Source organism: Cellulomonas sp. KU4C (assembly GCF_056868065.1).
In genome coordinates, this window is record NZ_CP200322.1 from 573,723 (window position 1) to 686,844 (window position 113,122).

At 76.2% G+C, this 113,122-nt stretch carries 107 protein-coding genes, 1 tRNA gene and 3 pseudogenes (2 of these 111 only partly in view); 41 read left to right on the forward strand and 70 right to left on the reverse strand.

Annotated elements, in window-relative coordinates:
* A protein-coding gene (locus tag AC1VL8_RS02665; protein WP_483074029.1) for a M60 family metallopeptidase crosses the window boundary here: on the forward strand, positions 1–1,326 show its 3' end. Its footprint begins 1,401 nt before the window's first position; 1,326 of the gene's 2,727 nt are visible here — the last part of the coding sequence; its start codon lies beyond the left edge, outside the window; the stop codon is at positions 1,324–1,326.
* Here AC1VL8_RS02665 and AC1VL8_RS02670 read toward each other — a convergent pair.
* Positions 1,313–1,942, reverse strand: coding sequence for a Type 1 glutamine amidotransferase-like domain-containing protein (locus AC1VL8_RS02670; protein ID WP_483074030.1), 630 nt, complete (start codon positions 1,940–1,942; stop codon positions 1,313–1,315). The two genes, AC1VL8_RS02665 and AC1VL8_RS02670, sit on opposite strands and share 14 nt — an antisense overlap.
* Before the next feature lie 161 nt (positions 1,943–2,103).
* Here AC1VL8_RS02670 and AC1VL8_RS02675 point away from each other — a divergent pair, with 161 nt between their 5' ends.
* Positions 2,104–3,348: a saccharopine dehydrogenase family protein gene (locus tag AC1VL8_RS02675; protein ID WP_483074031.1), complete on the forward strand. Its 1,245-nt coding sequence runs from the start codon at positions 2,104–2,106 to the stop codon at positions 3,346–3,348.
* A 59-nt stretch (positions 3,349–3,407) separates the two neighbouring features.
* The gene (locus tag AC1VL8_RS02680) at positions 3,408–4,151 is read left to right on the forward strand and encodes an NYN domain-containing protein (protein ID WP_483074032.1); all 744 of its coding nucleotides are present in this window, start codon (positions 3,408–3,410) and stop codon (positions 4,149–4,151) included.
* A gap of 119 nt (positions 4,152–4,270) precedes the next feature.
* On the opposite strand, the gene AC1VL8_RS02685 is transcribed toward AC1VL8_RS02680, so the two are convergent.
* Genes AC1VL8_RS02685 through AC1VL8_RS02705 form a run of 5 tightly spaced genes read right to left on the reverse strand, consistent with a single transcriptional unit; the run spans position 4,271 to position 9,564 of the window.
* Positions 4,271–4,960: a GNAT family N-acetyltransferase gene (locus tag AC1VL8_RS02685; RefSeq protein WP_483074033.1), complete on the reverse strand. Its 690-nt coding sequence runs from the start codon at positions 4,958–4,960 to the stop codon at positions 4,271–4,273.
* A 40-nt stretch (positions 4,961–5,000) separates the two neighbouring features.
* Entirely contained in the window at positions 5,001–5,624 is a 624-nt protein-coding gene (gene kdpC / locus AC1VL8_RS02690; protein WP_483076176.1) for a potassium-transporting ATPase subunit KdpC, read from the reverse strand.
* Between the two features lie 15 nt (positions 5,625–5,639).
* The gene (kdpB, locus tag AC1VL8_RS02695) at positions 5,640–7,799 is read right to left on the reverse strand and encodes a potassium-transporting ATPase subunit KdpB (RefSeq protein ID WP_483074034.1); all 2,160 of its coding nucleotides are present in this window, start codon (positions 7,797–7,799) and stop codon (positions 5,640–5,642) included.
* 5 nt (positions 7,800–7,804) lie between these two features.
* The gene (kdpA, locus tag AC1VL8_RS02700) at positions 7,805–9,475 is read right to left on the reverse strand and encodes a potassium-transporting ATPase subunit KdpA (protein ID WP_389232042.1); all 1,671 of its coding nucleotides are present in this window, start codon (positions 9,473–9,475) and stop codon (positions 7,805–7,807) included.
* Positions 9,475–9,564 carry a potassium-transporting ATPase subunit F gene (locus AC1VL8_RS02705; protein WP_389232045.1) on the reverse strand — a complete coding sequence of 30 codons (90 nt, stop codon included), beginning with the start codon at positions 9,562–9,564 and terminating at the stop codon, positions 9,475–9,477. The genes kdpA and AC1VL8_RS02705 overlap by 1 nt, the downstream gene beginning before the upstream one ends.
* Before the next feature lie 290 nt (positions 9,565–9,854).
* On the opposite strand from AC1VL8_RS02705, the gene AC1VL8_RS02710 reads away from it, so the two are divergent.
* From AC1VL8_RS02710 to AC1VL8_RS02730, 5 genes are all read left to right on the forward strand, one after another.
* A complete protein-coding gene (locus tag AC1VL8_RS02710; RefSeq protein ID WP_483074035.1) occupies positions 9,855–10,808 on the forward strand; it encodes an alpha/beta hydrolase in 954 nt (317 codons plus the stop codon).
* Between the two features lie 75 nt (positions 10,809–10,883).
* The gene (locus AC1VL8_RS02715) at positions 10,884–11,093 is read left to right on the forward strand and encodes a hypothetical protein (protein ID WP_389232051.1); all 210 of its coding nucleotides are present in this window, start codon (positions 10,884–10,886) and stop codon (positions 11,091–11,093) included.
* Positions 11,094–11,364: 271 nt separating this feature from the next.
* Positions 11,365–13,578, forward strand: a complete 2,214-nt coding sequence (gene nrdD / locus AC1VL8_RS02720) for an anaerobic ribonucleoside-triphosphate reductase (protein WP_483076177.1) — start codon at positions 11,365–11,367, stop codon at positions 13,576–13,578.
* A 1-nt stretch (position 13,579) separates the two neighbouring features.
* Positions 13,580–14,194, forward strand: a complete 615-nt coding sequence (gene nrdG / locus AC1VL8_RS02725) for an anaerobic ribonucleoside-triphosphate reductase activating protein (protein WP_483074036.1) — start codon at positions 13,580–13,582, stop codon at positions 14,192–14,194.
* 213 nt (positions 14,195–14,407) lie between these two features.
* The gene (locus AC1VL8_RS02730; RefSeq protein WP_483074037.1) at positions 14,408–15,895 is read left to right on the forward strand and encodes a hypothetical protein; all 1,488 of its coding nucleotides are present in this window, start codon (positions 14,408–14,410) and stop codon (positions 15,893–15,895) included.
* 25 nt (positions 15,896–15,920) lie between these two features.
* Here AC1VL8_RS02730 and AC1VL8_RS02735 read toward each other — a convergent pair whose 3' ends face one another.
* Genes AC1VL8_RS02735 through AC1VL8_RS02750 form a run of 4 tightly spaced genes read right to left on the reverse strand, consistent with a single transcriptional unit; the run spans position 15,921 to position 19,310 of the window.
* Complete coding sequence (locus tag AC1VL8_RS02735; RefSeq protein WP_483074038.1) at positions 15,921–17,078, reverse strand: GDSL-type esterase/lipase family protein; 1,158 nt, start codon at positions 17,076–17,078, stop codon at positions 15,921–15,923.
* On the reverse strand, positions 17,075–17,665 hold the full coding sequence (locus tag AC1VL8_RS02740) for a TetR/AcrR family transcriptional regulator (RefSeq protein WP_389232062.1): 591 nt from the start codon (positions 17,663–17,665) through the stop codon (positions 17,075–17,077). Before AC1VL8_RS02740 ends, AC1VL8_RS02735 begins: the two co-directional genes overlap by 4 nt.
* Positions 17,666–17,710: 45 nt before the next feature.
* On the reverse strand, positions 17,711–18,271 hold the full coding sequence (locus tag AC1VL8_RS02745) for a cysteine hydrolase family protein (protein ID WP_389232065.1): 561 nt from the start codon (positions 18,269–18,271) through the stop codon (positions 17,711–17,713).
* A gap of 16 nt (positions 18,272–18,287) precedes the next feature.
* Positions 18,288–19,310, reverse strand: coding sequence for a zinc-dependent alcohol dehydrogenase (locus AC1VL8_RS02750; RefSeq protein WP_483074039.1), 1,023 nt, complete (start codon positions 19,308–19,310; stop codon positions 18,288–18,290).
* Between the two features lie 86 nt (positions 19,311–19,396).
* Between AC1VL8_RS02750 and AC1VL8_RS02755 the strand changes: the two genes are divergently transcribed.
* Positions 19,397–19,909 (forward strand): MarR family winged helix-turn-helix transcriptional regulator, encoded by a 513-nt coding sequence (locus tag AC1VL8_RS02755; RefSeq protein WP_389232071.1) that lies wholly within the window; start codon positions 19,397–19,399, stop codon positions 19,907–19,909.
* Here the strand turns inward: AC1VL8_RS02755 and AC1VL8_RS02760 are convergent.
* Positions 19,854–20,156, reverse strand: a complete 303-nt coding sequence (locus AC1VL8_RS02760; RefSeq protein WP_389232074.1) for a hypothetical protein — start codon at positions 20,154–20,156, stop codon at positions 19,854–19,856. The genes AC1VL8_RS02755 and AC1VL8_RS02760 overlap by 56 nt on opposite strands.
* Positions 20,157–20,302: 146 nt before the next feature.
* Between AC1VL8_RS02760 and AC1VL8_RS02765 the strand changes: the two genes are divergently transcribed.
* A complete protein-coding gene (locus tag AC1VL8_RS02765) occupies positions 20,303–21,556 on the forward strand; it encodes a glycosyltransferase family 4 protein (protein WP_483074040.1) in 1,254 nt (417 codons plus the stop codon).
* Here the strand turns inward: AC1VL8_RS02765 and AC1VL8_RS02770 are convergent.
* From AC1VL8_RS02770 to AC1VL8_RS02785, 4 genes are all read right to left on the reverse strand, one after another.
* Positions 21,547–22,383 (reverse strand): glycosyltransferase family 2 protein, encoded by an 837-nt coding sequence (locus AC1VL8_RS02770; protein WP_483074041.1) that lies wholly within the window; start codon positions 22,381–22,383, stop codon positions 21,547–21,549. The two genes, AC1VL8_RS02765 and AC1VL8_RS02770, sit on opposite strands and share 10 nt — an antisense overlap.
* On the reverse strand, positions 22,380–23,432 hold the full coding sequence (locus AC1VL8_RS02775) for a glycosyltransferase (RefSeq protein WP_483074042.1): 1,053 nt from the start codon (positions 23,430–23,432) through the stop codon (positions 22,380–22,382). The genes AC1VL8_RS02770 and AC1VL8_RS02775 overlap by 4 nt, the downstream gene beginning before the upstream one ends.
* Positions 23,429–24,199 (reverse strand): glycosyltransferase, encoded by a 771-nt coding sequence (locus AC1VL8_RS02780; protein ID WP_483074043.1) that lies wholly within the window; start codon positions 24,197–24,199, stop codon positions 23,429–23,431. Before AC1VL8_RS02780 ends, AC1VL8_RS02775 begins: the two co-directional genes overlap by 4 nt.
* A 382-nt stretch (positions 24,200–24,581) precedes the next feature.
* On the reverse strand, positions 24,582–25,808 hold the full coding sequence (locus AC1VL8_RS02785; protein WP_483074044.1) for a hypothetical protein: 1,227 nt from the start codon (positions 25,806–25,808) through the stop codon (positions 24,582–24,584).
* 32 nt (positions 25,809–25,840) lie between these two features.
* Between AC1VL8_RS02785 and AC1VL8_RS02790 the strand changes: the two genes are divergently transcribed.
* The 3 genes from AC1VL8_RS02790 to AC1VL8_RS02800 all read left to right on the forward strand — a co-directional run bounded on the left by AC1VL8_RS02790 (position 25,841) and on the right by AC1VL8_RS02800 (position 29,353).
* On the forward strand, positions 25,841–26,938 hold the full coding sequence (locus AC1VL8_RS02790; RefSeq protein WP_483074045.1) for a hypothetical protein: 1,098 nt from the start codon (positions 25,841–25,843) through the stop codon (positions 26,936–26,938).
* Complete coding sequence (locus tag AC1VL8_RS02795; RefSeq protein ID WP_483074046.1) at positions 26,935–28,218, forward strand: glycosyltransferase family 2 protein; 1,284 nt, start codon at positions 26,935–26,937, stop codon at positions 28,216–28,218. Before AC1VL8_RS02790 ends, AC1VL8_RS02795 begins: the two co-directional genes overlap by 4 nt.
* Before the next feature lie 91 nt (positions 28,219–28,309).
* Positions 28,310–29,353: an NAD(P)-dependent alcohol dehydrogenase gene (locus AC1VL8_RS02800; protein ID WP_483074047.1), complete on the forward strand. Its 1,044-nt coding sequence runs from the start codon at positions 28,310–28,312 to the stop codon at positions 29,351–29,353.
* Between the two features lie 42 nt (positions 29,354–29,395).
* Here AC1VL8_RS02800 and AC1VL8_RS02805 read toward each other — a convergent pair whose 3' ends face one another.
* Genes AC1VL8_RS02805 through AC1VL8_RS02815 form a run of 3 tightly spaced genes read right to left on the reverse strand, consistent with a single transcriptional unit; the run spans position 29,396 to position 32,240 of the window.
* The gene (locus AC1VL8_RS02805) at positions 29,396–30,331 is read right to left on the reverse strand and encodes a hypothetical protein (protein WP_483074048.1); all 936 of its coding nucleotides are present in this window, start codon (positions 30,329–30,331) and stop codon (positions 29,396–29,398) included.
* Entirely contained in the window at positions 30,328–31,698 is a 1,371-nt protein-coding gene (locus AC1VL8_RS02810; protein ID WP_483074049.1) for a copper resistance CopC/CopD family protein, read from the reverse strand. Before AC1VL8_RS02810 ends, AC1VL8_RS02805 begins: the two co-directional genes overlap by 4 nt.
* Positions 31,695–32,240: a hypothetical protein gene (locus tag AC1VL8_RS02815; protein WP_483074050.1), complete on the reverse strand. Its 546-nt coding sequence runs from the start codon at positions 32,238–32,240 to the stop codon at positions 31,695–31,697. The genes AC1VL8_RS02810 and AC1VL8_RS02815 overlap by 4 nt, the downstream gene beginning before the upstream one ends.
* A gap of 139 nt (positions 32,241–32,379) precedes the next feature.
* Here AC1VL8_RS02815 and AC1VL8_RS02820 point away from each other — a divergent pair, with 139 nt between their 5' ends.
* From AC1VL8_RS02820 to AC1VL8_RS02835, 4 genes are all read left to right on the forward strand, one after another.
* Entirely contained in the window at positions 32,380–32,652 is a 273-nt protein-coding gene (locus AC1VL8_RS02820) for a DUF1905 domain-containing protein (protein WP_483074051.1), read from the forward strand.
* Positions 32,653–32,811: 159 nt separating this feature from the next.
* A complete protein-coding gene (locus tag AC1VL8_RS02825; RefSeq protein ID WP_483074052.1) occupies positions 32,812–33,423 on the forward strand; it encodes a 4'-phosphopantetheinyl transferase family protein in 612 nt (203 codons plus the stop codon).
* A gap of 95 nt (positions 33,424–33,518) precedes the next feature.
* Positions 33,519–34,325 carry a maleylpyruvate isomerase family mycothiol-dependent enzyme gene (locus AC1VL8_RS02830; RefSeq protein WP_483074053.1) on the forward strand — a complete coding sequence of 269 codons (807 nt, stop codon included), beginning with the start codon at positions 33,519–33,521 and terminating at the stop codon, positions 34,323–34,325.
* Positions 34,326–34,338: 13 nt separating this feature from the next.
* The gene (locus tag AC1VL8_RS02835) at positions 34,339–34,665 is read left to right on the forward strand and encodes a hypothetical protein (RefSeq protein ID WP_483074054.1); all 327 of its coding nucleotides are present in this window, start codon (positions 34,339–34,341) and stop codon (positions 34,663–34,665) included.
* Between the two features lie 92 nt (positions 34,666–34,757).
* On the opposite strand, the gene AC1VL8_RS02840 is transcribed toward AC1VL8_RS02835, so the two are convergent.
* Genes AC1VL8_RS02840 through AC1VL8_RS02850 form a run of 3 tightly spaced genes read right to left on the reverse strand, consistent with a single transcriptional unit; the run spans position 34,758 to position 41,516 of the window.
* Positions 34,758–35,258 carry a flavin reductase family protein gene (locus AC1VL8_RS02840; RefSeq protein ID WP_389232121.1) on the reverse strand — a complete coding sequence of 167 codons (501 nt, stop codon included), beginning with the start codon at positions 35,256–35,258 and terminating at the stop codon, positions 34,758–34,760.
* Position 35,259: 1 nt separating this feature from the next.
* Entirely contained in the window at positions 35,260–35,709 is a 450-nt protein-coding gene (locus tag AC1VL8_RS02845; RefSeq protein WP_389232124.1) for an acyl-CoA thioesterase, read from the reverse strand.
* Positions 35,709–41,516, reverse strand: a complete 5,808-nt coding sequence (locus AC1VL8_RS02850) for an SDR family NAD(P)-dependent oxidoreductase (protein ID WP_483074055.1) — start codon at positions 41,514–41,516, stop codon at positions 35,709–35,711. The genes AC1VL8_RS02845 and AC1VL8_RS02850 overlap by 1 nt, the downstream gene beginning before the upstream one ends.
* A 212-nt stretch (positions 41,517–41,728) precedes the next feature.
* On the opposite strand from AC1VL8_RS02850, the gene AC1VL8_RS02855 reads away from it, so the two are divergent.
* Positions 41,729–42,706, forward strand: a complete 978-nt coding sequence (locus tag AC1VL8_RS02855) for a DUF1702 family protein (RefSeq protein ID WP_483074056.1) — start codon at positions 41,729–41,731, stop codon at positions 42,704–42,706.
* Here the strand turns inward: AC1VL8_RS02855 and AC1VL8_RS02860 are convergent, their stop codons facing one another.
* The 6 genes and pseudogenes from AC1VL8_RS02860 to AC1VL8_RS02885 form a co-directional block, all read right to left on the reverse strand.
* Positions 42,707–43,222, reverse strand: a complete 516-nt coding sequence (locus AC1VL8_RS02860) for a DUF2505 domain-containing protein (RefSeq protein ID WP_483074057.1) — start codon at positions 43,220–43,222, stop codon at positions 42,707–42,709.
* A gap of 9 nt (positions 43,223–43,231) precedes the next feature.
* A complete protein-coding gene (locus AC1VL8_RS02865; RefSeq protein ID WP_483074058.1) occupies positions 43,232–44,653 on the reverse strand; it encodes a GMC oxidoreductase in 1,422 nt (473 codons plus the stop codon).
* A gap of 85 nt (positions 44,654–44,738) precedes the next feature.
* Positions 44,739–44,936 (reverse strand): annotated as a pseudogene (locus tag AC1VL8_RS02870) (NAD(P)-binding protein); the annotation flags it as partial.
* The gene (locus AC1VL8_RS02875; protein WP_483074059.1) at positions 44,852–45,451 is read right to left on the reverse strand and encodes a DUF5987 family protein; all 600 of its coding nucleotides are present in this window, start codon (positions 45,449–45,451) and stop codon (positions 44,852–44,854) included. The gene AC1VL8_RS02875 and the pseudogene AC1VL8_RS02870, both read right to left, overlap by 85 nt.
* Positions 45,448–46,728, reverse strand: coding sequence for a cytochrome P450 (locus AC1VL8_RS02880; protein ID WP_483074060.1), 1,281 nt, complete (start codon positions 46,726–46,728; stop codon positions 45,448–45,450). Before AC1VL8_RS02880 ends, AC1VL8_RS02875 begins: the two co-directional genes overlap by 4 nt.
* Entirely contained in the window at positions 46,721–47,737 is a 1,017-nt protein-coding gene (locus AC1VL8_RS02885) for a DUF1702 family protein (RefSeq protein WP_483074061.1), read from the reverse strand. Before AC1VL8_RS02885 ends, AC1VL8_RS02880 begins: the two co-directional genes overlap by 8 nt.
* A gap of 132 nt (positions 47,738–47,869) precedes the next feature.
* Here AC1VL8_RS02885 and AC1VL8_RS02890 point away from each other — a divergent pair, with 132 nt between their 5' ends.
* Together AC1VL8_RS02890 and AC1VL8_RS02895 are read left to right on the forward strand one after the other, a co-directional pair.
* On the forward strand, positions 47,870–48,007 hold the full coding sequence (locus AC1VL8_RS02890; RefSeq protein WP_483074062.1) for a hypothetical protein: 138 nt from the start codon (positions 47,870–47,872) through the stop codon (positions 48,005–48,007).
* A 135-nt stretch (positions 48,008–48,142) separates the two neighbouring features.
* Complete coding sequence (locus AC1VL8_RS02895; protein WP_483074063.1) at positions 48,143–48,307, forward strand: hypothetical protein; 165 nt, start codon at positions 48,143–48,145, stop codon at positions 48,305–48,307.
* A gap of 460 nt (positions 48,308–48,767) precedes the next feature.
* On the opposite strand, the gene AC1VL8_RS02900 is transcribed toward AC1VL8_RS02895, so the two are convergent.
* Complete coding sequence (locus AC1VL8_RS02900) at positions 48,768–49,796, reverse strand: ASPIC/UnbV domain-containing protein (RefSeq protein WP_483074064.1); 1,029 nt, start codon at positions 49,794–49,796, stop codon at positions 48,768–48,770.
* Positions 49,797–50,073: 277 nt separating this feature from the next.
* Positions 50,074–50,247, reverse strand: a pseudogene (locus tag AC1VL8_RS02905) (hypothetical protein); the annotation flags it as partial.
* Between the two features lie 259 nt (positions 50,248–50,506).
* Between AC1VL8_RS02905 and AC1VL8_RS02910 the strand changes: the two are divergent.
* Complete coding sequence (locus AC1VL8_RS02910) at positions 50,507–50,638, forward strand: hypothetical protein (protein WP_483074065.1); 132 nt, start codon at positions 50,507–50,509, stop codon at positions 50,636–50,638.
* A 39-nt stretch (positions 50,639–50,677) separates the two neighbouring features.
* Here the strand turns inward: AC1VL8_RS02910 and AC1VL8_RS02915 are convergent, their stop codons facing one another.
* Both AC1VL8_RS02915 and AC1VL8_RS02920 read right to left on the reverse strand, forming a co-directional pair.
* The gene (locus AC1VL8_RS02915) at positions 50,678–51,529 is read right to left on the reverse strand and encodes a helix-turn-helix domain-containing protein (RefSeq protein ID WP_483074066.1); all 852 of its coding nucleotides are present in this window, start codon (positions 51,527–51,529) and stop codon (positions 50,678–50,680) included.
* Between the two features lie 215 nt (positions 51,530–51,744).
* On the reverse strand, positions 51,745–53,034 hold the full coding sequence (locus AC1VL8_RS02920) for an FAD-dependent oxidoreductase (protein ID WP_483074067.1): 1,290 nt from the start codon (positions 53,032–53,034) through the stop codon (positions 51,745–51,747).
* Positions 53,035–53,229: 195 nt separating this feature from the next.
* Here AC1VL8_RS02920 and AC1VL8_RS02925 point away from each other — a divergent pair, with 195 nt between their 5' ends.
* Positions 53,230–54,384: an epoxide hydrolase family protein gene (locus AC1VL8_RS02925; RefSeq protein WP_483074068.1), complete on the forward strand. Its 1,155-nt coding sequence runs from the start codon at positions 53,230–53,232 to the stop codon at positions 54,382–54,384.
* Between the two features lie 62 nt (positions 54,385–54,446).
* Here AC1VL8_RS02925 and AC1VL8_RS02930 read toward each other — a convergent pair whose 3' ends face one another.
* From AC1VL8_RS02930 to AC1VL8_RS02950, 5 genes are read right to left on the reverse strand one after another with little or no spacing between them, the layout of a single operon-like run.
* Positions 54,447–56,138 (reverse strand): ATP-binding response regulator, encoded by a 1,692-nt coding sequence (locus AC1VL8_RS02930; RefSeq protein ID WP_483074069.1) that lies wholly within the window; start codon positions 56,136–56,138, stop codon positions 54,447–54,449.
* Positions 56,139–56,157: 19 nt separating this feature from the next.
* Positions 56,158–57,066: a UbiA family prenyltransferase gene (locus AC1VL8_RS02935; RefSeq protein ID WP_483074070.1), complete on the reverse strand. Its 909-nt coding sequence runs from the start codon at positions 57,064–57,066 to the stop codon at positions 56,158–56,160.
* A gap of 34 nt (positions 57,067–57,100) precedes the next feature.
* Positions 57,101–58,402: an FAD-binding oxidoreductase gene (locus AC1VL8_RS02940; protein ID WP_483074071.1), complete on the reverse strand. Its 1,302-nt coding sequence runs from the start codon at positions 58,400–58,402 to the stop codon at positions 57,101–57,103.
* Complete coding sequence (locus AC1VL8_RS02945) at positions 58,399–58,821, reverse strand: SgcJ/EcaC family oxidoreductase (protein ID WP_483074072.1); 423 nt, start codon at positions 58,819–58,821, stop codon at positions 58,399–58,401. The genes AC1VL8_RS02940 and AC1VL8_RS02945 overlap by 4 nt, the downstream gene beginning before the upstream one ends.
* A gap of 46 nt (positions 58,822–58,867) precedes the next feature.
* The gene (locus AC1VL8_RS02950; protein ID WP_483074073.1) at positions 58,868–64,114 is read right to left on the reverse strand and encodes a type I polyketide synthase; all 5,247 of its coding nucleotides are present in this window, start codon (positions 64,112–64,114) and stop codon (positions 58,868–58,870) included.
* Between the two features lie 181 nt (positions 64,115–64,295).
* Here AC1VL8_RS02950 and AC1VL8_RS02955 point away from each other — a divergent pair, with 181 nt between their 5' ends.
* From AC1VL8_RS02955 to AC1VL8_RS02970, 4 genes are all read left to right on the forward strand, one after another.
* Positions 64,296–66,047: a (2,3-dihydroxybenzoyl)adenylate synthase gene (locus AC1VL8_RS02955; RefSeq protein ID WP_483074074.1), complete on the forward strand. Its 1,752-nt coding sequence runs from the start codon at positions 64,296–64,298 to the stop codon at positions 66,045–66,047.
* A gap of 119 nt (positions 66,048–66,166) precedes the next feature.
* Positions 66,167–67,168 (forward strand): methyltransferase, encoded by a 1,002-nt coding sequence (locus AC1VL8_RS02960; RefSeq protein ID WP_483074075.1) that lies wholly within the window; start codon positions 66,167–66,169, stop codon positions 67,166–67,168.
* On the forward strand, positions 67,165–68,583 hold the full coding sequence (locus AC1VL8_RS02965) for an NAD(P)-dependent oxidoreductase (RefSeq protein ID WP_483074076.1): 1,419 nt from the start codon (positions 67,165–67,167) through the stop codon (positions 68,581–68,583). The genes AC1VL8_RS02960 and AC1VL8_RS02965 overlap by 4 nt, the downstream gene beginning before the upstream one ends.
* 21 nt (positions 68,584–68,604) lie before the next feature.
* Positions 68,605–69,324, forward strand: a complete 720-nt coding sequence (locus AC1VL8_RS02970) for a thioesterase II family protein (RefSeq protein ID WP_483074077.1) — start codon at positions 68,605–68,607, stop codon at positions 69,322–69,324.
* A gap of 349 nt (positions 69,325–69,673) precedes the next feature.
* Here AC1VL8_RS02970 and AC1VL8_RS02975 read toward each other — a convergent pair whose 3' ends face one another.
* Genes AC1VL8_RS02975 through AC1VL8_RS02995 form a run of 5 tightly spaced genes read right to left on the reverse strand, consistent with a single transcriptional unit; the run spans position 69,674 to position 73,486 of the window.
* Complete coding sequence (locus AC1VL8_RS02975; protein WP_483074078.1) at positions 69,674–70,933, reverse strand: cytochrome P450 family protein; 1,260 nt, start codon at positions 70,931–70,933, stop codon at positions 69,674–69,676.
* A gap of 25 nt (positions 70,934–70,958) precedes the next feature.
* Complete coding sequence (locus tag AC1VL8_RS02980) at positions 70,959–71,333, reverse strand: VOC family protein (protein WP_483074079.1); 375 nt, start codon at positions 71,331–71,333, stop codon at positions 70,959–70,961.
* Positions 71,334–71,383: 50 nt separating this feature from the next.
* Positions 71,384–72,205 (reverse strand): carbohydrate deacetylase, encoded by an 822-nt coding sequence (locus AC1VL8_RS02985; protein WP_483074080.1) that lies wholly within the window; start codon positions 72,203–72,205, stop codon positions 71,384–71,386.
* Complete coding sequence (locus AC1VL8_RS02990; protein ID WP_389232202.1) at positions 72,193–72,660, reverse strand: GtrA family protein; 468 nt, start codon at positions 72,658–72,660, stop codon at positions 72,193–72,195. Before AC1VL8_RS02990 ends, AC1VL8_RS02985 begins: the two co-directional genes overlap by 13 nt.
* A 49-nt stretch (positions 72,661–72,709) precedes the next feature.
* On the reverse strand, positions 72,710–73,486 hold the full coding sequence (locus tag AC1VL8_RS02995; RefSeq protein WP_483074081.1) for a glycosyltransferase: 777 nt from the start codon (positions 73,484–73,486) through the stop codon (positions 72,710–72,712).
* 131 nt (positions 73,487–73,617) lie between these two features.
* On the opposite strand from AC1VL8_RS02995, the gene AC1VL8_RS03000 reads away from it, so the two are divergent.
* Positions 73,618–74,322: a methyltransferase domain-containing protein gene (locus AC1VL8_RS03000; protein ID WP_483074082.1), complete on the forward strand. Its 705-nt coding sequence runs from the start codon at positions 73,618–73,620 to the stop codon at positions 74,320–74,322.
* Positions 74,323–74,509: 187 nt separating this feature from the next.
* Positions 74,510–75,211, forward strand: a complete 702-nt coding sequence (locus AC1VL8_RS03005; protein WP_483074083.1) for an Abi family protein — start codon at positions 74,510–74,512, stop codon at positions 75,209–75,211.
* On the opposite strand, the gene AC1VL8_RS03010 is transcribed toward AC1VL8_RS03005, so the two are convergent.
* The 4 genes from AC1VL8_RS03010 to AC1VL8_RS03025 are packed head-to-tail and all read right to left on the reverse strand — an operon-like array spanning position 75,198 to position 79,402.
* Positions 75,198–76,127, reverse strand: coding sequence for an NAD-dependent epimerase/dehydratase family protein (locus AC1VL8_RS03010; RefSeq protein WP_483074084.1), 930 nt, complete (start codon positions 76,125–76,127; stop codon positions 75,198–75,200). The two genes, AC1VL8_RS03005 and AC1VL8_RS03010, sit on opposite strands and share 14 nt — an antisense overlap.
* A 30-nt stretch (positions 76,128–76,157) precedes the next feature.
* On the reverse strand, positions 76,158–76,871 hold the full coding sequence (locus AC1VL8_RS03015) for a sugar phosphate nucleotidyltransferase (RefSeq protein WP_389232213.1): 714 nt from the start codon (positions 76,869–76,871) through the stop codon (positions 76,158–76,160).
* Positions 76,872–76,907: 36 nt separating this feature from the next.
* Positions 76,908–77,894 carry a GDP-mannose 4,6-dehydratase gene (locus tag AC1VL8_RS03020; protein ID WP_483074085.1) on the reverse strand — a complete coding sequence of 329 codons (987 nt, stop codon included), beginning with the start codon at positions 77,892–77,894 and terminating at the stop codon, positions 76,908–76,910.
* Entirely contained in the window at positions 77,891–79,402 is a 1,512-nt protein-coding gene (locus tag AC1VL8_RS03025) for an MFS transporter (protein ID WP_483074086.1), read from the reverse strand. The genes AC1VL8_RS03020 and AC1VL8_RS03025 overlap by 4 nt, the downstream gene beginning before the upstream one ends.
* Before the next feature lie 179 nt (positions 79,403–79,581).
* Here AC1VL8_RS03025 and AC1VL8_RS03030 point away from each other — a divergent pair, with 179 nt between their 5' ends.
* Together AC1VL8_RS03030 and AC1VL8_RS03035 are read left to right on the forward strand one after the other, a co-directional pair.
* The gene (locus AC1VL8_RS03030; protein ID WP_483074087.1) at positions 79,582–80,520 is read left to right on the forward strand and encodes a PDR/VanB family oxidoreductase; all 939 of its coding nucleotides are present in this window, start codon (positions 79,582–79,584) and stop codon (positions 80,518–80,520) included.
* A gap of 11 nt (positions 80,521–80,531) precedes the next feature.
* Positions 80,532–81,746, forward strand: a complete 1,215-nt coding sequence (locus tag AC1VL8_RS03035; protein ID WP_483074088.1) for a cytochrome P450 — start codon at positions 80,532–80,534, stop codon at positions 81,744–81,746.
* A 60-nt stretch (positions 81,747–81,806) separates the two neighbouring features.
* Here AC1VL8_RS03035 and AC1VL8_RS03040 read toward each other — a convergent pair whose 3' ends face one another.
* Entirely contained in the window at positions 81,807–82,667 is an 861-nt protein-coding gene (locus tag AC1VL8_RS03040) for an alpha/beta fold hydrolase (protein WP_389232228.1), read from the reverse strand.
* A gap of 209 nt (positions 82,668–82,876) precedes the next feature.
* On the opposite strand from AC1VL8_RS03040, the gene AC1VL8_RS03045 reads away from it, so the two are divergent.
* A complete protein-coding gene (locus AC1VL8_RS03045; protein WP_483074089.1) occupies positions 82,877–84,985 on the forward strand; it encodes an ArnT family glycosyltransferase in 2,109 nt (702 codons plus the stop codon).
* Between the two features lie 48 nt (positions 84,986–85,033).
* The gene (locus tag AC1VL8_RS03050) at positions 85,034–85,960 is read left to right on the forward strand and encodes a cation efflux transmembrane domain-containing protein (protein ID WP_483074090.1); all 927 of its coding nucleotides are present in this window, start codon (positions 85,034–85,036) and stop codon (positions 85,958–85,960) included.
* 36 nt (positions 85,961–85,996) lie between these two features.
* On the opposite strand, the gene AC1VL8_RS03055 is transcribed toward AC1VL8_RS03050, so the two are convergent.
* The 10 genes from AC1VL8_RS03055 to AC1VL8_RS03100 all read right to left on the reverse strand — a co-directional run bounded on the left by AC1VL8_RS03055 (position 85,997) and on the right by AC1VL8_RS03100 (position 94,797).
* On the reverse strand, positions 85,997–86,287 hold the full coding sequence (locus tag AC1VL8_RS03055; RefSeq protein ID WP_483074091.1) for a hypothetical protein: 291 nt from the start codon (positions 86,285–86,287) through the stop codon (positions 85,997–85,999).
* 12 nt (positions 86,288–86,299) lie between these two features.
* Positions 86,300–86,599 carry a hypothetical protein gene (locus AC1VL8_RS03060; protein WP_483074092.1) on the reverse strand — a complete coding sequence of 100 codons (300 nt, stop codon included), beginning with the start codon at positions 86,597–86,599 and terminating at the stop codon, positions 86,300–86,302.
* Positions 86,596–87,054, reverse strand: coding sequence for a hypothetical protein (locus tag AC1VL8_RS03065; protein WP_483074093.1), 459 nt, complete (start codon positions 87,052–87,054; stop codon positions 86,596–86,598). Before AC1VL8_RS03065 ends, AC1VL8_RS03060 begins: the two co-directional genes overlap by 4 nt.
* A gap of 1 nt (position 87,055) precedes the next feature.
* The gene (locus AC1VL8_RS03070; protein ID WP_483074094.1) at positions 87,056–87,958 is read right to left on the reverse strand and encodes a M15 family metallopeptidase; all 903 of its coding nucleotides are present in this window, start codon (positions 87,956–87,958) and stop codon (positions 87,056–87,058) included.
* Between the two features lie 97 nt (positions 87,959–88,055).
* Positions 88,056–89,948: a hypothetical protein gene (locus AC1VL8_RS03075; RefSeq protein ID WP_483074095.1), complete on the reverse strand. Its 1,893-nt coding sequence runs from the start codon at positions 89,946–89,948 to the stop codon at positions 88,056–88,058.
* Positions 89,945–91,774: a hypothetical protein gene (locus tag AC1VL8_RS03080; RefSeq protein WP_483074096.1), complete on the reverse strand. Its 1,830-nt coding sequence runs from the start codon at positions 91,772–91,774 to the stop codon at positions 89,945–89,947. The genes AC1VL8_RS03075 and AC1VL8_RS03080 overlap by 4 nt, the downstream gene beginning before the upstream one ends.
* Positions 91,771–91,947, reverse strand: coding sequence for a hypothetical protein (locus AC1VL8_RS03085; RefSeq protein ID WP_483074097.1), 177 nt, complete (start codon positions 91,945–91,947; stop codon positions 91,771–91,773). The genes AC1VL8_RS03080 and AC1VL8_RS03085 overlap by 4 nt, the downstream gene beginning before the upstream one ends.
* Before the next feature lie 7 nt (positions 91,948–91,954).
* Positions 91,955–92,500, reverse strand: a complete 546-nt coding sequence (locus AC1VL8_RS03090) for a signal peptidase I (protein ID WP_483074098.1) — start codon at positions 92,498–92,500, stop codon at positions 91,955–91,957.
* A 108-nt stretch (positions 92,501–92,608) separates the two neighbouring features.
* The gene (locus AC1VL8_RS03095; RefSeq protein ID WP_483074099.1) at positions 92,609–93,175 is read right to left on the reverse strand and encodes a hypothetical protein; all 567 of its coding nucleotides are present in this window, start codon (positions 93,173–93,175) and stop codon (positions 92,609–92,611) included.
* Positions 93,176–93,339: 164 nt separating this feature from the next.
* Positions 93,340–94,797: a lytic polysaccharide monooxygenase gene (locus tag AC1VL8_RS03100; RefSeq protein WP_483074100.1), complete on the reverse strand. Its 1,458-nt coding sequence runs from the start codon at positions 94,795–94,797 to the stop codon at positions 93,340–93,342.
* 226 nt (positions 94,798–95,023) lie between these two features.
* Between AC1VL8_RS03100 and AC1VL8_RS03105 the strand changes: the two genes are divergently transcribed.
* The 6 genes from AC1VL8_RS03105 to AC1VL8_RS03130 all read left to right on the forward strand — a co-directional run bounded on the left by AC1VL8_RS03105 (position 95,024) and on the right by AC1VL8_RS03130 (position 99,539).
* Positions 95,024–95,926: a sensor histidine kinase gene (locus AC1VL8_RS03105; protein ID WP_483074101.1), complete on the forward strand. Its 903-nt coding sequence runs from the start codon at positions 95,024–95,026 to the stop codon at positions 95,924–95,926.
* A gap of 32 nt (positions 95,927–95,958) precedes the next feature.
* Positions 95,959–96,282: a hypothetical protein gene (locus AC1VL8_RS03110; protein WP_483074102.1), complete on the forward strand. Its 324-nt coding sequence runs from the start codon at positions 95,959–95,961 to the stop codon at positions 96,280–96,282.
* A complete protein-coding gene (locus tag AC1VL8_RS03115) occupies positions 96,279–96,977 on the forward strand; it encodes a LuxR C-terminal-related transcriptional regulator (protein ID WP_483074103.1) in 699 nt (232 codons plus the stop codon). Before AC1VL8_RS03110 ends, AC1VL8_RS03115 begins: the two co-directional genes overlap by 4 nt.
* A 106-nt stretch (positions 96,978–97,083) precedes the next feature.
* Complete coding sequence (locus tag AC1VL8_RS03120) at positions 97,084–97,677, forward strand: SipW-dependent-type signal peptide-containing protein (protein WP_483074104.1); 594 nt, start codon at positions 97,084–97,086, stop codon at positions 97,675–97,677.
* Positions 97,678–97,905: 228 nt separating this feature from the next.
* Positions 97,906–98,319: a hypothetical protein gene (locus AC1VL8_RS03125; RefSeq protein WP_483074105.1), complete on the forward strand. Its 414-nt coding sequence runs from the start codon at positions 97,906–97,908 to the stop codon at positions 98,317–98,319.
* The gene (locus AC1VL8_RS03130) at positions 98,316–99,539 is read left to right on the forward strand and encodes a S24/S26 family peptidase (RefSeq protein ID WP_483074106.1); all 1,224 of its coding nucleotides are present in this window, start codon (positions 98,316–98,318) and stop codon (positions 99,537–99,539) included. The genes AC1VL8_RS03125 and AC1VL8_RS03130 overlap by 4 nt, the downstream gene beginning before the upstream one ends.
* Positions 99,540–99,564: 25 nt before the next feature.
* Here AC1VL8_RS03130 and AC1VL8_RS03135 read toward each other — a convergent pair whose 3' ends face one another.
* Positions 99,565–100,173, reverse strand: coding sequence for a M15 family metallopeptidase (locus AC1VL8_RS03135; protein ID WP_483074107.1), 609 nt, complete (start codon positions 100,171–100,173; stop codon positions 99,565–99,567).
* A 114-nt stretch (positions 100,174–100,287) separates the two neighbouring features.
* On the opposite strand from AC1VL8_RS03135, the gene AC1VL8_RS03140 reads away from it, so the two are divergent.
* Together AC1VL8_RS03140 and AC1VL8_RS03145 are read left to right on the forward strand one after the other, a co-directional pair.
* The gene (locus AC1VL8_RS03140; protein ID WP_483074108.1) at positions 100,288–100,956 is read left to right on the forward strand and encodes a response regulator transcription factor; all 669 of its coding nucleotides are present in this window, start codon (positions 100,288–100,290) and stop codon (positions 100,954–100,956) included.
* Positions 100,953–102,068, forward strand: coding sequence for a sensor histidine kinase (locus AC1VL8_RS03145; protein ID WP_483074109.1), 1,116 nt, complete (start codon positions 100,953–100,955; stop codon positions 102,066–102,068). Before AC1VL8_RS03140 ends, AC1VL8_RS03145 begins: the two co-directional genes overlap by 4 nt.
* Before the next feature lie 11 nt (positions 102,069–102,079).
* Here AC1VL8_RS03145 and AC1VL8_RS03150 read toward each other — a convergent pair whose 3' ends face one another.
* The 3 genes and pseudogenes from AC1VL8_RS03150 to AC1VL8_RS03160 all read right to left on the reverse strand — a co-directional run bounded on the left by AC1VL8_RS03150 (position 102,080) and on the right by AC1VL8_RS03160 (position 104,430).
* Positions 102,080–102,313 carry a hypothetical protein gene (locus AC1VL8_RS03150; protein WP_483074110.1) on the reverse strand — a complete coding sequence of 78 codons (234 nt, stop codon included), beginning with the start codon at positions 102,311–102,313 and terminating at the stop codon, positions 102,080–102,082.
* A 374-nt stretch (positions 102,314–102,687) separates the two neighbouring features.
* Positions 102,688–103,131: pseudogene (locus AC1VL8_RS03155) on the reverse strand (IS1634 family transposase); the annotation flags it as partial.
* Between the two features lie 360 nt (positions 103,132–103,491).
* Positions 103,492–104,430 carry a hypothetical protein gene (locus AC1VL8_RS03160; RefSeq protein WP_483074111.1) on the reverse strand — a complete coding sequence of 313 codons (939 nt, stop codon included), beginning with the start codon at positions 104,428–104,430 and terminating at the stop codon, positions 103,492–103,494.
* Positions 104,431–104,476: 46 nt separating this feature from the next.
* Here AC1VL8_RS03160 and AC1VL8_RS03165 point away from each other — a divergent pair, with 46 nt between their 5' ends.
* Entirely contained in the window at positions 104,477–105,055 is a 579-nt protein-coding gene (locus AC1VL8_RS03165; protein ID WP_483074112.1) for a hypothetical protein, read from the forward strand.
* 7 nt (positions 105,056–105,062) lie between these two features.
* On the opposite strand, the gene AC1VL8_RS03170 is transcribed toward AC1VL8_RS03165, so the two are convergent.
* From AC1VL8_RS03170 to AC1VL8_RS03215, 10 genes are all read right to left on the reverse strand, one after another.
* Positions 105,063–105,305 (reverse strand): alpha/beta fold hydrolase, encoded by a 243-nt coding sequence (locus AC1VL8_RS03170; RefSeq protein ID WP_483074113.1) that lies wholly within the window; start codon positions 105,303–105,305, stop codon positions 105,063–105,065.
* Between the two features lie 185 nt (positions 105,306–105,490).
* Positions 105,491–105,564 (reverse strand) — tRNA-Arg (locus AC1VL8_RS03175).
* 76 nt (positions 105,565–105,640) lie between these two features.
* Positions 105,641–106,306, reverse strand: coding sequence for a response regulator transcription factor (locus AC1VL8_RS03180; RefSeq protein ID WP_483074114.1), 666 nt, complete (start codon positions 106,304–106,306; stop codon positions 105,641–105,643).
* Positions 106,303–107,616 (reverse strand): sensor histidine kinase, encoded by a 1,314-nt coding sequence (locus AC1VL8_RS03185; RefSeq protein ID WP_483074115.1) that lies wholly within the window; start codon positions 107,614–107,616, stop codon positions 106,303–106,305. The genes AC1VL8_RS03180 and AC1VL8_RS03185 overlap by 4 nt, the downstream gene beginning before the upstream one ends.
* A gap of 39 nt (positions 107,617–107,655) precedes the next feature.
* Positions 107,656–109,713 carry a serine hydrolase domain-containing protein gene (locus tag AC1VL8_RS03190; RefSeq protein ID WP_483074116.1) on the reverse strand — a complete coding sequence of 686 codons (2,058 nt, stop codon included), beginning with the start codon at positions 109,711–109,713 and terminating at the stop codon, positions 107,656–107,658.
* Positions 109,714–109,831: 118 nt separating this feature from the next.
* A complete protein-coding gene (locus AC1VL8_RS03195) occupies positions 109,832–110,671 on the reverse strand; it encodes an anti-sigma factor (RefSeq protein WP_483074117.1) in 840 nt (279 codons plus the stop codon).
* The gene (locus tag AC1VL8_RS03200) at positions 110,652–111,305 is read right to left on the reverse strand and encodes an RNA polymerase sigma factor (RefSeq protein ID WP_483074118.1); all 654 of its coding nucleotides are present in this window, start codon (positions 111,303–111,305) and stop codon (positions 110,652–110,654) included. The genes AC1VL8_RS03195 and AC1VL8_RS03200 overlap by 20 nt, the downstream gene beginning before the upstream one ends.
* An 8-nt stretch (positions 111,306–111,313) precedes the next feature.
* A complete protein-coding gene (locus AC1VL8_RS03205; protein WP_389232332.1) occupies positions 111,314–112,042 on the reverse strand; it encodes a class F sortase in 729 nt (242 codons plus the stop codon).
* 7 nt (positions 112,043–112,049) lie between these two features.
* Complete coding sequence (locus tag AC1VL8_RS03210; RefSeq protein WP_483074119.1) at positions 112,050–112,901, reverse strand: DUF4397 domain-containing protein; 852 nt, start codon at positions 112,899–112,901, stop codon at positions 112,050–112,052.
* Positions 112,902–112,989: 88 nt separating this feature from the next.
* On the reverse strand, positions 112,990–113,122 hold the 3' portion of the coding sequence (locus tag AC1VL8_RS03215; RefSeq protein WP_483074120.1) for an FAD-binding dehydrogenase. The gene runs 1,544 nt beyond the window's last position; only the last 133 of its 1,677 coding nucleotides appear in the window; its start codon lies beyond the right edge, outside the window; it ends in the stop codon at positions 112,990–112,992.

Consider the following 113,122-nt stretch of genomic DNA (forward strand, 5'->3'; position numbering starts at 1 on the left):
GATCCGGCGGCCATGCCCCTGGTGCGCGAGCTCCCGCCGTACGTCCTGCCGACCGGCACGGTCGACCGCGCCGGCCTGCCCGAGGTCGTGTCCGGGTGGTCCACCCTGCCCGAGGGATGGGGCGACCGGGTACGCGACGTCGGCAGCGTCGACGGCCGCACCCGCGCGTGGATCGAGGACGCCGGGATCGTGACCGCCGACGCCACGGGCTCGTTCTGGGTCACGGTGGCGAACGAGGCGGGGGTCCGGGAGGTGCTGCCCGTCCCCCTCGCCGTGAACGGCGGCAACGGCCTGACGTTCCGCGGGTACTACGACGAGCGGGTCCTGTTCGTGTCGCTCGCTCCCGACACCGGGACCTGGGCCGTGCGCAGCCGGGGTGGCGCGACCCACGAGATGCTGCCCCAGGACACGTACATCGGAGTCGAGCTGATCGGTGCCGACGGCCTGCCGATCGCGTCCGGCACGGCCACCGGCAGCGAGTCCAGCCGCTCGATCGCCGACGCCCTGAACGGGCGCCCTGTCGAGGAGGGGCAGTACCTGCGCGTCCACCACCGCGAGCCCAACCGCCTCGACGTGTGGGTCGCCGGGGCGACCCAGCCGCGGGTGACCGAGCGTGACCAGGCGTTCCAGGTCGTCGACGGGACGCTCCGCCGCATCGACCCCGGCCAGGTCGCCACGCCGCCGGTGCTCTCCGTCCAGCCCGCCCTCGGCGCCACCCTCGCGACGCTCACCATGTCGGCCTCCGTGTTCGAGAACGCGTCCCGCCACGTGGTGCGGCAGGGCGGCGAGTACGCCTTCGAGATCCACCGCGGCACGGCGTACTACTCCTCGGCGCAGCGCTCCGCCGACGGCGCCACGGTGACCGTGTCGCTGCTGCTGCCCGCCGGCAAGGGCGACGTGTCCCTGCACCGGGTGGCCGGCGCGCCCGGGGAGCCGATGGACGACGCCGTGCTCGTCTCGACCCACCCCGCCGTCACCGCCCAGCCGACCCCGGCGCAGCGCAGCGGCGTGTACAGCCTCTACGTCGTGCCGGGCACGCTCGGCCTGCGGATGTCCGGCACCGCCTACGCCTCGACCACCCGCCACCTGGTGCTCGTCAACGGCGAGCTCGTCTTCCAGGTGCGCGCGGGCGAGCAGCTCGGCGCCCGTCGCATCGCGTCCGGAGGCACCACCGTGGTCGCGGCCGACCTGCCGCAGCTCAGCGCCCACGACGTCGTCGAGGTCCGCCTCGCCTCGGGCTGGATCGGCGACCCGCCGCACGGCGCGTCGGTGCTCCGGTACACGATCACACCGGCCGACATCCCGATCACCCTCACCCCGAGGTGACCACCGACCACCCCGGCCCGGTCACGAGCAGCGCCTCGTCGTCGCAGAGCGGCACCAGCTCGTGGTCCGGCCCGTACCGGGCCAGGGTGCGTCCGATCAGGTCCAGCGGGTAGGGCGGGAGCTTCCCGTCGGCGTGCGGGACCACCACGGCGTCGGTCAGGCCGAGCCCGCGCAGGTCGGTCAGGTCGGGCGCGTCGGCCGGGTCGTCCATCAACGACACGGGCTCGATGCTCGGCCCGGCCACGACCGACCCGGCGCTGCACCCGATGTACGGCAGGCCCGCGCGCACCCGCTCGGCGACCACGGCGTCCGCGCCGGAGGTCCGCAGCGCGTCCAGCAGGGCGAACGTGCTGCCCCCCGCGACGTACACCGCGTCCACGCCGTCGAGCGCCGAGGCCACCCCGCGGGGGTCGGCCCCCGTGAGCCGCACGTCGACGAGCGCGTGCCCGAGCGCGGCGACGCCCGCCCGCTCGGCCGCGACGTACGGGGCGTCGGGGTGCGCGCGGGCGGCGTCGGGGACGTACCCGATCGTCAGCGCCCGACCCGTGGGGGCGTGCGCGGCGAGGAACGCGGGGACGGCACCGAGGCCGAGGGACAGCAGCAGCAGCGAGGTCACCGTCGCGACGGTACGCGAGCCGGTCGGGCACCACGGGCCGGGCTCTGCCGGTCGCGCACCACGGGTCGGGCTCTGCCGGTCGCGCCCCCGCCGGGCCCGCGCCTACGGTGGCCGGGCCGCACGCGGGCGACCGCCGCCCGCCGCACCCCCGGGAGGCAGCCGTGCCCCAGCCGACGACCGCCCGCGAGCACGACCTGGTGCTGCTGGGAGCCACCGGGTTCGTCGGCGCGCTGACCGCCGAGCACGTGGCTCTGCACGCCCCGACCGGCACGCGGGTGGCGCTCGCCGGCCGGGACCTCGACCGGCTCCGGGCGGTGCGCGCGCGCCTCCCCGGGTCCGCCCGGACGTGGCCCGTGGTCGTCGTCGACGTCCACGACCGCCGCGCGCTCGACCGGCTCGCCGCGTCGGCCACCGCGCTCGTCACCACCGTCGGCCCCTACGCCCGGCGCGGACTGCCGGTCGTCGAGGCGTGCGCGGCCGCCGGCACCCACTACGCGGACCTCACCGGCGAGCTCGGGTTCGTCCGGGCCGCGGTCGACGCCACCGACCGCCGCGCGCGCGGCACCGGCGCGCGGGTGGTGCACGCGTGCGGCTACGACTCCGTGCCGTCCGACCTCGGCGTGCACCTGCTGCACCGGGCCGCGGAGGCGGACGACGCGGGCGGCCTCACCGCCGTGCACGCCCTCGTCCGGGCCCGCGGCGGCGTCTCCGGCGGCACCGTCGCGTCGGTGCTCGACGAGCTCGGGGCCGCGCGCACGGACCCGGCGGTCCGCCGGCTGCACGCCGACCCCTACGCCCTGTCCCCCGACCGGGCCGCCGAGCCCGACGCACCGCAGCCGCGCGGCCTCGCCCCGGCGCTGGTCGACGGCCGCTGGGCGGCACCGTTCGTGATGGCCCCGTTCAGCTCCCGGGTGGTCCGCCGGTCCAACGCGCTGACCGGCTGGGCCTACAGCCGCGACCTGACCTACACCGAGCACGTCGACGCGGGCCGGGGTCCGCGCGGGCTGGCCGTCGCGCTCGCCGTCACCGCCGCGACCGGCCTCGGCGCCGCGGCCCTGACCCTCCCGCCCGTCCGCGCGCTCGCCTCGCGGGCGCTCCCCGCCCCGGGACAGGGGCCCGACGAGGCCACCCGCCGCGCGGGACGGTTCCGGCACCGGTTCCTGGCCCGCACCCGCGACGGCCGGACCTACGCGGCCCGGGTCGAGGCCGCCGGCGACCCCGGGTACGCCGCGACGGCCGTCATGCTCGGCGAGTCGGGGCTCGCGCTGGCGCTCGACGACGCGAGGCTGCCCGACCGGGCCGGCTCGCTGACCCCCGCGACCGGGCTCGGGGACGCGCTGGTGGACCGGCTGCGGGCGCGAGGGTTCCGGCTCGACGCGGTGCGGGCGCCGGTCGGACCGGGGTAGGTGGCCGGGCGGAGCCGGGTGGCCGGGCTGAGTGGTCGGTCGCCGCTACCGTCGTCGCGATGCGGATCGGGGTCTACGTCGACGGGTTCAACCTCTACGACGGGGCGCGCGGCCTGTGCGGCCGTGGGGCTCCGGGCTGGCGCTGGCTGGATCTGCGGTCGCTGGCGCAGCGCCTGGTGGCCGAACGCGACGACTGGCCGGGCGCCGAGGTGGTCCGGGTGGTCTACTGCACGGCGCGGATCTCGGGCGCGGACAACCCGTCCGGGCAGCGCGACCAGGACGTCTACCTCCGCGCGCTCCAGACCGGCGGGGCCGTGGACGAGCTCGCGATGGGCACCTACGTCTCCCGGGTGACGACCGCGCCGCTGGCGACCCGACGAACCGACCGACCGCGCGACCTCCGGCCCGTCGTGACCCACCCGGCGTGGCCGGTCATGGTGCAGGACGGTCGGGGCGGCGACGTGCCCGACGCCGTGTTCATGGCGTCGGTCGCTCGCCGCGAGGAGAAGGGCTCCGACGTCAACGTCGCGTCGCACCTCCTGATCGACCTGCTGTCCGGCGCCGTCGACGGCGCGGTGGTGGTGTCGAACGACTCCGACCTCGAGTTCCCGGTGGCCTACGCGCGCGAGCGCTGGCCGGTCGGCCTGGTCAACCCGACCCGGGGGTACCCCGCCGGTCGCCTCAACGGCGACCCCGGCACCGGGCCGGGCGGGCACTGGTGGTACCAGCTCGCACCGGAGGACGTGCGGGCGTGCCAGCTGCCCGACCCGGTCGGGAGGCTGCGCCGCCCGGAGGGGTGGTGAGGCGAGACGGACTTGCACCCGCCCCGGTCACGGGGGCAGACTCCCTCCATACCGCCCATCCCCTCTGGGGATGGGTTTACTTCTTTCCCGGCCCGGGATCGCGGGAGACCGGGGCTCCGTCACCCGACCTCGGCCCACCGCTCCACCGGCAGCAGCGCCGCGTCGAGGTCGAGCGCCCGGGCCCGCTCCACCGCCCGCGCGAGGGCGGGGTCGGTGCCGGCGGGCCCGGGGGCTGCGGCGTTCTCGGTGAGGAACCGCGCCAGCACCTCCCCGGGGACGCCCGGGTTCTGGTCGAGCCGGAGCAGCAGCATCCCGTCGACCGGCCGCGCACCCGGACGCAGCGCCGGCTGGGTGTACGGGAACGGGATCAGCCGCGCCCCGTACCGCCCGTAGAACCGCAGCCGCGCGGCCGGGTCGCCCTGGGTGGCGTCGGCGGGCCAGTGCCGGGGGTCGTCGACCTCCGCGAGCACCAGGGCGCCCGGTTCCTGCGCGGCCCAGCGGCCGAGCACGTCCCGCAGCAGCCGCGTCCCCAGCCCCAGTCCGCGGGCGTCGGGGGCGACGGCGAGGTAGGTCAGCAGCAGCGCCCGGCGGTCGGCGAACCAGCCGCCGAGCATCACCGCGACCGGCTGCCCGTCCGCGAGCACGACGACCGACGGCGCGGCGCCCGGCCCGGTGAACCCGGAGCGGAGCTCGTCGAGGGTCAGCAGCTCGTCGGGCCGGAACGTGGGGGCGAGCAGCCGGTCGTGCACGCCCGCCACCTCGTCCGCGGTCAGGTCGTCGAGGGTCACGTCCACCAGGTCGGCCGTCATGCGACCGAGCCTAGGCGCGGGTCTCACGGCCGCAGGGGCCTCACGGCTGCGCCGCGTCCAGCGCGAGGTTGAGCGTCAGCACGTCCACCCCCGCCTGCCCGAGGTACCCGAGGTCGGGCCCGGTGGTGGCGTCCCGGACCAGGTCGCGGACCGCGTCCTCGGTCATCCCGCGCGCGGCGGCCACGCGCGGCACCTGGAGCTCGGCGTACGCGGCGCTGATGTGCGGGTCCAGCCCGGAGCCGGAGGCGGTGACCGCGTCCGCCGGGACGTCGGCGGGGTCCACCCCCTCAAGCTCGGCGACGGCCGCGCGCCGCTCCTCGACGGCGGCGACCAGGTCCGGGTTCTCCGGGCCGAGGTTGCTGCCGCCCGAGGCGGCGGCGTCGTACCCGTCGCCCGCGGCGGACGGGCGGGACTGGAAGTACGCGGTCAGCGGCTCGCCGTCGGCGTCGACGAAGGACTGCCCGATCAGCGACGACCCGACGACCCGCCCGTCGGCGTCGGTCACGAGCGACCCGTCCGCCCGGGCGGGCATCGCGCGGCCGAGGCCGGTGACGAGCAGCGGGTAGCCGACGCCGAGCACGACGGTGAGGACGAGCATCGCGCGCAGCGCGACGGCGACGTGCGGCCAGGTGGTGCGGGGAGCTGCATGGAAGCGTCCTTCGATCAGGGGGGGGCGGGGTCAGAAGCCGGGGATCAGGCTGACCAGGAGGTCGACGAGCTTGATCCCGACGAACGGCGCGACCACGCCGCCGAGGCCGTAGACCAGCAGGTTGCGGCCGAGGACCGCCGAGGCGGCCGCCGCGCGGTAGCGGACGCCGCGCAGCGCCAGCGGGATCAGGACCACGATCACCAGCGCGTTGAACACGATCGCGGAGAGGATCGCGGACGCCGGCGAGCTCAGGCCCATCACGTTCAGCACCGCGAGCCCGGGGAACACACCCGTGAACATCGCCGGGATGATCGCGAAGTACTTGGCGATGTCGTTGGCGATCGAGAACGTGGTGAGCGCGCCGCGGGTGATGAGCAGCTGCTTGCCGATCCGGACGATGTCGATCAGCTTCGTCGGGTCGGAGTCGAGGTCGACCATGTTGCCGGCCTCCTTCGCGGCCGACGTGCCGGTGTTCATCGCGACGCCGACGTCCGCCTGGGCGAGCGCGGGGGCGTCGTTCGTCCCGTCGCCGGTCATCGCGACCAGGTGGCCGCCCGCCTGCTCCCGCTTGATGAGCGCGAGCTTGTCCTCCGGCGTGGCCTCGGCGAGGTAGTCGTCGACGCCCGCCTCCGCGGCGATGGCCTTGGCGGTGAGCGGGTTGTCGCCGGTGATCATGACGGTGCGGATGCCCATCGCCCGCAGCTCGGCGAACCGCTCCGCGAGCCCCTCCTTGACGACGTCCTTGAGGTGGACGACCCCGAGCACCTGCCCGGCGCCCGACCAGTCCTGCACCGCGACGACCAGCGGGGTGCCGCCGTCGCCGGAGATCCGCCGCACGTGCTCGTCGAGCTCGCGCCGGACCGCGGGGGCGAGCGCGCCCTCCTCCTCGAGCCACGCGACGACGGCCGAGCCGGCGCCCTTGCGGATGCGGGTCACGTCGGCGAGGTCGATGCCGCTCATCCGGGTCTGGGCGGTGAACGGCACCACCTCGGTGCCGGCGGCCGCCGCGGGGACGTCGACGCCCTGCTCGAGCGCGAGGTCGACGATCGACCGGCCCTCCGGCGTGGGGTCGGCGGCGGAGGCCTGCGCGGCGGCCCGGGCGAGCGCGCGGTCGTCGACGCCGTGCAGCGGGACGAACGCGGTCGCGCGCCGGTTGCCGTAGGTGATCGTCCCGGTCTTGTCGAGCAGCAGCGTCGTCACGTCGCCGGCGGCCTCGACGGCGCGGCCGGACATCGCGAGCACGTTCCGCTGCACGAGCCGGTCCATGCCGGCGATGCCGATCGCGGACAGCAGCGCGCCGATCGTCGTCGGGATCAGGCAGACCAGCAGGGCCACCAGCACGGGCACGCTCACGGACGCCCCGGCGTACGAGGCGATCGGGTTCAGCGTCAAGGCGACGACCACGAACACCACGGACAGCGACGCGAGCAGGATGTTCAGCGCGATCTCGTTGGGGGTCTTCTGCCGCGCCGCGCCCTCGACCAGGGCGATCATCCGGTCGACGAACGTCTCACCCGGCTTGGAGGTGATCCGCACGACGATCCGGTCGGACAGCACGCGGGTGCCGCCGGTGACGGCCGACCGGTCGCCGCCGGACTCCCGGACCACCGGGGCGGACTCGCCGGTGATCGCCGACTCGTCCACCGAGGCGATGCCCCAGACGATGTCGCCGTCCCCGGGGACCAGCTCCCCGGCGGTCACGACCACCAGGTCGCCGAGGGTGAGGTCCGGCGACGCGACGGTCCGGGTGCCGGCCCGCTCGGCGCCGGGGTCGCGGGTCGCGTCGTAGTCGACGACGACCGTGGCGGTGGTGCTCGACCGGGTCTGCCGCAGGCTGTCGGCCTGCGCCTTCCCGCGGCCCTCCGCGACGGACTCGGCCAGGTTGGCGAACAGCACCGTGAGCCACAGCCAGACGGCGATGCCCGCCGTGAACGTGCCCGGGATCGCGGTGCCGCCGGACTCCTGCGGACCGCCGAGGAACGGCTCGGCGACGGCCAGCACCGTGGTCAGCACGGCACCGACCTCGACGACGAACATCACCGGGTTGCGCCACATCAGGCGCGGGTCGAGCTTGCGGACGGCACCGGGCAGCGCGTCGCGCAGCTGCGCGGGGCCGAACGAGCGGGGCGCGGCGGCCCGGGCCGCGGTGGCCTCGGGCGTCGCCGGGGCGTGCGTGAGGGTGGAGGACATCGTGTTCACAGACCTTCCGCCAGGGGACCCAGCGCGAGTACGGGGAAGTAGGTGAGGGCGGTGATGACGACGGTCACGCCCACGAGCAGGCCGACGAACTGCGGCCGGTGGGTCGGCAGCGTGCCGGCGGTCGACGGGACCGTGTCCTGCGCCGCGAGCGAGCCGGCGAGGGCGAGCACCAGCACGATCGGCACGAACCGGCCGAGCAGCATCGCGACGCCGAGCGCCGTGTTGAACCACGGGGTGTTGGCGGTGAGGCCCGCGAACGCGGACCCGTTGTTGTTCGCCGCCGAGGTGAACGCGTAGAGCACCTCGGAGAACCCGTGCGGGCCGGGGTTCCAGATCGACGTCGCCTCGACGTCGGCGCGCACGGCGGGGACCGCGAAGCTCAGCGCGGTCCCGGCGAGCACCAGGGTCGGCGTGACGAGGATGAACAGCGACGCGAGCGTGATCTGCCGGGGGCCGATCTTCTTGCCCAGGTACTCCGGCGTCCGCCCGACCATCAGCCCGCCGACGAACACCGTGAGGACCGCGAGCACGAGCATCCCGTAGAGCCCGGAGCCGACGCCGCCGGGCGCGACCTCGCCGAGCATCATGTTGAGCATCGGGAACAGGCCGCCGAGCGCCGTGAACGAGTCGTGCATGCCGTTGACCGCGCCGGTGGAGGTGAGCGTGCTGACGCTGCCGAACAGCGTGGTCGCCGCGACGCCGAACCGCTGCTCCTTGCCCTCCATCGCGGCGCCGGCGAGCTCCGGGGCGGTGCCGGCGCCGCGCAGCTCGACGACCGTCAGCAGGGTGAGGCTGACCAGGAAGATCACGCCCATCGCCGCCAGGACCGCGTACCCCTGCTTCGCGCTGCCGACCATCCGGCCGAACGTCCGGGGCAGGCTGAACGGGATCGCCAGCATGAGCACCACCTGGAACAGGGAGGTCCACGCCGTCGGGTTCTCGAACGGGTGCGCGGAGTTCGCGTTGAAGAACCCGCCGCCGTTCGTGCCGAGCAGCTTCACGGCCTCCTGCGACGCGACCGGCCCGCCCGGGATCGACTGCGTCCCGCCGGCCAGCGTCGTCACCTCGGTGAACCCGGACCAGCTCTGGATCACGCCGCCGGCGATCAGCACCACCGCGGCGAGCACCGCCACCGGCAGCAGGATCCGCACGGTGCCACGGGTCAGGTCGACCCAGAACGAGCCGATCGTCCCGGACCGGCGCCGGGCGAACCCGCGCACGAGGGCCACCGCGACGGCCATCCCGACGGCGGCCGACACGACGTTCTGCACGGCGAGGCCGAGCACCTGCACCGCGTACCCGAGGGTGACGTCGGGCGAGTAGGACTGCCAGTTGGTGTTGGTGACGAACGAGATCGCCGTGTTGAACGCGAGGTGCTCGCCGACCGCGGGCATCCCGAGGTCGTACGGCAGCCAGGTCTGCACCCGCTGGAGCAGGTACACCAGCAGCACCCCGACCAGCGAGAACGCCAGGAGGCTGCGGACGTAGGACCGCCAGCTCTGCTCGGACGCCGGGTCGGCTCCGATCAGCCGGTAGAACCCGCGCTCGACCCGCAGGTCCCGCGGACTCGTGTAGACGTGCGCCATGTAGTCGCCGAGGGGGCGGTGGAGCGCGGCGAGCACCAGGACGACGGTGAGCACCTGGGCCACCGCCTGCCAGCCCGCCATCAGAACCGCTCCGGCTGCACGAGCGCCCACAGCAGGTAGCCGAGCGCCGCGACCCCGAGGGCGGCCGCGACCAGGTCGACGACGATCACAGCTTCTCGACCCCCGCCGCCACCGCTCCCACGAGCGCGAACAGGGCGAGCACGCCCCCGATGAACACCACGTCCAGCACGACAGGACTCCCGACGACACGTGCGGGCCGCGCCGGCCGGTCGGCCGCTGCGGCGGCCCCCGCGTGGAGGGCCGTCGACCATCAGACGCCCGCCCGGAGGGCCTGCCGACCGTCCTCACGGTTCCCATACGGCCTGCTGCACGGTCCTGACGGTTCCCGTGCACCACGGTCGATCCTCAGCATGCTGAGGATCGCGGCTATGCTCACCGGGTGACCTCGCGGACCCTCGTCCTCGCCCTGCGCACCCTCGTCGGCGTCGCCCTGCTCGTCGCACCGGGGTGGGTGATCGCCTCCACCGGGGACACCGTCGCGCACCAGCACGCGTCGCTCGGCGCGCTGCTCGCGGTGAGCGCGGTCGCCGGCGCCGCCCTGCTGGCCGCCGCCGTCGTCGGGTGGGTCCGGCGCGACGCCGGGCGACCGGCCCGGCGCCGGGTGCTGCGGGCCGTCGGCGCGGTCGTCGTGCTGGTGCTCGGCGTGGTGCTCGCGGCGGCGACCGCGTGGCTCCGGCCGTTCCCCGCCACGCAGCCGGCACTCGACGCGCTCGTGAGCGACGACGCCGTCGAGGTGCAGGAGACCGCCGGCTGGTACGCGTTCGTCCCGCGGGGCACCGAGCCCACCACCGGCCTGGTCTACTCCCCCGGCGCCCGCGTCGACGTCCGCGCCACCGCCGCCGTGCTGCGGCCGCTCGCCGAGGCCGGCTACCTGGTGGTCGCCCTCAAGGAGCCGCTCGGGATCGCCCTGACGTCGGTGGACCAGTCGGCGTCCGCGATCGCGGCGTTCGGCGGCGTCGAGCACTGGGCCGTGGGCGGGCACTCCCTCGGCGGGGTCGCCGCGTCCTCGTTCGCCGCCGCGCACGACGACGTCGTCGACGGCCTGCTCCTGCACGCGTCCTACCCGCTGGGCGACCTGCGCGACGCGGACCTGCTCGTCACGTCGGTGTCCGGCTCGCGGGACGGGCTGACCACCCCCGCGGACGTCGAGGCGTCGCGCGCGGACCTGCCTCCGACCACGACGTTCGTCGAGGTCGAGGGCGCGGTGCACGCGTTCTTCGCCGACTACGGCCCGCAGCCCGGCGACGGCGAGCCGGGGGTGTCGCGCGCGGCGGCGCGGGCGGAGGTCGTCGCCGCGAGCCGCGCGGCGCTGGACGCGGTCGCCGGGGACTAACGGCGTGGGCACCCGGGTTGTACCGGGTGGATCCACCCGGGCCCCCGGGCCCGCGACCGCGAGAGGGACACCGCCATGACGACCGACCAGGCCACCGACACCCGCCCGACCACCGACACCGGCTGGGTCGACCCGCGCGAGCAGATCGAGGTCGGCGTCCTGCTGCCGAACGGCCGCCTGGTGGGCCGGCGCTTCTTCTCCCGCGAGGAGGCCGAGGCCTGGGCCCGCCCCGAGGAGGGCGAGCAGGTCGTCGAGTACAACCTCGTCTGCGAGTGCAACGTCTGACCCCGACTCCCCGCCCTCACGCCCACGCCCCACACCCACGCGCACGCCGAGATAGGACCGTCGCCGCGAGACAGGGCCACCGGACGTCCTGCCTCGGCGCGGCGGACCTGTCTCGGCGCGGTCGACACCGCGCCGACGTGCGCTAACGCCGCACGTCCGGCGGCGGTTGGGCCCTTGGGCCCAGACGCGGCCCGCCACCAGATCTAGTGTCACACCCGTGTAGTTCGCACTAGATGTAGTGCGGCGGTGACGGGGATGGGGCAGCGTGACGATGATCGACCTGGCTGGGGCAGCGCGTGCGACGGAGCACGAGCGGGAGGTGGCGCCGACCCGCCTGACGGTGCGCAAGCGCGACGGCCGCGCCCTGCCGTTCGACGCCGGGCGCATCCACGCCGCGGTCACCAAGGCGTTCGTCGAGGTGCACGGCGAGGTCAGCCCGCTGCACCGGCTCCGGATCGCCGAGCTGGTCGACGGCGCGGTCGACGAGCTCGCCACCCGGTACGCCGGCGAGGTGCGGATCTACGAGATCCAGAACGTCGTGGAGCACACGCTGCTCGAGCAGCACGAGTACGAGGTCGCGAGCGCCTACATCGACTACCGCGTGCAGCGGGACCTCGCGCGCAGCCGGGCGCTCGACGTCAACCACTCCGTGGGCCAGCTGGTCGGCAAGGAGCAGACGGTCGTCCACGAGAACGCCAACAAGGACGCCGACGTCTTCAACACCCAGCGCGACCTCACCGCCGGCGCGGTCGGCAAGGCGATCGGGCTGCGGATGCTCCCCGCCCACGTCGCGAACGCGCACGCCAAGGGCGACCTGCACTACCACGACCTCGACTACCACCCCTACGCGCCGATGACGAACTGCTGCCTCATCGACTTCCGGACCATGCTGTCCGAGGGGTTCCGGATCGGGAACGCCCAGGTCGACCCGCCGCGGTCGATCCAGACCGCGACCGCGCAGATCTCGCAGATCATCGCCAACGTGTCGTCCAGCCAGTACGGCGGCTGCTCGGTCAACCGGATCGACGAGCTGCTCGCCCCCTACGCCGAGCGGAACTTCGCCAAGCACCTCGCGGACGCCGAGCGGTGGATCGCCGACCCCGCGCAGCACCGTGCCTACGCGGAGGAGAAGACCCGCAAGGACGTCTACGACGCCATGCAGTCCCTCGAGTACGAGATCAACACCCTGTTCACGTCCAACGGGCAGACGCCGTTCACGTCGGTCGGGTTCGGCCTCGGCCTGGGCTGGTTCGAGCGGGAGATCCAGCGGGCGATCCTGCAGATCCGGATCGGCGGCCTCGGCAAGGAGCGGCGCACCGCGATCTTCCCGAAGCTCATCTTCACGCTGCGCCGCGGCGTGAACCTCGAACCCGCCGACCCGAACTACGACCTCAAGCAGCTCGCCGTGGAGTGCGCGACCAAGCGCATGTACCCGGACATCCTGAGCTACGACAAGATCGTGGAGATCACCGGCAGCTTCAAGGTGCCGATGGGCTGCCGGTCGTTCCTGCAGGGCTGGACCGACGAGTCCGGGCAGGACGTCGTCGAGGGCCGGATGAACCTCGGCGTGGTCACGCTGAACATCCCGCGGATCGCCCTGGAGACCCGCGGCGACACCGAGGCGTTCTGGGCGCTGCTGGACGAGCGGCTCGCGACCGTCCACGACGCGCTGCTCTACCGGGTCGAGCGGTGCAAGGAGGCCGTGCCCGCCAACGCCCCGATCCTCTACGTGCACGGGGCGTTCGGCCAGCGGCTCGCGCCCGACGACGACGTGGACGCCCTGTTCCGCGGCGGCCGCGCGACGGTGTCCCTCGGCTACATCGGCCTGTACGAGGCGGCGGCGGCGTTCTTCGGCGGGGCGTGGGAGCACGACCCCGCGGCGAAGGAGTTCACGCTGCGGGTCCTGCGCACCCTCGCCGAGCACGCACGGGCCTGGACCGCCGAGCACGGGTACCAGTTCTCGGTCTACGCCACCCCGAGCGAGAGCCTGACCGACCGGTTCTGCCGCCTCGACCGGAAGAAGTTCGGCGCCGTCCCGGACATCACCGACAAGGACTACTACACGAACTCGTTCCACTACGACGTCCGCAAGTCGCCCACCCCGTTCGAGAAGCTCGACTTCGAGCAGGACTACGCGCCGCTGACCTCGGGCGGGTTCATCCACTACTGCGAGTACCCCGTGCTCCAGCAGAACCCGAAGGCGCTCGAGGCCGTCTGGGACTACGCCTACGACCGGGTGGGCTACCTCGGCACCAACACCCCCATCGACCACTGCCTGGCCTGCGACTTCGAGGGCGACTTCACGCCCACCGAGCGCGGGTTCGCCTGCCCGGCCTGCGGCAACGACGACCCCCGCACCTGCGACGTCGTCAAGCGCACCTGCGGCTACCTCGGCAACCCCCAGCAGCGCCCGATGGTGCACGGCCGGCACGTCGAGATCTCGTCCCGGGTCAAGCACATGGCCGGCCCCGACGCCCGGGGCTGACGTGGCACGCGACCCGCGGCCCGACTGGCGGTCCGCACGCCTCAGCCAGGACCGGGTGGCCGACTACAAGCCGTTCGTCATGGTCGACGGCGAGGGCGTGCGGTGCAGCCTGTACGTCAGCGGCTGCCCGTTCGCCTGCGCCGGCTGCTTCAACGAGGCCGCGTGGTCGTTCCGGTACGGCACCGTGTTCGACGACGCCCTCGACGACCGGATCGCCGCCGACCTCGCCCACCCCGCCGTGCAGGGCCTGTCGCTGCTCGGCGGGGAGCCGTTCCTCAGCACCGCCGTCTGCCTGCGGGTCGTGCGACGGCTGCGGGCCGAGCACGGCCACGCCCGCGACGTCTGGTGCTGGACGGGCTACCGGTTCGAGGAGCTGCTGGACTGGGCCGCCGCCGGGCACGACGACAAGGCCGCGCTGCTCGCCGAGGTGGACGTGCTGGTCGACGGCCGGTTCGAGCTCGCCCAGCGGGACCTCGGGCTGGCCTTCCGCGGCAGCCGCAACCAGCGGGTGCTGGACGTCCCGGCATCCCTACGAGCCGGCCTGCCGGTCCCGCGCCCCCACCTCCCGGACGCCCCCCACCCCCCTGCCCCGGTGGACCGCCGCGCCCTCATCTGACGCGAGGGCGCAACCGACACCACGAGGGCGTACGTCGTGGCGTGCGCCCTCGTGGTGTCGCGTGCGCCCTCGCGGGGGGCCGAGTGCGGGGGTGGGGACGGGGGCGGGGTGGGGGTGGGGGGCGGGGTGGGGGGTGGGCCATCCGGGCGATTCGCGGGGTGGGGTGGACCAACGGGCTGCGCGCGGGGACCGACGAACGCCATAGTGCTCCCCGTGACCTCGACCGCCCCGCCCTCGGAGCCCACCGGCCTGGACGACGCCGCGGAGCTCCGGTCCGCCTGGGCGACGGCCGCGGACGAGGTGGACGCCCTGGCGGTGGCCGAGCGGCTGCTCGCGTCGGTCCCCGCCGACCACGAGGCGGCCCGGACCGCCCAGCGCGCGCGCCTGCTGCTCGTCCTCGGCCGCCCCGCGGACGCGCTGGCGCTCCTCCCGGACGCCGACCGGGCGCAGCTGCTCGTCGACAAGCCGCGCGGCTGGGCCGACGTCGTCGCGCTGGCCTGCTGGACCGCACAGGGCGACGCCGAGGCCCGCGGCGCCCTCCTGCGGTTCGGCGCGACGCTGCCGCCCTCGCACGCCCCGGTCCACGCGGACCTCGTCGCCGCGGCCGCCGAGCAGGCGGGCGACCTGACGCTCGCCGACGACGCCGCGCTCGGCCTCCCGGCGCACCGCACGCCGTTCTCCGTCCGGCGACGGGCCGTCGCGCACCTGCGGCAGCGCGGCGGCGAGCCGGGGCGCGTGGCCGCCACGGTGCTCGACGTGGCCCAGGCCCTGCTCGAGGTCGAGCCGCGCGCCGACCGCGACACCGTCGTCGTCGAGGGCGTCGTCGACGACCTCGCCCGCCGTCAGGACGGCGCGGCGGCCCTGCTCCTGCTCGACACCCTCGCCGACCTGCGTCCGGGCAGCACCGCCATCGGCGCGCTCCGTCGTCAGATCCCGCTGCGGGTGGCCCGGCTGGCGGCGGCGATGCCGTTCCTGGTCGCGCTGGTGGGCTCCGCGCTCCTCGTGGCCGCGACCGCGCTGATCCACCTGCCCGTGGCCGTCGTCGCGGCTGGTGTCCCGACGCTCTGGTTCGGGGCATTCCGCACCCGGCCGCGGACGATGCCGCAGCTCGGCGAGGTCGACGAGCAGGCCGCGCGCCTGATCCGCCGCCGGACCAGGGCGACGTTCGGCCGTCGCGCGGCACGGGTCGCGTTCGCGGTGCTCGCCGGGGCGGTCGGGGTGATCGCCGCGCTGTTCGTCACGGTCCTCGTCTCGGAGGCCGTCGCGCCCGGCGTCGAGCTGGGCGAGAGCCGCGTGCTGGACCTGTCCGTGCTGGCGACGGTGATCGTCGGTGCGATCGGCGCGCCCGCGGCGATGGGACGGCTGCGCCGCTGGAACCTGGTCCGGCAGGCCGCGCGGTCCGAGGCGCGCGCACGCGAGCAGGAGCTGGTCGACCTGCAGCGGTGCGCGTGCTGGCAGGCCTCCCACCTGCGCGGGGAGGTGGCCGAGGGCTACGCCGCCCAGCACCTGGAGGCGGGCGACGACGGGCTCCTGGACGGCGTCGACCTCGGGGACGCGTCCGTGGTCCGGACCTGCCCGGCGACCGGGCTGCGCTGGCTGCTCGTCCGGCACGCGTCCGAGCCGGGCGCCGTCCTGCTGCGGGGCACCGCCGCCGGCCCGAAGCCGTTCGTCGCCGACTCGGGGACCGGCGGCTACCTCTGACCGGACGGCGCCCCGCGGGGCGTCGTCAGCCCGCCGGCGTGCCCGCGAACGCCCCGCCGGCCCCGAAGGCCCAGCCCGCGAACCGCTCCCCGATCAGCCGGTGCGTCGCCGGGTCGGGGTGCAGCGCGTCGGGCAGCGGGTGCGTCTCGGCGTCCGCCGCGCCGTAGAGGTCCAGGCCGTCGAGCAGGTGCAGGTGCGGGTCGTCGGCCCGGCGCTCCACCAGGTCCGCCAGCGCCTCGCGGATCACGCGCAGCGTCAGGCGCCCGTGCGCGAGGTCGGCACCCTCGGCCGCGCCGAACCGGATCTGGTCGGTGCCGATCGACGCGGGGTCGATGACGCCGGGGCCGGGCGCGTCCTCGTGGATCCCGCAGAACAGCGGCGACACGAGCACCAGCGGGACGTCGGGGTGACCGTCGCGGATGGTGTCGAGGAACCCGTGCACCGCGGGCACGAAGGCGCGCAGCCGCATCGCGTCGAGGTTCACGACGTTGATGCCGACCTTGACGCTGATGAGGTCCGCGGGGGTGTCCCGGACGACCCGCGCCACGAACGGGTCGACGACCGCGCTGCCGCCGAACCCGAGGTTGCGCAGGTCCGCGCCGCCGAGCCGCGCGGCCACGGCGGGCCAGGTGCCGGCGGGGGTGGCGGCGTTGGACCCCTGGCTGATCGAGCTGCCGTAGTGCACCCACCGCGGGCGGGTCGACGCCACCGCGCGCACCGGGGCGTCCGCGCGCAGGCCGACGACCTCGACCTGCTCGTTGTGCGGGAGCCAGACCTCGAGGCGCTTCTCGCCCGCGGGCAGGTCGGCGAACGTCGCGGTGTGGGCCTCGCCCGGCACGAACGCGGTGGCGCCGGTGCGCAGGTCGACCTCGACCGCGTCGCCGCCGGTGAGGACGTCGGACGCCACGAGCACGCCGTCGACGACGAGGTCCAGCGCGCCGCGCGGCCGGTCGGCGCCGACGTAGGCGATGCGCTGCGGGTGCACGACGACCTCGAGGGTCCGGGCGGTGGTGGCGACCTCGAGCCGCACGCCGGCGGGCTGCACCTCCATCCCGAGCAGCTGGCCGTCGGGGAACTGCCGGCGCACCCACGCGGGCAGCCGGTGCGGGCGCAGGCCGCGGTCGGTGGTCTCGACCTCGGCGGCGCCGTGCAGCAGGTCGGGGGTGACGGGGGTGTCGATCATGCGGGGGTGTCCTTCGCGGGGAGGGCGGACCAGGTGCGGAGCAGCAGGTCGAGGGCGTCGACCGCGCGGTCCCAGGACTGCTCGGGGGCGGGTGCGCGGTGGTCGAGGCTGCCGATCTGCTCCAGGGTGACGAAGCCGTTGATCGTGGCGCCGAGCAGCCGGACGACGTGCACGCGCTCCGTGTCGGGGATCGCGTAGCCGCGCAGGACGGCGTCGGTGAGCGCGACGACGTCGACCGCGGCGGTCGAGGCGACGGCCGCGGGCCCGGCCCGGCGTTGCAGCGCGGCCCACCGCCCGGGGAACTCCCGGGCGTAGTCGCGGTACGAGTCGGCGTACCCGCGCAGGGCGTCCCGGCCGGACCGACCGGCGATGGCCGGGGCCATCCGGGCGGCGATCTCGGCCATCGCGAGCGCGGTGACGCCGTCGAGCAGGGCGCCGCGGTCGCGGACGTGCGCGTACAGGCTCGCGCTCTGCACGCCGAGCCGGCGGGCGACGGCCGAGACGGTGATCGCGTCGAAGCCGAGCTCGTCGGCGACCGCCGCGGCCTCGGCCACGACGACGGCAGGGGTGAGTCCGGCGCGGGTCATGCGTCACAACCTACACCCTGTAGGGAGAACCCTACGGGTGTTCGATCAGCCCGCGAGCGCCGCCAGCACCTCGTCGGTCGTCGCGGTCTCGCCGAGCACGGGCAGCACCCGGCCGGTCGTGTGCGCGTGCGCCTCGTCGCTGAAGTCCGTCATCGCGTCGACCACCGCGACCACGTGGAACCCGGCGTCGTACGCCGCCCGGGCGGTGGACTCGACGCCGAACGACGTGGCGAGGCCGACCAGCACCACCTGGGCGACGCCCCGGGCACGCAGGTCGTCGGCGAGGGTCGTGCCGCCGAACGCGCTCCAGCCGTGGTGCTCCGCCCGCAGGTCGCCGGGCTGCGGGTCGAGCTCCGGCACCAGCGCGAGCGCCGCGGCCGGCACCGGGGGGCGACCGCCGCCGACCTGGGTCCGACCCGGGGGCGGGGCGTCGAGCCGGGCGGCGGCGAGCACCACGGTTCGGCCACCGGCGCGGAACGCCGCCGCGAGCGCCGCGGAGCGCCGCACGACGTCGGCGGTCGGGCGCACGGTGGGGCCGGCGACGGTGGCGAGCTGGAGGTCGACGACGACGAGCGCCGCGCCGGGGTCGAGCGTGCTGAGTGCCATGCGGGGACCTCTCGGGTCAGGGGAGGACGACGACGACCTTCTCGGCCGCGCCGGGGGTGCTCGCCAGCCGCAGCGCCTCGTGGACCTGCTCGAACGGGACGCGGTGGCTGATGATCCGCTCGTACCGGCGCCAGTCCGCCACGATGTCCTGGGTGACCTCGAAGATCTCGGTCGGGTAGCCGCGGGACAGGCTGATGGTGATCTCGGTGCTGAGCAGCGCGCCGAGGTCGACGGGCACGGGCTGCTTGTGCACGCCGGCGACGCTGAGCCGCGCCCCGTGCTTGGCGAGGCGCTGCACGGACTCGATGACCGCGGGCGCGCCGGCGACGTCGAGGTACACGTCGGTGCCGGGCCGGTGGTCGCCTGGGCGCAGCGGTGCGTCGCCGTGGGCCTCGATCAGCCGGGCGGCGAGGTCCTCGCGGGCGGAGTCGACCACGGCGGACGCGCCGAGCTCGCGGGCCTTCTGGAGCCGCGAGGGGACGACGTCGACGACCACGACGTCGAGGCCGCGCCGGGTGAGGTCGATCAGCGCGCCGAGCCCGATGGGCCCGGCGCCGAAGACGACGGCCTTCTCCCCCGCGACCGGGTGCAGGCGGTTGACGGCGTGCTTGGCGACGGCCATCGGCTCGTTGAGCGCGGCGACCTCCCACGGCACCTCGTCGGGGACGACGGCGAGGCTGACGCCGACGACCACGTCCTCGATCAGCAGCAGGTCGGCGAGACCGCCGGTGGGGCCGCCGTTGCCGATGATGCCGCTGCGCGCGGCGGTGGGGTCGACGACGACGTGGTCGCCCACCCGCAGGCCCGTGACGCCGGCGCCGACCTCGACGACCTCGGCCGCGATCTCGTGGCCCAGGGGGGTGGCGCCCTCCCGGGGCGGGATGCCGCCGCGGTGGATGTAGAAGCCGTCGGAGCCGCACACGCCGCAGGCGCGCACGCGCAGCAGGGCGTCGGCGGGGCCGGCCGCGGGTCGGGGCGCGTCCAGGACCTCGGCCGTGCCGGGGGCGGTCACGACGACGGTGCGGATGGTCTCGGGCATCGGGCGGCCTCCACGGTGGTTCCAATTCGAACGACCTGGCCACGATAGCCCAGGGTCGTTCGGTTTCGAAGGACTAGCCTGGTGCGGTGACCACCCGCCGCCCGCTCGAGCAGCTCCGCACCGCGTTCGCCCTGCTGGACGCGAGCGCCCTGCTCCAGCAGGCCGCCGAACGCCACCTGCGCGCAGCCGGCGACCTCACCTACGTGCAGTTCCGGATCCTCGTGCGCCTCGACGCCACCGACCGCCCCGCGCTGCGGATGTCCGAGCTCGCCGACGGCGTGCTGCTGAGCCGCAGCGGCCTGACCTACCAGGTGACCGCGCTGGAGCGCCGGGGCCTGTGCACCCGCGCGGCGTCGCCCGACGACGACCGCGGCGTCGTCGCCACGATCACCGACGCCGGCCGCGCACTGGTGGACCGTCTGCTCCCCGCGCACGTCGAGGCGACCCGTGCCGCGATGCTCGGCGACCTGACGCCGGAGGAGGAGGCCGTGCTGCTCGGGGTGCTCGACCGCGCCGTGCGGGGCGTCAGCGCGGCCGGAGCCGTCAGCGCGGCGCGCGGGGCAGCGACCGCTCCGTCGGCTCCGCGAACTCGAGGGTGATCCGGAGGTAGCGCAGCTCGCGGGAGTCCATGATCCGGCCTGCGCCGGTGTAGTGGATGGACTCGCCGTCGATCAGCTCGAGCTGGGCCATCGGCGCGTCCACCAGCAGCGTCTCCGTGCTCGCGTCCTCGACCCGCAGGCTCGCCGCCGTCCCCTCGATGCGGACCGTGTGCCCCCGCAGGTCGACGGCGCGCAGCAGCGCACGGGACTCGCCGTCGCGCAGCAGGATCCGGGTCGGTCGCAGCACAGGGGGTCCCTTCGGGGCGGGGTCGGGCGGAGGGCACGACGACGGCGGGCGTGCGCCCTCGGTCCCCCGATCGGCAGGTCGGGGCCCCGCGATAGGGGACGGAGGTCCTGACCTGCGGGGACCGCCCAGCTCGGCGACCATGGGGCGTGCCCCACGACCAGTCACCCGACCCCGACGTGCCCGCCCCGCGCGGGCGGTGGCTCGTCGCCGTCACGGAGTACGCCGGACTCACCGGGTACACCGGCGGCATCGGACGGCACTACGCGTCGCTGCTGCCGGCGCTCGCCCGCGCGGGCGCCGCGGTCGACCTGCTGGTGCTCCCGGACGGTCCGCTGCCCGCGGTCGCCGACCTCGGCCCGGTGCACCTGCTGCCCGCGAGCCGCCCGTCCCGCGGACCCCGCCCGGTCGCGCTGCTGCGCCGGGCGCTGGCGGTGCGGCGCGCGTCCCGTGCGGCGTCCTACGACCGGGTGCTCCTGCCCGAGTGGGGCGCGCTCGGCGTCGCCCTGCCACGCCGGGCCCCGCTGCTGACCAACCTCGCGACGAGCACCCGCCTCACCACGGAGGTCTCCGGGTTCACGCTCCGCTCCTTCGGGCTGCGGGGCGCGCTGGTCACCGCCCTGCAGATCGCGCTGGAGGACCGGCAGGTCCGGAGGTCGGCGGGGCTCGTGCCGATCTCGCGGGCGATGCAGCGCTGGACCGAGGGCCGGTTCCGGGCGCTGCCACCGGCGCGGGTGGTCCGGAACTGCATCGACGTGGAGCGGGTCCGCGCGGCGGCCGAGGTCGCGCCGCTCCCGCCGGGCTGGCCGCCCGCGGACGGGCCGGTGGTGCTGTTCCTGGGCCGTCTGGAGCGCCGCAAGGGCGTGACGGACGCCTTCGCGGCGTTCGCCGACGTGGCCGAGCGCCACCCCACGGCCCGCCTGGTGCTCGCCGGCGCGAGCGGCGACCGGCGGTTCGAGCCCGACCGGCCCGCGCTGCTCGCCGCCCTGCCGCCGGGCGCGCGGGACCGGGTCACCTGGCTCGGGCACGTCGACGACGACACCCTCTACCGCGGCGTCCGCGAGGCCGCGGTGACGCTCTGCCCGTCGCGGTGGGAGGGATTCGGCAACGCGGCCCTGGAGGCGAAGGCCATCGGCAGCGCGGTGGTCGTGACGACCGGCAGCGGCTACGACGACTTCTGCACGGACGGCGTGGACTCCCGGATGGTCCCGCCCGCGGACCCGGCGGCGCTGGCCGCGGCGGTCGACGCGCTGCTCGCCGACCCCGCGACGGCCGCGGCGATCGGCACCCGGGCGCGCGCCGGGGCGGACGCGTACACCGCGGACGCGGTCGCGCCGGACGTCCTCGCCGCCGCGGACGCGCTGCTCGGCCCGGCCCGACGCGACGCCGCCCCTCAGGCCTGAGTCCGCCGCCAGGTCCGGCCGTCCCACCGGACCGCACCGTGCTCGGCGAACGCCCGCAACCAGCCCTCCATCGGCCAGCGCCCCCACCGGTCGGCGAACGTCGCGCCGTTGCGCAGGATGTCGTCGAGGTGCTGCCAGGGCGGGGAGCTCGTCGGGTGGTGCTGGTGGTAGGCGTGCGCGCCGCCGACCCACGCGAGCGGGACGCCAGCCGCGCGCAGCGACGCCGCGAAGTCGGTGTCCTCGCCGCCGTAGCCCTCGTAGCGCTCGCTGAACCGCGGACCGTCCCGCCACCGGTCCGCGGTGAGCGCGAACGACAGCGACCAGAACAGGTCGTACTCGTCGTCCCGGGCGGTCAGCACCGCGCCGTCGGGGGGTGCGGGGCGCGCGGGGTGCGGCCGGGTCGCGGCGACGAGCGCGGCCGGGTCGTCGACCACGGCGCCCGCGGGCAGGTAGGTGACCGGACCGCACAGCACCGCCGAGCCGTGGGTCGCGGCGGCGGCCTCGTACCGGTCGAGCAGGGCGGGCCCGGGCACGCAGTCGGCGTCGAGCAGCACGAGCAGGTCCGCACCCAGCCGCACCGCGTGGTCGGCGCCGGCGTTGCGCGCCGCGGCGAGGCGCAGCCCGTGCGGACCCGGCGGCACCCGGAGCACGGCGTCCGCGCCGAGGTCGGCCGGCGGCGGGTCGTCGCCCACCCAGACGACGACGGTGACCAGCCGCGGGACGGCGCGCAGGGCCGCGAGCTGGCGCCGCAGGTGCGCGACCCGCGGGCCGGAGCAGAGCGTCACGACCGCGCGGGCGGCGCCCGAGCCCGCGAGCGCGCCGGTCACCGCAGCCGTCCGCGGGCGACGTCCTCGATCGCCGCCGCGGCCCGCGCCGCGGCTCCGGCCGTCCGCCAGCGCGACCAGTCCGGGTCCAGCGCCGCCGCGCGGTCCAGCACCTCGGGCCAGCGCGCCGGGTCCGGCCAGGTCGGCTCCACCACGGCGAGCCCGGCGGCGTCGAGCGCGCGGGCGGTCGCCACCTGCTCGTCGAACGGCCGGGGCTGGGGCACGACCACGGCCCGGGCGCCGGCGACGGCCAGGTCCGCCACGGAGCCCTGGCCGGCCCAGGTCACGACGGTGCCCGCGCCGGTGAGCTCGTCCCACGGGTCGTCCGCCCACCGGCCCGCTCCCGCGCCCGGCACCCCGCCGGGCGAGCCGCCGGGCGAGCCGAGCAGGCTCCACGTGCGGCCGGGCGTCGCCCGCACCGCCGCGTCGACCTGCGCCCCGGTGACCTCCGTGCCCCCGCGTCCGGCCAGCAGCAGCACGCCCGACCGCGGGCCGGCGTCGGGCACCCGGCCCTCGAACCGGCTGATGCCGCCGGTGTGCACGACCTTGCGCGCCACGGCGTCCAGGTGCGGCGCGGGCACCAGGCCCGCGGGCCAGGGCGCGACGACGCGCACCGCGGCGCGCAGGGCCAGGGCGTGCGGCTCGTCGTCGCGGGTCCCGGGCTGGGCGACCACCACGGGCGGCACGCCGAGCAGCCGGGCGAGCAGCGTGACCTCGGCGGACACGTCGACGACGAACGCGGTCACCGGCCGGGCGGCCACCTCCGCGGCGATCCGCGCGAGCCGCGCGCGGTGCCCGGCGTGCCCGAGCGGCGCCCAGTGCAGCAGCCCGCTCGCGGTCGGGTCCGCGCGCGCGGGGTCGGGCCCGCCGGGGCGGAGGTCGTCGTCCCGGTCCAGCCGGACCCAGGTGCAGCCGTCCGGCAGGCCGGCGGGCTCGGGCAGCGTGCTGAGGCACAGCAGGTCGGCGTCCAGGTGCGGCGCGACCGCCCGCAGCCGGCCCAGGTGGCCGAGGCCGTGGTGGTGGACGTACCACGCGACGGTCGGCCGGGTCATGCCGTCAGCCCCGTGAGCCCGGTCAGCCCGGTCAGCCCGGTCGCCGTGGCGTACCGGTCGCCCACGAGCCCGTCGAACACCCGCTCGAGGGCGTCGAGCCGCGCGTCGAGCGAGAAGTGCCGGCGTGCCGCCGCCCGGACGCGGCCGCGCAGGTCGGGCTCGGCGGCGGTGCGGTCCAGCAGCCGCCGGGTCGCGGCCGCGAGCGCCCCGACGTCCCCGACGGGCGCGGTCCGCATCCCGGTGGCGACGCGGGCGATCTCCCGCACCCCGCCCGCCGCGAAGCTCGCGACGGGCGTCCCGCACATCAGCGCCTCCGGTCCGACCAGCCCGAACGGCTCCTCCCACACCGGCGTGGCCAGGGCGCACGCGCTGCGGCCGATCAGGTCGGCGAGGTCGGCCCGGCGGAGCAGGCCCACGTACCGGACGTCGTCGCCCAGGTGCGGCAGCACGTGCCGCTCCGCGTAGGCCTGGTCGCCGACCCGGCCGGCGATCGTCAGCGGGCGGCCGACCGCGCGGGCCACCTCGATCGCGAGGTGCGGCGCCTTCTCCGGGACGAGCCGACCGAACCAGACCAGCCCGTGCCCGCCGGGACCCGCGGGCCAGTCCAGCGGCGCGATGCCGTTGCCCAGCACCGTCGAGCGGACGCCCGCGCGCGCCCACGCCGCCCGGGTGTGCTCGCTGACCGCGAGGAACCGGCTCGTCCCGGCCGCGGCGCGGGCCGCGGCGACGAGCTCGGGCTCGGCGGGCGTGTGCAGGGTGGAGACCATCGGCACGCCGAGCCCGCGGACCGGAGCAGCGGCAGGCCGTGCAGGCAGTGGTTCGAGATCACGTCGTACCGGTACGGGGCGCGCGCGACGACGTCCAGCGCCCGGTCGAGCGCCGCGACGGACCTGGCCAGCGACCCCGAGGGGTAGCGGGAGTCGCTGGTCGGCGCGCCCGCGGGCCAGTCCAGCGTGGGCAGGACGAACTCGTCCGGCCCGGGGCCGAGCACGTCGGACCCGGCGACGGCGATCACCGTCACGTCGTGGCCGCGGTCCCGCAGACCCCGGACCTCGTTCCAGACCGCCGACTCCAGACCGCCCGCGTGCGGCTGGCGGATCGGGAACCGCAGCGGGGCGACGACGAGGACGCGCAGCGGCGCGGGGGCGCTCACCGGCGACGCCCGGCGACGAGCCGGCGGTACAGGTCGGCGTGGACCGCGCTCACCCGGGCGTCGTCGGCCCGTCGGCGGGCCCGGCGGACCCGGACCAGGTCGGCGCGCGCGGGGGTGCCGGGGCGGGTCGCCGTGCCGTGGTCGAGCAGCGCGGTCAACGCGACCGCGAGAGTGGCGCCGGGCCCGGCGGCGCCGCCGTCCGACCCGTCGCGCGCGAACGACGCCACGGACCCGTCGGGGTGCTGGTCGGCGTAGTGCCCGACCGCGGGCGCGGCGACCGGCACGCCGAGGTCCCAGCGGAGCTCGAGCCAGCCGGAGTGCGTCCCGTGCGCGTAGGGCAGCACGCAGGCGTCGAGCCGGGCCAGCGACGCGGCCAGCTCGGCGTCGTCGAGCCGGTCGTGCTCGACGAGCTCCACCCCGGGCGCCGCGGCGCAGACCGCCCGGACGGCGTCGCGCGCCGCGGCGTCCCGGACCTGCCGGTGCAGCCGCACCTCGGCGCGGGCCGGTCGGCCGGAGCGGGTCAGCGTCGCGACGGCCGCCGCGAGGGCCCGGGTCGCGCCGACCGCGTCGACGTTCGGCCGGAGGTCCTTGAGGTGCAGCCCGACGAGCACCGCGCGGTCGGGTGCCGGGGCCGCGTCCGGCTCGGCCCCGTCGGCGAGCAGCCGCGGGTGCGGCACCACGAGCGCCTCGCGCGACCAGCGCGCGCGGATCTCCGCCGCCGCGCCGTCGGTCAGCGTGAGCACCGCGTCCGCGCCGGGCACCAGGACGTCGAGCTGCGCCGCGTACGGCGCCTGGTCGGTCAGCTGCGGGTGGTCCAGGTCGTGCACGGTCAGCACGACCGGCCACCCGGCGGTCCGGGCCGCGTCGAGCGTGCGCGCCAGGTGCTCCGGGGTGAACGACTCCGTGCCGAAGTGCACGTGCAGCAGGTCCGCGTCCGCGGCGTGCGCGGCGACCCAGGCCGGGTCGAGCGCCACCGGCGGCCACCAGCGGCCGGGCTCCGCCCCCGCGGGCAGCGGGTCGGGCAGCACGGTGACGCCGGACGCGGCCGTCACGCGCGCGACGTAGGGGTGGGCCGCCGGGACCGCGACGACGCGCACCGCGGGCGTCGCGGGCGGCACGGGTGCCGGGTGGTCCTCGCCCAGGGTCGATGTCAGCAGGTGCGTCATCTCGTCCTTCGTCGGCCCGCGCGCCGACCGGTGCCGGCCGCTGGGCTCCAGCAGCACCGCGACGAGGGGGTAGGCGCAGTGTGGCGCTGTTGCCGACCTCCCGCGACTCCACGACGATGACCGCCGTGTCCCCCGCCGACCCGCCCGCCCTCCTGCTGACCGGTCCGGCGCGCCACGGCGTCGTCCGCTACGCCCGCGACGTGGCCGACCAGGTCCGGCTGCTCGACCCCGACGCCACGGTCGTGCAGGTCAGCGACCCGGCCGAGCTGGTCGGCGTCGCGGCGGGGTACCCGCGGGTGCACCTGCACGTGACCGACCGGCTGCTGGGTCGCGGGCCCGAGGAGGCGGCGGCGCTGGTCGAGCGGGTCGCGGACGTCACACGCCTGACCGTCACGCTGCACGACGTCCCGCAGCCGTCCGACGGGGTGGTGAACCTGCCGCGGCGGGTGTCCGGCTACGCCCGCGTCGCGGCTGCGGCGGCGGGCGTCGTGGTGAACAGCCGGCACGAGGCCCTGCTGCTGGTCGAGCACGACGTGGTGCCGGCCGACCGGGCGGTGGCGGTGATCCCGCTCGGCGCGTCCCCGGCGTCGGCCACGGCACCGGCCCCGGCCTCGGCGGCCCTCGGGGACGCGCACCCGGCCGCGCTGGTGGCGCTCGTGGCCGGCTACGTCTACCCCGGCAAGGGGCACGACGACGTGGTGCGGGCGGTCGCGGTGGCCGCGGACCGCCTGCGCGCCGCCGGGCACGCGCTCGCCGAGGTGGCGGTGGTCGCGGTCGGCGGCCCGTCCGCGGGCCACGAGCGCGACGTCGACGCGCTGCGGGCGGAGGCGGACCGCCGGGGCGTCGACCTGCGGGTCACGGGCAGCCTCGACGACGAGGCGTTCCGCGCCGCGCTGCGCGGCCCGGGGATCCCCGTCGCCGCGCACCAGCACCTGTCCGCGTCCCGCACGCTGCTGGACTGGGGCGAGCAGGGCCGCCGGCCCCTGGTCGTGGGCTCCCGGTACGCCCGCGAGATGGCGGCGCTGCGGCCCGGCACCCTCACCCCCTACGCGCCCGGGCTGCTGCCGGAGGCGCTGGTGCACGCCTGGCGGGACCCGGCGTCCACGGCCCTGCCTCCCGGCACGGACCTCGCGCCGACGCTCGCCGACGTCGCCGCGGCGTACCGGACCTGGTGGGCCGGCGCGTGAGCGGCCCCGGGCGCCGGACCGCTCCCGCCGGGGTGGCCCTGCCGGGGAACCGCTGGGACCTGCTCGACGGCGTCGTCCCGGACTCCCCGCCCCGCGTCACGGTGGTGGTCGCGCACTACGACCAGCAGGCGGAGCTGGACCGCACCCTGCACGCCCTGGCCCGGCAGGACCACCCGGCCGACCGCACCGAGGTGGTCGTCGTCGACGACGGCTCCCCGCGGCCCGCGCGGGTGCCCGACGGCGTCCGGCTGGTCCGGCAGGCGGACCGCGGCTTCCGGCTCGCCGCCGCCCGGAACCTCGGGGCGGCGCACGCCCGCGGCGACGTCCTCGTGTTCCTCGACGCCGACACCACCCCCGAGCCGGCGTACCTGCGCGAGCTCACCCGGCTCCCGGCGCTCGCCGCCGACGCCGTGACGGTGGGTCGCCGCCGGCACGCCGACCTCGCGGGCACCCCCGTCGACGACCCGGTGGAGCGGCTCGGCCCCGCGCACGCGCTGCCCGAGCCCGCGTGGCTGGTGGACGCGTACCGCCGCAGCCGGGACCTGCTGGACGCCGACGACCGCTCCTACCGGTACGTGATCGGCGCGACGATCGCGTGCACCCGGGCGTTCTTCGCGGAGACCGGTGGGTTCGACGAGGGGTTCACGTCCTACGGCGGCGAGGACTGGGAGTGGGCGTACCGGGCGTGGCTCGCCGGCGCCGTGCTCGCGCACGTCCCGGCCGCGGTGGCCTGGCACGACGGGCCCGACTGGTCGGGGCGGGGCGACGTGGCCTCGCGCGCGGCGAAGAACGCCGAGACGCTGCGGCTAGCCGACCTGGTGCCGGTCCCGGGCTCCCGGCCGCGCGGGCTGGCGCCGGCGCGGGCCGACGTGGTCGTGCGCGCGCCGGGACCGCCCGCGAGCGCCGCGCAGCGGTTCGTGGGCCTCGACTCGGTGTGCGCGGCGGTGCCCGGCGCGGTCGCGGTCGACCCGGACGGGCCCGACCCCGCGGACCCGCGGTTCGACCGGGTGCGCGTCGAGGTCGTCCTGGAGCAGCCGGTGCTGGTCCGCGGCGCCGCGGTGGCCGACGCCGTGGCGCGCGTCACGGCCGAGGGGCTGCGCGAGGTCGCGCTCCGCGACCCGGCCGGGGGGCTGCTGCTGCGGGTCGTGTCCCGGCGCGCGCGGGCGCGGTGCCGCAGGTGGGGGGACGACGCGCTGTTCCCGGCCGTCGCGGTGACGACGTCGGACGTGGTGGCCCTGCCGGACGAGCCCGACCTGGAGGCCTACCTCGGCGGGTGGTGAGACGAGGGGTGTACTGGCAGGGTCTGTCTGCGTGGTGGCCCGGCGTGCTCTGCTGGAGGCCACCCCCTCGCACCACACCGACTGGAGAACTGTGCTCACTGTCAAGGCCTACGCGGCCCCCTCGGCCACCGAGCCGCTCGTCCCCACCACCATCGAGCGGCGCGACGTCGGCCCCGCGGACGTGCTGATCGCCATCCGCTACGCGGGCGTCTGCCACTCCGACATCCACACCGTCCGCGGCGACTGGGGTCCCATCACGTACCCGCAGGTCGTCGGCCACGAGATCGTCGGCGAGGTCGTCGAGGTCGGCGCCGACGTCACGAAGCACCAGGTCGGCGACCGCGTCGGCGTGGGCTGCATGGTGAACTCGTGCCGCGAGTGCGAGAACTGCCTCGCCGGCATGGAGAACTACTGCCTGCGCGGCAACACGCAGACGTACGCCTCGGTCGACCGGGACGGCACCATCACCCAGGGCGGCTACTCGACCCACGTCGTGGTCGACCAGGACTTCGTCCTGCGCGTCCCGGAGGCGATCCCCTACGAGGCCGCGGCCCCGCTGCTGTGCGCCGGCATCACCACCTACTCGCCCCTCGCGCACTGGCACGCCGGTCCGGGCAAGAAGGTCGCGGTCGTCGGCATGGGCGGGCTCGGGCACATGGCCGTCAAGATCGCCGCCGCCCAGGGCGCCGAGGTGACCGTGCTGTCCCAGACGCTGTCCAAGCAGGAGGACGGCCTGCGGTTCGGCGCGCAGCACTACCACGCCACCAGCGACGCCTCGACGTTCGAGACGCTGGCGAACACGTTCGACCTCATCGTCAACACGGTGAGCGCGCCGATCGACCTGGGCGCCTACCTGCGGCTGCTCCGCCTCGACGGCACGCTGGTGTCCGTCGGCGCCCCGCCGGAGCCGCTGCCCGTGCAGGTGTTCACCCTGTTCGGCAACCGGCGCTCGTTCGCCGGGTCGAGCATCGGCTCGATCGCCGAGACCCAGGAGATGCTCGACTTCTGCGCCGAGCACGGCATCGCCCCCGAGGTCGAGGTCATCGCCGCCGACCAGGTCAACGACGCCTACGAGCGCGTGCTGCGCTCCGACGTCCGCTACCGGTTCGTGATCGACACCGCCACGCTGGCGTGATCCGCGGCTGAGGTGCGGCTGCGCACCCCCGCGACCCGGCCGTCAGACCGACGGGAACCACCCGAGGCCGAACATCGCGGGGATGCGCAGCCCCCAGTACGCGACCGAGAACGCCGCCAGCGCGAGCAGCAGCAGCCCGCTGACCCGCAGCACGCCGCGCTGGTGGCGCAGCACGAACCGCTGGAGCGCCGGACCGGCGACGGCGACGAACGCGAGGTAGACCACGGCGACCACCGCGAGGTTGCCGAGCACCACGAGGACGAGCATGCCGGTGCCCGCGAGCGGGCCCGCGGCGACGACGTGGTCCAGCACCTCCCGGAACATCGGGAACGGGCGGCCGACCACCAGCAGGCCGAGCAGCGCCCCGAGCCCCAGCACCCCGAGCCGGCTGCGTGACGGGCGACCCGCGAGGTAGCGAGACGCGACCACGGCCAGGCCCACCCCGAACAGCACGTTGATCGCCGAGGCCTGGGCCAGCCGCGCGGGCATCCCCGCGACGGTGGCGTCGCTGAGCATCGGCGCGCGGTCACCGGCGGCGATCACGACCGCGCCGTACACCGCGGCGACGGCGCTCATGCCCAGGGCCAGCCAGCCGAGCTGCCCCGCGGCGTGCCGGACGAGCGCGCCCCGGGACGCCCCCGTGGACCCCGACCGCGCGGCGAGCGGCCCGATCGACGCGAAGCAGGCGATGTTGCAGGCGGTGAACGTGCCCGCCAGGCCGGCGGCGACGGCGAACACCAGCGCGCCGACCAGCCCGGGGTCGACCGCCCGGTCCGCGCCGAGCACCAGCCGGGTGATCGAGCCGCCGACGACGTCGTCCACGAACTCGTAGGACCAGAGCACCGCGACCAGGACGCCGGCCGCGACGGCGACGAGCACGCCCGCGACGGTCCGAGCGCGCGGCCCACCCGCGGTCGTGGTCGCGGGCGTCGCGACGGGCACGCCGACGGGCGCCGGCCGGGCCGTCGGGGCGGTCACGCGCCCGGTCCGATCGAGGTGAGCAGACCCGCGGCGGCGAGCACCGCGATCCCGGCGACCGACTCCGCGCGCAGCGCCGTGGTCAGGCGGAGCCGGGCGGTCGTCGTCGGCGCGAGCACGGCCACCGACCCCGGTCCCGGCCCGCTGCCGGGCGGTGGCGCCCCGGTCCCGTCGCCGGCGGACTCCGCGCGGTCCACCGCCAGCAGCGCGCCGTGGGTCCGGCGCGCCAGCAGCAGCAGCCCCGCGACCAGCGCGACCTTCACCGCGAGCAGCACCCCGTAGCCCGACGCCAGCACCGACCACGACCCGCCCTGGGTCAGCCGGTAGGCGAGGAACACCCCGGTGCCGACGGCCGTCGCGGCGCACGCCGTCGCGGTCCGCGAGAACCGGGCGGCGGCGACGGTCGGGGTGGTGTCGTCCCGGGAGGACAGCCACAGCCACGCCAGCCCGCCGAGCCACAGCGCCATGCTCGCCGCGTGCACGCAGCCCGCGAGCAGCGTCACCAGGCTCCAGGCGTCGCCCGCCGCGTGCGACGACCCGACCACCCCGAGCAGCAGCGGCACCGCGGCCATCAGCAGCAGGTTCTGCCGGGTGCCACGCGCCGTGCCGGTGGTCGTGGCGACCCGGGCGAACGCCCGGCCCGCGAGGACCACGAGCACCAGCCCGACGACCCGGAGCAGCAGGAGCCGGCCCGCCTGCGAGCCGAGCACCCCGACCGGCCCGACGCCCTGCGCCCAGCACAGCGCCGCCAGGTCCGCGAGCGACCCCAGCGCGACCAGGCCGGTGCCGGCGGCGGCGATCCGCCGCGCCAGCCGGCGGCGCAGCACCTCGGGCCAGCACCACGACGCGACGTACCCGAACCCGAGGGCGGCCAGTCCCGCCGCGGTGACGAACCCCGCCAGACCCGCGAGGGCGATCAGCCCCGGGGAGTCGGTCGGGGACGTCGCCCCCTCCGCGCGGACCAGCGGGGCGTCCCCCACGGTGAACGCGAACGCCTCCGACAGGGTGTGCCCGTCCGACCCGCGCGCCGTGACCGTGACGATGTAGCTGCCGGTGGCGAGGTCCTCGGGGACCGCGAACGTGCCCTCGTCGCTCGCCGGCTCGGTGGAGTCCGAGGTCAGCGGCCCCTCCGCGAGCGTCCGGCCCGACGACAGCGCCAGCCGCACGCTCGTGTCGCGCAGCGGCAGCGACTCCCCGAACCGGACCCGGAGCTGCTCCGGGGCGGACGTGAGCCGGGAGCCGTCGGTCGGGTCGACCAGGTCGATCGTCGTGTGCGCGCTCGCGGCACCGGCGCCGCCGAGCGTCAGCGCCACGAGCGCGAGGACGACGGCGAGCAGGCGGCGCGCCGCGGCGCCTGAGGCGGTCACCGGCCCGCCCGGGACCGCGCGCGCAGGTGCAGCACCATCGCGACCACCATCGGCGCCGTCACGATCGTGTTGTAGAACAGATGCAGCTCGACCCGTGGCACGAAGAACTGCAGCAGGCTCATCGGCACCGGGCCGCCGCCGAGCGTGAACCCGAAGGTCGCCTGGAGCAGCAGCAGCAGGTGCTCGATGTGGTGCCAGAACTGCAGGCCGAACGCGAGCATCCACCACTGGCGCGCCGCGCCGGTGAACCCGTCGCGCAGCAGCCACAGCATCACGAGCATGACGATCGCGTAGGCGTAGTGCAGCACCTCGGCGCGGATCAGCCACGGGAACCACAGGCCGACGACGCCCAGCGCCTCGCTGGTCGGCCAGCCGAGCGCGTAGATCTGGAACGCCTGCACCAGGTGCTCGGCCCAGTGCGCGACGACGATCACCGCGAACACGGTCAGGCAGGACGTGTGGTGCCGTCGCAGGGCCCGCATCAGGGGACCCGCGCTCGGCAGCCCGGGCACGGCGGCCGGGCCGGCGGTCGTCTGCGTCATCTTCGCTCCTCCGCGTGGGGACCGGGACGCCCGGCCCACGACCAGCGTGGCGAGGCGGCGGCGCGGCGCGATCTCCTGACTTGCGCCGGCACCCCGTTCCCCCGCCCCCGCACGGGGTGCCGCCGGTACGTTGGACGGCATGAGCACTGAGCAGATGAGCTTCGAGACGACGATCGGCGTCGAGGTCAAGGGCGACATGTGGACCTGCGTGGAGATCCCGGGGTCCGCCGAGTTCTTCGGCACCGGCAAGACCGTCAAGGTCGACGCGAAGGTCGACGACGTCACGCTCGAGAACGTCGGGGCGATGGTCACCGGCACGGGCGGGCACATGGTGTCGCTGAACGCCAAGGTGCGCAAGGCGCTCGGCAAGGACCTCGGCGACCCGGTCACGGTCACCATCACCAAGCGCTGAGGGGCGACGACGGACGTCGTCGTCTGGTGCACGCCCCCGCTGCCGGTCGGCAGCGGGGGCGTCGCGCTCCTCACGCCCGCCGAGGTCGGCCGGGCCGACCGGTTCCACCGGGCCGCGGACCGCGACCGGTTCGTCACCGGGCGCGCGCTCGCCCGGTCGGTGCTCGGCGACGCGCTCGGGGTGCCCGCCCGCGCGGTGGGGCTGCGGGTCGACGGCCCCGGCGAGGCCGCGCCGGGGCGGCCCCGGGCCGCCGGGGGGCCGTCGTTCTCGGTCGCGCACGCCGGCGCGTGGGTGCTGCTCGCGGTCGTCACCGCTGACGACCCCGGGGCGGGCGACGACGAGGTGGGCGACGACGAGGTGGGCGACGTGGAGGTGGGCGTGGACGTCGAGGCGGTGGCCGCGGTCGGCGCCCTGCTCGACGACCTGCACGGCGCCGTCCCCGCCGGCGAGCGCCCGCCGGGCGGGTGGGACGCCCGGTCGCTGACCCGGTCGTGGGTGCGCCGGGAGGCGGTGCTCAAGGCGGTGGGCACCGGGCTGCTCGCGCCACGGGACGACCTGCTGCTCGCCCGGGCCGACGCCCCGGCCGCGGTGCTGCGGACCGGGGGTCTGCTGCCGGACCCCGCCCGGCTCGCGCTGCGGGACATCGACCTGCCGGGCGACACCGACCACCTCGCCGCGGTCGCGCTGCACGGGGGCGCGTCCGGGTCCGTCACCGTCGCCGACGGCGCCCGCCCGCTGCACCGGCACGGGGTGCGGCCGGACACTCGGTGACCCGGTCGCCAAGGGCGCACACCGGGAGGTGTCCGGCCGCGGGCCCGCGGGTTCACTGACCAGGTCACGTCGTCTCATCGAAGCGAGGTATGGCCATGACCGCGAACCCCGAGGTCCTCGACGACTTCCTCCTCGAGGCCGCCGCCTTCCGCGAGCTGGTGGCGTCGCTCGACGCGTCCGCGTGGGAGCAGGTGACGCCCGCCGAGCCCTGGCGGGTCCGCGACCAGGTCGCCCACCTCGCGTTCGTGTTCACGCTCGCCGCGACCGCCGCCTCCGACGCCGACCGGTTCGCCGGGATGACCGCCCCCGCGGCCGAGGTCGGCTTCGACGCCGCCGTGAACCACGCGCTCGGGATGTTCAACACCGGGTCGCCCGACGAGGTGCTCGCCCGGTTCGACGCCGCCGTCGACCAGGCCGGGCGCGCGCTCGGGTCCCGGTCCCCCGACGACGTCGTGCCGTGGCTGGTGAACCCGCTGCCCGTCTCCGTGCTCACGGCCGCCGGGATGCTGGAGCTGTTCGCGCACGGCCAGGACGTCGCCGACGCCGTGGGCCGCGAGGTCGTCCGGACCGACCGGGTCCGGCACCTGGTGCCGTTCATCCACCGGACGCTCGCGTTCGGGTACCAGGCGCGCGGGCTCGAGGAGCCGCGCGGCAGCTTCCGGTTCGCGGTCAGCCTGCCGTCGGGGGGCACGGTCGAGGCCGGGGACTTCGGCGCGACCAACATCGTGTGCGGCGAGGCCGTCGACCTGGCCCTGCTGGCGTCTCGGCGCCGGCACCCGGACGACCTGGTGCTGCACGCCATCGGTCCCGAGGCGTGGTCGTACCTCGAGGTCGCGCAGGCCTACCGGGGCCCCGCGGGCACCGGCCGGCAGCCGCTCAAGCCGCGCGTCGACGCCGTCTGAGCGGGGCGCCACGATGAGCCACGCGACCCCCGGCACCGACGAGGCGCCGGCGCTGAAGGTGATGACTTACCAGGTCCGTGACGACGCGGTCGAGGCGACCAAGGCCGTGGTCCGGGACGTCGTCGCGGCGATCGGCGCCCGCGGCCACGCCGGCCGCTACCTGTCGGCGCACGTCACCGGGACCGGGACGTTCGCGCACGTCCTCGACCCGGTGGTGGAACCGGTGCTCCGCGACCTGCCGGAGTTCGCCGCGTTCCAGGCGCACCTGCGCGACGCCCTGGTGGCGGGGCCCTCCCCCCACGGCGTCACGCTCGTCGCGGGCACGCTCACGCTCCCCTGACCCCCCTCCTCCCCCCGTCGCGGGCGCTGAGGTCGAGGGTTTCACGCGAGGTCGAGGGTTTCCGGAGCCCGTTCCGCTCCGAACCCTCGACCTCAGCGCGTCGGGGTAGGGGCGAGCAGGGGGCGGAAGGTGCCGTCGACGAACGTCAGGGCGCCCGGGGCGCCCTCGCCGCAGGCGAGGACCTGCGCGACGACGATGCCGTGGTCGCCGCCCGGGTGGACGGCCTCGACCCGGCACTCGAGCCACGCCGCGGCGCCCGCGAGCAGCGGGACGCCGGTGCGCTGGCCGCACCACCAGGACAGGTCGTGGAACTGGCGCCAGCCGAGGGGCCGGCGCCGGTCCGCGAAGTGCCGGGCGATCGGCTCCTGGTCGACGGACAGGATCGACACCCCGAGGCACGCGCCGGGGGCCAGGAGCTCGTGCATCCGCGCGGACTGCGCGACGCAGCCGAGCACCAGCGGGGGGTCGCAGGACACCGACGTGAACGCGTTCGCGGTCATCGCGTGGGCGTGCTCGCCGGCGGTCGTGAACACGGTCACCCCGGTCGCGAACCGGGACATCACGCTCCGCAGCCGGGTCGGGGTCACCTGCACGTCACACCGCCTGCCGCACCGGCTCGCCGCGGTACGGCTCGAGCGCGGCGACCAGGTCCTCCGGGACCCGGGTCGGGACGGTGTTCTGGTTGGGCCCGCGCATGCAGGCGATCTTCTGGCGACCCCTCCCGACCAGCGTCTCGGTGCCGTCGGCGAGCAGCACGTAGTCGAAGCTGAACTCCAGCCGGCTCGGCCCGAGGTCGACCAGGCTCATCCGGATCGCCACCTCGTCGAAGGCGGCGAGCTCGGTGAAGAACTCGCACTCGACCTTGAGGGTGAACAGCTTCAGGTCGTCCTGGACCTCCCGCAGGACCGTCGGGGCCTTGTCCTTGAGGAACAGCTCGCGGCACCGGCCCTGCCAGCGCAGGTAGTTCACGTAGTAGACGTTGCCGACGAGGTTGGTCTCCTCGAACCCGACGACGTGGCGGATCTCGTAGTAGTCCTGCGACATCAGCTGCCTCCCAGCAGTGCGAACATCGTGCTCGTCCCGCCGACGGGCAGCACCCAGGTGATGACGCGGTACGGGCCCGCGGCTATCACCACGCTGTCGTCGGTGACGGTGGTCAGTGCGAGTCCGACCGAGGTGTGGCCGAGCTTGCGGACGCACTCCATCGCGCCCCAGACGCGGGTCGCCGCCTCGTGCAGGTCCCCGCCGGTCGCGGCGGCGATCTCGCGGGCGAGCGCCCAGCCGTCCCCGAGCAGGTCCGCCCACGTGGCCTCGGCGCGCTCGACCACGGCCTCGGTGTCGCAGGCGACGTCCCGCGGGCCGACGACGGCCATCGTGAAGTCCTGGTGGTGGGACGAGCACGCGTGGGTCTGCGGGTCGAGGAGCAGGCGGCCGTCCCCGCGCCGGCTGAGCGCGAGCCGCGGGCGCAGCCGGGTGATGGCCCGGTCGGTGGCCGCGCGGTGGTCGCCCCGGCCGGTCGCGGCGAGCGCGTGCGGCTCGACGGCGACCTCGACCCCGCGGCCGAACAGCGCCTCGGACTGCCGCTGCAGGTACGGGCCGGTCATCACGGGGCTCCACCGCAGGGTGCGCGGCGCGTGCCGCAGGACGGCGCGCAGCCGCAGGCCGACCCACCGCTCGACGAGGCCGTGCTCGTCGTGGCACGCGAGCCGGTACGTGTAGGCGTCCCCGTCGTGGGCGTCCTCGTGCGCCTCCATGACGACCGACGCCCCGGGGTAGCCGGCCATCGCGGGGACCAGCAGGTCCACCCCCTCGGGCAGCAGCACCGCGTCGGGGACGCACGCCTGGATCGCGTGCATCATCGCGTCGCGGGCCCCGGGCGCGGCCAGCAGCAGCTCGCGCGGGTGCACCGGCGAGAACCACTCCTCGCGGGCCGCGGTGTCGAGGTCGGCGACGGCGGTGCGCGCGAGGGCGACGCGGTAGCCGCGCACCGCCTGGAACCGCGCGCCCTGGAACATCAGCGAGCCGTAGAGGTCGCGGTCGGGGTCGACCTCGACCCGCGGCAGCGCCCCGGCGTCCCGGCCGTCGGCCTCGCCCGCGTCGGGCGTCGCCGGCACCGCGGTGACCACGGCGCTGAAGTGGTCCACGGCGAACGCGGTCGAGGACGTGCGGATGACGACCCGCACCGCGTCCCCCTCGACGAGCGCCGCGACCCGGACGGTCTCGGTGCCCCCGGCGGGGACGACCACGGGGCGCTCGAACCGGAGCCCGGTCAGGGCCAGCCCGTCGCGCAGCGCCGGACGCAGCGCGACCGCGGCCTGGGCCATCGCCTCCATCCCCATCACCGCGGGGAAAATCATCTCGCCGTCGAGCACGTGGTCCTGCAGGTACAGGTCGGTGCCGGCGGCGAGCTCGGCGTCGACCACCAGCTCCACGCCGGGGTAGTGGATCTGCGGCTGCTCGAGGAACCGCAGCAGCGGCAGGTCGGCGGGCGTGTGCCGCATGGTCGCGAACGACCCGGTGCGCCCCGCCACGACCACCGTGTCCGGCAGGTCCGGGTCGTCCACCAGCACGGGCACCAGCGCGACGCCCCAGTCCGCGGGGATCGGCTCGATGCCGCGCGCCCGGAGCTGCTCGAGCACCCCGAGGCGCTCGCCCATCCCGGCGCCGGACCAGACCGACCACTCCACGGCCCGCACGCGCACGTGCGGGTGGGCCCGGCCGAACGCCACGACCTCCTCGGTGAGCCAGTCGTTGGCAGTGGCGTAGTGCACCTCGCCCTCCAGGCCGGCGCGCCCGATGATGCTGCCGAACGCGACCACCAGCCGGAGCCGGGCCGGGTCGACGCAGGCGAGCACGTGGCGCAGCCCGTGCACCTTGGGGGCGAGGGTCCGGTCGAGCTGCTCGCGGGTCAGGTCCGCGGCGCGGACGGGGTGGTTGGTGCCCGCCCCGTGCAGCACGGCGGTGACGGGACCGAGCGCGTCCACCCCGGCGCGGACCGCCCGGGCGACGTCGGCCGCGTCGGTGACGTCCGCCGCGACGTAGCGGTGCCGGACACCGGCCGCCTCGGCGCGCGCGAGCGTCGCCGCGACCTCGGGGTCCGTCGCGGCCGCGCGCCCGAGCAGCAGCAGCGCGCACCCGGACTCGGTCGCGAGCCGCAGCGCGGACTCTGCGGTGATCCCCCTGCCGCCGCCGGTCACCAGGAGCACGTCCTGGTCGCCGAGGTACGACGGCGCCGCTGGGCGCCCGGCTGCTCCCGCGGCTGCGGCACCGCCCGCGGGGTCGAGCGCGGACCACGTGTGCCGCACGCGGGTGCCGTCGCCGGGGTAGGTCACCTCGGCGTGGTCGCGGGTGCGGGCGACGTCGGCGGCGAGCGACGCAGCGACCGCGGGGTCGAGCGCGGTGGCGTCCGCGGGCAGGTGCAGCACGGTCACCGGCGCCGCGACCCGCTCGAGGTGCAGCGACCGCGCCGCGGCGGCGGCCCCGTGGTCGCCGCGCTGGACGACGACCAGGGGCACCGGTCCGGTGCCCGCGCGGGCGGCCAGCGCGGCGAGGGCGGCCTCGATCGCGTCCGCGCCGGCGTCGGGCCCGTGCCCCGCGGTGCTGACCAGGACGCCGGGCTCTCCGGTGGCGGACGCCGCGAGCGCGTCCCGGACCTGGGTGCCGAGCGCGTCGACGTCGCCGACGAGCGTCCAGGACCCGTCCGCGCCGGGCGCGGCGTCCGTCGCGGGCGCCGGCCCCGGGCCCGGCAGCAGCGGCTCGACCCGGGCGTCCCGCCCGAACGCGCGGATCCACGGCCCGGCGCCGGTGACCTTCTCGGTCGGCGCCTCGCCGTCGCCCCTCTCGTCGATCATCTCGGCGATGTCGCCGAGCGTGGACGTCGCGAACGACGGGACGCCGCTGAGCGGGCCGCGGCCGAGCCGGCGGAGCGCGTCGTTCGTGATCTGCCCGACCGTGATCGACGACAGGTGCAGGTCGTCCAAGGGGCTGGTGGCCGGGCCGAGCACGCTCACCGGCAGGTCGACCTTCTCGGCGACGACGGCGAGCAGCACCTCGAGGGTCGTCGCACCGGCGTCCCCGGCCGCGGGGTCCGGCCCGGCCCCGGGGGCCGCGTCGACCCGCGCCGCCGTCGGGACGAACCCGAGCTCGGGCGCCGACTCGCAGGGGTTCGCGAGGAACGTCATCTCCTGCCCGGGGGCCAGGGGCCGGTGCGCGCGGCCGCGGGTCAGGGTGTCGGTGCGGAGGTCCTGGCCCAGCGCGTGCGCGGCGGCGAGCGCGTCCAGGAACGGGGCCAGCGACGCGGCGTCCGTGTCGGTGCTGACCGCCGGGACGGTCGGCAGGTTCGCCGCGACCAGCCCGCCGAGGGTCCGTCCCGGGCCGACCTCGACCACCAGGTCGTGCCCGGCGAGCAGCCCGGCCGCCTCGGCGAACCGGACGGGGTCGGTCATCTGCTCGACGAGGAACGCCGCGAGGTCCTGGTCCGCCGGGACCTCGGCGGCCAGCGCCGGCGACACGACGGTGCGGCGCAGCGGCGCGAACCGGGTGCCGGCCAGGTGCTCGCCCAGCACCCGGGCCGCGGCGGCGCACTGCGCGGTGTGGAACGCGTGCTCGACGGCCAGCGGCGTGACCGTCAACCCGGCCTGGCGCCCGGCCGCGACCACCGCGTCGACGCTCGCCCGGGGGCCGGCGACCACGGTCAGCGCGGGGGCGTTGTAGCCGGAGACCTCGGCGCCCGTGCCCGCGACGAGCGCGCGGGTGCGGTCCGGGTCGGCGCCGACGACCGCCATCGCCCCGTCCCGGGGGACGTGCGCGAGCATCGCGCGACCCCGGACCCCGGCGAGCTCGCGGGCCTGCGCGTCGGTGAGCGCGCCCGCCCAGGCCAGCGCGGTGATCTCCCCGAGGCTGTGCCCGACAGCGGAGTCCGCGTGCACGCCGAGCGCGGTCAGCGCCGCGAGCGCCTGGAGCGAGCGGCGGACGACGCGCGGCTGCAGCCCGGCGGTCCCGGACTGCTCGGCGGGCTCGGGCGCGTCCGCGGCGGCGAACCGCCGGACGACGGCGCCGGCGTCCCCGAGCCCGGCGCCCTGGCCGGGGAACGCGAACGCGATCCGGCCCGGCCGGTCGCCCGCCCCGCACCAGGTGCCCTCGGCGACGCGCACGAGCCGCCCCGGCTCGGGCGTCGCGGCGAGGTGGTCGGCGACCTGCCGCAGCCGGGTGACCGCCTGCGCGGGGTCGCGGGCGACGACGGCCACCCGGTACGCGCCGCGCGTCCCGGACTGCTGGAGGTGCACCGCGAGGTCGGTGAGCTCGCACCGCGCCGCGCGGTCCAGGGTCCCGGCGAGCTCGTGGACGTCCGCGAGCAGCGCGGCGGGGGTCGGCGCCGCGAGCAGCAGCAGCTCGGCGTCCTGGCGCCCGGCGACGAGCGCGGTCACCTCGGGGGCGACGGCCGGCGCCACGGGGCCGGGGTCCGCGCCCTCCAGGGCGATGTGGGTGTTGATGCCGCCGAAGCCCATCGCGGACACCCCCGCCCGGGCCGGGGTGCCGGCGCGGTACGGCTCGGCCGCGGTGGGCACGCGGATCGCGGCGGCCCGCGTCCCCAGGAGCGGGTGCGGGTGCACGTGGCCCGTCGCGGGCGGCACGACCTGGTGGTGCACGGACAGCGCCGCCTTGATCAGCCCGGCGACACCGGCCGCCGCCTTCGTGTGCCCGATGTTGGCCTTCACCGAGCCGAGCGCCGCGGGCCAGGCGTCGTCGACGCCGTCCCGGGTCGAGGCGAGCGCGGCGATCTCGGTCGCGTCGCCGACGGCCGTGCCCGTGCCGTGCCCCTCGAAGTAGGACACCGTCGACGGGTGGTAGCCGGCGCGCTCGTAGGCGTTCGCCAGGGCGCGGCGGTGGCCGCTCTCCTCGGGCCGGGTGATCCCGCCGCGGCCGTCGGACGACATGCCCCAGCCGGTGATGCAGGCCAGCACCGGCCGGCCCTGCGCGTGGGCGTCCTCCTCGCGCATCAGCACGACCATGCCGCAGCCCTCGCCGGGCCAGAACCCGTTGGAGTCGCGGTCGTAGACGACCATCTCGCCCGTCGCGAGCGCGCCGGTCTTCGCGAACCCGACCAGCTCGAACGGGTCGATCGACAGGTCCACGCCGCCCGCGAGCACGACGTCGGCGTCGCCGGTGCGCAGCGCCGCCGCCGCGTTGATGACGGACAGCAGCGAGGAGGAGCACGCCCCGTCGACCGTGTACCCGCCGCCGCCGAGGTCGAAGTAGTTGCAGATCCGTCCGGCGATGGTGTTCGCGAGCCCGCCCGCGAGCATGTCCTCGTTCGCGGCGGGGAACGGGGCCTTGTAGGTCGGCTCGAGGTCGCGGACGAACGCGTCCACCTCGGCCACCGACCAGCCGCGCTCCACCAGCTGCGCCGACACGGTCCGCCGGACGTACGGCCAGCGCAGCCGCATCACGTTCGCGCGGGAGAACTCCCCCGTGAGGGTGTTGCCGAGCACGACGGAGGTCCGGGCGTGCGGCAGCCCCTCGCCCTCGGGGAACCCGGCCGCGGCGAGGGCCTGCGCGGCGACGTCGAGCGCCAGCCAGTGCGTCGTGTCGGTGCTCGCCATCGTGCGCGCCGGGATCATCCGACCCACCCGGTCGAACGCGTAGTCCCGGAGCACCGCGGCGGTGCTGCCGTAGAACTTGTCCGGCGCGGCGGGGTCCGGGTCCCCGTAGTCGTCGACGTCGGTGCGCTCGCGCGGCAGCGTCCGGAACGCCCGCCGGCCGGCGAGGACGTTGGTCCAGAGCTCCTCGGGGGTCGCGGCGTCCGGGTACCGGAGGCCGACCCCCACGATGGCGATGCGCTGGGACGTCACTGGACTCGCTCCATCTTCGGCGGGGAGGTGCGCGGGTGGTCCGGCACCGCTGGTCGAGCCTCAGGATCGCGCCGACCGGGGGCGCGCAGTTCTCCCCGGTTGCCGGCGCGACGGGCACGCCTCCCCAGGTGCTCAGGTCCCCCCGGACGGTGGATCGGCCCGGATCGCGCTGCCTAGGGTCGCGGCGAACCCACCGACCGCAGGAGACCGACATGTCCTTCTCGCTCACCGGCGCCCTCCGGCTCGCCGTCGCGCCGTCGATCACGTCCGTCACCGCGCGCCACCTCGGGTTCGACGAGCCCGACCTGCCCGCGCGCGCCGGGCTCGACCGGATCCCGCAGGCGGTGGTCGTCGGCTTCGAGTCGGCGCTCGAGCAGCCCGGGCCGCACGCGGTCGCCGCGCGCGTCGGGCTGCTGGACGAGCCGCTGCGGGGCTTCGGCTACGAAGGTGCGGTGATGGCGACGACGATCCTCGACGCGACCGCCGGCGGCAGCCGCACGCGCGCGCTCGTGGAAGGCCCCGCGCGGCCGCACTACTTCCTCGCGTACATCGGGATCGGGTTCGCGCTGGCGAAGCTGCCGCGCCGGCTCTGGGCACGCGCGCTGCCCGACCTGGACCTGGACGGCTACCACCCCGCCCTGTCCTGGCTCGCCGTGGACGGCTACGGGTTCGACCTCGCGTACTTCGGCCGCGACCGATGGGGCACCGCGGGCGCCCGGCCCCGGCCCTGGCCGTTCCTCGGCGCGCCGGAGTACTTCGGCCGCGCCGCCGACCAGGGCGTCGGCCGGGCGCTGTGGTTCATCGAGGGCGCCCGCCCGCAGCACGTCGCCGCGGCGGTCGAGCGGGCCGAGCCCGCGCGTCGCGGTGACCTGTGGTCCGGGGTGGGGCTCGCCGCGGCGTTCGCGGGTCCGGCGGTCGACGTCGACCTCGACGCCCTGCGGGACCTGGCCGGGACGCACGCGCCCGACCTCGCGCTGGGCGCCGCGCTCGCCGCCCGCGCCCGGGTGGAGTCCGGGTCGGTCCCCGCGCACAGCGCCACCACGACGGCGGCGCTGACCGGGCTGCCGGTCGCGGCGGCCGCGGACCTGGTGGACGCGTGCGCGGTGCTCGCCGACCGGGGCGGCGTGCCGGCGTACGAGGCGTGGCGGCGGCAGATCCGGGACGCGCTGGTCCCGGTCGCCGCCGCGTAGCTACGCCGCGCTCTCCCCGCGGGCCGCGCGCTCGGTCAGCACCGCGCACTCCACCTCCATCGTCTCCCGGATCTGCGCGGCCGAGGCCTCCTCGACGCGGGCGCGGAACAAGGGGACGGTCGAGGTGAGCGTGCCCTCGAACGTCAGGCTCGACCCGTCCGTCCCGGCCGTCGGCAGCACGGAGACGACCCCGCGGAACCGGACGGGCGCCCCGTCCACGTCGATCTCGAACACCCCCCGGCGGCTCCCGTCGGCCTCGGCGGGCTCCCAGCGCTCGGTCTCGGTGACGACCATGACCGGCCGGACGAGCGCCTTGACGAACTCGGGCAGCCCGACGGTCGGCAGCGTGCGCCGGGTGCGGACGGTGCTGGTGCCGTCCGGGCCCGCGTCGACGCTCATCTCGAACGCCTGCGCGCCGAGCCGGGCGGCCTTCTCCGCCTGGAACGGCTCGTCGCCCATCAGCGCGACGACCTCGGCGGCGGGCAGCGGGACCTGCTGGCTGAACCGGAACTCCACGACGACTCCTCAGGCGGTGACGGGGACCTGCGCGGGCAGGTCCGCCCGGTAGGTGACGGACGCGCCGCGCTGCCGGAGGCGGTCCACGACGAACGGGACCGCGCGCTCGGCGAGCGCGGCGATGGTCAGGGACGGGTTGACGGTCAGCGCGGTCGGGACGGCGGACCCGTCGGTGACGAAGATGCCCTCGTGCCCGCGCAGCTCGTGGGTGTGGTCGAGGGCGCTCGTGGCGGGGTCGGTGCCGACCCGGCAGGACCCGAGCGGGTGCACGGTGTACGCGCCCACCAGGTCGTTGGTCCACGGGTCGACGGTGCCGAACCCGGGCCCCTCGATCAGCCGGCGGATCGTCTCGTCGGCCGCGCGCCAGGCGGCGAGCGTGGAGTCGTGCGGCCGGTAGCGCAGCGTGCCGCGGCCGAGGAGCTGCTGGGACAGCCGGACCGCGTTGCCGGTCGGCGGCGGCGGGCCGAACTCGCCCTCGTTGTCGTCCTCGACGAGCGCGAACAGCATCAGCCAGTTGCGCCACTCGTCCAGCAGCGCCTTCTTCTCCAGGCCGAACCAGCCGGGCAGGCCGTCGTCGGTGCGGGCCTGGGCGAGGATCGTGCCGAGACCCGGCGGGAAGTACAGCTGCTCGATCGCGAACCGCTCGTGCTCCGGCAGCGTGCCGTCGAGCCGGTCCCAGGTCGCGACGACCGGGCCGCGGCCGACCTGGAACGCGCCGTACGGCCGGTCGCCGGCGGTCGCCCCCTCGGGGAGCAGGTCCCGGACGGCGTCCTCGTCCATGACGGCGACGTTGATCCGCTCGCCGTTGCCGGAGAAGTACTTGCCGACGGCGTCCGGCATCGCGCCGAGGTGCGGCTCGGACCGCTGGAGGATCACCGGGGTGGCGCCGGCGCCCGCGGCCAGCACGACGACGCGCGCCCGGACCGCGCCCTCGCCGGTGGTCACCCGGTAGTCCACCGGGTCGACGTGGGTGAACCGGACCAGGTAGCCGCCGTCGGGCTCCCGCTCCACGGTCTGCACCTCGTGCAGCGGGCGGACCTCGGCGCCGCTGGCCTCGGCGGCGGGGATGTAGTTGGTCAGCAGCGAGCGCTTGGCGTCCTCGACGCAGCCGGACATCATCCAGTTGCAGCTGGTGCACCGGCTGGTGTCGACGGCGGACGGCAGCGGGTTCGCGGTGAGGCCGCCGTGGTCGCAGACCGCCGCCCACAGCCCGCCGGGCTTGCTGACCTCGTCCCAGGTGTGGGTGCGGACCGGCAGCGCCGCGGACACCCGGTCGTACCAGGGGTCGAGCGCGTCGCGGTCCACCTCGTCGGGCCACAGCCGCTGGCCGGCCGCGCCGGTGCGGTCGAAGACGAACCGCGGCGCCCGGGGCATCGCCGCGAAGTACACGACGCTGCCGCCACCCACGCAGTTCCCCCCGAGGACGCTCATGCCGTCGCCCGCGGTGAAGTCGAAGATCCGGGTCGACGAGCTTGCCGAACCGCAGCGACTGGTCGTACTCGTCGGCGGTCAGCCGCGGGCCGCGCTCGAGGACGAGCACCCGGGCGCCGCCCCGGGCCAGGTGGTACGCCGGGATGGAGCCGCCGAAGCCGCTCCCGACGACGACGGCGTCGAACTCCTCGTGGTCGCTCACTCGATGCTCCCTGTGGTCGGGTCGGTCGCGGGGTGCGGTCGGGCCATCGGCACCGTGTACGAGGGCTGGGTGACGCGCCACCGACCGCCGACCGGGGGCGCGAAGCCCATCGCGGTCAGCCCGGGCGCCCCGGCAGCCACGGCGGCGGCGGTCTCCAGGTGCGGGGCGCTGTCGTACGCCATCGTCGCGAACAGCGCCAGGAGGAACCACAGCTCGTGGGCGTCCTCGTCCGGGCCGGTCAGCGCGGCGACCAGGCGGCGCCGGTGCGGGTAGTCGAGGTCCGCGAACCGGCCGACGCCGTCGACGCCCTGCTCGCGCGCCCAGTCGACGGCGCGCGCGTCGAGCAGCTCGGCCATCTCCCCCACGCCGTCCTCGATGCCGGTCGCCGGGTCGGTCAGCACCAGCAGCGCGCCGGCCTCGACCGCCCCGGGCGTCGGGGAGACACCGGCGACCGCGACGTCGTCGGGGAACCGCCGGCAGCCGGGCACCACGGTGTCGGCGTACGCCTCGAGCGCGAGCGTCTGCGCGGGGGTGAGCGTCGGGCGCTCCCCGCGCGGCGCCACGCGGGGGCGCAGGATCGGGTCGGTCGGGCTCATGCGGGGCTCCCGGTGGGGTGGGGGTGCGCGGTGCGGGCCTGCGCGGTGCGGGCGCGGACGTCGACGACCGTGCCGCCCGCCGGCGCCTGGGACATCCGGGCGAGCGGGTGCAGCGCCCGGTCGGGGACGGCGTGCAGCCGCACCCGGCTCGCGACGACGGCGAGCCACACGACGCCCTCCATCACGGCCAGGGCGACGCCGGGGCAGGACCGCGGGCCGGCGCCGAACGCCAGCGGGCTCGGCGGCCCCTCGCCGCGGACCGCCCGGCCGGGCTCGAACGACCGGTCCGGGGACGTCGCGCCGGGCAGCAGCAGCACCTCGTCGCCCGGGCGCAGCCGCACGCCGGACACCAGGTCGGCGGCGACGGCTCGCCTGCTGATCAGCCACACGGGCGGGCGCAGCCGCAGGGTGTCCTGGAACACCGCGTGCGCCCAGGTCAGCGACGCCACGTCGGCGACGGTCGGGGTGCGCCCCCGGTCGAGCCGGGCGCCCTCGTCGGCGAGCCGGTCCTGGAGCGCGGCGTCGTGCGCGAGGAACCCCGCGGCCCACGCCAGGGTGCTGGCGGTCGTCTCGTACCCGGCGAGGAACAGCGACATCATCCCCTCGTCGCCCGCCCACGCCTCGGTCCGCGAGGTGCCGCCGAAGGACCCGCGGGCCTCGGCGTGCAGGGTGCGCAGGGCGGCGGCGACGGCGGCGGCGCGCCGCGGTCGCCAGCGCAGCGGCACGGCGCCCTGCGTCACGGCGCGGAAGATCGCCTCGTCCTGGACGACCTCGAACGCCTCGTGGATCCGCCGCCCGTCCGGCGGGTCGAACCCGAACGTCCGCGCCAGGCAGGTCAGCGTGTACGACGCGAGGTGCACCGTCAGGTCCACCCGCCGCCCGTCGGCCGCGCACAGCCGGTCGGCGGCCTCGTGCGCGGCCTCGACGACCTGGCCCAGCCGGTCCTGCACCGCCCGGGCCCGCAGCTGCGGCCGGGCGGCGGCGCGCTGCCGCTGCCACGCGGGGCCCTCGGCGGTGAGCAGCCCGTCGCCGATGATCTCGCGGGCGTGCAGCTGGCCCATGCCCTTGATGTACCGGTCGGCGTGCTCGACGAGCACGTGCTTGACCACGTCGGGGTGGCACGCGACCACGACCCGCCCGGTCGGCAGCCGCAGCACCGACCCGTGCGGCCGGGCCGCCGCGAGCCGGGTCAGGTGCTCCACGCGGTCGCCCCGGGTGAGCGCCAGCAGCGCCCGCGCCGTGGCACCGGGGCCGAGCGTGCGCGCGGTCTCAGCCATCGCCGAACGTCTCCGCGAGCGCCGTGCGCCACCCGTCGTACGCGTGCCAGCCGCCGGGTCCGCCGTCGGGGACCCGCGGGCGGTGCGCGTCGACCACGGCGACCACGTCCTGCCAGGGCCGGTCGCAGAGCACCTCGGCGGCGAGCCGGGTGTGCGGGGTGAGCGTGCCGGCGCGCGCCCGGGCCTCGACGGCGAACGCGCAGCCCTGCCGCAGCCACGCGCGGTGCGGGCCGCTCGCCGCGAGGACCGCGCGCATGCCGTCCGCGTCGCGGCCGCCGGCGTACGCGGTGGCCAGGCCGGTGCCCGCCCAGAGGGAGGCGTGCTGCGCCGCGGGGAACCGGGCGACGAGGTCCGCGAGCCGGTCCTCGTCGCCGCCGGCCACGAACCACAGGCCGCGGCCGATCCCCTGGGCCAGGTGCTGCGTGGCCTCCGCTGCACCGCCGGGCCAGGCGTCGAGCGGGTACCGGGTCGCGCGGGCGTCCAGCACCGACCCGGTGCGGAAGAACACCTCGTGGAACGCGTAGCCGTCGAGCACGAGCGGCACGACGGCCCGGTCGAGCACGGCGACGTCGGTCCACAGCGGCCGGGGCAGCCGGGCGAGCCCCCAGCCGACGCCGACGTGCATGAGGTAGCTGTGCTCGCTGCCGAGGCGCAGCAGCCGCTCGAGCGCGTCGCGGCTCCACGGCTCCACCCGCGACCGGATCGTCACGGCCATCGCGGCGCCCTCGGCGGCGAACCCGCGCCACTGCGGCTCGAGCCGCCCGAGGTCGTCCAGCAGGTCCCGCGTCGTCGGCGCGCGGCACGCGAGGGCGAAGCCGTCGAGGAACGCGTTGCCGACCGGCTCGACGATGCTGGGGCCGACGGCCCACGGGTGGAACCCGCGGCGGCCGGTCTCCACCTGGGTGCGGGACGGGGTCAGCAGCCGGGACCGCGCGGCGCGCAGCCCGTCCGCCGCCCGGCCGAGCACCGGCGTCGCGGTGCGGCCGCGCTCGGCCGTCACCCCGGTCACGCCCGCGCTCCCGCCGGCACGGGCGCCGCGGGGGTCGCGTCCGACGACGCCGGTGCCGCCGCCGACGCCGCCCGCTCCGCGCGGACCCGGCGCACCTCGCCGACCTTCATCGTCACGCCGCGCAGCGCGCAGGTGAGGACCAGCGCGAAGAAGATCGCGTACGCCACGCCGAGCACCACGAGCAGGCCGTACAGCGCCGCCGTGGTGAGCCCGAAGACGACCTGGCGCCGGGGGGCCATCGGCGTCGTGCCCGGGTCGGTGATCATGTAGTTGGTGAACAGCACGAACGCGACGCCGGTCATCATGCCGAGCGCGGACCACACGTTGTCCCCGAGGAACACCGCCCGCAGGACCGCCTGGGCGATGTAGCCGCCGACCCACGCCGCGATCAGCGGCATCCGCTTGGTGAGCTTCGAGTTCAGCAGCGTCCCGGCGCCGAGCACGAACACCGGGATCAGCCAGTCGAACGGGTTGTCCGTGCGGTTGAGGAACATGTACGGCGGCACGAACCCGACGGTCGGCAGCACGATCAGCGTCACCGCGATCCCGAAGTTCGACGGGTTCAGGTAGTGCCGCAGCCGGCCGCGGACGCGGAGCCGGAACAGGTACTTGGAGCCGACCGCGACGACCACCGCGAACAGGTAGATGCCGAGGTTCTGGCCGTAGATCAGCATCGCGCAGGCCAGGGCGGCGATGTGCGCGGGGAGCAGGAAGTAGAACATCTCGGTCCGGCCGCCCGCGAAGCCCGGCGTCGTGCCGCGTGCCCAGGCGTCGAGCCACTCGAGCCCGATGCTGACCGCGTACGCGACCAGGACGGCCGCGATCGGCACGATCGGCGCCTGCTCGAACCCGAGCAGCAGGTGCCCGACCACGTTCAGCGCGGTGATGGAGATGGCGAACCGGAGCAGCGCGGCGCGACGCGGGTCGCGCTTCGGCGCGGGTGGGGGCGTCGCCGCGTCCGCCGGGGGCGGGGGCGCGGGCTCGGAGCGCGTGAGCACGGAGGTGGTCGAGGGGGCGGACGTCGTGTCGGTCATGAGTCGGTCCTCAGCTCTTGGGCGCCCCCCGTGAGGGCGAAGGTCGTGGAGTGCGGGCCGTCCGCGTCGCGCCACGTGACCGTGGCCGTCGCGTCCGCGAGCGCCTCCTCGGGCATCGCGAAGTGCAGCTGGGACCCGGAGACGCCCGAGTGCCCGTTGGCGGGGTAGAGCTGCGCGGTGCGCGAGTAGCCCGGCCCCTCGACGGTGACCACCGCACCGATCACCGGCGTCGGCCCGTGCTCGCCCTCGCGGGTCACGCTCAGCGTCGCGGTGGGGTTGCGGGAGGTGCTGGTGTTGAGGAACACCTGCGAGCGCGCCCACTGGTTCGCGGCCAGGACGTCGAGCCGCCCGTCCCCGTCGACGTCCGCGACGGAGAAGCCGCGGGTCGCGGTGCGGTCGTCGAACGGCAGCTCGCCGCCGACGTCCGCGTACTTGTCCCCCACCGGCACCCAGAGGCGGTTCGCCTCGTCGCCGGAGATGTCGCCGTCCGCGCCGATCCGCATCCAGGACGTCGGGGAGGACAGGATCTGGTCGTTGCCCATCGCCATCTCCTGCAGGCGGGGCCACAGCTCCTCGTCGCCGACGATCATGCCGGTCGCCTGGACGAAGCCGTCGCGGCCGGAGTTGTCGACGTCGATCGGCTTGATGTCCCAGGACCAGCCGCTGATCGCGAGGTTCACGTCGCCGGCGCGGTCCTCGAACGGGAACCGCCCGTCCAGCAGGTCCGCGCCCTCGCCCGTCGGGTAGAACGCGAAGTTCCCCTCCTGCAGACCCCACTCGGTCGTGATGTTGCTGACGTGGATGCTCGGCAGGTCGGCGTCGGGGGCGTAGGAGTACGCGACGCCCATGCCCTTGAAGGAGTCGTGGCCCATCACCTTGGACCGCGCGGTCGTCAGGTCGCGGTCGCCGCGCACCTCGGTGAGCCGCACGTCGCCGGGCTCGGAGGTGTTCACGAGCATCTGGTCGGGCCCGAAGTCGTTGGCGACGTACATCTCCGGGAGGCCGTCGCCGGTGAGGTCCTGCATGCCGAGGGCGAGCGTCCACGACGTCGCGGAGGACTCGGGCCAGCGCTCGGAGGCGTCGACGAACCGGAAGCTCCCCGCCCGGGCCGGGCTCGGCGCCGAGGTAGAGGCGGTTGGTGCCGGCGTTGCGCGCGTTGCCCATCGAGTGCTGCATCCGCATGCGCTGGTCGTCGGTGGCCTGCGGGTCGAGCACCCGGCTCCCGTCGGGGAAGTAGTTGCCGACCAGGATGTCGAGCCGCCCGTCGCCGTCGACGTCGGCGACGTTCAGCGCCGTGGAGTTCCACACCTGCACGGGCTCCACGAGCTCGACCGGGGTGAACCAGTCGGCGCTCGGCGGGCCGTCGTCCTGGCCGGTGTTGTGGAAGATCACCGGGGACCGGCCCCAGTAGTACGCGAGCACGTCCTGGCGGCCGTCGCCGTCGATGTCCGCCGGGACGCAGCCGATCGGCGCCATCGTGTCGTCCCACCGCAGGCCGTCGGGGTGCAGCACGAACGGCTCGAACTCCTCGCCGCCGCTGCCCGGGACGGGGAACACCCGCAGGGCGTCGTCGCGGGGGTCGGTGAGGCACGCGTCCCCGGGTCGGCCCAGGCCCCGCAGGTCGAGCGAGCCGACCGACGCGCCGACCGCCGAGATCCACGGGCGGATGTGCTCCAGGGCCGGCGCGACGGTGCGCTGCTCCTGGTTCCCGTCGGAGTCGGGCAGGTCGTGGGCGGTGAACGAGACGCCGGCGGCGACCTCGGCGGTGGCCTGCGCGGAGGGGCCGGGCTGCCAGGGCAACCAGGCCAGGCCCGCGAGGGCCACCGCCGCGACGGGTGCGGCGAACGACTTCAAGGTCGGCACGTGAGCTCCTTCGGGTCGAGTCCGGTCCGCTGGCGGCCGTGCCTCAACGCTGGTCGAACACCATGTCCAGGGGGTATTCCCGGTTGCGCTGGGCCGGCGGGAGCGGGGCCGGCTCGGCGTGCGTCCCGCCGAGCAGCACCGGCGGGTCGCTCGGGTGCTGCGGGCGCAGCCGCAGCCGCGCGGGCAGCTGGCTGGTGCGCCGGCCGGGGAACACGGTCATCGGCGCGGACTGGCGCAGCCACTCCACGTGGGTGCCGCCCCCGGCCACCGGGTGCGCGACGCGGGCGAGCACCGCGACGGTCCAGGTGCCCTCCGGCAGGCCGGTGAGCTGGAACGCGCCGGGGCCGGTCAGGCGCACCGCGGCCGCGGGCGGGCCCTGCACGATGCTGTCCTCGAACGCGCCGACGAACAGGTCGCAGTCCGCCGAGGCGGCCGCGGAGCCGAGCTCGACGTGCCCGCGCAGCTGGCCGCCGGCACAGCCCTCGACGTCGCCGACCGGCTCCGGCCGGCCGCCGCATGCGCGCCACTGCCGGGGCGACACCCCGACCAGGGCCGAGAACCGCGTGCTGAACGTGCCGACGCTGGAGTACCCGACCATCGTCCCCGCGTCCGCGATCGACAGCCCGGTGGTGAGCAGGATCCGGCTCGCCCGCTCCATCCGCAGCGCCGCGAGGAACCGGCGGGGCGTCGTCCCGATCAGGCGGGAGAACTCCCGGGTGAAGTGGAACTTGCTGTAGAAGGTCCGGGTCGCGATGTCCGCGATCCCCGCGCCGCAGAACAGGTCGGCCCGCATCGCGAGCACCGCCTGGTCGACGGCCGCGCGGATCGCGGACTCGTCCGCGGCCGGCTCCGGCAGCGCCGCCGTCGGCCGCGGTGCGACCAGCTGCGGGCCCACGGGGCGCAGCGCCCCGGTCCGTTGCTGTGCTGTCCCGACGTTCATGGCCCCCGCCTCTCGGTCGTCCGGACCCGTCCGCCGGGCCCCTGCGACCGACACTGAGGTCGGGGACGCGGACTTGTTGAGCCTTTGGCCCCCACGTGGGACCTCCGGGGTCAGGACGTGACCCGACCGGGTCGCCCGCCTGACCCGATCGGGTCACGGGCCCGACCGGGTCAGGCGGCGAGCGAGCGGGCGACGATGGTCGGGCGGAACAGGCTCGCGGGCTCCTCGAGCAGCCCCGCGACGCGCAGGAACGCCTTCGCGACCACGGGGTCCTTCACCGCCCCGCGCTGCACCTGGGTCACGTACCGGTTCGCCATGCTGGTCGCGAGCGTGCGCCGGCCGCGGACCGTCGGGAACCCGAGGTCACCGCCCGCGGCGAGCGTCCAGGGCGTGTCGACGACCCGGCTGAGCTGGCGGGCGAACAGGCGGGCGTCGAACCGGTCGGTCGCCTCCAGGTGGGTCCGCAGCCGGTCGGCGGCCATCGCCGCGACGGTCATGCCCTGCGCGTACACCGGGTTGAACCGGGCGAACGCGTCCCCGACCACGGCCAGACCGTCGGGCAGGCCCGCGAGCCGCTCGTACCGCCGCCGGGTGCTGGCGGGGAACCGGAACGAGTGCGGGTCCTCGATCCGCTCGGCGGACAGCACGGACCGGTGCACGTCGGGCAGCGGCAGCGACTTCACGAACGCGAGGAACGACTCCCAGTCGCGCGGCGGGGCGTGGGTGCCCAGGCCGTTCAGCGACAGCGCGTACCGGTCGGTGAGCCGCGCGTAGATCATCCCGCGGGGCAGCTCGGGGGTCATGGTCGACACGATCGCGATGTCCTCGCCGATCGGGTCGAAGTCCGGCGCGATGGCGAACCCGCAGGTCGTGTAGACCAGGTCCATCTCGATGGCGTCCTCGGTGACGGTGCCGCACCCGAGGTCCTCGAGCCAGGTGGCCGTCCGGCTCCCCCGGCCCGCCGCGTCGACCACCACGTCGGCGTCCACGGTCCCGTCGGGGGTCCGCACGCCGACGACGGCACGCCGCGTGGCGTCGAGGACCAGCCCCTCGACCTCGGCGTGCGCGAGGGACACGTTCGGCAGCGCCAGCACCCGGCCGCGCACGTAGCTCTCCAGCAGCGGCCGGCCGGCGGCGACGCACATCATGTCAGCCGGGCCCGGCTGGAACCGCGCGGGCCCCCGGTGCCACGCGACGCTGGTCCCGAAGTCGAGGATCGGCACGCCCAGGCCGAGCAGGTCCTGCGTGAACCCGGGGAACAGCCCCTCGAGGATCTCGTGGCCGCGCGCGAGCAGCGCGTGGATGTGGTGCCCCTGCGGGACGGCGCGCCGGACGCCGTCGACGTCCGTCGCGTCGCGCTCGAGGACGGTGACCTGGTCGGCGTGGTCCGCGAGGACCCGTGCGGCGAGCAGGCCGGCGATGCTGCCGCCGACGACGACCGCGTGCGTGGCAGTGGACATGAGGGGACCTCCCGGGACGGTGCGTGCTGACCCGGGCCACGCTGCCGGGCCGTCGCCGCCGCGTTCTCTCCTGACGTGCGCCACCTGCGCCGCGGGTACTCCCCACGTGCTCCGGTCGCCGCGGACCGTTCCGCGCGCCGGGGCCGGCGGCCTAGCGTCCGAGGCACGTGACCCCGACGACCCCCAGGAGCTGGGATGGACCCGTTCACGATCGACATCTCCGACGCCGCCGTCGACGACCTGCGCGCCCGGCTGGACCGGACGCGCTGGGCGGACGACGGCCGGCGCGACGAGGACCAGGAGCCCGGCCGGCGCGGCCCCGAGCCCAAGCGGGTGCAGGACCTCGCCGGCCGCTGGCGCGACCTCGACTGGCGGGCCGTGCAGGACCGCCTCAACGCGTACCCGCAGATCGTCGAGGAGATCGACGGCGTCCGGGTGCACGCGTACCACGTGCGCTCGCCGCACGAGGACGCGACGCCGCTGGTCCTCACCCACGGCTGGCCCGGCAGCGCGGCCGACTACCTCGACGTCATCGGCCCGCTGACCGACCCCACCGCGCACGGCGGGTCCGCGCAGGACGCGTTCCACGTCGTCGTCCCCGACATCCCGGGCTTCGGCTTCTCGCAGAAGCCCACGACCGGCGGCTGGACGATCCCTCGGGTCGCCGGCGCGTGGGCGACCCTGATGGGCCGCCTCGGCTACGACGGCTACGTGGCGCACGGCGGCGACCTCGGCGCCTGGATCACGCAGGTGCTGCTCGCGATGGACCCCGCGGCGCGCGCCGCGCACGTGAGCTTCCTCGTGACGCCGCCGCCCCCGGGCGACCCCGCGGCCGTGGGTGCCCTCGAGCCGCAGGACCTGGCCCGGCTCGGCCGGCTCGGCGCGTTCATGGCCGAGGGCTCGGCGTACATGGCGCTCCAGGCCAGCCGGCCGCAGACGCTGGCGTACGCGCTCGCCGACTCCCCCGTGGGGCAGCTCGCCTGGCTGCTGGAGAAGTACGACGCCTGGTCCGCCGGGCCCGACGCGCTGACCCCCGAGCAGGTGCTCACCAGCGCCTCGATCACCTGGTTCACCCAGACCGGCGGGTCGTCCGCGCACTTCTACGCGGACAACGCCGCCCTGCTGCCGACCGCCGCGGTGCCGCCGCCCGCCCCGCCGGTGCAGGACAAGCCGTTCGGCGTCGCCGTGTACCGCGACGACCCGGCGCCGCCCGTCCGCGCGTTCGCCGAGCCCGGGTTCAGCCGGATCGTGCACTGGGCGGAGCACGACGGCGGGCACTTCGCCCCGATGGAGGTCCCCGGGACGTTCGTCGAGGACCTGCGCCGGTTCGCCGCGGCCCTGCCCGCCTGACCGGTCCGCACCCCCCGGTGGGCGTCAGTGCTCGCCGGGGGGCGTGCGGCCCTCCTCGCGGATCAGGCCGAGCTGGTACGCGCGGCTGATCGCGCCCGCGCGGGTCGACGCGCCCAGCTTCCCGGTAGATGTCCGCGAGGCGGCGCTTGACCGTGGCCTCCGAGACGAACTGGTGCTGCGCGATCCACCGGTTGCTGCGCCCGGCCGCGATGTGCAGCAGCAAGCTCGCGGTCCCCGTCGCGCAGCGACACCTGCGGGGAGCCCGCGTCCGCCACGCCGGGCGTGACCCGGATCGCGCCGCCGCCCGAGCTGTGCACCGCCGCCGTCAGCACCGAGCACAGCGTCGCGGCGTCCACCACCTTCGACAGGTACGCGGCGATCCCCAGCTCCTCGAGCTCGGTGATCTTGTGCGTGGACGGCTGCATCGACAGCATCGCGATCCGGGTCGACGGGCTGTCCTGCCGGATCCGCCGCACCAGCGCGGTCGCCGACCCGCCGGGCATGTGCACGTCCAGGACCGCCAGGTCCGGCTGGTGCTCCCGGACCAGGTGCGCCGCCGTGGTCGCGTCTCCCGCGGTGCCGACGACGCGGAAGCCCGCGTCGTCGAGGATGTACGTCAGCCCCTCGCGGAACACCACGTGGTCGTCGGCGACCACCACCGTCAGCCCCCCGGCCGGCTCCCTCACGGCAGCGGCACCAGCAAGCTCGACGGTGGTGCCCGCACCGGGCCGGGACTCGACGACGGCCGAGCCGCCCAGCTGCTCGACGCGCTCGCGCATCGACCGCAGCCCCGACCCGGACGTGCCGCGGTCGGCCGCGGTCGCGCCGGTCGGGACCGCGACCGGCAGCCCGACGCCGCGGTCCCGGACCACCACGACGAGCGTGCCGCTGCGGACCCCGACCCGCACCGTGATGCTGTCCGACCCGGAGTGCAGCAGCGCGTTGCGCACCGCCTCGCGGATCGACAGGAACGCCTGCTCGCGCACCCACGCCGGGACCGCGGCCACCGCCGGCGCGTCGTCGACCAGCAGCGTGACCCGGTCCGCGCCCGAGGCCGCCACGTAGTCGCGCAGCGCCGGCGCCAGGCCGTCGCGGGTGTGGTCGCTGCCGAGGTCCTGCGCGAGCGTCCGGATCATCTCCGCGGCGTCCTCGAGCTGGGCGCGCAGCACGTCGAGGCAGTCCTCGGCGCCCTCGGCGTCGCCGCGCTCGACCCGGATCCGCCGGATCTCGAGCTGCTGGAACGCCAGGGCGAGCGCGTGGGCCGAGCGGTCGTGCAGGTCCCGGGCGATGCGGGCGCGCTCGGCGGCGTGCGCCTGCGAGATCTGGCCGAGCAGCACGCCGGCGTACGGGATCGCGGCCTCCCCGACCCGGTGCAGGATCACCGCGTGCAGCTCGCGCAGCAGCTGGGCGAGGTCGGCGGCGGGGACCCCGCGCTCGGCGGCGCCGCGGACCACCACGTCCGCGGTGACGTCGTACAGGACCGACGCGGCCTCGAGGGAGTGGACGGGGTTGACCTGCTGGATCGCGCGCGACCGGCCGACGTCCTCGCCGACGGAGTCCCGCGCGGCACCGGGCCGGGCGAGCACGTCGAGCAGCGGCCCCACGACCTCCTGGAGGTCCGCGTCGGACGTCCGCCCGAGCGGGTTGTCCGCGGCCCGCAGACCGGCGCCGTACGCGGCCACGATGTCCGGGCGGGACCGGTGCACGAAGGCGCGCAGGCTGGCGAGGCCGACGACCTGATCCGCTTCTGCCAACGTGTCCCCGCGACTCTCTTCAGTACAACGGCACCAGTGATCCGTGGGCGGCGAACTGCGTGTACATGAAGACGCGGTACGCCCAACGCGTCCGGAGCGCCACGCTAGCGCACGTCACACCGAGCCACACGGTGCCGGCGATCATGGCCGCCGAGGGCAGCCGCAGGTGCCCCGCCAGGGGGTGCGGTCCGGTGGTCGCGACGACGAGCGCGGTCGTGATCAGCACCGCCGCGACCCACGCCAGCCCGGCGGCCGGCGCCGGCCCGTACCGGACGGCGAGCGTCGCGCGGGCCGCGGCGCGGTCGCCGTCGATGTCGGTCAGGTCCTTGAGCACCGCGCCCACGCCCATCCACAGCGACAGGCACGTGGAGAACACGAGGTACGGCACCGTGATGTGCCCGCCCGCGGCGATGAGGCCGGCGTGGTACGTGATGAGGCCGCCGAGCACGACGACGACCGACGCCGCCGCCGAGCTCGCCTTCGCGGGCCGGCGCCCGGAGGAGTAGCGGACCCCGAGCAGCAGCGCGACCACGAGGTGCAGCGCGAAGCCCCAGGACACCACGACGCTGAGCAGCACCGCCGCGACCGCGCACGCGGCCACCGCGGCGCGGGCCACCCGCACGGGGAGCCGGCCGGAGGCGAGCGGGCGGCGCGAGCCGTTGACCCGGTCCGGCCCGACGTCCGTGACGCCGTTCAGCACGTACACGGACGTGGTGACCAGCACCCAGGCGACCAGACCGGTCAGCGTGTCCGACGACAGCACCACGCCACCGCTGAGCAGGGCGCCCGTGAGGTAGCGGATGCCGCCGATCGCGAGCACCTTGGGCCGGGCCTCGAGCAGCACCATGCCGCCGGTGCGCAGCCCGGTGCGGACGGCGGCGGCCGGGCGCAGCGCGGCCCGGCGGGCGGGGACGGTCGTCGCGGACATCAGGGCGGGCTCCTCGGCGGGCGGTCGGCGGGCGTCATCGGGCGTCGGTCGAGCCTCGCACCGCACCCCCGCCCGGCAGTTCTCCTGAGGTGCCCCGCGGCCGGGAGCCGTCGGCACCGACCGCGCGGCCGGCGCCGTAGAGCACCCCGCCGACCTCGGCGGTGAGCGCGGCGACCCGGCGGTTGGCCTCCTGCATGCGCGCCAGCGCGGCCTCGTCGCCGCACGGAGCGGTCCGCTGCCAGCCGACCACCAGGGCGTGACCGCCCGCGTCGCCGCGGACCGCGAGCCGCCGCAGGGCGTCCGCCAGGGTCACGTAGACCATGATGGCGCCTCCCGGGCCGAGCGGCTCGGCGGGCGTGCGCGCCAGCAGCTCGTCGACCACCCGGCGCCCCTCCTCGAGCGGCAGGATCGTCTGCAGCCGCGGGTGCGCGTCCCGGGCCCACCGGCCCGCCTCCTGCTCCCCCCGGACCACCCGGTCCGCGCGCTCGAGGAAGTCGGGGAAGTCGGACCAGCCCCGGGTGCGGTCCATCATCAGCGCCGAGGCGTCCAGGTCCTCCGGCTGCGCCAGCCGCGTCGTCCAGCTCAGCGCGCCGTCCGGGCCACGGACCGCGGTGCCCTCGAGCCAGTGCACCGCGCCGGTGTCCAGCAGCCGCCGCTGGACGTCGACGTGGTCCGCGAGCGTGCCGGTGACGATGTCCGAGCGCCGCACCCGCCCCGGGACCTCCCGCAGCGCCAGGGTCACCCTGACGAGCACGCCGTACCGACCCTGCCCGGTGAGCACCCGGTCGAGCAGCGCGTCGCCGCGCACCAGGTCGAGCGGGACGCCGTCCGCGCCGACCACGACGGCCCGCCGCACGTGGTCCGCGGCCGTCCCGTACCGGTGGCTGATCCCGCTGATCCCGCCGACCGACACCGTGCCGCCGACGGTCAGGTCCAGGAAGTCGGGGACGACCACCGGGGCCAGCCCGCGCGGCAGCGTCGCGGCCAGCACGTCGCGCCAGGTGGCACCGGCGTCCACGGTCACCTCGACCGGCGTGACCTCGTGCACGGCGCGGGACCGGCTGAGGTCGAGCAGCGCCGAGCCCTCGACGACCGTCTGGCCGTCGACGCTGTGCCCGCGGCCGCGCGGCACCACCACCCGCCCGCTCGCCGCCGCCTCGACCACCGCGTCCGCGGCCTGGGCGGCGGTCCGGGGTGCGTAGACGACCGCCGGGCGCGCGTGCACCTGCCGGCCGAAGTCGGTGATCCGCTCCCCCGGGGCGCCGCCGGCACGGGTGCGGGCCGGTCCTCCTCGGGTGAGGACGACCGGCCCGACGCCCGGGCTGGGCTCCCTCAACGGCGAGGGCTGTTCTGGTACGCCGCCAGCTTCCACTCGTCGCCCCGCCGGACCAGGAGCCACGAGGCGCGGACGGCGTCCCCCTCGGCGACGCCGTCGGCGCCGGCCTTCGCCACGCCGCCCTCGGTCAGCATGATCGCGGTGTCCTCGCTCAGGCTGCGGACCTGGAACGGGGTGCCGGTGACCCGGGTCCCGGCGTAGGGGCCGGCGAACGCCCGGCCCATGAACTCGCGGATCGCGGTCCGGCCCGTGGCGAACGCCCCGGGCAGGATCATCGTCCCGTCCTCGGTGAACACGTCGGCGAACGCGTCGGCGTCGTGCGCCGCCCACGCCTCGATGATCCGGCGGGGGACGGCCGCGAGCGGGGCCCACGCCTCCGGGAGCGCCTGGTCGGTGTGCTGCGTCGTGGTGGTGGTCATGGTCACGTCCTTCTTCCTGGTGCGGGTGGGCGGTGGTCGTCGGGCGTCAGCCGGCCAGCGGCTCGGTCAGCTCGGGGGCGTCGTGCAGCACCTCGTGCACGTACGCCCCGAGGTCGTGCACCGTCGGCTTGGCCCAGAGGATCGTCGACGGGAACTCGAGCGCGAACCGGCGCTGCAGGCGCGCGCGCAGGGCGACCGCCATCACGGAGTCGACGCCCATCTCGACCAGCGGCCGCCGGTAGCCGAGGTCGGCCGGGTCGAGCCGCAGCTCGGCCGCGACGACCGCGTGCACGAGGTCGGTGACCTCGGCGCGGGCCTGCGCGGGCGGGAGGGCCGCGTCCAGCCGGTAGATGTCGGACGCGGCCGGGTCGGCGGTGTCGTGCTCCAGGTCGCGGAACATCGGCGGCACCGGCAGCCCGGGGGCGACCGGCAGGGTCCGCAGCACGGCCTTGTACGGCCCGGCGAACCGGTCGGCGAAGGTCCACGCCGCCAGCGCCTCGCTCGCGGACACCGCGTCGAGGCCCCGCATCGTGCCCTCGACCATCGTGGTCGTCAGCCCCGCGGACAGCCCGAGACCGCGCCACGACGTCCACGCCAGCGACACCGCACCGCGCTCCCCGGCCCGGTGGCGCACCTGCACCAGCGCGTCGAGGAACGAGTTCGCGGCGGCGTACGCGCCCTGGCCGGACAGCCGGGCCAGCTGGCCGCACGACGAGAACGCCACGAAGAAGTCGAGCGACCCCGGCGGGAACAGCTCGTGCAGGTGCCAGGCGCCGAGCGCCTTCGCGCTGAGCACGTGCCGCACCCCGGCCTCGGTCATCGCGTCCACCAGGGCGTCGTCGACGCCCCCGGCCGCGTGCACGATGCCCGTGATCGGCGGGTGCTCGGCGTCGTGCGCCGCGACGAACGCGCGCAGCGCCCCGGCGTCGGCGACGTCGACCGACGCGACCCGGACCGACACCCCCGCTGCCTCGAGCGCCCGCACGGCCTGGGCCGCCCGCCGCTCGTGCGGGTCCGTCAGGTCGGCCCACCGGTCGCGCGGCGGCAGCCCCCGCCGGCCGAGCAGCACCACGCGCCGGGCACCGCGGGCGACGAGCCACTGCGCCGCCTCGAGCCCGAGCGCACCCAGGCCGCCGGTGACGAGCACCGTCCCCGCCGGGGTGCACCGCAGCGGCTCCGCGTCCGCGGACCGGGTGATCCGCGCGAGCCGCGGGACCGTGGCCGTGCCGTCGGACGCGATGTGGATGACGTCCTCCTGCCCCGCCGCGCCGCCCAGCACCCGGGCGAGCGCCGCACCGGCCAGGTCGGCCACCGACGGGACGTCGACGACACCGCCCCACGCCTGCGGGTGCTCCCCGGCGACGATCCGGCCGAGGCCCCACGCGGCGGCCTGCGCCACCTGGTCGACGCCGTCCGGGTCGCGCACGCCCTCGGTCAGCACCCACACCCGCGGCGACACCCCGGCCGGCGCGGCGTCCAGCGTGCCGAGCAGCGCGTCGACGGTCCGCTGCACCAGGCCCGCGGTCGCCTCCGGCGCGGTGACCGGCTCCGGCGCCGCGACCAGCAGCACCACCTCCGCCGGGACCGGCCCGTCCGCCGCGACCACCCGCACGCCCGCGCGGTCCAGCGCCGCGACGACCCCCGCCGCGCGCGAGCCGTCGCCGACCACGGTGACCGCCGCCGGGACCGCGGCCGCCGTCGCGCCGGGCAGCTCGCGCCAGACGACCTCGTGCACGAGCTCGGTGGGCTGCGCGGCGCCGATCCGCTCGACGTCGCTGAACGCGAGGCCGTGCACCCGGGCGACGACGCGCCCGTCGGGGCCCGCCACGTCCACGTCCACGCTGTCGTGCGGCGAACCCGGGGACCGCCGGGTGTGCACGAGGATCCGCGCGGGCGGCTCCCCGGTCACCGCGACGTCCGCGATGGCCCGGGACATCCACAGGGTCTGCGCGTCGACCGGGGTGACCAGCGTGGCGCTGATGGTCAGCGCGCCGTCCACGACGTGCGCCCACGAGGTCGGCGAGCCGTCGCCGTGCGGGGCGCCGTCGTCGTCCACGAGCGTGAGGACCGCGAGCTGCTCGGCGTCCGAGCGGTGCAGCTCGTCCAGGTCCCAGCCGAACGCGTAGCCGCCGACCCCCATGTTGTGGAACATCGCGTCCAGGCGCTGCCAGTCCCCGAGCGGCAGGCGGGCACGCAGCGCGTCGGCGTCCACCCGGCCGGTGAGCGGTGCCCGCGCCGGCTCCAGCACCGCGGTCGCGTGCAGGATCCAGCTGTCGTCACCGCCCTCGTCGTCGGCCGCGACCCGGGACGACAGCGAGATGCCCCGCCCCTCGCGGACGATCTGCACCGTGCGCGGCGGCTCGACCGCGAGCGGGGTCCGGAGCACGACGTCGCGCAGCACCACGTCGTCCGGGCTGCCGGCGGTCTTGAGGAACGAGTTGAGGATCGAGGCGGCGGGGGTGACCTCCACGCCGTCGAGGGTGTGGTCCAGCGGGTACGGGCGGGTGCCGAGGTCCAGCCGGGTCTGCCAGACCTGCCGCGCGGGCACGCCGCCGACCGCGTACGCGCCGCCGAGCAGGTCGTGCGCGGCCGGGTCGTGCCCCGCCCCGGACCCCGTGCGGGGCGCGTCCTCGAACAGCCAGTACGGCCGGTGCTGCCAGACCACGCCGGGCAGCGCGAGCAGCGCGCCGGGCTCGGTGGCCGTGCCGGTGCTGGTGCCGGCGCCCGCGCCGGTGCCCCAGGCCGGGGTCACGCCCGCGCAGTACAGCGTCGCGACCGCACGCAGCACGTCGTCGGGCCCGTCCGCGCCGCGCCGGACCGTGCCCAGCGCCGCGACCTCGACGCCCCGGGCCTCGGCGACCTCCGCGAGCGAGTGCGTCACCACCGGGTGCGTCGACACCTCCACGAACACGCGGTAGCCGTCGTCCAGCGCCGCGGCGACCGCGCCCGCGAACCGGACCGGGGCCCGCAGGTTCCGACCCCAGTACGCGGCGTCCCGCGGCGCGTCCGACCGCGGGTCGTCCAGCGCCGTGCTGTACAGCGGGACCGTCGCCGGCACCGGGTGCAGGGCGCCCGCCGCCTCCACGACCTCCGCGAGCACGGGCTCGACCAGCGGGCTGTGGAACGCGAGGTCCGTGGCGACCCGGCGCACGCCGACGCCCTCGGCCTCCCACGCGGCGGCGACCGCGGCGACCGCGTCGGCCTCCCCGGAGACGACCGTCGAGGTCGGGGACGCCTCGATGGCGGCGACCGCGCCGACGACGTCGACCAGCCGCGCGCGGACGTCGGCGAACCCGAGCCCGACCATCACCATCGCACCGGTGCCGGCGACCGCGTCGAGCGCCCGGGCTCGGCGGCACGCGAACCGCGCCGCGGCGTCCCGGTCGAGCACCCCGGCGGCGTGCGCCGCGGCGATCTCCCCGACGGAGTGCCCGATCACCGCCGCCGGCGTCACGCCGTGCGCGCGCCAGGTCGCGGCGAGCGCCGCCTGGACCGCGAACGTGAGCGCCTGCACCTCCGACGTCGTCCACGGGCCGCCGCGCTCGAGCTGCTGCCGCGGCGTCCAGCCGAGCTCCTCGACGTAGACCGGCGCGAGCGCGTCGACCTCCGCGGTGAACGCCGGGTCGACGTCGAGCAGCGCCCGGCCCATCCCCTCCCACTGCGACCCGTGCCCGGAGAACACCCAGACCGGCCCCTGCTCCGCGCCGCCGACCGCGCGCCCGGTGACCACGTCCGGGTCCGCGTCGCCGCGCCCCGCCGCCGCGAGCGCCCGGGCCACGTCGGGCACGTCGGCCGCGAGGACCACGACCCGCTCCGGCAGGTGCGAACGCCGCGACCGCAGGGTGTGCCGCACGTCGGCGACGTCCGGCCGGTGCTCCGTCAGCCACGCGGCGGTCCGGCCCGCGAGCGCGCGGACGCCGGCGGCCGTCGCCGACGACACCGGCACCACGGCCCGCGCCGGGGCGTCGTCGGTGCTGGTGGGCGCCACGGCGGTCGCCGGCGCCTCCTCGAGCACCAGGTGCGCGATCGTCCCGCCGACGCCGTAGTTCGACACCCCCGCGCGCCGGGGCGCGTCGCCCCGGGCCCAGGGGAGCGGTCCGTCGGCGAGCCGCAGCCCGTTGGTCGCCCAGTCGGTGACCGTCGTGGCGTGCTCGTGCACGGTCGGCGGGATGACGCCGTTGCGCAGCGCCAGCACCACCTTGATGATCCCGGCCATGCCCGAGCCGCCCTCGACGTGGCCGATGTTCGGCTTCACCGAGCCGACCACGCACGGCTGCTCGCGGTCGGCGCCGACGACCCGCGCCAGCGCGTCCAGCTCGGCCGCGTCGCCCGTGGGCGTCCCCGTCCCGTGCGCCTCGACGTACCCGACCGTGGCCGGGTCGATGCCCGCGCGCCGGTAGACCGTGCGCAGCATGTGGGCCTGGGCGTCCGCGTTCGGCGCCATCATCCCCTCGGACCGGCCGTCCTGGAACACGCCGCTGGCGCGCACCACGGCGAGCACCGGGTCGCCGTCCCGCACCGCGTCCGCGACCCGCTTGAGCACGAGCACGCCCGCACCCTCGCCACGGCCGTACCCGTCGGCGGCTGCGTCGTAGGCCTTGCTGCGGCCGTCGGGCGCGAGGGCGCCGGCGCCCTCGAGCGCGACGTTCAGCGCGGGCGTCGAGATCAGGTTGAGCCCGCCGACGACCGCCAGCGACGTCTCCCCCTCGCGCAGCCCCTGGCAGGCGACGTGCACCGCGGTCAGCGACGCGGCGCACGCGGTGTTCACCGCCATGCTCGGGCCGCGGGTGTCCAGCAGGTACGACACCCGGTTGGCGATGCCGTAGTCCGTCGTGCCGTTCACCGCGTACGGGCCGGTCAGCGCCATGTCCTCCAGCAGCCGGCGCCCGTAGTCGGTGGAGTTGACCGCCGCGTACACCCCGGTGTCGGAGCCGCGCAGCGAGGTCGGCGGGATGCCCGCGTCGACCAGCGCCTCCCAGGTCAGCTCGAGCATGAACCGCTGCTGCGGGTCGAGGTACGCGGCCTCCTTGGGCGTGATGCCGAAGAACTCCGCGTCGAACCCCTCGATGTCGTCGAGGTAGGAGCCGAGCAGGGTCGTGCCGCGCAGCACCGCCGTGGCCTCGGGCGAGGCGTCCGCGTACGCCCGCCACCGCTTCGGCGGCATCGGGCCGACGGCCGAGCGCCCGGCGAGCAGCGCCGCCCACAGCGCCGCCGGCGACGTCAGGTCGGGGGCGAACCGGCAGCTCATCCCGATGATCGCGATCGCGTTCTCGTTGTCCTGGGAGTGACTCAAGGACCTGTCCTTCCGTCCGTGCCCGGCTGTCGGCGCAGTGCTGGGTGCCAGCAACTCCGAAGACTCCGCCGACGTCCGGGCTCCATAGGTTCGAGTCGCTGCGACGAGTCTCCTGACGCCACCAGGGCGTCCGCACCTCATGACGTGCGATGACACCGACCGACCCGAGGAGGACCCGCCCGTGACTGCTGACGCACCCCCGGCCGCGCCGGGTTGGCCGTCCGACGTCGCCGCGGCCTACCGCCGCTCCGGCACGTGGACCGACGACACGCTGTTCGCGCTGCTGGTCGACGCCGCCACGCAGGTCGCGACCCGGCCCGCGCTGGTCGACGGCGACCGGGCGTGGACGTACGCCGAGCTGGTCGTGGAGGTCGAGGCGCTCGCCGCCGGCCTGCGCACGCTGCTCGACGTCGGCGACCGCCTGGTGGTCCAGCTGCCCAACCAGGCCGAGGCGGTGCTCACCACGCTGGCCTGCCTCGCCGCGGGGGTCGTGCCCGTGTGGGCACTGCCGCAGCACCGGGAACGCGAGCTCGGCGCGTTCGTCCGGCACTGCGGTGCCCGCGCGCTGGTCACGGCGGCGGTGCACCGCGGGTTCGACTCCGAGGCGCTCGCGCACGAGGTGCGCGCCCAGGCGCCGGTGCTGGAGCACGTGGTCGTCGTCGGCGAGCCGGCCCGGGCGGGCTCGGTCCCCTTCACGGACCTGGCGCGCGGCGCCGCCCAGGACGCCCCGCTGGTGGTGGACGGCCCGCCGTCCGCCGACGCGGTCGCCGTCCTCATCCCCTCCGGCGGCACGACCGGCGCCTCGAAGATCGTGCCCCGCACCCACAACGACCTCGGCGCGATGCTGCGGGCCGCGTGCGCCGCCGCCCGGTTCGACCGCACGAGCACCTACCTGGTGGTGCTGCCGGTCGGGCACGGTTTCGCGAACACCGGGCCCGGGGTCCTGGGCACCCTGCTCTCCGGCGGCACCGTGGTGCTCAGTCCGTCGCCGGCGCCCGAGACCGCCCTGCCGATCGCCGCCCGGCACCGGGCCACCGCCACCAGCGTGGTCCCCGCGATCCTGCAGCGGTGGGTCGACCACCTCGACACCGAGCCGGACGCCGCACCGTCGCTGGTCCTGGTGCAGAGCGGCGCGGCGTACCTCCCGCCCGAGCTCGCCGCCGCCGCCGAACGGCACCTCGGGTGCGTGGTCCAGCAGGTCTACGGGATGTCCGAGGGCCTGACCTGCGTCACCCGGGTCGACGACCCGACGGACGTCCGCCGCACCACCCAGGGCCGGCCGCTCAGCCCGCTCGACGAGCTGCGGGTCGTCGACGACGACGGCGCCGAGGTCCCCGACGGGGAGGTCGGCACGCTGACCGTCCGCGGCCCGTACACGGTGCGCGGCTACTACCGGTCCCCCGAGGTCGACGCGCGGGCCTTCACCGCCGACGGCCGCTACATCACCGGCGACCTGGTGGTGCGCCGACCCGACGGCCGGATCGTGGTCCAGGGCCGCACCGGGGACACCGTCAACCGGGGTGGGGAGAAGATCGTCGCCGCCGAGGTCGAGGACCTGCTCCGCGACCTCGACGGCGTCACGGACTGCGCGGTCGTCGGGGTGCCCGACCGGGTCTACGGCGAGGAGGTGTGCGCGGTCGTGGTCACCACCGGTCTCGCGGTCACGCTGGAGGACGTCGCGACGCACCTGCGGGACCGCGGGCTCGCCGGGTACAAGACGCCCCGGCAGGTGCTCGTCGTCGACGCGCTGCCCCTGACCGGCATCGGCAAGGTGGACCGCCGCCGGCTGCGCGCGCTGGCCGCCGCCGGGCTCTCCCCGGTTGCGGACCCCGCCGCCGGCCCTGGACGACCCGCGGGCGCCGACCTAGCGTCCACCACGGCGGGCGGGGCGCTCCCCGCGCCGCGCGACCGCCAGGAGCGGAGGACACCGTGACCGCACGAGGGACCGCACCGACGACCGCTGCGCCGGGCGAGGTGGCGACCGCTGCGCCTGGCGCGACGGCGACCGCAGCCCCTGGCGCACCGGCGCCCGCACGGGCGGGGCTGCGGGCGATGGCCGACCTCGCCACGCCGATGTCCATCCGCGTCGGCGCGACGCTCGGGGTCGCCGACCACGTCGCCGCTGGCGCGACCACCGCGACGGCCGTCGCCGAGCGGTGCGGCGCCCACGCGCCCGCGCTCGAGCGGCTGCTGCTGCACTGGGCGTGGCTCGGCCTCCTGGAGCGCGCTGGCGCCCCGGGCACGCCCGGCACCTACCGGCTCACGGCGCTCGGCGCCGAGCTGCGCGCCGACCACCCCGCCGGCCGGCGGGACTGGCTCGACATCCGCGGCAGCGTCGGCCGGGGCGACCTGGCGTTCGTCGAGCTGCTGCACACCGTGACCACCGGCGCGTCCGCCTACGACGCCCGGTACGGCCGCGGGTTCTGGGACGACCTGGACCAGGACCCCGGCCTGCGCGCCTCGTTCGACGCGCTGATGCGCCGGCACGTCCGGGCGGACGCCGCCGGGATCGCCGAGGCGTACCCGTGGCACCGGCACCGCACCGTGGTCGACGTCGCCGGCGGGGACGGCACGCTGCTCGCGACCGTGCTGCGCGCCCACCCGGCCCTGACCGGCGTGGTCGTCGAGCTGGACGGGCCCGCCGCCCGCGCCCGCGCCACCTTCGAGGCCGCGGACCTGCGTGACCGGGCGGACGTGGTCGTCGGCTCGTTCTTCGACCCGCTGCCCGCGCGCGGCGACGCGTACGTGCTCAGCGCCGTGCTGCACGACTGGGACGACGACGACTGCCGCCGGGTGCTGGGCACCTGCCGCGCCGCGATGGGCGCCGACGACCGGCTGCTCGTCGTGGAGGCCGTCGGCGGGGACGGCGAGTCCGTCGACCCCCGCATGGACCTGCGCATGCTCGCGTTCACCGGCGGCCAGGAGCGCGGCGTCGGCGAGCTGGCGGCGCTCGGTCGCGCGGCCGGCCTGGACCTCGTCGCCACGCACCCCGTCCCCGGCCGCGCCTGGATGGGCGTCGTCGAGCTCCGGCCGGCCGGCACGGAGCAGCGGTGAGCCTGCTGATGGTGGGGGCCGAGCTCGGGTCCGCCACCGAGGACCACCTCGACGCGCTCGCGCTGGACCCCGCCGCCCAGGACCGGCTCAGCCGGTCGCTCGTGCGCGACGGCGTCGCCCGCGGCGTGTTCGTGCTGAGCACCTGCCAGCGCACCGAGGTCTACGTCGAGGCCCCCGACGGGCCTGACGACGCCGCACGGGTCCGGGACGCCTGGACCACCGCCACCGACCGCGCCGGCGCCGCCGTCGCGGCCGGGCACCTGCGCACCCGGGTCGGGGCCGAGGCCGCCGCGCACCTGTTCGCGGTGGTCGGCGGCCGGCGGTCCGCGACCGTCGGGGAGTCGCACGTCGTCGACCAGGTCCGGTGCGCGCTGGCCCGCGCGCAGCGCCAGGGACGCCTCGGCACCGAGCTCGACCGGCTCGTGCAGCAGGCGCTGCGCACCGGCCGGCGGATCCGCGCGCTCGACGACGCCCCGCCCGGCGCGGGCCTGGTGCAGCGTGCCCTGGACCTCGCCTCGGCGCGCGTCCCCGTCGGCCCCGGCGCGCGGGTGCTCGTCGTCGGCGCGGGGACGCTCGGCCGGGAGGCGGCCCGCGCAGCCGCCGCGCGCGGGGCGGACGTCGTCGTGCACAACCGCACGGCCGCGCGGGCGCGCACGCTGGCCGAGGAGGTCCGCGGCACCGTCGCCCTCGGGCCCCTCGGCGACGCGCTCGCCGACGCCGACGTGGTGGTCTGCGCGACCTCCGCGCCCGAGCCCGTCGTCGGCCTCGACGCGGCCGCCGCGGCGGTGCGCGCCCGGGGCGCCCGGCAGGGGCGGGGCGCCCTGCAGGGGCGGGGCGCCCGGGGGGCCGTGGGCGCGCAGGTCGGGACCCCGGCTGCTGCCGCGTCGGCCCCGGCACCGGGCCCGGCGCAGGTGTACGTCGACCTGGCCCGGCCCCGCGACGTCCCGACCGGCGTCGGCGACCTGCCCGGCGTGCTGCGCCTGGGCCTGCCGGACCTCGCGGACCCCGGCCGCCCGGACCCCGGCGCCGCCGAGGAGCTGGCCCTGGCCGACGCCCGCGCGTGGGAGGCCGCGCGGCGCGCCGCGACCGCGGGACCCACCATCCAGGCGCTCCGCGAACGGGCGGCCGCCGCCGTCGAGGACGAGCTCCGCCGCGTCGCGCACGCCACCGCGACGGCGGGCGGCGCCGACACCGCGGAGCTGCTGCGCAGGTCGCTGGACCGGGTCGTCAACCGGCTGCTGCACGCCCCGGTGACCCGGGCACGCGCGCACGCCGCCGCGGGCACGCTCCCCGACTACGAGGCCCTGCTCGCGGACCTGTTCGCGGCACCCGCGCCGGCCGCCGCACCCGACGCGCGGCACCCGCGCAGCACGTCAGAAGAAGTCCCCGCCGCACGACCGCACGCCATGAGGTGACGATGAGCTTCTCCCACGGGTATGGACCCCGCCGCCTGGTTCGCGCTGTACCCGTACGGGGGCGGCGGCGTCACCAGCTACCGCACGCTGCTGCCGATGCTCGCCGGGCACCACGCGCACGTCCCCGAGCTGCCGGGCCGCGACCGCCGGCACCGGGAGCCGTCGCACACGGCGTTCGGGGCGCTGGCCGACGACCTGTGGGGGCAGCTCGCCCGCGAGCTCGAGACCCGGGACGCGGGCGACCTGGTGCTGTTCGGCTACAGCCTCGGCGGGATGATGGCCGCCGAGATGGCCCGCCGCGTCGAGGCCGCCGGCGCCACGGTGCGGGCCCTCGTCGTCGGCGGCGCCGCCGCACCGGACCGGTGGGAGCACCGCGGCACCTCCACGCTGTCCGACGTCGACTTCGTGGCGCGGTTCCGGCGGCTCGGGATCGCGCCCGCGGAGGTGCTCGACGACGAGTGGCTGGTCGCCCTGTTCATGTCGGTGTGGCGCGCGGACTCGCGCGTCGCCGAGTCGATCCGCCCGCACGCCCTGACGCTGCGCTGCCCGGTGGTCGCGGTCGCCGGCGACCGCGACCCGCTCGCCGGGCCCGAGGACGTCGCGAGCTGGGCCGCGCTCGGCGGCCCCGGGTCGTCCGGGTCGGTGTTCCGCGGCGACCACGGCACGCTGATCCGGACCCCCGTGCACGCGGCCCGCCTCCTGCGCGACGCCGCCGCCCTCACCCCCCACCCCGCCCGCTGACCCGCCCATCCCCCGCACCCCGCCGCGCGCCGCGCCGCCCGCGCCGCCCGCGCCGCACACCGCCGCCCGCGCCGAGATGGCAGTCCGCGCCTCTGACCGGGGTGCGCTCCCCAGGCGAGCGTCGTCATCTCGGCGGGACGCCGCACGCGCAGCGGCGAGTGGTCACGACACGCCGGCGCGCCCGCCGCGACACCCGCGTGTCGTGACCACTCGCCGCCCGGGCGCCCGCGGCGAGGGCGGGCGCAGGGGGCGAGGGCAGGGGCGGGCGCGGCGGGAGGGCGGGCGCGGGGGGCCGGGCGCGGCGGGACCCGGCGTCGCGGGTGCGGCGCCGGGTCCGGTGCGGGGTGGGTCAGGCGCGGGCGGGGACGCGGGCGTCCAGCTGCACCGGGATCGCGGCGTAGCCGTTCACCACGAAGCTGCCCTGCGGCTTCAGCTCGGCGCGCGGCACGGCCAGCTCCATGTGCGGGAACCGGTCGAGCACCGCGGGCAGGCCGATCATCGCGGCGAGCGTCGCGAGCCGGGCGCCGAGGCAGTAGTGCACCCCGAACCCGAACGACAGGTGCTGCTTGTCCTCGCGGTGCGCGTCGAACACGTCGGCCGTGTCGCCGTGCACCGCCGGGTCGCGGCCGACGCCGGCGAAGTCCATCAGGATCACGTCGCCGCGCTTCATCCGGACGCCGCCGAACTCGCAGTCCTCGACCGCGAACCGGAACGGCAGGTGCGCGACCGGCGACTGCACCCGCAGCGTCTCGTCGAACACCTCCTCCCAGGTGACCGTGCCGTCGCGCAGCTCCTGGCGCACCGTCGGGTCCTCGAGCACGTGCAGCAGCGAGTGCGCGAGGCCGTTGACCAGCGTCTCCGAGCCCGCACCGAGCAGCAGGTGCAGCGTGCCGATGAGCTCGTCGTCGGACAGCCGGGAGCCGTCCTCCTCCTTCGCGGCGATCAGGCCGGTCGTGAGGTCGTCGCCGGGGTGGGTCTTCTTGTACTGGACCAGCTCGGCGATCGCGTCCTGCCACTGGCCGAGGTTCGCCTCGGCCTCCTCGTTGCTGAGGGTCGTCTCGACGTTCTTGTGGCCGCCCGCGAGCACGTCGGCCCGGCGGTCGTCCGGGACGCCGAAGAGGTCGCACATGAGCTGCGTCGGCAGCTCCATGCAGAACATGCCGCGCAGGTCGACGGTCGCGCCGTCGCGGCCCGCCTCCTCCATCCGGTCCAGGAGCTCGCCGACCCGCTGCTCGATGTGCCCGCGCATCTTCTCGACCCGGCGGCCGGTGAACGCCTGGAGCAGCAGCTTGCGCAGCCGGGAGTGGTCCGCGCCGTCGTTGGTCGCGAGCGTGTTCATCGCCGCCCACGTGATGAGCGGCCAGCCGTCGGAGATCCGGCCCTCCATGTAGTCCGGCCAGTTGCGCCGCGGGTCCTTGGAGAACAGCTCCTGGTTGCCCATCATCTTCCGGGCGACCTCGTAGTCGTGCACCGACCACGCCAGCACGCCGTCGGGCAGCTCGACGCGGGCGATCGGGCCCTGCTCGCGCAGGCGCTTGGTCTCGCCGTGGGTGTCCAGGCCCTGCGGGTCCAGGAGGTAGGGGCACGCGGATGCTTCGGTCGTGGTCATGACATCGCCTTTCCGTTGCGGAGGTTCACGGTCCCTGCAGGCCGACGGTGTGGCCCTGCGGGTCGCGGATCGCGGCGATCCGGCCCATCGGGGTGGGTGCGGGGTCGAGCACGACGGTGGCGCCGCGCGTAGTGGCACGCTCCAGCGCCGCGTCGAGGTCGTCGACGGGGAAGTACGGGACGACGCCGAGGTACGGCGCGTCGTCCGAGCCGTGGCCGATGCCACCGGCGGGCGGGCCGTCGCCGGCGGCGATCATGGCGTAGTCCTCGCCCTCGAGGGAGTGCACGGTCCACCCGAACACGCCGCTGTAGAAGTCGCCGGTGGCCCGGGGGTCACGGCTGGAGATGTCGAACCAGACGGGCTGGGCGGAGCTCGGTGCGGGGCTGGTGTCGTTGCTCATGCCCGGCACGCTAGGCGCGCGCTCGGACGGGGAGTTCTTCCCGGGTGCGGTCAGCGGCCGGGCCGGGCGAGGACCGCTCCCGCACGGGTCAGCGCCTCCCGCAGGCCGGGGTCGGTGAGCGCGCGGACCTCGCCCTCCCAGCCGTAGTCCCAGCGGTACCGCTCGCGGTCGGCGGGGGTCGGCAGCCCGGGGTGGCAGGTGATCTCGAGCCGTCGGGCGCGGCCCGTGGACCGCCGCACGGCCACCAGCACGTCGTCCTGGGTCAGGCCGCCTGCCTCGTCGAGCCCCGCGAACGCGTCCGGAGTGGTGACCCCCGCGCGGTCCGCGACCGCCACCAGCGACCGCCGCCAGCCGCGGATGACCGCGGCCTGCGGGGACCGTCGCCGGCTCGTGGGCGCCCGCAGGTACCCGATCCCGTGCTCGACGGCGAGGTCCACGACGACCCGCGCGACGAGCGGCAGCAGGTGCACGTGCTGGTGGGTGTTCAGGTGGCTGAGGTGCAGGCCGCACCCGGTGCGGAGGTGGTCGAGCTGCGCGCGGGCCTCCGCGCGGACGTCCGCGGGGTCGACCCGGCCGGCCAGGACGCGGGCCGACAGGTGCCGCCACGACGCGGGCAGGGCGCCGGACCGGTCGACGAGCGTCGGCGCCTCCGCGTGGGTCAGCAGCGGCGGGTCCTCCCCGACCAGCACGACGTGCGCCCCGAGGGCGAGGTCCGGGAGGTCGGCCGCCGCGTCGACGGCGTGCCGCAGCGCCCGGCCGTTGGCCATCAGCGACGCCGCCGTCACGACGCCGCGCGCGTGCGCGTCCAGGACGCCGCGGTTGATGCCCTCGCTGATCCCGAGGTCGTCCGCGGTGACGATCAGCTCGACCACGACGCCCCCTCGGGTCCCGGAGGGTTGGAGCGGGCCGACGGGGCCGGGCGGGCCGCCCGGAACACCCAGTGCCGCAGCAGCAGGTACCGCACCGCCGCCGCGACGCCGTCCGCCGCCACGACCAGCGCCAGCTCGACGACGCGGTGCGACGTGGTCACCAGCGTCAGCGCGACGGCGCTCACCCCGAGGCTCGCCGCCAGCGCGAAGCCGGCCTTCAGGTGCTGGCGCCACACCGGGACCGGCTCGTGCCCGGGGAACGTCAGGCGCCTGTTCCCCTCGGTGTTGACGACGGTCGCCACCACCAGCGCGACGGCGTTCGCCGCGACGGGCTCCCACCAGGTGCGCAGCAGCCAGAACCCGCCCAGGTGCAGCACGCCGGTCGTGGCGCCGACGAGCACGAACCGCGCGACCGGGTGCGCGAGCAGCGCCCGCACCGACACGCGACGGACGGGCACGCGACGGCCCGGCCCGCGACGACGCGCCGCGGTCACGGGGGTGCCGACGTCAGGCACCGACCGCGCCGGCGTCCGCGCCCGCTGCCGACGGCCGCGGCGTCGGCGTCCGGCGGCTGCGCACCAGGCGGGCGATCTCCCGCAGGAACCCGCCGACCGTCGGCAGCAGGTCCACCGACGTGTCCGGGTCGTCCAGGCACACCACCGGCACCTCGTGGAGCCGCAGCCCGCGGCGCTGCGCGACGACGAGCAGCTCGGTGTCGAAGAACCAGTGCTGCGCCTGCACGTCCCGCATCACCGGGAGCAGCGCGTCCCGACGGCCTGCCTTGAACCCGCACTGCGCGTCGGTGAACCGGGCGCCGAGGGTCACGCGCAGCAGCAGGTTCAGCGTCCGGGACAGCACCGCGCGGTGCAGCGAGCGCCGGACCGTCGCGCCCCGGCGGTGCCGGCTGCCGACGGACAGGTCGCACCGCCCGGCGACCAGCGGCTCGAGCAGCGGCACGAACGCGTCCAGGCCGATCGACAGGTCCGCGTCGATGAAGGCGACCACCTCGGCGTCGCTGCTCTCCCACGCGCGCCGGACCGCCAGTCCCCGCCCCCGCGCCGGGTCGGACCGCACCCGGACCCCGTCGAGCTCGACGGCGAGCTCCGCGGCGACGGCGGCGGTGCCGTCGGTGCTCCCGCTCTCCGCGATCGTCAGGGTCACCGGGTACGGCAGGTTCGCCGCCAGGTACGCATGCAGGGTGCTGATGCTGGCCCGCAGCACCCGGGCCTCGTTGTACACCGGGACGACGACGTCGACGGCCGGTGCGCGCGTGGGTCGGTTCACGGGTCCCCCTCTCCTCGCGTCGCGACGCTACTGACGCGCCACGACGCGGCACGACTCCTGACCTGCGGGTGGGCGCCGGGCCCCGCCACCCGGGAGTTGCCCGGGCCCGACCTGCGGCGTTGCCTGGGTCGATGGCCGACACCCGTCCGACGCCGTGGCTCGAGGAGTGGGACCGCGGGCAGCACGCCTACTTCGGCGACCGGCACAAGGCGGCGCACTTCGCCGCGCTGGCCCGCAGCCTGGAGCCGCACCTGCCCGCCGGCGGCGTGCTGCTGGACTACGGCCCCGGCGACGCGCTGCACGTGCCCGCGGTCGTGCCCGGCTGCCGGCAGGTGGTGCTCTGCGAGGCCGCCCCCCGCATCCGCGCGGGCCTGGGCGACCGGTTCGGGGACCACCCGGATGTGCGGGTGATCGGACCCGCGGACCTCCCGGACCTGGCGCCCGGGTCGGTGGACGTGGTGCTGGTGCAGTCGGTCCTGCAGTACCTCACCGCCCCGGAGCTCGACGTCCTGCTGGCGGAGGCCGCCCGGCTGCTGCCGCCCGGCGGGGTGCTGCTGCTGGGCGACCTGGTCGCACCGGGTGCGGGACCGGGTGCGGACCTCGCGGAGCTCGTGCGGTTCGCGGCGCGCGGCCGGTTCCTGCGGTCGGCGCTGGCCCGGCTCGCCGCCCTGCCCGCGTCGACCTACGCCCGGACGCGCCGCCGGCACGGCCTGGCGACCCACACGGTCGACGCCCTCACCGCGACGGTGGCGGCCCACGGCTTCGACGCCCACCCCCTCGGGCGCAACCTCGGCAACAACGCCGCCCGCTGGACCCTCCACGCCCGCCGCCGCTGACGCGCTCACTCACGCACCGAGGGCCTACGCAGGCCCAGTACGGTGGTGTCGCAGGCCGGACGGCAGAAGGCCCCGGGTCGACTCTCGTCGATACCGGGGCCTCCCCAAGCCTTGGCTCCACCAACATGCGTAGCAGCGGTCGTGTGGAACTCTCACGCATTCACGAGTTTACAGGGGGACCAGGCTGGTGGCGACACCGCAGTGGGTGGACGACTGGCTGACGCCCGGTCGGTTCGCGAAGTACCTCCGTGCGGCAGGCGGGGACCCTGGGCTGGGACTCGCGCTGTACGAGTGGAACGCCGAGATCGCGTCCGCGTTCCTTCGCGACCTGGGACACCTCGAGGTGGCCGTGCGCAACGCGTACGACCGTGCGCTGCGCCGTCACCCGGACGTCGTGGACGGCGAGTGGCTGACGCCGGGCTCCTGCGAACGGCTCTTCCCGCGGCACATGTCGAACGACCGGGATGGAGACGCTCGGGACAAGAACGCGACTCCCCGCTCGAACGTGCGGTCCGCGCGCAGGCAGTCGGGCTTCGACCAGGGTGTGGTGCCTCGCGGCAAAGCCGTGGCAGAGCTGATGTTCGGCTTCTGGTCGTACCTCACGGACGACCTGCACGAGAAGTCGCTCTGGGTACCCGCCCTGCACACGGCCTACGCCCCCGGGGCCGAGCGGGCTCGGCTGCACGCCGCGCTCAGCGCCCTGCGCGACTTCCGGAACCGGGTCGCGCACCACGAGTCGGTGTTCGACCGCCAGCCGGAGAACCACCGCCGGTACATCATGTTCGTCGCTCGGCACCTGTCCGCCGACCTGCACCAGCACCTCGTGCGGTCGAGCCGTCTGCCCGGTGTCCTCGCAGCCCGCCCAGTCGCGGCCGTCAGCGCGCGCTAACCCAGAGCCAGGTGCGGCGGATCGTGGCGTCGAGGGGGATGCGGGGGGTCCAGCCGAGGGCGTGGGTGATGCGGGTGGTGTCAGAGCACTGCGTCCGGACCTGCGCGGAGGTCGCCGGCGCCGGGGCGTCCGGGACGACGGCGCCGCGGAAGCCCGTGACCGCGCGGACCCGGGCGACGAGGGTCGACAGCGGCACCGCGACACCGGTCCCGACGTTCAGCACGCCCCGGGCAGCGCCGGACCCGTCGGGGTGCGCCGCGGCGACCACGGCCGCCGCGAGGTCGTCGACGTCGAGGAGGTCGCGCGCGGCGTCCAGCGGCCCGACGTGCACGGCCCCGTCGGGCGGGGCGGCGGCGATCTGCCGGCAGAGCGTCGCGAGGAACCCGCGCCCGCCCGGGCCGATCACGGTGGTGGCGCGCAGCACGACCGCGTCCGGCAGCGTCGCGAGGACGCGCGCGGTCCCCGCGGCCTTGCTGCGCCCGTAGTCGGACAAGGGCGCCGGGGGGTCGTCCTCGGTGCAGGGCCGGTCGCCGCACGCGGCCCCGTACTCGGCCGCGGACCCGACGTGCACGAACCGCGGCACCGACCGCGGGACCGACCGCGGCACCGACCGCGGCACGGACCCCGGCACCGACCCCGGCTCGACGCCCGCCGCCGACGCCACCACCGCGGCCAGCGCCGCCGGCAGGTCCGCGTTCGCCCGCGCCAGGACGTCCGGCGCGCCGGTGGTCGCGCCCGCGCAGCACAGCACCGCGTCCGCGGGCGACGCCAGCGCGGCGGCGACCGCGCGCGGCACGTCCCCGTCCGCGCACGTGGCCCGGTCCACCGGGTCGACGTCCCACCCGTCCCGGACGAGCGCCGCGTGCACGCGCGCCCCCACGAACCCGGCCGCCCCGACGAGCACCGCCCGCCTCACGCGCCGGCCGACCTCACGCGCCGGCCCGCCTCACGCGCCGCGGAGCAGCGCGCCGCGCATCCGGCCGAACTCCTCGTTCGCCCGGTCGTAGTCGTCGGGTCGTCCGATGTCGAGCCAGTACCCCTCGTGCAGGTACTCGGCGGGGTTCCGGCCGGCGCGGATCAGGTCGAGGATGAACCGGTCGAACCCGAGCGCCTCCCCCACCCCGTAGGTGGCGAGCGCCTCGCGGGACACGGCGTAGACGCCCATCGACACCCGGTAGTCGTAGGCCGGCTTCTCGACGAACCCGACGATCCGGCCGTCGCGCGCCTCGATCACGCCGAGGTCGATCGTCACCTGCCGGCGGTGGGTCGCGACGGTGAGCGGCGCGTCGGTCGCGGCGTGGGTGCGCAGCAGCTGCATCGTGTCGATGTCGGTGAGCACGTCGCCGTTCATCACGAGGAAGTGCTCGGGCAGGGCGTCGCGGGCGCCGACGACGGGACCGAGCGTCCCGAGGGGCTGGAACTCGTTCACGTACGCGATGTCGAGGCCCCACCGCTGGCCGTCGCCGACGAACGACCGGATCAGGTGCCCGAAGTGCCCGATCGCCAGGGTGACCTTGCGGAACCCCTGCTGCGCGAGCTGGTGGAGCACGATCTCGAGGATCGCGTGGTCCGCGCCGATCGGCATCAGCGGCTTCGGCAGCCGGGTCGTGTAGGGCCGCAGGCGCACGCCCTGCCCGCCGGCCAGGATCACTGCTTCCATCGTCGGTCCCTTCGGCGTCCGCCCGGTCGTGCGACGTCACACCTGGTAGAGGTCGGCCTTGTACGCCCGGAGGTGGCGCGGCTCGGCCATCCAGGCCCGGGTCGCCTCCAGCCCGTCGTGCAGGGTGACGCGCGGCTCCCACCCCGTCGCCGCCCGCAGCCGCGAGCTGTCGCACTGCAGGTGGTGCACCTCGGCGCCGGCGGGGCGGACCCGCGCCTCGTCCGCGACGACGTCGAGCGGCACGCCGACGACCCGCGCGATCTCGTCGACGACCGCGCTCATCGGCCACGAGACACCCGTGCCGGCGTTGAGCACGGCGCCGGCCCAGCGCGGGTCGTCGAGGCTGCCGACCGCGCGGAACGCGGCCGCGGTGTCGGTGACGAACGTGAGGTCGCGGCGCGGCTCGAGCGAGCCGAGCGCGAGGGTGGTGCGGCCCGTGAGCACCTGCGCGAGCACCGCGGGGATGAACGCCCGCGCGGACTGCCGGGGCCCGAACGTGTTGAACGGGCGGATCGTGACCGCGTGCAGGTCGTACCCGGCGACGGCGGCCTCGACGAGCTTGTCGGCCGCGATCTTGGTGGCCGCGTACGGGGAGCGGGCCTGGAGCGGGTGGTCCTCGGTGAGGGGGTCGCTCGTGGTGTTGCCGTACACCTCGCTGGTGGAGGTGTGCACGAGGCGCGCGCCGTGCGCCCGGACCGCGTCGACGACGTGCTGCGTCCCGAGCACGTTGGTCTCGACGTACGAGCGCGGTGCCCGGAACGAGTACGGGACCGCGATGAGCGCGCCGAGGTGGTAGACCAGCTCGGCGCCGGCCAGCGCGTCCCGGACGGACGTCGCGTCGCGCAGGTCCCCGACGCGCACGTCGACGGCGGCGAGCACGTCCGGGTCCAGGTCCTCCAGCCAGCCCCACGAGCCGACCGACGTGTACTGCACGAGCGCGACGACCTCGGCGCCGTCCCGGACCAGCGCGTCCACCAGGTGCGAGCCGATGAACCCGTCGGCGCCGGTGACGGCGACCCTCACGGGCGCGCGTCCTGCGTGACGGGTGCCGGCTGGAGCCCGGCCTCGACCTCCTCGAGCACCGGGTCGCGCAGCTCGCCGTCGACGCGCTCGAGGAACACCGCGAGCAGCACGCCGCCGACGAGCATGAGCACCGAGCCGATCTGGAACCCGAGCGTGAAGCCGTTGGTCATGGCGACCTCGACGGGCTCCCCCGCGGTGACATCGGTGAGGAACCGCCGGGTCGCGAACGTCACCAGGACCGCGAGGCCGAGGGCCCCGCCGATCTGCTGGGCGGTGCTCTGCACGCCGGACGCGAGCCCGGAGTTCTGCGCGGTGACCTGGTGCAGCGCGGCGTTGGTCGCCGCGGGCATCGTCGCCCCGGCGAACACCGCGAAGATCACCATGCCGGGCAGGATGCCGAGCGCGTACGAGCTCTCGGGCGTCACCAGGCTGGTCAGCCCGAGCCCGACGCCCGCGCCGATGAACCCGGCGACGACCACGGGCTTCACGCCGATCTTCGGGACCAGGACCGACGACAGCCCGATGCCGACGCCGATCCCGATGCCGAGCGGCAGGTACCCCAGCCCGCTCTTCAGCGGCGAGTACCCGAGCACGTCCTGCTCGAACAGCGTCAGCATGAACGTGTAGCCGATGAACGCGGCCATGAAGAACAGGCTGGTGAAGTTGACCACCGACCGGGTCCGGTTGCTGAAGAACCCGCGCGGGAGCAGGGGGTCCGCGACCCGGCGCTCGATCAGCAGCATCGCGAGCAGCAGCAGCACGCCGAGGCCGACCGGGAGCACCACCGCGGCGGAGCCCCAGGGGTTCTCCGCGGCCTGGAGCAGCCCGTAGACGATCGCGATGAGCCCGGTGGTCGAGGTGACCGCGCCGCCGATGTCGAGCTTCCCGCGCCGCTCGGCGGACATCCGCGACTCGTTGAGCAGCAGGGGGATCGCGATCAGCGCGACCGCCGCGACGGGCAGGTTGATGAGGAAGATCCACCGCCACGACGTGAAGCTGGTCAGCAGCCCGGAGAACACGTAGCCGAGCGTGCCGCCGAGCGCGACCAGCCCGCCCCAGATCCCGAGGGCCTTGGTCCGCTCCTTCGCGTCGGTGAACAGCAGCGCGATGAGGCCGAGCGACGCGGGGGCCGCGATGGCCTCGGCCGCGCCCTGGCCGAACCGGCCGAGGATCATCACGCCGCCGTGGGTCGCGAACCCGCACAGCGCGGACGACACCGCGAACAGCACGACGCCGACGACCAGGAGCCGCCGGCGGCCGAAGTAGTCCGCGAGCCGCCCACCGAGGATCAGCAGCGACCCGGCCGCGAGCGCGTACCCGTTGACCACCCAGGTCAGGCCCGACTGGCTGAACGCGAGCCCGTCCTCGATCGCGGGCAGCGCGACGTTCACGATCGTCATGTCCAGCAGGATCATGAACTGGAGCGCGGACAGGACGATGAGCGCCTTCCACCGCCGGGGGTCGGCACCGGGCGGGTGGACGACGGGCTGCTTCTGGCGGGTGGGCATCGGTGGTTTCCTCCGGGACCGCGGTGCTGACGTGCACGTTCACGCTAGGTCGCCCGGTCGGCCGGGCCCACTCCTGACTTGCGTCGGCGACGCGACCCGCGAGACGCAACCCGCGAGAACTGCGGCCCGGGCCCGCTGCCTAGCGTCGGGGCGTCACCACTGCCACCGGACGGGGACCCATGCAGATCGGCGCAGCCCAGCTCGACGTGGTCGCGCGGCGCACGCTCGCCCGCGACGTCGTCGAGCTGACCCTGCGCCGCCCCGACGGCGACCGGCTGCCGGACTGGGCACCGGGAGCGCACGTCGCGGTGACGCTCCCGAACGGGATGGTCCGGCCCTACAGCCTGTGCGGCGACCGGTGGGACCCCGCGTCGTACACGCTCGCGGTGCGGCGGGAGGTCGCCGGCTCCGGCGGGTCGGCGTACGTGCACGACCGCCTCGACGTGGGCAGCACGGTCGGCGTCGGCGCGCCCCGGACGTCGTTCCCGCTGGTCCCCGCGTCCGCGTACGTCTTCGTCGCCGGGGGCATCGGCGTGACGCCGTTCCTGCCGATGCTGCAGGCCGCCGACCGGCTCGGCGTGCCGTACCGCCTGGTCTACCTCGGGCGCGACGCGGACCGGATGCCGTACCTCGCCGACCTCACCGGGCGCCTGGGCGACGGGCGGCTCCAGGTGCACGTCACCGGCACCGCGGGCCGCCCGGACCTCGCGGCCGCCGTCGGTCCCGTCCCGGACGGCGGTCGCGTCTACGGCTGCGGTCCGCCGGGCCTGCACGTCGCGCTGGCCGAGCTCGCGCGCGGGTGGCCGGAGCACACCCTGTGGACCGAGGCGTTCGGCCGGCCGGTCGGTCAGGACACCGACGAGGCGTTCACCGTCCGGCTCCGGCGCACGGGCGTCACCGTCGAGGTGCCGCGGACGGCCTCCCTGCTGGAGGCGATCCACGCCGCCGGCGTCGACGTGCTGTCGTCGTGCCGCGTGGGGTCGTGCGGCGCGTGCGAGACCCCCGTGCTCCGGGGCGCCGTCGAGCACCGCGACACGATCCTCACCGACGACGACGCCGGCGTGATGTTCCCCTGCGTCTCCCGGGCCCGCACCGGGCTCCTGGAGCTGGACCTGTGAGCGAGGCACCCGTGACGACAGCCCCGACGACCGACCCGTCGACCGTCCCCACGATCGACGCCGACCCGTACGGCGAGCACGGCTCGACGGACCCGACGGCGTTCCAGGTCGCGGTCCGCGAGACCGCCGACGTGGTGCGCCTCGACCGCCTGGGCTGCTGGGCGACCGGCCGGCACGAGCACGTCGTGCCGGTGCTGCGGAACTGGCAGGACTACGGCTCCGCCGCCGGCGTCGGGCTGTCCAACTTCGCGACGGGCCGGGCGTGGCGGCAGACGAGCATCCTGCTCGAGGCCGACCCGCCGCACCACGACGCCCCGCACCGGGTGCTCGCGGAGATCCTCTCCCCGCGGACCCAGCGCACGCTGCGCGAGTCCTGGTTCGCGGAGGCGGAGCGGCTGGTCGACGCCCTGCTGGACCGGACGACGACGTTCGACGCGCTCACCGACCTGGCGATGGCGTACCCGCTGCAGGCGTTCCCGGACGCGGTCGGCATCGCGCAGGGCGACCGGCACCGGCTGATGGCGTTCAGCGACTTCCTGTTCAACGCGTTCGGCCCGCGCAACGCCCTGGTCCGCGACGCCGGCGCGGACGCGCGGTCGCACTCGGAGTGGGTGGACCGCAGCTGCCGCCGGGAGGCGCTGACGCCCGGCGGGCTCGGGGCGCGGATCTGGGCCGCCGCCGACCGCGGGGAGATCACCGCGGAGCAGGCCCCCGACGTCGTCCGGTCCTTGTTCGCGGCGGGGGTGAACACGACCGTGCACGCGCTCGGCTCGCTGCTGCACGCGCTCGCGACGCACCCGGCGCAGTGGGCGCTGGTGCGCGACGACGCCGGCGTCCGCCGGCGCGCCCTGGACGAGGCGCTGCGCTGGTCGACGCCGGTGCAGACGTTCTTCCGGACGACGACGCGCGAGGTCGAGCTCGCGGGGGTCCCGCTGGGCCGGCACGAGAAGGTGATGGTGCTGCTCGGGGCCGCCAACCGCGACCCGCGGCGGTGGACCGACCCGGACGTCTTCGACGTCACGCGCGACCCGGCGGGGCACGTGGGGTTCGGGACCGGGCTGCACGCCTGCCTCGGGCAGAGCTTCGCGCGGCTGGAGGCCGAGGCGCTGCTCACCGCGCTGGCCCGCCGGGTCGCCACGATCGAGCCCGCGGGTCCCGCGGTCCCGCGCGCGAACAACACGCTGCGCGCGTGGTCGAGCATCCCGGTCCAGGTCACCCGCGCCTGATCCCCCGGCGCGCGACCGGCGCGCTCCGGGGGACCAGGCGGACGGCCGACGACCCGGGGCTCAGCCCTCGAGGAACGCCATCACGTACCGCGACCACGCGGCCTGGTCGAGCAGGTGGTCCCGGTCCTTCATGGTGAGCAGCTGAGCGCCGGGGATGCCCTCGGCGAGCTGCACGCACGCGTCGTGGATCCCGCCGTCGCCGACGTCCCCGCGCATGATGACCGTCGGCACCTGCACCAGCGGCAGCTTCGCGAACGGGATGCCGGTGTGGTCGCGGCTGATGATCGCGTCGTAGTACGCCGAGAACGCCATCGACTCGAACGCCGCCCACGCCGGGTGCTGCTTGAAGTACTCCATCTTCTCCGGGCTGATGAACCCGACGATGTCGCGCCCGAACAGCTCGACGATCTCGCCCCGCCGGCCCTCGTCGATCAGCCCGCGGATCACGGCGAGCTGCTCGGTCGTCGCCTCCGGGGAGCGGTACGGGGGCTCGTAGAGCGCCATCCGCCGGATCGGCAGGCCCGCGGCGGCGGCCTCGATCGCCACCATGCCGCCGGTGCAGTTGCCGAACACGTCGCACGGCTCGCCGACCGCGTCGATCACCGCGCGCAGGTCCTCGACCTCGGTGTCGAGCGTCCACGCGTCCGGGTCGCCCAGCTCGCTGGCCCCGCGGCCGCGGCGATCGTAGTTCACCACCGTGAACCGCTCGGACATGATGCCGGCCATCGGGCGGAACATCGCACGGTCGTTCAGCCCGCCGCCGACGATGACGACGGGGCGGCCCGTGCCGGACCGCTCGAACGCGATCCGGGTGCCGTCCGCGGAGGTCACGTGCTCGACCGGGAGGCCGCGTCCGGCGGCGTAGTCGGCGTCGAGCGGCAGCGGGCCGCGCTGGTCGACGGTCGTGTCGGTGGGGCTCATCGGACCTCCCGGGTCAGGGGCCCGAGCCGGGCGCCCGGGCCGCGCTCCACGCTAGGTCGGGGCGCCCGACCCGGGTTCTTCCCGCGTGCTGCGCCGCCCCCTCGGCCCGCACCGCGCCGCGCCGCGCACGGGCGCCGGCAAGTGGTGAGTTGGCCCGGTGCCGTGCGCCTGTGAGCGTGATCGCGACCGCCACGACGAAGGGACCCACGATGGCCGTTGCGACCCCCGAGGCCCGCGTAGGACCCCCCGCGGCCGCCGAGCCGACCCCGTCCCGCCGCGTCGGCCCCGTCGTCGCGCTGGTCCTGATCTGCCTGACGGCGGCGGCGCTGACGTCCTGGCGCGTCGCCGAGGCGGACCTGGGCAACACCTACTACTCGGCCGCCGTGAAGTCGATGCTCGCCAGCCCGACGAACTTCCTGTTCGGCGCGGCCGACCCGAGCGGCGTGGTCTCGGTCGACAAGCCGCCGCTGGCGCTGTGGCTCCAGGCGCTCAGCGTCAGCCTGCTCGGCTTCACCAGCTGGGGGCTGTTCCTGCCGCAGGTGGTCGCGGGCGTCGCGACGGTGTTCGTGCTGCACCGCGCGGTCCGGCCCTGGGCGGGCGAGCGCGCGGCGCTGATCGCCGCGGCGGTGATGGCGACCACCCCGGTCACCGTCGCGCTGAACCGGCACAACAACACGGACACGCTGCTGATCCTGCTGCTGGTGCTCGCGGCGTGGGCGCTGACCCGCGGCCTGCACACGACCGGGGGCGACCGGCGCCGGAGCGCGTGGTTCATGGCGGCGGCCGCGCTGATCGGGCTCGGGTTCAACACCAAGATGCTCGAGGCGTGGATCGTGGTGCCCGCGTTCGTGGCCGCGGTCTGCCTCGGGGTCGCGGGACGGTCGTGGCGGGCCCGGCTCGGTGACCTGCTGCGGTCCTGCGCGGTCCTGCTCGTGGTCTCGTTCTCGTGGTCCGCACTGCGTGACCTGTGGACGGGCGAGAAGCCCTACATGGGCGGCACCGTGGGCGACAGCGCCTTCGAGCTCGTGTTCGGCTACAACGGCTTCGGCGCGCTGCTCGGCTCCGGGCAGTCGGCCGGCGGGTCCGGGCTCGACGTGCCGCTCGCGGTGGTGGGCCTGTTCGGCGGGGCGGCCGGGCTGGGCCGGATGTTCTCCCCCGAGACCGGCGGGCAGATCGCCTGGCTGCTGCCGCTGTGCGCGGTGCTGCTGCTGCACGTGGGCGCGACCGCGTACCAGCGGGCGTGGCGCGCGCAGCCGTTCGTCCTCGGTCCGACCGCCGGCGGCTGGGCGCTGTGGGGCGGCTGGCTCGCGATGGCGTTCACGGTGCTGAGCTTCACCGAGGGCATCTTCAACGCCTACTACGTCTCCCTCCTGGTGCCCGCCGTCGGTGCGGTCACCGGCGCGGGGCTCGTCCGGCTGTGGGACGCGCAGCGCGCCGGGGACAGCCGGGCCCGCGCGACGCTCGCGGCGGGGGTGGTCGCGACCGGTGTCACCGCGCTGGTGCTCGTCGGCCGCTCCGCGGACTGGCACGGCTGGATCGGCGGGGTGGCGCTCCTGCTCTGCCTGGTCGCCGCCGCCGCGCTCGCCACGGGCCTGCACCGGTCCGCGCGACCGCTGGCCCTGGTCGTCGTCGCCGTGCTCGCCGGGTCCGCGTCGTGGTCCGTCGCCAGCGCCGCGAGCGCGCCGACCTCGGGCGGCTTCCCGAAGGCCGGTCCGGTGAACGAGCGGTTCGAGGCGATGCGGGACGGCGTCCTGATCCCGGTGGAGCTCACCGACCTGCCGATGCCCGCGCCCGCGCCGGGCGACACGGAGATCCCCACCGAGCTGCCGCCGGAGCTGCTCGCGCTGACCGACCCCGAGCACACCGGCCCGGTCCGCGCCGGCGGGTTCGCGGGCCACGAGATGTCCGCGGAGAACGCCGCGGTGCTCGCCTACGCCCGCGAGCACGCCGACGGCGCACCGATCACGCTGCTGACGGAGGGCGGTGGCCTGGCGTCCTCGGAGTTCATCCTCGACAGCGACGAGGCGGTCGTGGGGATGGGCGGGTTCCTCGGCGCCGACCCCGTGCCCTCGGTCGGGACGCTCACCGCGTGGCAGCGCGACGGGACGATGCGGTTCGTGCTGTCCGCCGCCCCGGGACCCGACCGCGTCGGCGGGATCGCCGGCATGGGCGGCGACGAGGCGCGGGCGCGCGTCGGCTGGGTGCAGGCGAGCTGCACGGTCGTCGACCCGCGGGAGTACGGCGGCACGCCGTTCACCGACGCCGACGACCTGCCGCTCCCGGGCTACGGGGACGCGGTGCTCTACGACTGCGGGTGACCCGCGACACCGTGCGTCAGACTGCGGGGGTCGACCGGAGGTGACCCGATGGGCGGTGCCGACGCCGGACCTGCGGACGTTGCGCGCCGCGAGCGGGGCGCGCTGCTCGGGTCGGCGGCCGTCGCCGGTGTCCTCGGGACCGCCGGGGTCGTGTGGGGGCTCGTCGCCGGGTCCGGCGTGATCCTGTTCGACGGCGTCTACTCGCTCGCCGGGATCGCCCTGGTGGCGGTCTCGTTCCTCGCCTCCCGCGCCGCGCGCTCCTCACCCAGCGAGCGGTACCCGTTCGGCCGGCACGCCGCGACGCCCCTGGCGGTGGCGATGCAGGGCACGGCGCTGATCGCGACCCTGGTCTACGGCGCGGCCGACGCGGCCGGCACCCTGCTCGCCGGCGGCTCCGACGGCGATCCCACCAGCCTGCTCGCCTACGGCGCGGTCACGGCGGTCGCGAGCGCGGTCGCGGCGGTCGCCCTGCGCCGGCGCGCCCCGGACTCCGAGCTCGTGCACGCGGAGGTCGTGTCCTGGCGGGCGGGCGCGTGGCTGAGCGTGGTCGTCGCGCTCGGCGGCGTCGCGGGCCGGCTGCTGCAGGACGCGGGACAGTCGACAGCCGCGGGCCACGTCGACCCCGTGCTGCTCCTGCTCGCCGTGCTGCTCGTCGCGCCGCTGCCGGTGCGCCTGGTGCGTGGCGGGATGCACGAGCTGCTCGAGGGCGCGCCCCCGCCGGAGGTGGAGGCGGAGATCGCGCGGGTGGTCGGCGCCGCCCGCGCGCGGTTCGCGCTGCCGGAGGCGCTCGTGCGGGCGACGAAGCTCGGGCGCCGCCTGTACGTCGAGGTGGACTTCGTCGTCGCGACGGGGTCCGCCTGGGACGTGGACGACGAGGACGCCGTCCGGCACGCCGTCGTCGACCCGCTGCAGCTGCTGCCGTACGACGTGTGGGCGACCGTCGAGATCACCGCGGACCCCGACCTGGCGCTGTGACCGCCCGGGCGGACGGCTGCCCGCGTGACGGGGGCGTCACCGTCGGGTGCCGGCGGCGCCGTCCGGGGGGTCGTCGGGCGTCCCGACCTTCGCGCGGGGCACCACCGCACCGCGGATCCACCACGCCGCGAGCAGCGGCAGCAGGGTGCCCAGGACGACGTCGGCGGTCGTCGCGACACGCTCCCCCAGGTCGGACAGGTCGACGCCCCACACGAGCCCGACGGTCACCACCGACCCCACCGCGCCGCGCACGAGGGCGGGTTCGAGGCTCAGCAGGCGGCGCCAGCGGGACGTGGCGGGTTCGGCGCGACGGCGTCCTCGGGTCATCGTGGTCCCTCCTCAGAGGTCGCCCTCGAGGTCCGGGGGCGGGGCGGGTAGGTCGTCCGGCAGCGTGCCGCGCTCACGCGCGACGTAGGCGAGCAGGGCCTGGATGTGCTCGAGCGCGTGCCGGTACCGGTCGCGGACCTCGCGGCGGGCACGGCGCTCGTCCTCGAGCAGGTCACGCGGGTCGCGCAGGTCCGCCGCGCCGCGGCGTCCCGCGTCGGGGTGCTGGGCGCGCTGGGTCAGCAGCGCCGTGGTCGTCGTGCCCGCCAGCGCCAGGACGCCGGTCACGGCCGCGACGACGACGCTCTCGCTCACGGCGCCGACGTCCCGTCGACCGGGTCGACCAACCGCGCGGAGGACGCGACGAGCGCGGCGACGGCGGCGTACGCCGTGGCCAGGACCCACTGCCGGGTCGGGTCGGACCGGTCGACGACCCACCCGAGCAGGAACGTCCCGGACCAGGCCAGCGTCATCCCGGCGGTCAGCGCGAACGCCGCGGTGCCGACGCCGTCGCGCGTGCGACCGTCGGGTCGGCGGACCGCCCCGAGCGCGCACAGGACCAGCGCGCATCCCCACAGCGCCGCGTACACCGGCAGCGGCACGGCGTCGTCCAGCCGGTCGAGCCCGATCGGCAGCACCAGGTCGTCGCCGCCGACCGGCAGGCACGAGACGACGTGGGCCGCGCAGAACAGACCCGCGCAGAGCAGGACGGTCCCGCGCGGTCCGGCGATTCGAGGCCGGTGGCGCCGGACCCCGCGAGGGCGGCGCACGTCAGTACCTGCCCTCGCCGGTGTGCGCGTGGTTGAGCGCGTGCTGCAGCAGCCGGGTGGTGGTCGGTCCCTGCCTGCCGTCGGTGTCCCCGGGCTCCGGGCCCCGCCCCAGGACCGCCGGCCCGTGGGTGGCGAACAGCCACGCCTGACGGACCCGGATCGTCGCGGGTCCCTCCACGCCGTCCGTGGCGAGCTCCGGGGACCCGGTGAGCTCCGCGATCCGCTCGGCGGCCACGACGCCGGCGAGGAACCGCTGGTCGGCCGCGATCAGGTGCGACGCGGGCCGGGACACGACGCCGTCGATCTCGGTGCCCATCACCTGCTGCCACCGCGCCACGGTGCCGGGCCCGCGCACACCGTCGAGCGCCAGCTCGAGGTTCCCGTCGGCCGTCAGCGCCCCCGTGTGCGCGGCGGCACCGGGCCCCGGGGCCGTGGCCTCGGGAGCGCCGGCCCCGAGGCCCGCAGCCGCGGCGGCGACCTGCGTCGCGGTGCCGATGATCTCGAAGTGCATCTCGTCCTTGCGGCGGGCGTACTCGCCGCCCCAGCGCAGCACACCCGCACGTCCGGCCGCGTTCACCTCCGCGACGATCGCCCGGATCACCGCCGTCTGAGCGGGCGTGAACGTCCCGACCGCGCCCAGGGGGTGCCGCGGGGCGTTGAAGTCGACGGCGGTGCCGGACGCGTGGTTCGACAGGCTCGCCGACCCTGAGATGGCCCGGTAGTGGTGACCCCACGAGTGGCCGCGGTTGATCGCCTCGACCTCGGCGTCGAACCGGCGCCCGAGGTGGTCGAGGACCGCGTGCACGGGCCCCGCCAGCACCCGGCCGGTGATCCACCGCAACGGGACCAGCCGCGGGTCGGACCCGGACCGGATCGCCGGCCAGCCGTTCTGCGACACGGACATGACACCCTCCCTGGAACCGCACCGACCCCGGCACCCGCATCGTGCGCAGGGCCGGGGCCGGTGGGCCAGGACGGTCTCGGGGGTTCCCCTGGAGCGGTCAGTTCCGCCAGCTGATGGTGAGGGAGGTTCCCGTCGCCGCGATGCGCCCGAACCGCTCCGGCCATGCGGACGAGACCCTGACGGTCGCGGACCGAGGTCCGACCTGGACGGCGTCCCCCTGGGCGACGAACCAGGCCTGGGGGATGCTGACGCCGGTGATGTCGCGCTTGACGGTGATCGTGCGCACGAGGGTGTTGTTGCCCGTGCTTCGTGCCCAGGTGATGCGGAAGTTGGCGTCCTCGGAGTTGGCGGGGTAAGCGACGATCCACGAGGCGACCATCGACGTGGAGATGCTCTCGGTGATGACGTCGCCGGCGCGCAGCGACGCGGTGATCGGCGCGTCGTAGGGGGTGCTGCTGTAGAAGAAGCGTGATCCCTGGGAGACGAAGTCGGTGTTCATCCGGCCGAACTGGTAGATGCCGACGGTGTGGGGCTCGCTCGATGCGCGCACCGTCTGGGTCATCGTCGGCTGCGCGGCCGTGAGCCCGCGGGGCAGAGTCACGGTGACGTAGGCCGAGAACTGCTGGGCCGTCAGCGGGTCGCCGGCCTTGACGTCGACGGTCCAGGTGGGGACGGCACCGGTGGCCCGGGTGCTCGTCTTGAACCTCTCGGTGCGGGTGATCGCGTGCCCGCTGGTGGCGTGGGACGCGGACTCCCAGGTCACGGTGCTGGTGGCGTCGTCCTTCCCGGCCGGCAGCGTCGGGGTGAGCCACGTGGGGAGGACGACCCGGTAGGTCAGGACGTCTCCCGCGAGGTAGGTCAGCGCGCCGGCGCGCTGCGCCGCGGACTCGTGAGGCGAGAACGTGAGGGTGCCGGACTCGCCGGGGCGGAACAGGTCGGAGCCGCTGCCGGACGTCACCTTGAGCTGGTAGACGCCGTCGGCGACCTGGGGGGACGCACTCAGGACGACCGTGGCCGTCGGGGAGGTGCTGGTCAGGTGCGAGGGCACCGCCGCCGTGACGCTGACCTCGTCCTGGTCGACCGGGACGCCGGTGGCCTGGACGGGGAAGCTGAGGACGCCTGCGTCGTACGAGGTCCGGTCCGTGGTGAACGCGTCGCGGAACGTGACGGTCCAGGTGCTGCCGCGCTTCGACTTGGTCCAGGTGGTGGTGCTGGAGGGCCAGGTGACCCCGTTCGGCAGCGTCCCGGGCTCGAGCCAACCGGGGAGCGTGATCGTGTAGGTGATCGCCTGATCCGGGCGGGCCGTCATCGGGAGCCACACCGTGGGCACCGGGTTGGTCTGGAACGACACCGTGCCCGAGGACCCGGGGGCGAACTCCCCCGAGGCGTCGCCCGGCGTGACGGCCAGCGCGTGGACGCCGACCTCGGTGCTGGTGGAGGAGGCGGCGGTGACCTCGGCGGACGCGGCGGCGCTGGTGAGGGCCGCGCGGTGGATCGTCACGGTCACCGTCGCCTTCGCCGTGGCGGTGCCGGCGGTCGCGGTGGCCCGCACCGGGAGGCTCACACTGCCGCCCGGGTGCTGGGACCGCGCGGCGAGGAAGGTCTCGGAGCGCGTGATCGTCCGGGTCGTCGAGGTCGTGGTCTGCGCCCACTGCACGGTGCTGATCGCGGTCGTGCTGACCCCGGGGAGCGCGACCGGCTCGAGCCAGGCCGGGAGCGTGATGGTGTGGGTCACGGTGGAGCCGGCGGCGAGCTCGGCGGAGACGGGTGCACCGCTGGGGGTGGTGCGGAAGGTCAGCGTGCCGGGCATCCAGGGCTGGAACGTGTCGCCGGCCTCCGGTCGGAGGCTGAGCGCGTGCACGCCGACGTCCGTGGTGGGGGCGACGGCGACCGTGACCGTCTGGTCCGGGCTGGCGCTGGTCAGCGGCGACGGCAGGGTCACGACGGCGGTGACGGTGGCTCCCTCGGCGAGGGTGGCTTCCGCGGTCACGGGGAACCGCAGCAGGGTGCCGGCGTTGTACGAGGTCCGCGCGGCGGTGAACGTCTCGGTGAAGGTGACGGTCCAGGCGCCGTCGGGGTTCTGGTGCTTGGCCCAGCTGCTGGTGCTGGTCGCGTAGGTCGCCGGCGCGGGCAGGGTGCCCGGGCCAGTCCGCGCGGGAGGGTGACGGTGTAGGACAGCTGCTGGCCGGGTTGGACGGGCATCGCCGACGACACCGCGAGGTCGGGGGTGGAGTGGAACGACACGGTCCCGGCTGCGCCGGGGACGAACGAGGTCGCGTCCGTCGGCGTGACCGTGAGCGCGTGGACGCCTGCCGAGGTGTCGGTCGTGAACGTCGCGAGGGCGGTCCCGCGGGGTGTGGTGCTGACGGTGTGGGCGGGCAGGACGGTGGCGGCGGTGACCGGCCCCGTCGTCGGCCCGGGGGTGAGGGTGCCCACGACCGGGACGGTGATCGTCTCCGCGGGGTGCTCGGTGGTCGCGGTGGGGAAGGTCCGGGTGCGGGTCACGGTCGTGGTGCCGTCCGGCTGGGGAGCGGTGGACCACGTGAGGGTCGCGGTGTCGGCGGGCAGCGGGCCCGGGACCAGGCCGACGGGCAGGGTCAGGGTGTGCCGGACGGTGTCGCCGGCATCCAGGCGCAGCGCGGCCGCGGCGCCGTCGGGTGTCACGGTGAACCGGGCCGTCCCGGGCATGCCGGGCTGGAACGCGGGGCCGGTCGCGGGCGTCACGCTCAGGCCGTGCACCCCGACCGAGGTGCGCGCCGTCACGGGGACCGTCGTGCTGGACTCGGGATGGGTGCTGGTCAGGGCCGGCAGGGTGACGCGGACGCTGGCGGTGGCCCCGGGGGCCAGGGTGTCGTCCGCGGTCACCGGGAACCGCAGGAGCGTGCCCGCGTTGTAGGAGGCCCGGGGGGCGGTGAACGTCTCGGTGAAGGTGGCGGTCCAGGCGCCGTCGGGGTCCTGGTGCGTGGTCCAGCTGCTGGTGCTCGTCGGGTAGGTCGCCGGCGCGGGCAGGGCACCGGGGGTCAGACCGCGCGGGAGGGTGACGGTGTAGGACAGCTGCTCGCCGGTGCGGGCGTGCAGCGCTGCCCAGACGTCGCTGGCCGGGGTCGACAGGAACGACAGGGTCCCGGCGGTCCCCGGGGCGAACCGCTCGGCGTCGGTGGGCGCCACCGTGAGCGCGTAGGCGCCGACGTCGGCGTGGCTGATCCCGGAGACCGCGACCGAGGCCCTGGGCGCGGTCGAGGCCAGCTGCTCGGGAGTGCTCACGGACGCCACGACGTCCCCCGCGGTCAGCACGCCGCGCGCCACGACCGGGATCGACAGGCGGGTCGGCGCCGCGAACTCCGCCTGCGCCGCGGTGAACCGCGACGTGCGGGTCACCGTCCAGGCGCCGCTGTCGGAGTCCTGGGTCGTGGCCCACTCGATGCGTCCGTTCGCGAACGTCGACGTGGCCGGAAGCGTCCCGGGCTCGAGCCAGGACGGGAGCGTGGTCGAGAACACGACGGCGTCGCCGGCCCGCAGGTCCGTCGGGACCCTGTCGCGGCCCACCGGGGTCATCCGGTACGAGACCGTCCCGGCATCACCCGGCCGGAAGGCGTCGTGCCCGCCGTCGGGAGCCGCCGTGAGGTCGTGCACTCCCAGCTGCACGCGGTCGGCCGCACCGAAGTGGTTGCCGGCGATCGTCGAGCCGGCGGTCACCGCAGCCGTCACGACCGCTGCCGGGACCGTCAGCGCCAGGACGGCCACCAGCGCCGTGGCGGCGGACGCGCGCCGACGGGTGGCGGTCCGTGCTCGGCGGGTCGTGACGGCGCTGGTCATGTGAGGTCCTCGGTGGTGGGCTGGAGCTGGGCCTGGTCCGTGGTGCGCGTACGGCGCCGCAGGAGGAGGGCTGCCGCGAGGTCCGTCGCCGCGGCGTGGGCCGCCGCGACGGGCAGGGGGTGCACGACACCGGGGCGCAGGGCGACGTCGACGAGCGCGGACCGCGGGGTCACGAGAGCGTCACGGCGTGACGTCGACGGCGGCGCGGGCGGCGCGGCGACCCGTGAGCGGGGTGGCCGGCTGGTCCCCGCGTGCCGGACGCGGACCGGTCGGCAGCAGCGCGAGACCGACGACGAGCAGGGCGACGACGCCCCGGGCACCCCAGGACTGCGAGACGCGGTAGAGCGTCCCGAGGTCCCCGGCCAGGACGACGCGCGGGGTGCCGACGACATGGTCCTCGGTGACGACGACCGGGTCGGCGACCTCGTTGTTGTCGCCCTTGAGGACGACGCCCTGGGGAGTGATCTCGTGCACCCGGTGCACGTACCGCGTCGCGGCGTCACCGGGCGTGAACTCCACGACGACCGGCTGACCGACGACGTCGAGGTCGTGGCCGGTGGCCTCTTGGACGACGAGCACGTCGCCGACGCGGTAGGTCGGCTCCATGGACACCCCCGTGACGCTCATGAAGGTGTCGCCGGTCGTGACCTGCCAGACGAACGGGGCGGCGAAGACCACCAGGACGGGGACGAGCAGGACCCACAGGGTCCGGGACAGCACGTGCATGTCATCTCCTCACGGTCGGGCGGCGCCGGGCCGGGCGTGCGGCCTGCGAGGTGCGGGCAGGACGGCGTCCCGGGCGGTGCGCGGTGGCCGCACCGCCCGGGTACGTCGTCAGGGGGCGACGAAGATCGCGTCGAACGCGAAGTCCGCGGTCACCTCGGACGCGGCGGTGAACCCGGCGGCCGCGAACGCGGCCTGGTCCGCGACGTAGACCTCGACGCGCACGGAGGTGGTCTCGCCGGGCTGGACCGTGATCCGCGACGCGCTCGGGACGGCCATCGTGGCGAGCGAGCCCGTGGCGACCTCGGTGCCGCCCAGCGTGACGCGGGTCCTCAGGACGTTCGACAGCTCGGTGGCCTTCTCGCCCGAGAGGTCCAGGACCGTGCCGATGTCGAACGTCGCGGCGGCGACCGTCGAGGTGTTCTTGACGGTGTAGTAGGCGCTGGTCGACTCGTTCGCGCTCAGGCCGGTGAACTTCTTCGACATCGGGGCACCGGTGACGAGCAGCTCGCCGCCCTGGGGGTCGACCCCGCCCTCGGTGGTCGTGTCGACACCGAACCAGTTGCCGACGATCGTGCTGTTCTGCGTGACCAGCGCGCCGCCGGTGGCCAGCGACCCGCCGACCAGGAGGATCGCAGCCGCGGCGACGTACTTCTTCTTGCGGGAGTTCTTCTGCATGGGAGGAGGAGTCCTTCCGGTCGAGCGGGGGGCGGTCGACGCGTTCGGCCGACGGTGACGCCCTCCAGCTCACCGGGGACGAGAGTGGACGATGCCGTCGACGGGGCTCGTTGCCGGCAGGTGATTTGCGTGCCACTAGGTGGACAAGCGCGTAGCGCGTCCGCTCAAAATGAGTAGTCGGAGCCCGAGATGCGACGCTGCCTGAGTGGCGCGCGCGAGCCGCCCCCCTCCCACGGCCGCGCCGGCCGCCCCGGAGGGGACGACCGGCGTGGGTGGGACGGGCGCGGCCGGGGGAAGTCTCCCGTCCCGTCAGCAGGGCGCGGCGGTGCGCCCTGGCTCAGGACCTGCCACAGCGACGGGGCGAAGATCCAGTTCGGGTCGCCGTGACCGGTGTAGGCCTGGATGTTGATGTAGTTCAGGCCGTTGTGCGACACCCGGTCGCCGATCGCGTAGGTGCCGTACGGGCTCCACGCGGGGTACGTCCCGCCGCCACCCGCGGCCTGGGTGGTGACCGTGAGGACCGCGCTGGTGGCGGACCCGCCGGCGCCGTCCTGCGCGACCACCCGGTAGCGGTAGGTGGTGCTCGGCGTCAGGCCCTGGTCGAGGAACCGGGTGGCGGTCGTGCTCGTGACCGTGCCGAAGCCGCCCGAGCCCTCCGCGCGCTCGACCATGTACTGCGCGACGGCCGGGCCGGAGGCCGGCGCGAACCACATGAGGTCCACCGAGGTCGCCGTGGTGCCCATCGAGTGCAGGCTCGTCGGCGGCTGGACCTGCTCGCCGGACGGGCCGGACGTCGCGGTGACCGTGATGGCGTTCGACAGCTCCGAGGTGTTGCCGCTCGCGTCGAACGCCTGCACGGCGTAGTGGTAGGTCTGACCCGCGACGACCGAGGTGTCGGAGTACTGCTCGAGCACGACCTGCGCGATCCGGTGCCCGTCGCGGAACACCGAGTAGCCGTTCACCCCGGTGCCGTCCGTCGCCGGCGCCCACTCGAGGTCGATGACGTCCTCGGAGACGTGCACCGCCTGGAGCCGCTCGGGGCGGCTCGGCCGGCCGCCGTCGATGTTCGGCTCCCCGTAGATGTCCAGGTCGACCACGTTGTAGAACGCGTTCGGGGTGTCCGCGATGTCCCACACCGCGTAGAGCACGTGGTAGCCCTCGTGGGTCGTCGGGATGTTGACGTGGTGCACCACGTGCCGCTGCGCGATCGACCCGTCGTGCCGGATCGTGAGGACCGGGTCGAGGTCGAGCTGCGCCCGGGTCAGCGGCGCGTTCGGGTCCCAGCCGGGCCGCGTGAGGAAGTACCGCCACTGCGCGGTCGCGTGCGGCGCGGTGTAGGTCCACTCCACGTCGATCACGCCCGGGCTGACGGCGTTCTTGATCCAGCGGGTGCTCGACTGCTCGTCGAGGTTGGCGGCGATCGCCTGGCCTGCCGAGGCGAGCCGGCCGTCGGCGGGACCCGCCTGGGGGAAGTTCTGCGGCCCCTCGACGCTCTGGGGCTCCCACTGGATGGGCCCGAGGTTGACGTTCTCCCGGATCGCCGCCCGGGCTCGCACGGCGGACAGGGGCCCCCCGACGAACCCGTGGTACAGCGTCGGAGGGGTGACGGTCGATGCGCTCATCGCGGTGCTCCACTCTCTGCGGTTACTGTCCTGCTGGACCTGTCGGGCCGGGGTCCGTCCCCGGCGCCCGGCCAGTCTCGGCACCGGGCGCGAGGGGGCGCGCGGACCGGTCGGGGGTAGCCCTGACCGGTCGGTGCCGCGGGTCCGACAGCGGGCGCAGCATCGGCACCAGGCACGCACGCGGCGCGCGACCGGCGCCGCGCCACCGAACCCCGGGGGCAGGGACATGCGACGAGCACGCCGACGGCTCGGGACGGCAGGGCCGCCGTCCGCCCGCGGGCACCGGACGTGGACGAACCGCGACCAGCCCGCCGCGCGACCGCTCGCGGACGTCGCCTCGTCGGGCGCGGTCCTCCGGCGCGGGCGGCTCGCCCTGGTCCGGGTGTGCGGGTACTGCGTGGTGGCGGGCGTGCTGATCGCCTGCACCCTGGGCCGGCACCAGGGGCGCGTGCTGCACGGCGCGCTCGCCGGGGCCGTGGTCGCGCTGGCGGTGCTGTCCGGGATGGCCCTGACCGCGTCGGCGGGGGCCTCGCGGCCGGGCTGGCGCAAGCCCGTGGCGGCCGTCGCCGCGGCCGGCGCGACGTGCCTGGCGTGGTCGACCGCCGCAGCCCACGCGGGGACCGGGCGGGCCCCCGTCGTCGCGCTGTGCACCGGCCTGCTGGCCGCGTGCGCCGTCGAGCTCGGGCTGTGGCTCGCGTACCTCGAGCGCGCCGTGGTGGCGGAGCGCCGCCGTGCCGTCGACCTCGTGGAGCGGCTGGAGCGCGACAACCTCCGCATCCGCACCGACCTCGCGCACCGGCTGCACGGGACGCTCCAGCAGCACCTCGTGATGGTCGTCAGCGACCTGGAGCAGCTCGGCCGCGCCGCGGCGCTGCGCTCCGAGCACCGGCTCGCGCAGGACCTCGCCCGGCTCGCGGGGATCCTCGACCACCTCCGCGAGTCCGAGGTGCGGCAGGTGGCGCACGAGCTGAGCCCGCCGGCCGCGCTGTTCGCCGTGCACGACGCCGTCGCGCTCGTCCTGGACCAGCTCCCCGGCACGTCGTGGGCCACCTCAGCGTGTCGGCGCGCGCCCGGTGCGTCCTGGACGACCCCGCGCACCCGCTGTCCGAGGACGAGCGCCTCCTGCTGATCGCACTCGTCGTGGAGGCGGTGGGCAACAGCGTGCGTCACGGGTCCGCCCGGTCGATCGAGGTCCGGCTCGACGTCGACGCCGGGGACCGGTGGCAGTCCGGCCCGCTCCCGCAACCGGACGCCCGGGTGCTCGTGGTCCAGGTGGACGACGACGGCGTGGGGCCGCACGCGGGGCTCCGGCTCCACGGGCTGCGCCTGCTCGCGGACCGCCTGGCCCGGCGCGGCGGCGGCCTGGACCTGGTGCGCGCGCCCGGCGGCGGGGCCCGTCTCACCGCGCGGGTCGCCGTCGGCGGCCCGCGGCCCACCCTGGTGCGCCCGGCGGGCGCCCGCGACCACGAGCGGGTCGGACCGTGACCGTGATCTCGCGCCCGGTGCGCGTGCTCCCGGCCGGCGCCCGCCGGAGCCACCCGCTGCGGGTCGCCGTCGTGGACGACGACGCCCTGCTCGGCCGCCTCGTCGCCGACGTCATCGGCGCACAGCAGGACATGCTCGTCAGCCACCGGGTCACCAGCCACCGGGAGGCGCTGGACGCGATCGCGCCGGGGGCGGCGGACGTCGCGCTGGTCGACATCGTGCTGGGCGACGGCAACGGCCTGGCCCTGGCGGCCGCCCTGCAACGCCGCGACCACGCGCTGCGGATCGTGCTGCTGTCGGCGCACAACCTGCTCGGCCTGCTCCGGAGCGCACGCACCGACCTCCACCAGAACCCGTGGAGCTACCTGTCCAAGCGGTCCGCCCTCGACCCGCGCGACCTGCCGCGGGTGATCCGGTCGGCCGCCGCCGGGCGCATGGTGATCGACCCGGGCCTGGTCCGGGCGTCGCGCCGGCGGGAGGGCACCGACCTCGACGCCCTCTCCCGCGCACAGCTCGACGTCCTGTCGCTGCTGGTCGAGGGGTACTCCAACGAGGCGATCGCCCACGAGCTCGCGATCGCGACCAAGACCGTGGAGTCGCACCTCAGCGCGATCTACCGCGCGCTGCACGTCCCCAAGGACCGCAACGCCCGCGTCGCCGCGGTCCTCGAGTTCCTGCGGGACACCTACCGGTGACGCCGCGCACGCGCGACCGCCGCACCAGGCCCGCGACCCGCGCGCGTATCGTCCTCGGCTGAGCACGTCGTTCCACCCGGTCCACCGCTGCACCTGGGAGGTCGTCATGGTCCGCTCCACCCGTCCCCGCGCCGTCCTCGCGGCCGGTCTCGTCCTCGGCACGGGGGTGATCGCGACGCTCGCCGCCTGGACCGACCTGGAGTACGCGACAGGCACCTTCACCGCCGGCGCCTTCGACCTCGAGGGCGCGTTCACCGAGTCCGCGGGCGCCCCGCAGTTCGGGCAGCACCCCGACACCGCATCGGCAGGTGTGCTCGAGTTCGACCTCGACGCGACGAACCTCAGCCCGGGCGACACGCTGCAGGCGCCGCTCGCGGTGCGTCTGGCGGCGGGCACGACGTTCCCGGCGCAGCTCACCGTGTCGTCCACGACGACCGGGACCACCGCCGAGCTCACCTACGGCCTGACCCAGCAGGGCGCGTGGGGCTGCGCGTCCGCGGTCTCCGGCACGGTCGTCGCGGCCGGGACGGCCCTGGCGGCGCTGCCCACGACCACCGTCGGCCCGCTCGCCGCCGGCGCGGGCGGCACCGCCGGCGAGCCCGCGTACCTCTGCCTGACCGTGACGGCCGGTCCCGGCCTGGTGTCCGGGCAGACCGGGACCGTCACCTTCGGGTTCACGGCGACGTCCGAACCCGCCTGACCGGGCGGCGCCCGATGACCGGACCACCACCCGGCGGGGGACGCTGGCGCCGGACCCGCGCGCTGCTCGCGGCGGGGGTCGTCGGCGCCACCGGCACGCTCGCGACCGCTGCCGCGTGGACGGACCAGGAAGCTCGGGACCGCGACCCTGGCCGCCAGCGGCTTCGAGCTCGAGTCGCAGACCGAGGGCACCGCGTTCACGTCGAACTCCACGCCCCCGGGACCGGCGATGGCGTTCGGTGCCGACGCGATGGTGCCCGGCACGTCCGTGTTCGCGTGGCTGAACCTGCGGACCACCCCGACCACCACCACGGCCGGGACCGTCCGGCTGTCCAGCACCGACTCCGAGGGGCCCCTGACCGCGTTCCTGCAGTACCGGGCGGTCCGCACCGAGGTCGCGCTCGCGCCCGGCGGGTGCACGGCCGCCGTGTTCACGGAGCCGACCTCGGTGTACATCGCCGGCGGACCGACCCAGTGGGAGCCGACCGACGACGACCCGCCCGCGCCGGCGGTGTTCCCGATCGGGCCCGCGCTGGACGACCTCGGGCTGTGCTTCGAGGTGCGGCTCGACCCCGCGACCGCGGCGGGCGCGGCCGGCCTGACCGGGAGCGTCACGTGGGGCTTCACCGGGATCGCACCGTGATCGCGCCGGCGCGGTCCCGAGCGGCGCGGCGCGGCGGCGTGCTGCACCGGGTCGCGGACGGGGCGCTGACCGTCGCCGCCGTGCTCGGCGCGCTCGCGGTCGTCGGCGCGCTCGCCGCGCACCTGTTCGGCGTGCGGGTCGCGCTGTTCGCGTCGGGGTCGATGAGCCCGGCGATCGACGTCGGCGCCGCCGCGCTGACGGTCCCGGTCCCCGCGGCGGAGATCCGGACCGGCGACGTGGTGACCGTCGACCGCCCGGGCCTGCTGCCGATCACCCACCGGGTGGTGTCGACCTCGGGCGCCGGAGTCGCGCGGGAGCTCGTCCTGCGGGGCGACGCCAACGCCGAGCCCGACCCCGAGCCGTACCGGGTCCGCACGGCGCACCGGGTGGTCGTGGTCGTCCCGCGCGTGGCACCCGTGCTCGGCTGGTTCGCCGAGCCGGGCACGCTCGCCGGGACCACGGTGCTCGCGACGGGCCTGGTGCTGTGGGCGTTCTGGCCGCGGCGCGGCATCGACGTCGACGGCGCCAGGGTCCCGGCGGCCCCGGCGGCAGGGGGCGACCCGCCCCGGTTCCGCACGCTCGCGGTGGCGGGGGTCCTCGTCCTCGCGCCCCCCGCCGCGGTCGCCCGCCCCGCTCCCGCCGACGTGGTCGGCGCGGACCCGCACGTCACCCTGATCTCGGTCGAGGACCCGGCGATGCGCACGCTCGGGCCGGGCGCGAGCGCCGACTGGCTGGTCGGCCTGCGCACGACGGCGCCGGAGCCGGGCGTCGTCACGGTGTCCGCCGTGGCCGACGACCCCGACGTGCCCGCGGTGGTGGCCGTCGACTCCTGCACCGAGCGCTGGTCGTCGACGCGGTGCCCCGGGCTGCTCCGGCACCTGGTGCCCGCCGGCCCTCCGGACGTGCTCGGCGGGCAGCCGCTCGAGCAGGTGCCGTCGAGCGAGACGCGCTGGTTCCGGTTCCGGGTCACGGTGCCGGCGGACGCAGAGCCCCGCGCCTGGCGCACCGCGCTCGTGGTCACCGCGACCGGCTTCGGCGACACGGTGTCCACCGCGCCGGGCGCGGGCGGCGCTGTCCGGGGGACCGGGGTGATCGCCGGGACCGGCGCGGCGGGGACCGTCCCGGCCGCGCTGCTCGCCGGCTGTCTGCTGGTGGCGGGGGTGGTGCTGCTCCTGCGCGACCGCACCCGGCGCGCCGGTCGCAGCGGGCCACGCGGGTGACGCCAGCCCGACCGGCGCGGCGCGCTCAGCCCGCGGCGTCGGTCAGCGGCTCGGGGCAGGTACCGCCGGGCTCGGTCGCGAGCTCGAAGTGCCACATCTCGTTCGCGTAGGTCTGGCAGAGGCCGAAGTCGTCGCCGTGCCGCGTCAGCCAGTCGGCCGCGTCGGTGAAGCCGATGTCGACCGCGTCGCCGCTGACGTGGCTGGACGCGCTGGGCGACTTCACCCAGCGTGCGGCCTCGTCGGCGCTGCCGTACTTCTGCACGGCGTCGTCCAGCAGCGACTGCTGGAACTGGGCGCTGCGCCACCCCGACGTCACGACCATCTCGATCCCTGCGGCGTCGGCGGCGGTCGCGGCGGCCTGGACCGCGGCCAGCAGGTCCGGCTTGATCCGGGCGATCGCCGGCAGGTCCTCGTCGAACGGGGAGACGGGGTCACCACCGGGGAGCAGGCCGTCGGCGGCGGACAGCCCGGTGCTCGCGGGCGCGGCGTCGGCGTCGGCGACGCCGTTTCGCACGTCGAGCCGGTGCTCGGCGGCGGCGCAGGCGGCCGACCCCAGCACGAGCAGGAGCGCGACGGCGGCGGTCGCCCGGCGGGACGTGCGGCGGGCGGTGCGGAGGTGGGTGCGGCGGTTCATGGGAGCCACACCACCAGCGCGGCCGTTGCGCGGCCGTGAGCCGTCCGCCTCACGATTCCGCAACACCGCGCTGCCTAGACTCGGCCGCGCCGCACGACCACGAAGGGGGCCACGATGCGCGTGCTCGTCGTCGAGGACGAGGTGTTCCTCGCCGAGGCCCTCCAGGCGGGTCTGCGGCACGAGTCGATCGCCGCCGACGTCGCGCTCGACGGCGACGACGCCCTGGAGCGGATCGCCGTGCACGCGTACGACGTCGTCGTGCTCGACCGCGACCTGCCCGGCACCCACGGCGACGACGTGTGCGCCGCGATCGTCCGGGACCACCCGCAAGTGCGCGTCCTGATGCTCACCGCCGCGGGCCGGCTGCGGGACAAGGTCGACGGCTTCGAGCTCGGCGCCGACGACTACCTGACGAAGCCGTTCGCCGTCGAGGAGCTGGTCGTACGCCTGCACGCCCTGGCCCGCCGACCCGCCGCCGCGACCCCGCCGGTGCTCCAGGTCGCGGACCTGCGCCTCGACCCGTTCCGGCAGGAGGTGTACCGCGCCGGCCGCTACGTGCGGCTGACCCGCAAGCAGTTCGCGGTCCTGCGGCTGCTCATGCAGGCGGACGGCGGCGTGGTCAGCGCCGAGACCCTGCTCGAGAAGGCCTGGGACGAGCACGCCGACCCGCTGACCACGGCCCCGCGCGTCACCATCTCCACGCTGCGCAAGGCCCTCGGGGCGCCCGACCTCATCCGCACGGTGCCGGGCGTCGGCTACCGCGTCGCCGAGCCGGCCCCGTGAGCCCGCGCCGCGCGCCCGGGCCCGGCGTCCGGGTCAGCGCCCGCCTGCGGCTCGCGCTGGGCTACGCGCTGTTCCTCGTCGCCGCCGGGGCCGTGCTGCTGCTCGGCGTCTACGTCGTGCTCCGGTTCGTGCCGGACTACCCGCTGACCGCGGCGAACCCCCGCGACAGCGGCACCACCTACGCGGCGTCGCGGCAGGAGATCCTCGAGGCCGTCGTCGGGGTCTCGGCGGCCGTGCTCGTGGGCCTCGCCGTCGTCGGGGTGGTCGGCGGGTGGTTCCTCGCCGGGTGGGTGCTGCGGCCGCTGCACCGCATCAACGAGGCCGTCCTGGTCGCGGCGACCGGGGACCGCACGCGCCGCGTCCGGCTCGGCGGCCGCAACGACGAGTTCCGCCAGCTCGCGGACAGCGTCGACCACATGCTCGACCAGCTGCACAGCGCCGCCGAGGCGCACGAGCGGTTCGCCGCGAACGCCTCGCACGAGCTGCGGACCCCTCTGGCCGTGACCGCCACGATGCTGGACGTCGCCGCCCGGGACCCCGACGGCCAGGACTACCCGGCGCTGGTCGACCGGCTGCGGCAGACCAACGACCGGGCCGTCGCCCTCACCGAGTCGCTGCTCCGGCTCGCCGACGCGGGGGCGGTCGGCGCCGTCGCCCGGCCCGTCGCGCTCGACGCGGTGGTGCGGACCGCGCTCGACCAGAACACCGCCGAGGCCGCGCGGCGCCACGTCACGATCACCGCACGCCTGGACCCGGCGACCGTCGTCGGCGAGCCGACGCTGCTCGCCCAGCTCGCCACCAACCTGGTCCAGAACGCGGTCCGGCACAGCGGGGACCCCGGCGCTGCCGTGGTCACCACCGGTCGCGACGGCGATCGCGCCGTGCTGCGGGTCGAGAGCACCGGGACCGTGCTCACCCCCGAGGCCGCGGCCCAGCTGGTCGAGCCGTTCCTGCGCGGCGCCGGCCGGGTCGCCACCGGCGAGCGCGGCCACGGCCTCGGCCTGGCCCTCGTGGACCGCATCGCCCGGACGCACGGGGGCACGCTCGACGTCGCGCCGCGGCCCGGCGGCGGGCTGGTGGTCACGGTCGCGCTGCCGGCGGCCGGGACCTGAGCGGGTCCGGCCTACTCCTCGACGGCGACCGGGCGCTTCCAGTACCGCTGCGTCGACAGCAGCAGCAGCGCGGCACCGAGGGGGAAGAACGCGTACGCCGTGGTCGACGGCTCGCCACCGGCGAGGTCGACGAGAGCGAGCACGAGGAGCAGCAGGCCGACCGGCAGGGCGACGGCGCTCACGCGGCGCTGCAGGGCGACCTGCGCGGCGGACGGGACGGGACGGGACTTCGGCTGGTTCGTCATGCCGAGAACGCTAGGGCGGCGACCCCGGCCCGGGGATCGGTCCGGCGGCCGATCTTGCCGTTCCGCCCGGCGGTGGAGGCGCACGTGGGCGGGTGCCCGGGCGCCAGCCCGGCGGCGGAGCACCGGGTGCCGGCTCCGCCCCGCGAGGGAGGCCCGGGCGGGCTACCGTGGCGGCACGCGGACCTGGACCGAGGGGGGCACGGTGAAGCGGTGGATCGGCGGGACTGATGCAGGGCTGGTTGACACTCCATCTGGAGCGTGCGCTCGGCAAGCTCACGCCGGTCGAGTTCGAGCTCGCCTTCGCCGCTCAGACCGCCGCGCCTGCGGCATGATCACCACTCACCTGGTGCCAACCGAACCCGCAGCAGTCCCCTCGTCGGCTCGACGATCCGCGCCACGACCAGGTCACGGAACACCTCGTCACCCAGCGCGTCGAACCCGAGCTGGTCGTAGACACCCGCGAGCACGTCGAACAGCAACCCCGACGCCGTGTCCAGCACCCGCCCTGGTCCGACCAGCACCCGCGCCGCCGGCCGCGGCGGCGCCGTCAAGGGCAGATCGAGCACGTCTCGTTCGAGCGTCTCAGCGACGAGATCCACCGCGGGCGCCGCGTCGAACCCAAGGTCGAGAGCTCCCTGACCTGGGCGTTCGTACCCCTCCAGCAACTGGCGGGCCCGCGCCATCACGACCCCGAGCTCGGCCGGCGTATGCGCCGAGCCCACGTACTTCACGATCCGCTGGCGACGGTCACCGACGTACTCAGCGATCTGCACCCCCGTCGCTCCCGAGGGTGTCCGGACCCGCCGGATGAACGCCACGCACCAACCCTACCGACCACCTTGGTGCGTGAAACGGCTCCGCCACACGACCATCACCCCAGGTCACAGGCCCGCGGCACACCGGATCGAGCCGACGTGAGCAAACTCAGGACCTGGTCGGCGGGCGGTGGGCGGGGGCACCCGATCCCGCGCGACGGGTTCCGCATGTCGTCGGACACGGAGCACGGCGGGGTGCTGCCGCTGCTCGGGGACGAGTGGGGCGTCTGCACCGGGCGTTCGACCAGCCGCCGGAGGCCTGACCCATCGTGCCGGCGCCGCGATGGGGGCGCCGCTCCGTTCCTGCACGTGGCCGCCGCGCGCCCCGCTAGGGTGAGGCCGCAGTCCGCGACCTGGGGAGTATCACGAATGCGTCGATTGGTGACCTGCGGCGTGCTCGCCCTGAGCCTGGCCGCGTTGGCCGCGTGCGCCGGGGGCGGTGACCCGGACCCCGCCCCGGCTCCCTCGGGGACCGCGACGGACGCCGCGGTCGACACCGCGGAGGTCGTCGCGACGTCGACGCTGCACCTCGGCGGCACGGACATCACGGTCGACGTGCTGCCTGTGGTCCGCGTCGACGAGCTCGCGGTGCTGACGCTGGATCTGGCGATGCCCGACGGCGACGGCGACGGCGTCTTCCTCGCGAGCGACCTGAGCGGCGTGCCCGTCCTGAAGCTGCCCGCGCTCGCGGGGCTGCGCCTGCTCGACCTCGGCGCCGACGCCGTGCACACCGTCGCCGTGGACGCCTCCGACCGCGCGGTCACGACCGGCACCGACTTCATCACGCTGCGACCGGGTGAGTCGATGCGGCTGCAGACGGCATACGCCGCGCCGGCACAGGAGGTGGACGCGCTGGCGCTCTTCCTGCCCGGCGGGCCGCTCGTCGAGGACGTCCCGGTGGTCGAGGGCGCCGTGCCGCCGCCGTCCCACCCCGGCGACGCGGACGACGCCGACGGGCCCGTCGAGCCGCTCGACCTCGACGCGGTCGCCGAGGCGCCGGTCGTGCCTCTCGAGTCGTACACCGCGGAGCTCGCGGGCGCGGTGCAGACGCTCACCAGCACCGAGGAGGTCCAGGTCACCCTCGGGTCGGACGTGCTGTTCGCGGTCGACTCCGCGGAGCTCGGCGACGCCGCGCGGGGGGCGCTCGACGTCGCCGCCGCGCACCTGTCGAGCCGGGAGCCCGGGACCGTGCAGGTCGTGGGCCACACCGACGACGTCGCCGGCGACGCGTACAACCAGGAGCTTCTCCGAGCGGCGTGCGCGCGCCGTCGCCGACGCCCTGTCCCAGCGGATCGACACCACCCGGTTCCCGGTCGAGGCGTCGGGGCGTGGCGAGTCGGAACCCGTCGTGCCGAACGTCGACGACGCGAGCCGTGCGGCGAACCGCCGCGTGACGCTGGTGCTGACCTCGCAGATCACGCAGACCGTCGAGGTCAGCACCGCGGGCGAGCTGCCGCCGTTCGAGGCGGGGCCCACCGGGACGGGCGCCGAGGGCGTCGTCGTCGAGAACCTCGGCTCGTACCGCGTCACCGTGCCCGCGGCCCGGAGGGTCGACGGGCACGTCGTGCTCGACCTGGAGGTCACGCCGCTCGACGACCGGGCGACGTCCGGCGTCTCGTTCCTGTCGGGGGTCTGGCACTACCGCGGCAGCACCTACTCGGTGCAGCGGTCGGCCTCGGGCGTCGTCCTGCTGCGCGGCGCGACGGCGGTCCACCCGCTCGACCACCTCGATGCGGTGGCCGACGACGGCGCCGAGCAGTGGCTCCCGGTGACGGACCTGGAGACGCTGGGCACGATCGCCGAGGGAGCGACGCGGACGTTCAGCATCGTCTACCCGGAGGTGGGTGACGTGGACGAGATCGCGGTGCAGGTCGGCGGAGGACTCGGCCAGCAGGCGTTCCGGCTGACCGACATCCCCGTGCGCTGACGGCCCGTCAGCGCCGGGCGCGGTCGACGCGCGCGAGGAACGGGAGCATCGCGTCCGCGAGCCGCTCCGGTGCCTCGAGCGCCACGTGGTGCCCCACGCCCTCGAGCAGCACCGCGGTGACGTCGCCGGTCGACACCTGGCGCACGGTGGCCTCGGTGAACGGGCCGCCGTACCCGCCGACGGCGAGGACCGGGACGTCCAGCGGCGTGGCCGCGGCGACCGACCGCAGCTCCTCACCCTCGCGCAGCATCGAGCGGTAGAGCGCTGCCGCGCCGCTCCAGCCGCCGGGTCGCGCGTAGGTACGGCCTGAGTTTGCTCATCTTCTTTCCTGAGTTTGCTCATCTTCTTTGGTGCGTGGGAGTCCAGGTCCACTGGATCCAGACGGGGCATGCAGAAACCCCCGCCCAGGGTGACCCGGACGGGGGTTGTGCGCTGTGCGCCCGGAGGGACTCGAACCCCCAACCTTCTGATCCGTAGTCAGATGCTCTATCCATTGAGCGTACGGGCGCATCGGCCCTTGGAGGGCCGATGAAGAGAGTACAGGTCGAGGGGGCCGGGCCCAAACCGGACCGGCCGAGGCCCGTGTCACACCCGTGGGACGACGCCCTGCTGGTACGCCCAGACGACGGTCTGGAGCCGGTCGCGGGTGCCGATCTTCGCCATCGCGCGGCCGAGGTGCGACTTCACGGTGGAGGTCTCGACGACAAGCTCGGCGGCGATCTCGGCGTTCGACAGCCCCCGGGCGAGGAGCTGGACGATCTCCGTCTCCCGGGCGGTGAGCGCGTCGACGAGGGCGGGGGTCGCCACCACGTGGTCGGCGCCGGGGCCGCGGCGGGCGAACTCCGCGATGACCCGCCGGGTGACGGTCTGGTCGACGAGGCCCTGGCCGGCGGCGAGGCGGCGGACGGCGTCGACGAGGTCCTCGGGCTCGGTGTCCTTGAGGACGAAGCCGCTGGCGCCGGCCTCGAGGGCGCCGAACACGTACTCGTCGAGGTCGAACGTGGTGACGACGAGGACGGCGGGCGCGTCGGGGCCGGCGGCGGTGATGGCACGGGTCGCGGCGAGGCCGTCGCCGCCGGGCATCCGGACGTCCATGCAGACGACGTCGGGGCGGGTGCGCGCGACCGCGGCGACGGCGGACGGGCCGTCGGCGGCCTCGGCGACGACCTCGATGTCGCCGTGCTCCTCGAGGATGACGCGGAAGCCCGCGCGCACCACCGCCTGGTCGTCGACCAGCACCACCCGGATCATCCCTGCTCCTCCGTCACGACCTCGTCGACCGCAGCGCCCTCCGGCACCGGCAGCCTGACCCGCACCGCCCACCCGCCGTCGGGTGTCGGGCCGACGGCCAGCGTCGCACCGACGAGCTGCGCCCGCTCCCGCATCCCGATCAGCCCGGCGCCCTCGCGCCGGGGGCGGTCCGGGGGCGGAGGCTCGCCGCCGGCGTCGTTCACCACCTCCAGCGTCACGGTCGCGTCGTCGGTCCGCAGGGCGACCCGCACGGGCGCGCCGACCGCGTGCTGCCGGGCGTTGGCGAGCGCCTCCTGGGCCGCCCGGTACAGGGCGGCGTCGGCGAGCGGGCCGAGCGCGACCGGCGGGCCCGTGCGGTCGAGCGTGACCGGTGTGCCGAGGTCCTGGGCGGTCGCGACGAGCTCGGGCAGGTCAGCGAGGCCGGGCACGGGTGCGCGGCCGTCCTCGGGGCCCTCGCGCAGCACCCCGACGACGAGCCGCAGGTCGTCGAGGGTCTGCTTGCCCTGCCGGCGCAGCCACGCGGCGCCCTCCTTGGCGGCGGCGGGGTCGCGGTCGACCAGGCGCTCGACGGCGGCGGCCTGCACGACCATGCCGGACAGGTGGTGGGCGGCGACGTCGTGCAGCTCGCGGGCCATCCGGGACCGCTCGGCGACGACCGCGGCCCGGGCGGTGGCCTGCTGGGCGCGGACGGCCTCGACGGCCCGCAGCCGCAGCAGGTCGAGGTAGCGGCGGCGGGTGGCGACCGACGAGCCGATCAGGGCGAGCAGGGGGTAGGACAGGGCAGCCCCGGCGGCGTGCTGCAGGAGCAGCTCCCCGACGGTGCGGCCGTCGGGGGTCGCGACGAGCGTGGCGCCGACGGTCTCGACCAGGACGGCCACCCCGGTGACGGCCAGCGCCCGGGACGTCGGGAGCAGCAGGCCGACGGTGTACCCGGCGACCAGCGGTGCGAACGCCCGGATGTTCAGGTCGGGCGGCAGCACCGCGGTGACGCCGATCTGGCACGCGACCACGAGGCCGAGGCACAGCACCGGCCTGCTGCGGCGCAGCGCGAGGACCCCGGCCTGGGCGGTGCACAGGGCGACGAGGATCCCGCGGTCGGTGAGCACGACACCCTCGGTGGCGGCCGTCCCGGTCGACCCGAGCGCGATCAGCGCGAGCGTCAGCACCGCGACGACCGACGCCAGCGCGGCGTCCCGCGCCGGCACGCCCGTCACCCCGATGCGGGTGAGGAGCGCGTCGACGCGGGACGGGCGCGGGGACGCGAGCACGTCGTCGTCGCCGGTGGACGGCGGTACGGACGTCAGGGCCATGCGCGGCATCCTCGCAGTTCGGCGGTGGCGACGGGCAGGTCAGTACGAGACGCTCGGCGCGAGCAGCCGGTACGTGACCGCGAACCAGGCGACCCCGGCCAGCGCGGCCAGCACCAGCACGCTCGCCAGCACCCGTCGCCAGCCGGCCTGGGCGCGGAGGTCACCGGCCAGACGCAGCACCGCGGGCACCAGGCCCACGACGGCGAGCCCCTGGAGCACCTGCAGCACGCGGATCGGTGCGGTCGGCACCTCCTGCAGGCCCATGACGGTCTGGATCACCAGGAACCACCCGGCGAGGGCGACGACGGCCGTCCCCGCGGCGACCCGGGTCAGCACCCGCAGGACGCGACCCTCGCGGGGCGGGGCGGGGCGGCGACGGACCCGGCGGACCACCGCGGCGGCGGCCCAGGCGAGCGCGGTCACGAGCAGCACGGCCACCGAGGCCAGCAGCACCGGCACCGCGACGGCGTTCGCGGGCTCGGCGCGCAGCAGCGTGAACGCGGACTGCCAGGAGATCGCCTCGACCTTCCCGTCCGTGGCGCGGGCGGCGATGCGCTGCTGCCCGCCGACCTCCTGCCACACCCAGGGCTCGACCTCCTCGAACAGGACCGGGTGGTCGGTGCCGGGACCGGGGGCGATCAGGATCCGGCCGTCGTCCTGCGCGGTCACGTGGGTGGGCTGCAGGACGTCGAGCACCGCCAGGAACGTGCTGTGCATGTTCCGCGAGCCGACGTCGCTGCCCGCGGCCTGCGCGGCGTGCTCCCGGGCGGTGTCCGCGTCGACCGTGGGCACCGGGGCGGCGGCGGGGTCATCGGCCGGGAAGTACCGGTCGGCGAACCCGTGCATCAGCTGGTCGCGGAGCTCGACGGTGTCCGCGGCGCCCTCGCCCGAGCTGTTGAACGACACGAAGATGCCGGTGCGCTCCTGCGGGTAGAGCTGCAGGTGGGAGTGGAAGACGTTCGTGTCGCCGCCGTGGCCGACGATGTCGTGCCCGTTGCGGCTCTCGTCGAAGAACCCGAGGGCCATCCGGGGGCCGTCGGCGAGGGTGCCGAGGGTGTCGGCGTCGAGCGCCGGGGCGTGCATGAGCTCCAGGGTCTCGGGGACGAGCAGGGGCTCGCCGGTGGGCTCGCCGAGCTGCGCGAGCATGAAGCCGGCCATGTCGGTCGCGCTGGCGGACAGCGCGCCGGCGGGGGCGACGCCGACGACCTCGAACGGCGACGCGGGGCCGTCCGCGGTGGCGTAGCCGCGGGACATCTGGTTACGCAGCGCGTCGGGCAGCGGCTGCTCGAACGTCGCGGTGGTCATCCCCGCGGGCTCGAGGACGTGCTCGGCGACGTAGTCCTCGAACCGCTCGCCGCTGACGTGCTCGACGACGTAGCCCGCGAGCGCGTTGCCGTAGTTCGAGTACGCGGGGACCGTCCCGGGGCGGTACACCTGCTCGGGCGCGTCGGTGGACAGCGCGGCCCGCAGGTCGACGGGGTCGCCCTCGACGCCGATCAGCCCGGCGACGCGCTCCTCGAACCCCGCGGTGTGGGTGAGCAGGTGCCGCAGCGTGATCGGCTCGTCGAACGTCGTCGGCGCCGCGAAGTCGAGGTAGTCGGCAACCGGTGCGTCGAGGTCGACCTCCCCGGCCTCGACGAGCTGCATGACGGCGGTGGCGGTCACGAGCTTGGACACCGAACCGGGCCGGAACAGCGTGGACTCCGGGTCGACCGGGACGGGGTCGCCGCCGTCGGCGCCGGTGTCCGCCCAGCCGTAGCCGCGGGCGGTGACGAGCTCGCCGTCGTGCACGACGGAGACGGCCGCCCCGGCGATGCGGGTGCGGTCGAGGGCGGCCGGCAGCAGGCCGTCGAGCCACGCGTCGACGTCGGCCCGGTCGAGCGCGGGCGCGCCCGTGGCGGACCAGTCGGCAGCCGGAGCAGCCGGCGCGGTGATCGGCGGCGCGGGCTCGGCGACCGGCGCGGTACCCGGGGCGCAGGCCGCGACGGTGCCGCCCAGCAGCGCGACGGCGGCGACCGCGGCGAGCGCGCGGGTCACCCGCCGGCCACGGACGGGGACCGGGGGCGCGTGGTCGGGGGTCAGGTCGGTGGTGGGCACGGGCCCTCCTCGACGGCGGGGCGGTGTCCGGGAGACCCCGTGCGGCGTCACCCCCTGCCTGACGTCCAGCCTGGTCAGCGCGGAGCCACGGCACATCGGGCGCGGGTGCCCACCGGGGTTACGACCTTCGTCGCAAGCCCGGCTCGCCCGCGCGGCGGACCTCGGCCCCGCGCGGCGCGGGCCCCGTCAGGCGGGAGTGCTCAGCTTCCCCGCGCAGGATGCTGTCGCCGGAGTGCGACGGGTCGCCGTCGAACTGCTCCGCGGACACGTCGACCAGCGCGTAGTCGTCGAGGTCCAGCCCGACCGGGATCGAGAACCGGCCCTCGTCGCCGTCGAGCACGCCCAGGCCGACCAGCCGGGTGGCGTCGCGGTCCAGCAGCCACACCTCGCGGAACCCGTCGCCCTCGTCGCCGGCCAGCCGCACGACGAGCGTGCGCCGGCCGTCGGGGTCCTCCTCGACGAGCGCGTCGCCGGTGGCGGTCCACCCGGGCAGCGCGTCGAGCACGGCCTCCGCGAGCACGGACGGCTCCGCGGGGCCGTCGTCGCGGGTGGCGGCCACGACCAGGCCACCCCCGGCGGCGCCGACGACGAGGCCGGCGGCGGCCGCGAGCGCGACGAACCGGGACCGGCCCCGGGGTGCGCCCGGGCGCCGCCCCACGTCCGGGGCGTGCCCGGCCCCGACGGTCCCGACGGTCCCGACGGTCCCGGGACCGGGGTCGTCGGCGGCGGGCACCAGCGCCGGGTCGAGGCCGAGCTCGCCCCGGATCCGCTCCCACACCGCGTCGGGCGCGGGGACGGGCGGCTCGCCACCGGCGGCGCGGCCGACGGCCACGGTCGCGGCCAGCGAGGCCACCTCCCGGGCGCAGTCGGCGCAGTCGGCCAGGTGCGCGCGGTCGGCCGCGGGCAGCGGCTCGCCCAGCGCCGCGAGCGCGACGGAGTCAGGGTCGATGTGCGGCACCCTCCACCTCCAACCGGTCGCGCAGTCGCAGCAGGCTACGTCTGATGTGGCTCTTCACGGTGCCCAGCGGCAGCTCGAGGCGCCGGGCGATCTCGTCGTGGGTGAGGTCGGCGTAGAACGCGAGCGCCAGGATCGTCCGCTGGGGCTCGCCGAGCCGGTCGAGCTCGTCGGTGACCACCACCCGGTCCGCGACCTGGGCGACCTCCGGCTCCGGGTCCCGCCCGGTGCGCGCGGCGACCGCGTGCACGTCCCGCACGTCCCGGGTGCGGCGCCCGAGGGCGTCGGCGACGGCGTTGCGCGTGATGCCGGTGAGCCAGCCGCGCAGCGGGCCCCGGTCGGTCCGGTACCCGGCGCGCCCGCGCCACGCCTGCACGAACACCTGCTGGGTGACGTCCTCCGCGTCGGCCGCGGACCCGAGGGAGCGCAGGGCCACGGTGTGCACGAACGTCGACCACCGCCGGTACGCCTCGGCGAGCGCCTGCTCGTCGCCGGCCTCGAACGCCCGGGCGAGCGCGTCGTCGTCCCACTCGGGCGGGGGCCGCAGGTGCGCCACGGTGCTGGACAGGGCGCGCCTCCTCGCGGTCCGGGGGACCATCCTCGCGGTCCGGGGGACGCCGCCGGCCGGGGACGGCACCGCCCCCATCATGCGCCGACCGGGGTGGCGATGACCAGCACGTTGTCGGTGTAGTGCCGCGTCGCGGTGTCGAACGCGCCGCCGCAGGTGATGAGCGCCAGCCGCGCCTCGCCCTCGCGGGTGAACACGTCGGGCCAGCGCGCCTCGGACTTCGGCACCCTCGTCACGCTCTGCACCGCGTAGGCCCGGGTGGTCCCGTCGGCGAGCGTGAGCTCGACGGCGTCCCCGGCCCGGACCTCCGGCAGCCGGACGAACGGCCCGGTCCCGGCGGAGGCCACCGAGTCGACGTGCCCGGCGATCACCGTCGTGCCGGCGGCGTCGGCCGGGTCGGCGCCGAACCGGTACCAGCCGCCCCGCTCGGCGAGCGGCGGGATCTCCATCTGGCCGTCCGCGGCGACCCCGACGGGGTCGACCGGCATGTCCACGTCGTGCGCGGGCACGACGACCCGCACCGGGGCACCCGCCGGGGACGACGCCGCGTCCACGGGCGGCGGGGTGGCCGCGACCCGGGGGACGTCCGGCGCGGCGGGGTCCGCCGGTGCGGGTCCCGTCGGCGCGGGGGCCGTCGGGGTGGCCGTCGCCGCGGCGCCGACGGTCGTGCGCGGGGCGCCCGGTGCGTCCGGGTCCCCGGACAGCGCACCGAGCACGCCCGCGCCGCCGACCAGCAGCAGGGCCGCCGCGACGAGCCCGACCGCGCCGTGGGGGCGACGGCGCGGCCGGGCGTCGGTGGGGGTCATCCGGACCTCAGCGCCCCGCAGCCTGCTGACGCGCGACCGGACGCGTGCTGCGCCGGGCGATCAGCGCGGCGCCGAGACCGGCGAGCAGGACCGCCCCGCCGACCAGCGCCGGGGTGCTGCTGCCGCCGTCGGCCGCGAGACCGAGCTCACCGGACGGCACGCCGCCGGGCGCGGAGTGGAGGCCGTCGATGGTCTGCACCGCGAGCTGCAGGTTGCCGGCGTCGAGCGAGCCCCACGCGTAGACGATCGTGCTGACGCCCTCGGCGAGCGGCAGGTCGGTCGGGCCGATCACCGGCGTGGTGGTGCCCGTGGCGGCGACGGCCGCGGACACGGTCCCCGCGGGGACGGTGAGCGACTGCTCGCCGGGGTTCGACAGGTTGGTGACCACCGGGCTGCCGCCGGCGAGCACGTCGACGGCCGGGGCCGCTGCCGTGTGCCGGACTGTCAGGCGCGCCTGGCCCGCGGGGATCGCGGAGAGGTCGTTCGTGTAGAGCGTGGCGGTCGGCTGGCCCGCGGTGTCCAGGTGCGCGGCGGCGGTGTAGCTGGCGCCGGCGTCGAGCGTGACGTCGACGGGGCCGATCACCGGCGAGCTGATGTCGGTGGCGTCGGACGCGGTGATGACGATCGAGTGCGCGCCGGCGGGGACGTCGAGCGGCCCGGCGAGCGTGCCGGGCGTGAAGTCGTCCAGCGCGCGGGTGCCGTCGAGCCAGACGTCCACGGTGACGTCGGGGACACCGTGCAGGACGGAGAGCGAGGCGGTGCTCGCGGTGGCGGCTGACGCGGGCAGCGCGGCGACGGCCGCGACGACGGCCGCGGCGGCGAGTCCGGCGGCTCCGGTGACGAACGGACGGTGACGCATGCGTGCTCCTCGGTCCGTGCCCCCTGCGGGGCGGGATGTGCTGACACCCCTACTACGGCCGCACCCCCGTCCGTGGATGCACCGGGTCTCAGGAATCTCGCGCGAGCGCCCGACCGGCTGTCCGTCCGGTCAGCAGGCAGCCCCCGAGGAACGTCCCCTCCAGCGCGTTGTACCCGTGCATCCCGCCGCCGCCGAACCCCGCCGCCTCCCCCGCGGCGTAC

Coding starts and splice junctions, on each gene's coding strand:
- AC1VL8_RS03070 (WP_483074094.1), bottom strand. CDS start 87,958: ATGTCCGTGTCGCAGAACGGCTGGCCGGCGATCCGGTCCGGGTCCGAC.
- AC1VL8_RS02970 (WP_483074077.1), top strand. CDS start 68,605: ATGGACCCCGCCGCCTGGTTCGCGCTGTACCCGTACGGGGGCGGCGGC.
- AC1VL8_RS02845 (WP_389232124.1), bottom strand. CDS start 35,709: ATGTCGCAGGACTACTACGAGATCCGCCACGTCGTCGGGTTCGAGGAG.
- AC1VL8_RS02815 (WP_483074050.1), bottom strand. CDS start 32,240: ATGACGCAGACGACCGCCGGCCCGGCCGCCGTGCCCGGGCTGCCGAGC.
- AC1VL8_RS03080 (WP_483074096.1), bottom strand. CDS start 91,774: ATGACCAGCGCCGTCACGACCCGCCGAGCACGGACCGCCACCCGTCGG.
- AC1VL8_RS02935 (WP_483074070.1), bottom strand. CDS start 57,066: ATGTCCGCGACGACCGTCCCCGCCCGCCGGGCCGCGCTGCGCCCGGCC.
- AC1VL8_RS03050 (WP_483074090.1), top strand. CDS start 85,034: ATGGGCGGTGCCGACGCCGGACCTGCGGACGTTGCGCGCCGCGAGCGG.
- AC1VL8_RS03120 (WP_483074104.1), top strand. CDS start 97,084: ATGGTCCGCTCCACCCGTCCCCGCGCCGTCCTCGCGGCCGGTCTCGTC.
- AC1VL8_RS03100 (WP_483074100.1), bottom strand. CDS start 94,797: ATGAGCGCATCGACCGTCACCCCTCCGACGCTGTACCACGGGTTCGTC.
- AC1VL8_RS03180 (WP_483074114.1), bottom strand. CDS start 106,306: ATGATCCGGGTGGTGCTGGTCGACGACCAGGCGGTGGTGCGCGCGGGC.
- AC1VL8_RS02975 (WP_483074078.1), bottom strand. CDS start 70,933: ATGACCACGACCGAAGCATCCGCGTGCCCCTACCTCCTGGACCCGCAG.
- AC1VL8_RS02980 (WP_483074079.1), bottom strand. CDS start 71,333: ATGAGCAACGACACCAGCCCCGCACCGAGCTCCGCCCAGCCCGTCTGG.
- AC1VL8_RS02780 (WP_483074043.1), bottom strand. CDS start 24,199: ATGGTCTCCACCCTGCACACGCCCGCCGAGCCCGAGCTCGTCGCCGCG.
- AC1VL8_RS02960 (WP_483074075.1), top strand. CDS start 66,167: ATGGCCGACCTCGCCACGCCGATGTCCATCCGCGTCGGCGCGACGCTC.
- AC1VL8_RS02945 (WP_483074072.1), bottom strand. CDS start 58,821: ATGACCACCACCACGACGCAGCACACCGACCAGGCGCTCCCGGAGGCG.
- AC1VL8_RS03045 (WP_483074089.1), top strand. CDS start 82,877: ATGGCCGTTGCGACCCCCGAGGCCCGCGTAGGACCCCCCGCGGCCGCC.
- AC1VL8_RS02750 (WP_483074039.1), bottom strand. CDS start 19,310: ATGCCCGAGACCATCCGCACCGTCGTCGTGACCGCCCCCGGCACGGCC.
- AC1VL8_RS02685 (WP_483074033.1), bottom strand. CDS start 4,960: ATGACGGCCGACCTGGTGGACGTGACCCTCGACGACCTGACCGCGGAC.
- AC1VL8_RS02880 (WP_483074060.1), bottom strand. CDS start 46,728: ATGGCTGAGACCGCGCGCACGCTCGGCCCCGGTGCCACGGCGCGGGCG.
- AC1VL8_RS02820 (WP_483074051.1), top strand. CDS start 32,380: ATGAGCACTGAGCAGATGAGCTTCGAGACGACGATCGGCGTCGAGGTC.
- AC1VL8_RS03140 (WP_483074108.1), top strand. CDS start 100,288: ATGCGCGTGCTCGTCGTCGAGGACGAGGTGTTCCTCGCCGAGGCCCTC.
- AC1VL8_RS02715 (WP_389232051.1), top strand. CDS start 10,884: ATGACGACCGACCAGGCCACCGACACCCGCCCGACCACCGACACCGGC.
- AC1VL8_RS03055 (WP_483074091.1), bottom strand. CDS start 86,287: ATGACCCGAGGACGCCGTCGCGCCGAACCCGCCACGTCCCGCTGGCGC.
- AC1VL8_RS02680 (WP_483074032.1), top strand. CDS start 3,408: ATGCGGATCGGGGTCTACGTCGACGGGTTCAACCTCTACGACGGGGCG.
- nrdD (WP_483076177.1), top strand. CDS start 11,365: ATGATCGACCTGGCTGGGGCAGCGCGTGCGACGGAGCACGAGCGGGAG.
- AC1VL8_RS03150 (WP_483074110.1), bottom strand. CDS start 102,313: ATGACGAACCAGCCGAAGTCCCGTCCCGTCCCGTCCGCCGCGCAGGTC.
- AC1VL8_RS03125 (WP_483074105.1), top strand. CDS start 97,906: ATGGCGTTCGGTGCCGACGCGATGGTGCCCGGCACGTCCGTGTTCGCG.
- AC1VL8_RS02875 (WP_483074059.1), bottom strand. CDS start 45,451: ATGAGCCCGACCGACCCGATCCTGCGCCCCCGCGTGGCGCCGCGCGGG.
- AC1VL8_RS03170 (WP_483074113.1), bottom strand. CDS start 105,305: ATGCTGCGCGAGGGTGAGGAGCTGCGGTCGGTCGCCGCGGCCACGCCG.
- AC1VL8_RS03135 (WP_483074107.1), bottom strand. CDS start 100,173: ATGAACCGCCGCACCCACCTCCGCACCGCCCGCCGCACGTCCCGCCGG.
- AC1VL8_RS02920 (WP_483074067.1), bottom strand. CDS start 53,034: ATGTCCACTGCCACGCACGCGGTCGTCGTCGGCGGCAGCATCGCCGGC.
- AC1VL8_RS02835 (WP_483074054.1), top strand. CDS start 34,339: ATGAGCCACGCGACCCCCGGCACCGACGAGGCGCCGGCGCTGAAGGTG.
- AC1VL8_RS03105 (WP_483074101.1), top strand. CDS start 95,024: ATGCGACGAGCACGCCGACGGCTCGGGACGGCAGGGCCGCCGTCCGCC.
- AC1VL8_RS02740 (WP_389232062.1), bottom strand. CDS start 17,665: ATGACCCGCGCCGGACTCACCCCTGCCGTCGTCGTGGCCGAGGCCGCG.
- AC1VL8_RS02865 (WP_483074058.1), bottom strand. CDS start 44,653: ATGAGCGTCCTCGGGGGGAACTGCGTGGGTGGCGGCAGCGTCGTGTAC.
- AC1VL8_RS03210 (WP_483074119.1), bottom strand. CDS start 112,901: ATGCGTCACCGTCCGTTCGTCACCGGAGCCGCCGGACTCGCCGCCGCG.
- AC1VL8_RS02855 (WP_483074056.1), top strand. CDS start 41,729: ATGTCCTTCTCGCTCACCGGCGCCCTCCGGCTCGCCGTCGCGCCGTCG.
- AC1VL8_RS02900 (WP_483074064.1), bottom strand. CDS start 49,796: ATGCAGGACCTCACCGGCGACGGCCTCCCGGAGATGTACGTCGCCAAC.
- kdpB (WP_483074034.1), bottom strand. CDS start 7,799: ATGTCCTCCACCCTCACGCACGCCCCGGCGACGCCCGAGGCCACCGCG.
- AC1VL8_RS03040 (WP_389232228.1), bottom strand. CDS start 82,667: ATGAGCCCCACCGACACGACCGTCGACCAGCGCGGCCCGCTGCCGCTC.
- AC1VL8_RS03025 (WP_483074086.1), bottom strand. CDS start 79,402: ATGCCCACCCGCCAGAAGCAGCCCGTCGTCCACCCGCCCGGTGCCGAC.
- AC1VL8_RS03000 (WP_483074082.1), top strand. CDS start 73,618: ATGGCCGACACCCGTCCGACGCCGTGGCTCGAGGAGTGGGACCGCGGG.
- kdpA (WP_389232042.1), bottom strand. CDS start 9,475: ATGGCGGGCTGGCAGGCGGTGGCCCAGGTGCTCACCGTCGTCCTGGTG.
- AC1VL8_RS03090 (WP_483074098.1), bottom strand. CDS start 92,500: ATGCACGTGCTGTCCCGGACCCTGTGGGTCCTGCTCGTCCCCGTCCTG.
- AC1VL8_RS03015 (WP_389232213.1), bottom strand. CDS start 76,871: ATGGAAGCAGTGATCCTGGCCGGCGGGCAGGGCGTGCGCCTGCGGCCC.
- AC1VL8_RS02745 (WP_389232065.1), bottom strand. CDS start 18,271: ATGGCACTCAGCACGCTCGACCCCGGCGCGGCGCTCGTCGTCGTCGAC.
- AC1VL8_RS03030 (WP_483074087.1), top strand. CDS start 79,582: ATGCAGATCGGCGCAGCCCAGCTCGACGTGGTCGCGCGGCGCACGCTC.
- AC1VL8_RS03205 (WP_389232332.1), bottom strand. CDS start 112,042: ATGACCCCCACCGACGCCCGGCCGCGCCGTCGCCCCCACGGCGCGGTC.
- AC1VL8_RS02830 (WP_483074053.1), top strand. CDS start 33,519: ATGACCGCGAACCCCGAGGTCCTCGACGACTTCCTCCTCGAGGCCGCC.
- AC1VL8_RS02775 (WP_483074042.1), bottom strand. CDS start 23,432: ATGACCCGGCCGACCGTCGCGTGGTACGTCCACCACCACGGCCTCGGC.
- AC1VL8_RS03095 (WP_483074099.1), bottom strand. CDS start 93,175: ATGCAGAAGAACTCCCGCAAGAAGAAGTACGTCGCCGCGGCTGCGATC.
- AC1VL8_RS02735 (WP_483074038.1), bottom strand. CDS start 17,078: ATGATCGACACCCCCGTCACCCCCGACCTGCTGCACGGCGCCGCCGAG.
- AC1VL8_RS03185 (WP_483074115.1), bottom strand. CDS start 107,616: ATGGCCCTGACGTCCGTACCGCCGTCCACCGGCGACGACGACGTGCTC.
- AC1VL8_RS02925 (WP_483074068.1), top strand. CDS start 53,230: ATGGACCCGTTCACGATCGACATCTCCGACGCCGCCGTCGACGACCTG.